This window comes from Promicromonospora alba (assembly GCF_042654905.1).
Classification (GTDB): Bacteria; Actinomycetota; Actinomycetes; order Actinomycetales; family Cellulomonadaceae; genus Promicromonospora; species Promicromonospora alba.
In genome coordinates, this window is sequence record NZ_JBHSFI010000001.1 from 451,238 (window position 1) to 564,796 (window position 113,559).

102 protein-coding genes and 2 pseudogenes (2 of these 104 only partly in view) are annotated in these 113,559 nt (G+C 70.8%); 40 read left to right on the forward strand and 64 right to left on the reverse strand.

Features of this window, described 5'->3' with window-relative positions:
• Positions 1-218, reverse strand: partial view of a sensor histidine kinase gene (locus ACFO6V_RS02090; RefSeq protein ID WP_377131675.1) — the start only. The gene continues 958 nt to the left of window position 1, outside the view; 218 of the gene's 1,176 nt are visible here — the first part of the coding sequence; the start codon lies at positions 216-218; its stop codon lies off the left edge, out of view.
• 55 nt (positions 219-273) lie between these two features.
• Complete coding sequence (locus tag ACFO6V_RS02095) at positions 274-1,044, reverse strand: hypothetical protein (protein ID WP_377131677.1); 771 nt, start codon at positions 1,042-1,044, stop codon at positions 274-276.
• A 183-nt stretch (positions 1,045-1,227) separates the two neighbouring features.
• Here ACFO6V_RS02095 and ACFO6V_RS02100 point away from each other — a divergent pair, with 183 nt between their 5' ends.
• Entirely contained in the window at positions 1,228-1,677 is a 450-nt protein-coding gene (locus ACFO6V_RS02100; protein ID WP_377131679.1) for an NUDIX hydrolase, read from the forward strand.
• A gap of 24 nt (positions 1,678-1,701) precedes the next feature.
• Here the strand turns inward: ACFO6V_RS02100 and ACFO6V_RS02105 are convergent, their stop codons facing one another.
• Both ACFO6V_RS02105 and ACFO6V_RS02110 read right to left on the reverse strand, forming a co-directional pair.
• Positions 1,702-2,295, reverse strand: a complete 594-nt coding sequence (locus ACFO6V_RS02105; RefSeq protein WP_377131681.1) for a histidine phosphatase family protein — start codon at positions 2,293-2,295, stop codon at positions 1,702-1,704.
• A gap of 45 nt (positions 2,296-2,340) precedes the next feature.
• The gene (locus ACFO6V_RS02110; protein ID WP_377131683.1) at positions 2,341-2,988 is read right to left on the reverse strand and encodes a transcriptional regulator; all 648 of its coding nucleotides are present in this window, start codon (positions 2,986-2,988) and stop codon (positions 2,341-2,343) included.
• Between the two features lie 66 nt (positions 2,989-3,054).
• Here ACFO6V_RS02110 and ACFO6V_RS02115 point away from each other — a divergent pair, with 66 nt between their 5' ends.
• Entirely contained in the window at positions 3,055-3,393 is a 339-nt protein-coding gene (locus ACFO6V_RS02115) for a PEP-utilizing enzyme (RefSeq protein WP_377131685.1), read from the forward strand.
• Positions 3,394-3,520: 127 nt separating this feature from the next.
• Positions 3,521-4,456, forward strand: a complete 936-nt coding sequence (locus ACFO6V_RS02120; protein ID WP_377131687.1) for a M23 family metallopeptidase — start codon at positions 3,521-3,523, stop codon at positions 4,454-4,456.
• 42 nt (positions 4,457-4,498) lie between these two features.
• Here ACFO6V_RS02120 and ACFO6V_RS02125 read toward each other — a convergent pair whose 3' ends face one another.
• Positions 4,499-4,891, reverse strand: a complete 393-nt coding sequence (locus ACFO6V_RS02125; RefSeq protein WP_377131689.1) for a VOC family protein — start codon at positions 4,889-4,891, stop codon at positions 4,499-4,501.
• Between the two features lie 107 nt (positions 4,892-4,998).
• Between ACFO6V_RS02125 and ACFO6V_RS02130 the strand changes: the two genes are divergently transcribed.
• The 6 genes from ACFO6V_RS02130 to ACFO6V_RS02155 all read left to right on the forward strand — a co-directional run bounded on the left by ACFO6V_RS02130 (position 4,999) and on the right by ACFO6V_RS02155 (position 10,260).
• Positions 4,999-5,451: a nitroreductase/quinone reductase family protein gene (locus ACFO6V_RS02130; RefSeq protein ID WP_377131691.1), complete on the forward strand. Its 453-nt coding sequence runs from the start codon at positions 4,999-5,001 to the stop codon at positions 5,449-5,451.
• A 96-nt stretch (positions 5,452-5,547) separates the two neighbouring features.
• Entirely contained in the window at positions 5,548-6,429 is an 882-nt protein-coding gene (locus ACFO6V_RS02135) for an intradiol ring-cleavage dioxygenase (protein ID WP_377131693.1), read from the forward strand.
• 55 nt (positions 6,430-6,484) lie between these two features.
• Positions 6,485-7,189: a DUF1684 domain-containing protein gene (locus tag ACFO6V_RS02140; protein WP_377131696.1), complete on the forward strand. Its 705-nt coding sequence runs from the start codon at positions 6,485-6,487 to the stop codon at positions 7,187-7,189.
• A 2-nt stretch (positions 7,190-7,191) separates the two neighbouring features.
• Positions 7,192-7,965 (forward strand): VIT1/CCC1 transporter family protein, encoded by a 774-nt coding sequence (locus ACFO6V_RS02145; protein WP_377131697.1) that lies wholly within the window; start codon positions 7,192-7,194, stop codon positions 7,963-7,965.
• Between the two features lie 16 nt (positions 7,966-7,981).
• Complete coding sequence (locus ACFO6V_RS02150) at positions 7,982-9,259, forward strand: arginine deiminase (RefSeq protein WP_377131699.1); 1,278 nt, start codon at positions 7,982-7,984, stop codon at positions 9,257-9,259.
• Positions 9,260-9,789: 530 nt separating this feature from the next.
• On the forward strand, positions 9,790-10,260 hold the full coding sequence (locus ACFO6V_RS02155) for an HNH endonuclease (protein ID WP_357506283.1): 471 nt from the start codon (positions 9,790-9,792) through the stop codon (positions 10,258-10,260).
• Between the two features lie 79 nt (positions 10,261-10,339).
• Here the strand turns inward: ACFO6V_RS02155 and ACFO6V_RS02160 are convergent, their stop codons facing one another.
• The gene (locus ACFO6V_RS02160; protein ID WP_377131701.1) at positions 10,340-11,401 is read right to left on the reverse strand and encodes an LLM class flavin-dependent oxidoreductase; all 1,062 of its coding nucleotides are present in this window, start codon (positions 11,399-11,401) and stop codon (positions 10,340-10,342) included.
• A 160-nt stretch (positions 11,402-11,561) separates the two neighbouring features.
• On the opposite strand from ACFO6V_RS02160, the gene ACFO6V_RS02165 reads away from it, so the two are divergent.
• Together ACFO6V_RS02165 and ACFO6V_RS02170 are read left to right on the forward strand one after the other, a co-directional pair.
• Positions 11,562-12,047, forward strand: a complete 486-nt coding sequence (locus ACFO6V_RS02165; protein ID WP_377131703.1) for a GNAT family N-acetyltransferase — start codon at positions 11,562-11,564, stop codon at positions 12,045-12,047.
• A 170-nt stretch (positions 12,048-12,217) separates the two neighbouring features.
• Entirely contained in the window at positions 12,218-13,036 is an 819-nt protein-coding gene (locus tag ACFO6V_RS02170) for a metal-dependent hydrolase (protein WP_377131705.1), read from the forward strand.
• Between the two features lie 103 nt (positions 13,037-13,139).
• On the opposite strand, the gene ACFO6V_RS02175 is transcribed toward ACFO6V_RS02170, so the two are convergent.
• Positions 13,140-15,005 (reverse strand): hypothetical protein, encoded by a 1,866-nt coding sequence (locus ACFO6V_RS02175; protein WP_377131707.1) that lies wholly within the window; start codon positions 15,003-15,005, stop codon positions 13,140-13,142.
• A gap of 198 nt (positions 15,006-15,203) precedes the next feature.
• On the opposite strand from ACFO6V_RS02175, the gene ACFO6V_RS02180 reads away from it, so the two are divergent.
• The 3 genes from ACFO6V_RS02180 (at position 15,204) to ACFO6V_RS02190 (ending at position 20,186) form a co-directional block, all read left to right on the forward strand.
• Positions 15,204-16,457 (forward strand): hypothetical protein, encoded by a 1,254-nt coding sequence (locus ACFO6V_RS02180; protein WP_377131709.1) that lies wholly within the window; start codon positions 15,204-15,206, stop codon positions 16,455-16,457.
• A gap of 101 nt (positions 16,458-16,558) precedes the next feature.
• A complete protein-coding gene (locus ACFO6V_RS02185) occupies positions 16,559-18,832 on the forward strand; it encodes a serine/threonine protein kinase (RefSeq protein ID WP_377131711.1) in 2,274 nt (757 codons plus the stop codon).
• Positions 18,833-19,124: 292 nt separating this feature from the next.
• The gene (locus tag ACFO6V_RS02190; protein WP_377131713.1) at positions 19,125-20,186 is read left to right on the forward strand and encodes a serine protein kinase RIO; all 1,062 of its coding nucleotides are present in this window, start codon (positions 19,125-19,127) and stop codon (positions 20,184-20,186) included.
• A 53-nt stretch (positions 20,187-20,239) separates the two neighbouring features.
• Here the strand turns inward: ACFO6V_RS02190 and ACFO6V_RS02195 are convergent, their stop codons facing one another.
• Positions 20,240-20,710 carry an Lrp/AsnC family transcriptional regulator gene (locus tag ACFO6V_RS02195; protein WP_357508201.1) on the reverse strand — a complete coding sequence of 157 codons (471 nt, stop codon included), beginning with the start codon at positions 20,708-20,710 and terminating at the stop codon, positions 20,240-20,242.
• Positions 20,711-20,769: 59 nt separating this feature from the next.
• Between ACFO6V_RS02195 and ACFO6V_RS02200 the strand changes: the two genes are divergently transcribed.
• On the forward strand, positions 20,770-21,927 hold the full coding sequence (locus tag ACFO6V_RS02200; protein ID WP_377131715.1) for a trans-sulfuration enzyme family protein: 1,158 nt from the start codon (positions 20,770-20,772) through the stop codon (positions 21,925-21,927).
• Between the two features lie 80 nt (positions 21,928-22,007).
• On the forward strand, positions 22,008-22,403 hold the full coding sequence (locus tag ACFO6V_RS02205) for a hypothetical protein (protein ID WP_377131718.1): 396 nt from the start codon (positions 22,008-22,010) through the stop codon (positions 22,401-22,403).
• Between the two features lie 42 nt (positions 22,404-22,445).
• Here ACFO6V_RS02205 and ACFO6V_RS02210 read toward each other — a convergent pair whose 3' ends face one another.
• Positions 22,446-23,141: a GNAT family N-acetyltransferase gene (locus tag ACFO6V_RS02210; RefSeq protein ID WP_377131720.1), complete on the reverse strand. Its 696-nt coding sequence runs from the start codon at positions 23,139-23,141 to the stop codon at positions 22,446-22,448.
• Positions 23,142-23,302: 161 nt separating this feature from the next.
• On the opposite strand from ACFO6V_RS02210, the gene ACFO6V_RS02215 reads away from it, so the two are divergent.
• Together ACFO6V_RS02215 and ACFO6V_RS02220 are read left to right on the forward strand one after the other, a co-directional pair.
• Positions 23,303-23,947, forward strand: a complete 645-nt coding sequence (locus ACFO6V_RS02215; protein WP_377131722.1) for an SRPBCC family protein — start codon at positions 23,303-23,305, stop codon at positions 23,945-23,947.
• Entirely contained in the window at positions 23,948-24,409 is a 462-nt protein-coding gene (locus ACFO6V_RS02220) for an ArsR/SmtB family transcription factor (RefSeq protein WP_377131724.1), read from the forward strand.
• 109 nt (positions 24,410-24,518) lie between these two features.
• Here ACFO6V_RS02220 and ACFO6V_RS02225 read toward each other — a convergent pair whose 3' ends face one another.
• Positions 24,519-25,625, reverse strand: coding sequence for a glycerophosphodiester phosphodiesterase family protein (locus ACFO6V_RS02225; RefSeq protein ID WP_377131726.1), 1,107 nt, complete (start codon positions 25,623-25,625; stop codon positions 24,519-24,521).
• Between the two features lie 135 nt (positions 25,626-25,760).
• Here ACFO6V_RS02225 and ACFO6V_RS02230 point away from each other — a divergent pair, with 135 nt between their 5' ends.
• Together ACFO6V_RS02230 and ACFO6V_RS02235 are read left to right on the forward strand one after the other, a co-directional pair.
• Positions 25,761-26,567: an alpha/beta fold hydrolase gene (locus tag ACFO6V_RS02230; RefSeq protein WP_377131728.1), complete on the forward strand. Its 807-nt coding sequence runs from the start codon at positions 25,761-25,763 to the stop codon at positions 26,565-26,567.
• A gap of 9 nt (positions 26,568-26,576) precedes the next feature.
• On the forward strand, positions 26,577-27,047 hold the full coding sequence (locus tag ACFO6V_RS02235) for an HtaA domain-containing protein (protein ID WP_377131730.1): 471 nt from the start codon (positions 26,577-26,579) through the stop codon (positions 27,045-27,047).
• 66 nt (positions 27,048-27,113) lie between these two features.
• Here ACFO6V_RS02235 and ACFO6V_RS02240 read toward each other — a convergent pair whose 3' ends face one another.
• Positions 27,114-28,121: an aldo/keto reductase gene (locus ACFO6V_RS02240; protein ID WP_377131732.1), complete on the reverse strand. Its 1,008-nt coding sequence runs from the start codon at positions 28,119-28,121 to the stop codon at positions 27,114-27,116.
• A 52-nt stretch (positions 28,122-28,173) separates the two neighbouring features.
• On the opposite strand from ACFO6V_RS02240, the gene ACFO6V_RS02245 reads away from it, so the two are divergent.
• Both ACFO6V_RS02245 and ACFO6V_RS02250 read left to right on the forward strand, forming a co-directional pair.
• The gene (locus ACFO6V_RS02245; protein WP_377131734.1) at positions 28,174-28,533 is read left to right on the forward strand and encodes a MerR family transcriptional regulator; all 360 of its coding nucleotides are present in this window, start codon (positions 28,174-28,176) and stop codon (positions 28,531-28,533) included.
• A 177-nt stretch (positions 28,534-28,710) separates the two neighbouring features.
• Positions 28,711-31,122 carry a protein kinase domain-containing protein gene (locus ACFO6V_RS02250; protein ID WP_377131736.1) on the forward strand — a complete coding sequence of 804 codons (2,412 nt, stop codon included), beginning with the start codon at positions 28,711-28,713 and terminating at the stop codon, positions 31,120-31,122.
• A 51-nt stretch (positions 31,123-31,173) separates the two neighbouring features.
• Here ACFO6V_RS02250 and ACFO6V_RS02255 read toward each other — a convergent pair whose 3' ends face one another.
• Both ACFO6V_RS02255 and ACFO6V_RS02260 read right to left on the reverse strand, forming a co-directional pair.
• Positions 31,174-32,580 (reverse strand): threonine/serine exporter family protein, encoded by a 1,407-nt coding sequence (locus ACFO6V_RS02255; protein WP_377131738.1) that lies wholly within the window; start codon positions 32,578-32,580, stop codon positions 31,174-31,176.
• Between the two features lie 83 nt (positions 32,581-32,663).
• A complete protein-coding gene (locus ACFO6V_RS02260; RefSeq protein WP_377131740.1) occupies positions 32,664-33,227 on the reverse strand; it encodes a TetR/AcrR family transcriptional regulator in 564 nt (187 codons plus the stop codon).
• A 175-nt stretch (positions 33,228-33,402) separates the two neighbouring features.
• Here ACFO6V_RS02260 and ACFO6V_RS02265 point away from each other — a divergent pair, with 175 nt between their 5' ends.
• Positions 33,403-33,960, forward strand: coding sequence for a hypothetical protein (locus ACFO6V_RS02265; RefSeq protein WP_377131743.1), 558 nt, complete (start codon positions 33,403-33,405; stop codon positions 33,958-33,960).
• Position 33,961: 1 nt separating this feature from the next.
• A complete protein-coding gene (locus tag ACFO6V_RS02270) occupies positions 33,962-35,407 on the forward strand; it encodes a dihydrolipoyl dehydrogenase family protein (RefSeq protein ID WP_377131745.1) in 1,446 nt (481 codons plus the stop codon).
• 55 nt (positions 35,408-35,462) lie between these two features.
• Here the strand turns inward: ACFO6V_RS02270 and ACFO6V_RS02275 are convergent, their stop codons facing one another.
• From ACFO6V_RS02275 to treY, 4 genes are all read right to left on the reverse strand, one after another.
• Positions 35,463-37,232 carry a thiamine pyrophosphate-requiring protein gene (locus ACFO6V_RS02275; protein ID WP_377131747.1) on the reverse strand — a complete coding sequence of 590 codons (1,770 nt, stop codon included), beginning with the start codon at positions 37,230-37,232 and terminating at the stop codon, positions 35,463-35,465.
• 64 nt (positions 37,233-37,296) lie between these two features.
• Complete coding sequence (locus ACFO6V_RS02280; RefSeq protein WP_377131749.1) at positions 37,297-37,743, reverse strand: hypothetical protein; 447 nt, start codon at positions 37,741-37,743, stop codon at positions 37,297-37,299.
• 35 nt (positions 37,744-37,778) lie between these two features.
• Entirely contained in the window at positions 37,779-39,611 is a 1,833-nt protein-coding gene (gene treZ / locus ACFO6V_RS02285) for a malto-oligosyltrehalose trehalohydrolase (protein WP_377131751.1), read from the reverse strand.
• On the reverse strand, positions 39,608-42,148 hold the full coding sequence (gene treY, locus ACFO6V_RS02290; RefSeq protein ID WP_377131753.1) for a malto-oligosyltrehalose synthase: 2,541 nt from the start codon (positions 42,146-42,148) through the stop codon (positions 39,608-39,610). Before treY ends, treZ begins: the two co-directional genes overlap by 4 nt.
• Positions 42,149-42,231: 83 nt before the next feature.
• Here treY and ACFO6V_RS02295 point away from each other — a divergent pair, with 83 nt between their 5' ends.
• On the forward strand, positions 42,232-42,711 hold the full coding sequence (locus ACFO6V_RS02295) for a GNAT family N-acetyltransferase (protein ID WP_377131755.1): 480 nt from the start codon (positions 42,232-42,234) through the stop codon (positions 42,709-42,711).
• Positions 42,712-42,840: 129 nt separating this feature from the next.
• On the opposite strand, the gene ACFO6V_RS02300 is transcribed toward ACFO6V_RS02295, so the two are convergent.
• The 6 genes from ACFO6V_RS02300 to ACFO6V_RS02325 form a co-directional block, all read right to left on the reverse strand.
• On the reverse strand, positions 42,841-43,278 hold the full coding sequence (locus ACFO6V_RS02300) for a hypothetical protein (RefSeq protein WP_377131757.1): 438 nt from the start codon (positions 43,276-43,278) through the stop codon (positions 42,841-42,843).
• A 240-nt stretch (positions 43,279-43,518) separates the two neighbouring features.
• Positions 43,519-44,088, reverse strand: coding sequence for a hypothetical protein (locus tag ACFO6V_RS02305; protein ID WP_377131759.1), 570 nt, complete (start codon positions 44,086-44,088; stop codon positions 43,519-43,521).
• A gap of 416 nt (positions 44,089-44,504) precedes the next feature.
• Complete coding sequence (locus ACFO6V_RS02310) at positions 44,505-44,798, reverse strand: DUF6881 domain-containing protein (RefSeq protein WP_377132141.1); 294 nt, start codon at positions 44,796-44,798, stop codon at positions 44,505-44,507.
• Positions 44,798-51,361, reverse strand: a complete 6,564-nt coding sequence (locus ACFO6V_RS02315) for an HYD1 signature containing ADP-ribosyltransferase family protein (protein ID WP_377131762.1) — start codon at positions 51,359-51,361, stop codon at positions 44,798-44,800. Before ACFO6V_RS02315 ends, ACFO6V_RS02310 begins: the two co-directional genes overlap by 1 nt.
• An 83-nt stretch (positions 51,362-51,444) precedes the next feature.
• Positions 51,445-54,354 (reverse strand): LamG-like jellyroll fold domain-containing protein, encoded by a 2,910-nt coding sequence (locus tag ACFO6V_RS02320; protein ID WP_377131764.1) that lies wholly within the window; start codon positions 54,352-54,354, stop codon positions 51,445-51,447.
• Between the two features lie 445 nt (positions 54,355-54,799).
• Positions 54,800-55,423: a TetR family transcriptional regulator gene (locus tag ACFO6V_RS02325; RefSeq protein ID WP_377131766.1), complete on the reverse strand. Its 624-nt coding sequence runs from the start codon at positions 55,421-55,423 to the stop codon at positions 54,800-54,802.
• Between the two features lie 141 nt (positions 55,424-55,564).
• On the opposite strand from ACFO6V_RS02325, the gene ACFO6V_RS02330 reads away from it, so the two are divergent.
• Positions 55,565-57,457 (forward strand): RICIN domain-containing protein, encoded by a 1,893-nt coding sequence (locus ACFO6V_RS02330; RefSeq protein WP_377131769.1) that lies wholly within the window; start codon positions 55,565-55,567, stop codon positions 57,455-57,457.
• A 76-nt stretch (positions 57,458-57,533) separates the two neighbouring features.
• On the opposite strand, the gene ACFO6V_RS02335 is transcribed toward ACFO6V_RS02330, so the two are convergent.
• The 8 genes from ACFO6V_RS02335 to ACFO6V_RS02370 form a co-directional block, all read right to left on the reverse strand.
• A complete protein-coding gene (locus ACFO6V_RS02335; protein WP_377131771.1) occupies positions 57,534-61,202 on the reverse strand; it encodes an error-prone DNA polymerase in 3,669 nt (1,222 codons plus the stop codon).
• Positions 61,195-62,847: a DNA polymerase Y family protein gene (locus ACFO6V_RS02340; protein ID WP_377131773.1), complete on the reverse strand. Its 1,653-nt coding sequence runs from the start codon at positions 62,845-62,847 to the stop codon at positions 61,195-61,197. Before ACFO6V_RS02340 ends, ACFO6V_RS02335 begins: the two co-directional genes overlap by 8 nt.
• The gene (locus ACFO6V_RS02345; protein ID WP_377131775.1) at positions 62,844-63,857 is read right to left on the reverse strand and encodes a hypothetical protein; all 1,014 of its coding nucleotides are present in this window, start codon (positions 63,855-63,857) and stop codon (positions 62,844-62,846) included. The genes ACFO6V_RS02340 and ACFO6V_RS02345 overlap by 4 nt, the downstream gene beginning before the upstream one ends.
• A 402-nt stretch (positions 63,858-64,259) precedes the next feature.
• On the reverse strand, positions 64,260-64,736 hold the full coding sequence (locus ACFO6V_RS02350) for a MaoC family dehydratase (protein WP_377131777.1): 477 nt from the start codon (positions 64,734-64,736) through the stop codon (positions 64,260-64,262).
• A complete protein-coding gene (gene fabG / locus ACFO6V_RS02355) occupies positions 64,733-65,482 on the reverse strand; it encodes a 3-oxoacyl-ACP reductase FabG (protein WP_377131779.1) in 750 nt (249 codons plus the stop codon). The genes ACFO6V_RS02350 and fabG overlap by 4 nt, the downstream gene beginning before the upstream one ends.
• A gap of 51 nt (positions 65,483-65,533) precedes the next feature.
• Positions 65,534-66,661, reverse strand: coding sequence for a zinc-binding dehydrogenase (locus ACFO6V_RS02360; RefSeq protein ID WP_377131781.1), 1,128 nt, complete (start codon positions 66,659-66,661; stop codon positions 65,534-65,536).
• On the reverse strand, positions 66,661-67,884 hold the full coding sequence (locus ACFO6V_RS02365; protein WP_377131783.1) for an acetyl-CoA C-acetyltransferase: 1,224 nt from the start codon (positions 67,882-67,884) through the stop codon (positions 66,661-66,663). The genes ACFO6V_RS02360 and ACFO6V_RS02365 overlap by 1 nt, the downstream gene beginning before the upstream one ends.
• Positions 67,885-67,966: 82 nt before the next feature.
• Entirely contained in the window at positions 67,967-69,166 is a 1,200-nt protein-coding gene (locus ACFO6V_RS02370; protein WP_377131785.1) for an acyl-CoA dehydrogenase family protein, read from the reverse strand.
• A 142-nt stretch (positions 69,167-69,308) separates the two neighbouring features.
• Between ACFO6V_RS02370 and ACFO6V_RS02375 the strand changes: the two genes are divergently transcribed.
• Positions 69,309-69,728, forward strand: coding sequence for an acyl-CoA thioesterase (locus tag ACFO6V_RS02375; RefSeq protein WP_377131787.1), 420 nt, complete (start codon positions 69,309-69,311; stop codon positions 69,726-69,728).
• Positions 69,729-69,904: 176 nt separating this feature from the next.
• Here the strand turns inward: ACFO6V_RS02375 and ACFO6V_RS02380 are convergent, their stop codons facing one another.
• The 12 genes and pseudogenes from ACFO6V_RS02380 to ACFO6V_RS02435 form a co-directional block, all read right to left on the reverse strand.
• The gene (locus ACFO6V_RS02380) at positions 69,905-71,560 is read right to left on the reverse strand and encodes an AMP-binding protein (protein ID WP_377131790.1); all 1,656 of its coding nucleotides are present in this window, start codon (positions 71,558-71,560) and stop codon (positions 69,905-69,907) included.
• Complete coding sequence (locus ACFO6V_RS02385; protein ID WP_377131792.1) at positions 71,557-72,831, reverse strand: acyl-CoA dehydrogenase family protein; 1,275 nt, start codon at positions 72,829-72,831, stop codon at positions 71,557-71,559. The genes ACFO6V_RS02380 and ACFO6V_RS02385 overlap by 4 nt, the downstream gene beginning before the upstream one ends.
• On the reverse strand, positions 72,831-73,928 hold the full coding sequence (locus ACFO6V_RS02390; RefSeq protein ID WP_377131794.1) for a phosphotransferase family protein: 1,098 nt from the start codon (positions 73,926-73,928) through the stop codon (positions 72,831-72,833). Before ACFO6V_RS02390 ends, ACFO6V_RS02385 begins: the two co-directional genes overlap by 1 nt.
• A gap of 67 nt (positions 73,929-73,995) precedes the next feature.
• Complete coding sequence (locus ACFO6V_RS02395; protein WP_377131796.1) at positions 73,996-75,270, reverse strand: ABC transporter substrate-binding protein; 1,275 nt, start codon at positions 75,268-75,270, stop codon at positions 73,996-73,998.
• Positions 75,271-75,299: 29 nt separating this feature from the next.
• Positions 75,300-76,391, reverse strand: a complete 1,092-nt coding sequence (locus ACFO6V_RS02400) for a branched-chain amino acid ABC transporter permease (protein WP_377131798.1) — start codon at positions 76,389-76,391, stop codon at positions 75,300-75,302.
• A complete protein-coding gene (locus ACFO6V_RS02405) occupies positions 76,388-77,326 on the reverse strand; it encodes a branched-chain amino acid ABC transporter permease (RefSeq protein WP_377131800.1) in 939 nt (312 codons plus the stop codon). The genes ACFO6V_RS02400 and ACFO6V_RS02405 overlap by 4 nt, the downstream gene beginning before the upstream one ends.
• 235 nt (positions 77,327-77,561) lie before the next feature.
• Positions 77,562-78,068: pseudogene (locus ACFO6V_RS02410) on the reverse strand (ABC transporter ATP-binding protein); the annotation flags it as partial.
• On the reverse strand, positions 78,065-78,886 hold the full coding sequence (locus ACFO6V_RS02415; RefSeq protein ID WP_377131804.1) for an ABC transporter ATP-binding protein: 822 nt from the start codon (positions 78,884-78,886) through the stop codon (positions 78,065-78,067). The pseudogene ACFO6V_RS02410 and the gene ACFO6V_RS02415, both read right to left, overlap by 4 nt.
• A 107-nt stretch (positions 78,887-78,993) precedes the next feature.
• Positions 78,994-79,752, reverse strand: a complete 759-nt coding sequence (locus ACFO6V_RS02420) for an SDR family NAD(P)-dependent oxidoreductase (protein ID WP_377131806.1) — start codon at positions 79,750-79,752, stop codon at positions 78,994-78,996.
• Positions 79,749-80,768, reverse strand: coding sequence for an NADPH:quinone oxidoreductase family protein (locus ACFO6V_RS02425; RefSeq protein WP_377131808.1), 1,020 nt, complete (start codon positions 80,766-80,768; stop codon positions 79,749-79,751). The genes ACFO6V_RS02420 and ACFO6V_RS02425 overlap by 4 nt, the downstream gene beginning before the upstream one ends.
• 3 nt (positions 80,769-80,771) lie before the next feature.
• Positions 80,772-81,386, reverse strand: coding sequence for a TetR/AcrR family transcriptional regulator (locus tag ACFO6V_RS02430; RefSeq protein ID WP_377131810.1), 615 nt, complete (start codon positions 81,384-81,386; stop codon positions 80,772-80,774).
• A 41-nt stretch (positions 81,387-81,427) separates the two neighbouring features.
• Complete coding sequence (locus ACFO6V_RS02435) at positions 81,428-82,258, reverse strand: SDR family oxidoreductase (RefSeq protein WP_377131812.1); 831 nt, start codon at positions 82,256-82,258, stop codon at positions 81,428-81,430.
• 151 nt (positions 82,259-82,409) lie between these two features.
• Between ACFO6V_RS02435 and ACFO6V_RS02440 the strand changes: the two genes are divergently transcribed.
• Positions 82,410-83,033, forward strand: a complete 624-nt coding sequence (locus ACFO6V_RS02440) for a QsdR family transcriptional regulator (protein ID WP_377131815.1) — start codon at positions 82,410-82,412, stop codon at positions 83,031-83,033.
• A gap of 186 nt (positions 83,034-83,219) precedes the next feature.
• Here ACFO6V_RS02440 and ACFO6V_RS02445 read toward each other — a convergent pair whose 3' ends face one another.
• Positions 83,220-83,936: a hypothetical protein gene (locus ACFO6V_RS02445; RefSeq protein ID WP_377131817.1), complete on the reverse strand. Its 717-nt coding sequence runs from the start codon at positions 83,934-83,936 to the stop codon at positions 83,220-83,222.
• Positions 83,936-84,712, reverse strand: coding sequence for a GNAT family N-acetyltransferase (locus ACFO6V_RS02450; RefSeq protein WP_377131819.1), 777 nt, complete (start codon positions 84,710-84,712; stop codon positions 83,936-83,938). Before ACFO6V_RS02450 ends, ACFO6V_RS02445 begins: the two co-directional genes overlap by 1 nt.
• 97 nt (positions 84,713-84,809) lie before the next feature.
• Between ACFO6V_RS02450 and ACFO6V_RS02455 the strand changes: the two genes are divergently transcribed.
• A complete protein-coding gene (locus ACFO6V_RS02455; protein WP_377131821.1) occupies positions 84,810-85,346 on the forward strand; it encodes a YbhB/YbcL family Raf kinase inhibitor-like protein in 537 nt (178 codons plus the stop codon).
• 10 nt (positions 85,347-85,356) lie between these two features.
• Positions 85,357-85,935 (forward strand): YbaK/EbsC family protein, encoded by a 579-nt coding sequence (locus ACFO6V_RS02460; RefSeq protein ID WP_377131824.1) that lies wholly within the window; start codon positions 85,357-85,359, stop codon positions 85,933-85,935.
• 36 nt (positions 85,936-85,971) lie between these two features.
• Here the strand turns inward: ACFO6V_RS02460 and ACFO6V_RS02465 are convergent, their stop codons facing one another.
• From ACFO6V_RS02465 to ACFO6V_RS02485, 5 genes are all read right to left on the reverse strand, one after another.
• Complete coding sequence (locus tag ACFO6V_RS02465; RefSeq protein ID WP_377131826.1) at positions 85,972-86,457, reverse strand: SRPBCC family protein; 486 nt, start codon at positions 86,455-86,457, stop codon at positions 85,972-85,974.
• Positions 86,454-86,798, reverse strand: a complete 345-nt coding sequence (locus tag ACFO6V_RS02470) for an ArsR/SmtB family transcription factor (RefSeq protein WP_377131828.1) — start codon at positions 86,796-86,798, stop codon at positions 86,454-86,456. The genes ACFO6V_RS02465 and ACFO6V_RS02470 overlap by 4 nt, the downstream gene beginning before the upstream one ends.
• Before the next feature lie 100 nt (positions 86,799-86,898).
• On the reverse strand, positions 86,899-88,386 hold the full coding sequence (locus ACFO6V_RS02475) for an extracellular solute-binding protein (RefSeq protein ID WP_377131830.1): 1,488 nt from the start codon (positions 88,384-88,386) through the stop codon (positions 86,899-86,901).
• A 1-nt stretch (position 88,387) separates the two neighbouring features.
• Entirely contained in the window at positions 88,388-90,391 is a 2,004-nt protein-coding gene (locus tag ACFO6V_RS02480) for a VWA domain-containing protein (protein WP_377131832.1), read from the reverse strand.
• An 85-nt stretch (positions 90,392-90,476) separates the two neighbouring features.
• A complete protein-coding gene (locus ACFO6V_RS02485) occupies positions 90,477-91,454 on the reverse strand; it encodes a siderophore-interacting protein (RefSeq protein WP_377131834.1) in 978 nt (325 codons plus the stop codon).
• A 203-nt stretch (positions 91,455-91,657) separates the two neighbouring features.
• Here ACFO6V_RS02485 and ACFO6V_RS02490 point away from each other — a divergent pair, with 203 nt between their 5' ends.
• On the forward strand, positions 91,658-92,578 hold the full coding sequence (locus ACFO6V_RS02490; protein WP_377131836.1) for an MHYT domain-containing protein: 921 nt from the start codon (positions 91,658-91,660) through the stop codon (positions 92,576-92,578).
• A 32-nt stretch (positions 92,579-92,610) separates the two neighbouring features.
• Here ACFO6V_RS02490 and ACFO6V_RS02495 read toward each other — a convergent pair whose 3' ends face one another.
• The 3 genes from ACFO6V_RS02495 to ACFO6V_RS02505 form a co-directional block, all read right to left on the reverse strand.
• Entirely contained in the window at positions 92,611-93,015 is a 405-nt protein-coding gene (locus ACFO6V_RS02495; protein WP_377131838.1) for a DUF1761 domain-containing protein, read from the reverse strand.
• 78 nt (positions 93,016-93,093) lie between these two features.
• Positions 93,094-93,576, reverse strand: coding sequence for a hypothetical protein (locus ACFO6V_RS02500; protein ID WP_377131840.1), 483 nt, complete (start codon positions 93,574-93,576; stop codon positions 93,094-93,096).
• Positions 93,577-93,600: 24 nt separating this feature from the next.
• Positions 93,601-94,128 (reverse strand): AAA family ATPase, encoded by a 528-nt coding sequence (locus ACFO6V_RS02505; protein WP_377131842.1) that lies wholly within the window; start codon positions 94,126-94,128, stop codon positions 93,601-93,603.
• Between the two features lie 131 nt (positions 94,129-94,259).
• On the opposite strand from ACFO6V_RS02505, the gene ACFO6V_RS02510 reads away from it, so the two are divergent.
• The 3 genes from ACFO6V_RS02510 to ACFO6V_RS02520 all read left to right on the forward strand — a co-directional run bounded on the left by ACFO6V_RS02510 (position 94,260) and on the right by ACFO6V_RS02520 (position 96,472).
• Positions 94,260-95,042, forward strand: a complete 783-nt coding sequence (locus ACFO6V_RS02510) for a helix-turn-helix domain-containing protein (RefSeq protein WP_377131844.1) — start codon at positions 94,260-94,262, stop codon at positions 95,040-95,042.
• A complete protein-coding gene (locus ACFO6V_RS02515; RefSeq protein ID WP_377131846.1) occupies positions 95,039-95,761 on the forward strand; it encodes a GOLPH3/VPS74 family protein in 723 nt (240 codons plus the stop codon). Before ACFO6V_RS02510 ends, ACFO6V_RS02515 begins: the two co-directional genes overlap by 4 nt.
• Positions 95,762-95,836: 75 nt before the next feature.
• The gene (locus ACFO6V_RS02520; protein ID WP_377131849.1) at positions 95,837-96,472 is read left to right on the forward strand and encodes a small multidrug efflux protein; all 636 of its coding nucleotides are present in this window, start codon (positions 95,837-95,839) and stop codon (positions 96,470-96,472) included.
• A 35-nt stretch (positions 96,473-96,507) separates the two neighbouring features.
• Here the strand turns inward: ACFO6V_RS02520 and ACFO6V_RS02525 are convergent.
• From ACFO6V_RS02525 to ACFO6V_RS02555, 7 genes and pseudogenes are all read right to left on the reverse strand, one after another.
• Positions 96,508-96,966: pseudogene (locus ACFO6V_RS02525) on the reverse strand (TrmH family RNA methyltransferase); the annotation flags it as partial.
• A 133-nt stretch (positions 96,967-97,099) separates the two neighbouring features.
• Positions 97,100-98,296, reverse strand: coding sequence for an ABC transporter permease (locus ACFO6V_RS02530; RefSeq protein ID WP_377131851.1), 1,197 nt, complete (start codon positions 98,294-98,296; stop codon positions 97,100-97,102).
• Entirely contained in the window at positions 98,293-99,426 is a 1,134-nt protein-coding gene (locus tag ACFO6V_RS02535) for a peptidoglycan-binding protein (RefSeq protein WP_377131853.1), read from the reverse strand. Before ACFO6V_RS02535 ends, ACFO6V_RS02530 begins: the two co-directional genes overlap by 4 nt.
• A 70-nt stretch (positions 99,427-99,496) precedes the next feature.
• Positions 99,497-100,420, reverse strand: coding sequence for a hypothetical protein (locus ACFO6V_RS02540; protein WP_377131855.1), 924 nt, complete (start codon positions 100,418-100,420; stop codon positions 99,497-99,499).
• A gap of 144 nt (positions 100,421-100,564) precedes the next feature.
• Positions 100,565-101,017, reverse strand: a complete 453-nt coding sequence (locus tag ACFO6V_RS02545; protein ID WP_377131857.1) for a hypothetical protein — start codon at positions 101,015-101,017, stop codon at positions 100,565-100,567.
• Positions 101,018-101,150: 133 nt separating this feature from the next.
• On the reverse strand, positions 101,151-101,600 hold the full coding sequence (locus tag ACFO6V_RS02550; RefSeq protein ID WP_377131859.1) for a hypothetical protein: 450 nt from the start codon (positions 101,598-101,600) through the stop codon (positions 101,151-101,153).
• A 110-nt stretch (positions 101,601-101,710) separates the two neighbouring features.
• Positions 101,711-102,127, reverse strand: coding sequence for a DUF6183 family protein (locus ACFO6V_RS02555; protein WP_377131861.1), 417 nt, complete (start codon positions 102,125-102,127; stop codon positions 101,711-101,713).
• A gap of 1 nt (position 102,128) precedes the next feature.
• Between ACFO6V_RS02555 and ACFO6V_RS02560 the strand changes: the two genes are divergently transcribed.
• The 3 genes from ACFO6V_RS02560 to ACFO6V_RS02570 all read left to right on the forward strand — a co-directional run bounded on the left by ACFO6V_RS02560 (position 102,129) and on the right by ACFO6V_RS02570 (position 103,809).
• Positions 102,129-102,467: a hypothetical protein gene (locus ACFO6V_RS02560; RefSeq protein WP_377131863.1), complete on the forward strand. Its 339-nt coding sequence runs from the start codon at positions 102,129-102,131 to the stop codon at positions 102,465-102,467.
• A 357-nt stretch (positions 102,468-102,824) separates the two neighbouring features.
• Positions 102,825-103,085, forward strand: a complete 261-nt coding sequence (locus ACFO6V_RS02565; RefSeq protein ID WP_377131865.1) for a hypothetical protein — start codon at positions 102,825-102,827, stop codon at positions 103,083-103,085.
• A complete protein-coding gene (locus ACFO6V_RS02570; RefSeq protein ID WP_377131867.1) occupies positions 103,066-103,809 on the forward strand; it encodes an ABC transporter ATP-binding protein in 744 nt (247 codons plus the stop codon). Before ACFO6V_RS02565 ends, ACFO6V_RS02570 begins: the two co-directional genes overlap by 20 nt.
• A gap of 182 nt (positions 103,810-103,991) precedes the next feature.
• On the opposite strand, the gene ACFO6V_RS02575 is transcribed toward ACFO6V_RS02570, so the two are convergent.
• Both ACFO6V_RS02575 and ACFO6V_RS02580 read right to left on the reverse strand, forming a co-directional pair.
• On the reverse strand, positions 103,992-104,834 hold the full coding sequence (locus ACFO6V_RS02575; RefSeq protein ID WP_377131869.1) for a TrmH family RNA methyltransferase: 843 nt from the start codon (positions 104,832-104,834) through the stop codon (positions 103,992-103,994).
• A 66-nt stretch (positions 104,835-104,900) separates the two neighbouring features.
• Positions 104,901-105,983 (reverse strand): DNA polymerase IV, encoded by a 1,083-nt coding sequence (locus ACFO6V_RS02580; protein WP_377131871.1) that lies wholly within the window; start codon positions 105,981-105,983, stop codon positions 104,901-104,903.
• A gap of 350 nt (positions 105,984-106,333) precedes the next feature.
• On the opposite strand from ACFO6V_RS02580, the gene ACFO6V_RS02585 reads away from it, so the two are divergent.
• Positions 106,334-106,963: a sigma-70 family RNA polymerase sigma factor gene (locus ACFO6V_RS02585; RefSeq protein WP_377131873.1), complete on the forward strand. Its 630-nt coding sequence runs from the start codon at positions 106,334-106,336 to the stop codon at positions 106,961-106,963.
• Here the strand turns inward: ACFO6V_RS02585 and ACFO6V_RS02590 are convergent.
• Positions 106,938-109,856, reverse strand: a complete 2,919-nt coding sequence (locus tag ACFO6V_RS02590; protein ID WP_377131875.1) for a hypothetical protein — start codon at positions 109,854-109,856, stop codon at positions 106,938-106,940. The genes ACFO6V_RS02585 and ACFO6V_RS02590 overlap by 26 nt on opposite strands.
• Before the next feature lie 117 nt (positions 109,857-109,973).
• Between ACFO6V_RS02590 and ACFO6V_RS02595 the strand changes: the two genes are divergently transcribed.
• Positions 109,974-111,476 (forward strand): RICIN domain-containing protein, encoded by a 1,503-nt coding sequence (locus ACFO6V_RS02595; RefSeq protein ID WP_377131878.1) that lies wholly within the window; start codon positions 109,974-109,976, stop codon positions 111,474-111,476.
• Between the two features lie 117 nt (positions 111,477-111,593).
• On the opposite strand, the gene ACFO6V_RS02600 is transcribed toward ACFO6V_RS02595, so the two are convergent.
• Positions 111,594-112,493 carry a hypothetical protein gene (locus ACFO6V_RS02600; protein ID WP_377131880.1) on the reverse strand — a complete coding sequence of 300 codons (900 nt, stop codon included), beginning with the start codon at positions 112,491-112,493 and terminating at the stop codon, positions 111,594-111,596.
• Positions 112,494-112,680: 187 nt separating this feature from the next.
• Between ACFO6V_RS02600 and ACFO6V_RS02605 the strand changes: the two genes are divergently transcribed.
• A protein-coding gene (locus ACFO6V_RS02605) for a sensor histidine kinase (RefSeq protein ID WP_377131882.1) crosses the window boundary here: on the forward strand, positions 112,681-113,559 show its 5' portion. It continues 348 nt past the right edge of the window; only the first 879 of its 1,227 coding nucleotides appear in the window; its start codon is at positions 112,681-112,683; its stop codon lies off the right edge, out of view.

Genomic DNA, 113,559 nt, shown 5'->3' on the forward strand with positions numbered 1-113,559 from the left:
ACGACGACGGTGCCGAGGACCGTGACCGGCAGCCGCCGGCGCACTGCGACGGGCATCCCGACGCCGGCCGCGACGAGCCAGGCGAACCACGCGGGACCGTCGTAGGTGGGCTGTCCGTCGGCCCCGGGCAGCCCGGCCGTGGTGACATAGGCGGCGGTCAGAGCGAGGGCTGCCAGGAGGTCGGCGGCCCAGAGCGGCCTGCCCGGCGCGTCGTTCATGGCGTGACCGTATCTACTGGTGGCCGCCGATGCCCACGGGATACTCACGGGACGCTCAGCCGGCCTGGCCGAGCGCGAACATCGCCGCGAGCACGAGCACCGCCAGGGCCGTCCAGCGCAGCACGACGGCCGGACGCGGGCGCGGGCGCCGCAGCAGCTCGCGCACGCCCATCGGGACGAGCGCGAAGGCCAGCCCGCCGAGCGCGACGAGGGAGAGCACCGTCGTCCCCTTCAGCAGGCCGAGCGGCAGCGCGGAGGTCAGGGCCAGCGCGACGGCCGCCGCGAGGCCGAGCACCCGGGTGCGCCAGGCACCGATCGCGAGCACGATCCATCCCACCAGGATCGCGACGTTCAGCACCGAGAAGATCTGGAACGAGCCGTACGTCGCGGAGACCGCCGCCTCGGTGGCCCGCGCGCCTAAGGCGTCGGCGAACCGGAAGGCCATGTGGTCCATCCCGGAGTGGAACACGCGGGCGACGGTCCCGGCGAGGACGAGCAGCCCGCCCCACAGGCCCCAGCCGGGGCTGCGGGCGGCTACCCGTCCGGCCAGGAGCAGCACGGCGGGCAGGAGCACCAGGTTTCCCGCCGCGAACAGTGCGTAGGAGGTGGCCACGACACCCGGGTGCTGTTCGAAGGCCGCGAGCTGTGCCGGGAAGAAGAAGTCGAACGGCAGCCGCAGCAGGGCTCCGGCGAGCAGGAGCAGCGGTCCGGCCACCAGGGCCACACCGCCGACCCACCGGCCGGGAAAGACGTCGGGAGCCTCGCTCGCCCGCCCCGCCATGCTGTCGATGTGCGTTCCGGTGCTGATTTCCGCGGAGATTCTCATACCCCTGACCCTCCCGTGCCGACCACGAGGAGTCGTCACCCCACCCTCCGAACCTCCAGCTCATACCTGGGTATGACCCGCCCACCCCTCCCCTTCGTTGAGTGCTGGGTATTTGCCGTGCTGAAACGGTTTCGGAGGACAAATACCCAGCACTCAACGGGCGGCGGGCGGCAGGATGAGCCCATGTTCACCAGCATCGATGCCTCGATCGACCTGCGGGTCGCCGCCTATGCCGTCATCACCGACGACCAGGGACGCATGCTCCTGCCCCACTGGAGCGAGTACGGGCACAGCGGCTGGACCATGCCCGGCGGCGGGCTCGACCCCGGTGAGGACCCCGCCGACGCCGCCGTGCGGGAGGTCCTCGAGGAGACCGGCTACCACGTCGAGCTGGACGGCCTGCTCGGCGTCGACAGCTTCGTGATCCCCGCCGCGGAACGCGGGCGACCCTCGGAACGCCCGGTGCAGGCGCTCCGGATCGTGTACCGCGCACACATTACCGGCGGCGAGCTGCGCGTCGAGGAGGACGGCTCCACCGACGACGTCGCCTGGCACACGCCCGAGGAGATCGACACGCTGAACCGAGTGCCGCTGGTGGACCTGTCCCGCCGCTGGGCGGGCCTCATCGACTGACGGGCCAGCAAGGGCGCCAGGCCTTCAGGGCAGGGCCGACGGCGGGAAGCCCGTCCAGCGCAGGTCCTGCGGCAGGTGCCCCATGTCGTTGAACAGCACGACCGTCGGCGGCAGCCCGTCCCGGTACTCGATGGCCGTCAGCGCGGTGTTGCCGCTGTTCAGTCCGAGCCACCGGGCGGGCGGCGCGTCCAGCGCGTGCCGCAGCAGCCAGGCCACCTGGAACGCGTGGGTCACCAGGACCTCGTGCGTCTCGGTCTCGGCAGGCTTCGCGAACCGGTCGACCAGCGCCGCGGCGAGCCGCTCCCCCGAGGCGCGCTCGGCGTCGTCGAACCCGTCGAAGAAACCGGCCCAGGCGGGCGGCATATCGGTGGCGGCGGGGATGTACGGCACGTGGTCGACAAGCTCCGCGGCCTCCACGACAGGGACGTCCGGCAGGTGCTCGCCGATCACCCGTGCGCTCGCCGCCGCACGCGGCAACGGCGAGTGCCAGACGGCGACCACCGGCAACCGGGCGAGCCGCTCGCCCAGGAGGCCCGTCTGCCGGTGCCCCACGTCGGTGAGCTCTCCGAACGCGTCCGCCTCACCGTGCCTGGCCAGGTAGAGATGTCTGGTCGCCATGGGCACGAACCTACTGCGTGCACCCTGCGATCACGAGCAGTGCCGTCACGCGCCCCGCTGGATCCCGAGGGTCGAGATCAGGTCCTCGTGCAGCTCCATCCACACGACGTGGCACGACTCGACGCCGGTCCCGGCCACCCATTCGCCACGCCCGGACCGCGCGTGCGCGAGCGCCGCGGAGAAGCGCTCGTCGTATCCCTCGAACCGCGCGAGCCGCGAGGTGAGCTCGCCCACCAGCGGGGCCAGCTCGTCGTCCAGCGCCTCGAGCTCGGCGAGCACTGCCGCGTCCCAGTCCGGGTCGGTGTGGGTGTTCACGCTGAGCCGGTCGCCGTCCTCCGGGCGCAGCTGCCAGTCGGTGCACGCCTGCAGCAGACGCGCGTTCAGCGGCCGGAACGCCTCGTGCACCTGCTCGACGACGGGCCGTCCGCCCGTCTCGGACAGCTCCTCGGCCAGCCGGCGGTCGTCCTCGGCCCGGCCGCGGTCGGTCATGGACCAGCCCGCGGTGGCGCCGAACGCCGCCTTCCTGATCCAGCCGTAGGCCTCGTCGTCGAGCAAGGTCTCGCGGGTGTCCGCCTCGTCGAGGCCGAACCGCACGGCGACGGCGTCGTCGTCGGCCATGCCCTGGATCCGGACCGAGTGGAGGACGAGCAGCTCGGGCTGAGAGGATCGGCCGAGCACCGGGTTGTGCGTCATATTTTTCACCGTGCATCCTCCTGGTGGCCGGTGTCAACGCAGGTAGGTACGCCCAGGGAGGAAGACATGTCGGACAGTTCCGCCGCCACGAGCATCACGGGGACGCCGGGTAGTCCGGGACGCGCGTCCGGCCCGGCACGCGTGGTGCACAGCCCTGACGACTTCGGGCGGGTCCTGCCCGGCGACGTCCTCGTGTGCCGGTTCACCGAACCGGCCTGGACCGCTCTGTTCGGCGTCGTCGCCGCCGTCGTCACCGAGACCGGCGGCGTGCTCTCGCACGCGGCGATAGTGGCCCGCGAGTACGGCATCCCCGCGGTGCTCGCGGTCCCCGGTGCCATGACCACGCTGCGCGACGGCGACACCGTCACCGTCGACGGCGGGGCCGGGCGAGTCACCGCCGCCTGATGACCGCCTGCCACAGCAGACCCGGACCAGCGCCGTCCAGGGCAGCCCTACCCATGGGCAGCGCATACGGGACGTGCCAGCCTTCCAGCGTCAGACCAAGAGTCGGACCACCTGGATGGAGAGCACCATGTCAGTCACCTCCCCGTTCCGCAGAACCACCTCCCTCAGACGGACCAGGCGCTGGGCGCTCGCCGCCCTGGCCGCGTTCACGCTCGTCGCCGCACCCACGGCAGCGGCGGCACCGGCGGACACTGCCGCGCCGGACGCCGGCGTCCTGGCGACCTCGCACAAGTCACCGTTCAGCTGCGGCAAGACCTTCTACGCCAACAACTGGAGCGGCGGCCACAACCCCAACGGCTCCATCGACTGGCAGAGCTACGACGGCGACGCCATCAACGGCGAGACCGTCCGTGCGACGGCCGCAGGCACCGCCACCTTCGACGACGAGGGCAGCACCAGCTACGGCAAGTGGGTGCAGATCGTGCACGGCGACGGCACCCGCACCCGTTACGCGCACCTCGCCACCATGGTGCGGGCTCCGGGCCAGACCCTGTCGGTCAGCCAGGGCACGGTCATCGGGACGGTCGGGTCCACCGGCGGCTCGGAGGCGCCGCACCTGCACTACGAACAGCGCGGCTCGACCGGCGTCGTCGACACCTCCCCGACCGTGGAGGGCGTGACCGTCTCCGTCGGCCAGAAGAAGGCGGTCACGAGCACCAACGCGTGCGGTGGCTCGACCAACCCGTACACCCCCACCGAGGTCTGCGGCAGCGGCTTCTCGGTGATCGACCAGGCGGCGCTCGGCACCGTCGGCCGGACCTACCTGCTGTACAACTCCGGCACCGGCGCCAACTGCGTGGTCACCCTGAAGTCGACGAACCTCGGCACGCCGAGCGCGGTATCGGCCTTCCTGGAGCCCCAGGGCTCGTCGCGCACCACCGACTCCGGCAGCTACTCGTACTACGCGGGCCCGGTCAAGCGGTCCGCACCCGGTACCTGCGTCAAGTGGGGCGGCTCGGTAGGTAGCGCGAGCTACACCAGCCCGTTCGAGCACTGCGACTGACTCTTGTCCCTGCACGACCCTTCCGCCTGCGCGGGGAGCTCGTCAGCCCTGCGCAGGCGGCTGGATCAGGTCCCACGGCATGCCGTACAGGTCCTCGAACACCGCCACCGTCCCGTAGACCTCGTGGCGGGGCTCCTCGCGGAACCGCACGCCGGCCGCCGTCATCCGCGCGTGCTGCGCGGCGAAGTCGTCGGTCTCCAGGAAGAACGCGACCTTCCCGCCGGCCTGCCGCCCGACGGCGCCCGCAGCGCCGACGTCGGCGGTCACGGCCAGCACGAACCCGGTTCCCCCGTCCTCCGGGCCGACGACGACGCGGCGTCGGCCGGACTCGTTCGTCTCGTCCTCCCGGACGGCGAACCCGAGGGCGTCGACGAAGAACGTGATCGCCTCGTCGTGGTCGAGGACGAGGTAGGTGACATCGGAGAGTCGCAGCACCCGAAGATCCTAAGCGTCGCCGCCCACCGTGCCTGGTCCACGCCCCTATAGTCGGTGGTGCGAATCATCTGTGGCCACGACAGTCGTCTGCCGGGAAGGCACCCACCATGAGCTTCACGCACCCCACTGGCACCCGCGGCGCCAAGCAGCCCGGCCGCTCGTTCCGCTGGATGAACCGACTGATCATGGGCCGTGCCCGGCGCGCCGAGGGCAAGACCATGGGGATGGACCTCCTGGTCCTGACCACCGTCGGCCGCAAGAGCGGGCAGGAGCGTCAGACGCCGCTCGCGTGGTTCCCGGGCCCCGACGGCAGCTGGCACGTCGTCGCGTCCGCCGGCGGCGCGCCGGCCAACCCCGCCTGGTACCTCAACCTCGCCGCCCACCCCGACCAGGTGACCGTCGAGCAGGCCGGTCGCAAGGTCGCCGTCACCGCCGAGGAGCTGCACGGCGCCGAGCGCGAGCAGGCCTGGGCGCAGATCAAGGCCGCGGCGGACAACTTCCGCAAGTACGAGGAGACCACCGACCGGTTGCTCCCCGTCATCCGGCTCGCGCCGCGCTGACCGGCCCGCGCTGACCGGCCCGGTCGCGTCCAGGCCCCCAGCGCCCTCCCAGGGTTCCCCCGGGCGCACCCCAGCGGCCGGGCCTACGTTCGGCCCATGAGCAACCACAGCACCGCGTCCGGCCGCCCCGGGGAGCACGAGGAGCCCGAACCGCACGACCTCGGGCTCTCCCACGACCTCCCCACCCTCCTGAACCGGCGGCACGCCATCGGCCTGCTGACCGCCGGTGGCCTGGTGGCGGCGCTCGCCGCCTGCTCCCCGACCACCGGCGCGAGCGACAGCTCGTCCACCGGAGCACCGACCGGCGGTCCCGGTGGCGGCGAAGCACCGGACGACACCGCGGAGGCCGGCGCGGGCGAGATCCCCGAGGAGACGAACGGCCCCTACCCCGCCGACGGCACCAACGGCCCCAACATCCTGACGACGACGGGCGTGGTGCGCAGCGACATCACCACCAGCTTCGGCGACTCGTCCGGCACCGCGGACGGCATCCCGCTCACCTTCTCGCTGACCGTCGTGGACGTCTCCGGCGAGGGCGACGCCGGGACTCCCGTCGCGGGCGCCGCCGTCTACGCGTGGCACTGCGACCGCGAGGGCAGGTACTCGATGTACGACATCACGGACCAGAACTACCTGCGCGGGGTCCAGGAGGCCGACGCCGACGGCAAGGTCACCTTCACGTCGATCTTCCCCGCCTGCTACCCGGGCCGCTGGCCGCACATCCACTTCGAGGTCTACCCCTCGCTGGCGGACGCCACCAGCGCCACGAACCGGATGCGCACCTCGCAGCTCGCCCTCCCCCAGGCCGTCAGCGAGGCCGTGTACGCGACGGCGGGCTACGAGCAGAGCGTCGCGAACCTGCAGGGCGTGAGCCTCGACTCCGACATGGTGTTCTCCGACGGGTACGCGCTGCAGATGGCGAAGACGTCGGGCTCGGTGGACCAGGGCTACACGGCCACGCTCCGTGTGCCAGTGTGAGTTGCCGCTGTGAGCGCCCGGGTGAATGTCGGTGGGCGTGGGTAGTGTCGGACGCATGACGCACGCTGCCACCACGTCCCCGGTCACCACAGCCCTCCAGACCGCGGACTGGCGGCGGCGCGTCTTCGCGCTGTATGCGGGTGTCCGGGTCCGCGCCGCCGAGGACCCGGCCGCCGCCCACGCCTACTGGACCGTGACGCGCGACGAGCTCTTCGCGACCCACCCGGCGTCGCCCATCCTGCCCGAGGACAAGCCCGGCTTCACCGGACTGTCCGTCACCCCGTACGACCCGGCCTGGCGCCTGACCGCCCCGGTGGTGCCCGCCGAGCCCGGGCCCGACGGCGCCCCGCGCCGCCTCGACGTCCCCACCGGAACCGACGGCGTCGTACCGTTCGAGCTGCTCGGCAAGGTGGTGCTGCCCGGCCTGGGCTCGCTCGACGTCTGGCGGCTCGCGTCCTACGGCGGCGGCCTGTTCGTGCCGATCAAGGACGCGCTCGCCGGCGCCCCCGGCGGCACGTACGGCGGTGGCCGCTACCTCCTGGACACCATCAAGGGCGCCTGGCTGGGACACGCGGGCGGCACCGACGGACACGCGGACGGTGACACGGCCGGCGTCGGCGAGCTGGTGCTCGACCTCAACTTCGCCTACAACCCGTCCTGCGCCTACGACCCGGCGTGGACCTGCCCGCTCGCACAGCCCGGCAACACGCTCGACGCCAAGGTCCCGGTCGGCGAGCGCACCCCGGACAAGGGCGCATGACCATGGCTGACGAACTTTCCAAGAGGAATCGTCCCGGTGCGGACGGCCCGGATGCCCGGCGTCCGGCTGCCGGACATGCCGACGAGCCGCATACCGAAGGTCTTGCCGGACGACTGAACTGGCTGCGCGCCGGCGTGCTGGGTGCCAACGACGGGATCGTCTCGGTCGCCGCGGTCACCGTCGGCGTCGCCGCGGCAACCGCCCAGATCGGGCCCATCCTCACCGCGGGGCTCGCCGCCCTTGTGGGTGGTGCGATCTCGATGGCGCTGGGCGAGTACGTCTCGGTCTCCAGCCAGTCCGACACGCAGAGGGCCCTGATCGCCAAGGAGAAGCGGGAGCTCTCAGACATGCCCGAGGAGGAGCTTGCCGAGCTGGCCGGGCTCTACGAGGCCAAAGGCCTCTCCCCCGGCACTGCACGCCAGGTCGCCGTCGAGCTCACCGAGCACGACGCCCTCTCCGCGCACCTGGAGGCCGAGCTCAACATCGACGAGGACGAGGTGGTCAGCCCGTGGCACGCCGCGCTCGCCTCGGGGGTCGCCTTCACCCTTGGCGCAGTGCTCCCGTTGGCCGCGGTGCTCCTGATCCCGGAGCCCTGGCGGGTCGGGATCACGTTCGCCGTCGTGCTGATGGCACTCGCCGGCACCGGCTGGCTCGCGGCGTGGATCGGCGACGCGCCACGAGTGCGGGCCACGGCACGCGTGGTCGTCGGCGGGGCGCTCGCCCTGGGCGCGACCTTCGCCGTCGGCTCCCTGCTCGGCACGACGGCGGCGGGGTGAGTACCGTTAGCGCCCGATGAACACCATCGACATCACACCGCCCCCTGCCGGCTCACCCTCGTCGGCGTACGGCGTCCACTCGGAGGTCGGCCGCCTGCGCAAGGTACTGGTCTGCGCGCCGGGCCTGGCACACCAGCGCCTCACCCCGTCCAACTCGGCAGACCTGCTGTTCGACGACGTCCTGTGGGTGGAACGCGCCCAGCAGGACCACGCCGACTTCGTGAGCGAGCTGCGCAGCCGCGACGTCGACGTCGTCGAGCTGCACGCCCTGCTCGCGGAGACGCTGCGCGTCCCTGGCGCACGCGACTGGCTCCTGGACCGCAAGATCGTCCCGGAGATCGTGGGCAACGGCCTGGTCGAGGCGACGCGCGAGTACCTGGAGTCGCTGCCCGAGCACGAGCTGGCCAGGTACCTCATCGGCGGCCTCGCGGTCGCCGACGTGCCCGAGCTGCCGCCGGGCTTCCGCGCCCTCGCGGACATGAGCCCGGACGCCCGCGAGTACCTCATGCCGCCCCTGCCGAACACCCTCTTCACGCGCGACACGACCTGCTGGATCTACGGCGGCCTCACGCTCAACCCGCTGTACTGGCAGGCCCGCCGCGACGAGACCCTGCTCATGAAGGCGGTCTACGCGTTCCACCCCGACTTCGTCGGCAGCCGCGTGTGGTGGGGCGACCCGGAGACCAGCCACGGCGAGGCGACCTTCGAGGGCGGCGACATCATGCCGATCGGCAACGGCACGGTCCTCATGGGCATGAGCGAGCGCACCTCACGCCAGGCGATCACGCAGGTCGCGGCGTCCCTGTTCGAGCAGGGCGCGGCCGAGCAGATAGTGGTGGCCGGCATGCCGCGCCTGCGCGCCGCCATGCACCTGGACACGGTCATGACGTTCGTCGACGTCGACACCGTCACCGTCTACCCGCGGATCGTGGACCGGGTGCACCCGTTCGTGCTGCGCCCGGACTCCGGAGCGCTCGGGGTGTCCGTCACCGACGCCGGCGACTCGTCGTTCCTCGACGTCGTGGGTCAGGTCTCCGGGCTGGGCGAGCTGCGGGTCATCGAGACCGGCGGCGACGTCTACGAGTCGGAGCGCCAGCAGTGGGACAGCGGCAACAACTCGGTCGCCGTCGAGCCGGGCGTGGTGTTCACCTACGACCGCAACACCACCACCAACGACCTCCTGCGCAAGGCGGGCGTCGAGGTCATCGAGATCGCCGGCGGCGAGCTGGGCCGCGGCCGCGGCGGCGGCCACTGCATGACGTGCCCGATCATCCGCGAGCCCGTGAGCTGGTAGGCGCGACACGCCGTGATGCGGCGCCACGCCGAAGACTTGATGCATCCTTGGGTTGCAGTTCCGGAAAAGCCATAGACGCTACCAAGTCCTCGTTGTACCTTTCTTCACACACGGACTCGCGCCGTGGCGGCAGGTCGTGTGCCTTTGCTACCTGTCAGACATCAGGACAAGCATCAACACGAGCCATATTCATACGGTCAGATCAGAACGAGACGGAAGGACGAAACCCACGATGGTCCGCATCAGCGTCGCGCTCCAGGCCTCAAGCCTGTGCAAGGTCAGTGCGACCACCGCTTCGTCCTACCCGACCACTGCTACGCACCTGCGAGACGGCCGTGAGGCCATACGAGGCGCCATACGCCGCTGATCCGGTTCTGCCGGACCAGCGAACGTGAGCCGCCTCGGGATGCCTTTTCCCGGGCGGCTCTTGTCGTCCCGGGGGTAGTTGTACCGGACGGCGCGAGACAACAGAACGACCCGACGATCACGAGAAGAACGAGAACGACAAGCTCACCGGAAGGAGCAGGCCCGTGGCCGACGTCCTAGTCCTCAATGCCGGCTACGAGCCGCTGCACCGGGTATCGGTCCGGCACGCCATCCACATGCTCGTGCGCGAGGTCGCGGTAGTGGAGGAGGCGGTCGACGGCCGCTCCTTCGGGCCGTTCCCCTTACCGCGCGTGCTGCGGCTGGTCCGGTACGTCACGATGCGGTGGCTCTACAAGTCGGACGGGGCGCCCGCGTGCACCAAGCTGGGTGTCAAGCGGCGCGACGGTATCTGCGCCTACTGCGGCGGTCCCGCCGAGACGGTGGACCACATCCTGCCGCGGTCGCGCGGAGGCCCCTCGACGTGGATGAACCTCGTCGCGGCCTGCTACGAGTGCAACTCGCTCAAGGCCGACCGCACGCCGGCCGAGGCCGGGATGGTCCTCTACGTGACGCCACACGTCCCGCGGGCGGAGTACGCGCGCGCCATCCGGCACCGGGCAGCCCGAGCGGCATAGCCCGGGCACGGTGAGGTAGGCAAAGGGTCAGGTGATCGGCAACTGCGAAGTGCCGATCACCTGGCCCTCTTCTCGCGCCTCAGGAGGCCAGCGCGGCGGCCAGGAGCTCGAGGGTCTGCGCGCGGCCGGGCGTCGCGTCCAGGGGCTCGTCGGCCCGCGAGCCGGCGACCGGGACGAGCATGACCTCCTCGACGCCGTGCCGCTCGGCCAGGCCACGCACCTCGGCGGCCACGTGCTCGGCGTCGCCGATCAGCCAGCGCTCCCGCATCGCCTCGATGGACTGGGCGAGCAGACCGCCCGCCGGTTCGTCGGCCATGGCGCGCACCGCGTCCTCGACGGTCTCGAGCGGGCCGAGCTTCTGGCCGGACCGCAGCTTGGCCATCTGCCGCAGCTGCGGCAGTGCGCGGTCGTGCGCCTCGTCGGACGTCGGTGCGACCACCGCGTTGGACGTGATGAACGTGCGCGGCTCCGGATGCTCCTCGGACGGCCGGTAGCCGTCCCGGTACAGGGCCAGGATCTGGTCCATGCCCTGGCCGGAGAAGTGGTTGGCGAACACGTAGGGCAGGCCGAGCTCGGCCGCCAGCCGCGCGGAGTAGTCGCTGGAGCCCAGCAGCCACACGGTCGGGACGCTCCCGGCGGCGGGCGTGGCCCGCACGTCGTAGATGTCGCCGGAGACCAGGCGCAGGCGGGCGCCGTCGGGCCCCATGAGGCTCAGGATGTCGGTGACGTGCTGCGGGAACCGGTCCACGTCCGCCGTCGGACCGGTGGCACGCAGCAGGGACGTGACCACGGGGTCGCTGCCGGGGGCGCGGCCGATGCCGAGGTCGATCCGCCCGGGCGCGATGGCCTCCAGTGCCGCGAACTGCTCGGCGACCACGAGCGGGGCGTGGTTCGGCAGCATCACGCCGCCCGACCCGACCCTGATGCGGGAGGTGCGCGCGGCAGCGGCGGCGATCATGACCGGAGGCGACGACGCCGCGACGGCGGCCATGTTGTGGTGCTCCGCGAACCAGTAGCGCTCGAAGCCGAGGCGGTCGGCGAGCGCCACCAGCTCGAGCGAGGCCGACAGGGCCTGGGCGCTGGTCTGGCCCGAACGGACGGGCACGAGGTCAAGGACGGACAAGCGTGGCTGGGTATTCATCGCCTCTGTCAACCGTCAGGGGGTCCGGCGTGTTCCGGAGCCGGGGCACCCTGTTCGCCCGTGCGGGCTCGCGCGCCGCGCGTATCTATCACCCGCGCGATAGTCGCGGTATCGCCGAAGGTCATGGCGCCCACCCCCTTGGGCCTGACATGATCGCGAGGTGTCTGTTGATGTGCGCCCCGCGACCGACGACGACGTCGATGCCGTGGTCGACCTATTCCGTCAGTACCTCAGGTTCTACGACCAGGAGGTGCCCGACGCCGAAGCGCGCGCCTATCTGACCGCCCGCCGCGACGCGGGCGACTGCGTGCTCCTGATCGCCGTGCTGAGGCCGGAGGGCACGGAGCCCGACGGCTCGGCCGCCGAGGAGGTGGTCGGCTTCACCCAGAGCTATCCCACCTGGTCGTCCGTGAGCCTGAGCCGTTCCTGGGTCCTCAACGACCTGTTCGTCGCTCCGGAGGCCCGCGGGACGGGCGCGGCGCGGGCTCTGGTGCGGGAGACGTGCCGCCGCGCCAAGGAGGCCGGCGCTATCCGGGTCTCCCTGGCCACCGCGTGGGACAACGTCGCGGCACAGGGCCTGTACGAGTCCGAGGGCTTCGTCCGCGACCAGCACTTCCACCACTACGCGTACGTGACGGGCGCCTGACCGCCGGATCGGCGCGCCCTCCCCCGCTCCACCGCTCTCACCTGCTTCAATGCCCTGGCTCGGCCCTGCCACCGGGGACTTCGGCCTGCCCGGCCGGGTGCCGGCGGGCCGTCTGCCAACATCATCTGTCGATCCGGGGAGACCCGGGAACTGGAGCGCACACCACCATGATGGGAGGCCACCACGCCGCGTCGGGAGCCGCGGCCTGGATCGCTGTCACCGCCTCGACGCCGATCGCCTTCGGCTGGTACCCCGTGTCGGACGCGAGCGTGTTCACCGGAGCCCTCGTCTGCGCGGGCGCGGCGCTGCTGCCCGACGCCGACCATCACTCCGGCACCATCGCGAACTCGCTGAAGCCCGTGTCGAACGTGGTGGTCAAGGGCATCGAGGCGGTGTCGGGCGGGCACCGCAAGGGCACGCACTCGATCCTCGGCGTCGCCGTGTTCACGGCGATCGCCTGGGCGCTGAGCTTCCTGAGCATCGACACGGGCACCGCGGAGTTCGGGGCGATCCTGATCGGCCCGGGCATCATGTGCGTGCTGCTCGTCGCGTTCGCCCTGAAGGCGCTGAAGATCACGCGCGACACGAAGATCTTCCCGTGGACGATGTCCGTGACGCTGGCGGTCCTCATCGCGATCTTCGCGCCCGAGGAGTGGTACTGGATGCCGTTCAGCGTGGCGCTCGGGTGCATCGTGCACATCCTCGGCGACCTGATCACGACCGCCGGGGTGCCGCTGCTGTGGCCGCTGAAGTTCCGGTCCCCGTACTGGATGCGCAACAAGCGCGGCATCGAGCTCGACTGGATGTGGCGGACCGGCGGCAACCTCTCGATCCCGATCCTCGGCAGCGCCGGGTCGGTGCGGGAGTGGATCCTGCTCATCCCGATGTCGCTGTACGCGATCGTCGGCATCGTCTGGGCGCTGCTGGACCAGATGGGCTTCAACACCATGGCGGTCTGGTACGACCTCGTGGCCCTCTTCCCGGCCTGACCGCGAACCAGGACCGCGAAGTAGAGCGCCTGTCCGAGTCTCCCGTGGTGTCTTCGGGGAGACTCGGACAGGCGCTCTACTTCGCGGTCCTGGTTCAGGTGGGTCAGAGACCGCCCGCTACCGCCGCGGCGGCCGCCAGCCAGGCCCGCCGGGTCTCCGGGCGCAGCGCGCCGTAGCGCAGGTGGCCGTCGACCATCGCCGGGTCGAACGGGATGGTGACCACCGCACGGGCCAGCGACCGGTACCCGTCGGCGACCTTCTCCAGCTCGCTCGCGGGCTCCTTCTGGTCGGCCTGGCTCACGACGACGACCGCCTGCTGCGCCAGGTACGCCGACCGGCCGTCGCGCATCGACAGCGCCTCCAGCAGCAGCGCCCCGGCCTCCGCGTGGTCGTCACGCGTGGTCGTGGCGACCACCAGCTGGTCGGTCAGGTCGATCATCCGCTGCCACATGGGGTCGGACTCGTCGTTGCCGGAGTCGATGAGGATCATCCGGTAGTACTTGGAGAGCACGGAGTGGATGGCGTCCACGTCCTGCGGCTCGATGCGCTGCTCGTTGGCCATCGCTATCGGCTTGGACCGCAGCACGTCGAACCGGTCGCGCGTCTGGTGGTGCACGTACCGCGCGAGGTCCGCGGCCTGCGCCGACGGGCCGAGCAGGCGGTCCGTCTGCGGCAGCAGGTCCAGCAGCGTGGACTCGTGCGGGCCCTGCTCCGTGCGCCAGCCGAGCGTCCCGCGCGTCTGGTTGTTGTCCCACGTGACGACGCCCGCGCCGCCGAACTGCGCGAAGACCGCGGCGAGCAGCACGGTCGACGGCGTCTTGCCCGCCCCGCCCTTGCCGTTCACCATCGAGATCGTGCGCGGCCCCGGCCAGTGCTGGCTGACGGCGCGCTCGTCGGCCCGCTCCGCCCGCTCGGCCTCGCTCGGCCCGACCCGGATCCCGATCCGGGTCAGCATCCCGCGGAACCCGCGCGTCGCGGGCTCCTCGTCCTGCTGGTGGGTGAGGAACGACTCGCGGGCCTCACGCCGCGAACGCGGTGTGTCCCCGTCGGTCACCGGCATGGGGTCCGACGGCGGCGCGGACAGCCCACCGCCGCTGCTCCTCGCGCCCGGCACCGCGTGGACCGGCCCGGACGGGGGGCTCGCCGGCCGGCCCGGCAGGCTGCCCGGCGCGGTGTTCGGCACGCTGCCCGGCATCGCGCTAGGCACGCTGCCCGGCAAGGTGTTCGGCATGCTGCCCTGAACGGTGCTCGGCGGGCTGGCGACCGCGCCGCGGGTGTCGTCCGTCGTGTTCTCCCGCGCCCAGTCCTCGACCGGGAGCTCGCTGCCCGCCTCAAGGTTCGCCCCGCTCGGCGCGTAGGCCGACGTGGAGCCGGGCGCTGCGGGCCCAGGTTCCGCGGGGCCGAGCCCCCCGGCGTCTGAGGCCTCGGGGGTCCGCGGGAGACGGCGCACCGTGTCCTCCGGGTCGGCCTCGACCGTTGTGCCGAACGAGTCCTGGTCCGCGCCACCGGTCGCGTCAGCCGGCTCGCCTCGCGGCGGCAGATCCACTGTCTGCGCGTCCTCGAACACCGGTGCGTCCTCGAACACCGGCCCGGGCTCCGTCGTCGGGCCGGGCATCGCCCCGGGCGCCGTAGCCGGCATCCCGCCGGGTGCCTCACCGGCCGGGGCGGTGGCCGGTGGCGCCTGCGGCGTCGGAGCCGACGGCGTGGGTTCGTCCTCCTCCGGCACCACGGTCCCGTCCGGGTGCACGATCAGGTTCCACAGCCCCTCGGGCCCCGTCGCCGACGCCCGCACGGGCCGACCGACCTTCGCGGCGTTCTCCGTCACCTTGCGGAGCACCTCCACGCGTGCCTCTTCCAGACTGCCCGTGGTGATGGGGTGGAAGGTCCCGTCGATCGTCACCTCACCGGAACCGTCTTCCCGGACTATCGCGTCGATCCGGGGCCAGCGGGGCACGGTGTCAGAGCTCATACGTTTCCTCCGAAGTTCCTGGGCAGGCGGCAGTGCGTGGATCGCCCCCGAAGCAAGGGTCGGACATGTTTGTCCGCATGGCCACCCCAACGGGGCAATCACCCCACCTGGTAAGTTCTCGCGCAATCAGGTGCCACTGTGCAATCGGGTGCCGCAGTGCAGGTGTCGAAACCGGGACCACAACCGAGGAGCCTTCGCGTGTCCGACGAGCCCACCCGCCGTATTCCTCCGGCGGACGACCCCACGCAGATCCAGCGGCCGCCCGCTCGCCCGGTGACGCAGCCTGGTGCTCCGTCATCGTATGCCGCCACGCAGTGGGTGGACGCGGTCCAGGACGGGCAGGCGGGGCGCGGCGGACAGACCGGGCCGGTGGGACACGCGGGGCAGTCAGGACAGGCGGCCTGGCCGGGCCAGGGTGGAGCGGGCTACGGCGACCGGACCCAGATGATGCCCCCGGCCGGAGCGCCGCAGGGCAACGCCGGGTACGACGACCGGACCCAGGTCATCCCGCCGTCGGGCCCTCCGCAGGCCGGTTCTGGGTACGGCAACCAGTACGGCGACCGGACCCAGGTGATACCGCCGTCCGGCATGCCGCAACAGGGCGCCGACCAGGGCCGGGACTACCGGGCCGCTACCCCGCCGCCCGCGCGGCCGTACCGCCCGTACGAGACCGTGCAGCCCACGCCGCCGCAGGCAGCCACCTTCCCGGGCGAGCCGGGCTACGGACAGGGCCAGGCGGGCTACGGCCAGCAGCCGGTCCAGCCGACGCAGGCGTACGGCCAGCAGCCGGGCTACGGCCAGGCGGGCCAGCAGCCGGGCTATGGCCAGCCGCAGTCCTTCGACCAGGCCTTCAGCCCGCAGGCACCACAGCAGACGCCCCCGGCGCCGCCGGTCCCGCGCCGCGAGCGGGACCGGGGCGACGACTCCCCCGGTGGTTCCGCGGCAGGCGCCGCCCTGGCCTGGATCCCGCGGATCCTGCTCGCGCTGAGCGTCTACCAGCTCGTCCGGCTGATCCCCGGGTTCGACGTCATGCCGGACGTCTCGCAGTTCCCGCTGTTCCGCGGCATCGGCGACGGCGTGCTCGGCCTGCTCAACCTCAACCCGGAGTGGTCCGACCAGGCCGCCAACATGACGATCCCGGCGCTCGCCATCGCGCTCGCCGGGCTGCTCAACACGATCCGCTCGCTGGGCACGTCGATCGCGATCTGGCCCTACGGGCTCGCGGTCGTCGCCTGGATAGTGGTCTTCGCCGTCGGCGGCATCGTCGGCTACGCGCAGGAGGCCACCGAGAACATCCAGCAGGACGTCCAGAACTCCGTCGACGAGACGGTGGAGAAAGCCAAGGAGGACGCCCAGAACTCCGTCGAGGAGCAGATCCAGCAGGGCGTCGACGACGCCAAGCAGAACGCGACCGACCAGCTCGAGAACGCAGTGCCCGGCGGGAACGGCTGAGAGGTCACGGCTCGGGCTCTTTACTGAGCGGTGTGGCGGGACGCTGATAGATTTTCTCTGGTCCAGCCGGTTGTGCCGGTGCGCTGCTGAGGAGTCCTTGCTTGTCCGACGAGACCACCCGCACGACGGCCGCACGCCCCGCCGGCCAGCCGGCCCGGGGTGGCGACCAGACCGCTGCCGTCCCTCCGCCGCCGGCACCGACCCGGGTACTGACGTCGCCCGCCGCACCGCCGGTGACCGCACCGCCGCTGACGACGCCACCGCCGACCGCCGCGACGCGGGTCGTGCAGCCCTCGGGCGCCGGTCCGGCGAACGGGTCCGCGGGGTACCCGGGCGCCGCGCCCGCCCCCGGTCAGCGGATCCCGGCCACCGGTGAGGTCCTCGGCCCGTTCCAGCTGGTCGGCTCGCTCGGCCACGGCGGGTTCGCGCACGTCTACCGCGCCGTCGGGCAGGGCGGCGAGGTTGCCCTCAAGGTGCTCACCAACTCCGAGTTCGGCGCGCTGGACCGGTTCGTCGGCGAGGCCGCGCTGCTGGAGCGGCTGGCCGGGCGCGGTTTCCCGCGGCTCGTCACCGCCGACCTGCAGTCGCCCACGCCGTGGTTCGCCATGGAGCTCGTGCCAGGCCCCACCCTGTCCCAGCGGGTGTCCGCCGAGGGGCCGATGCCGACACGGGACGTGCTGCGCGTCGCCGCCGACGTCCTCGACGCGCTCGCGGTGCTCCAGGAGGAGCACTTCCTGCACCGGGACGTGAAGCCGGCCAACATCATCGCCGCGCCCGACCGGTACGTGCTCATCGACCTCGGCATCGCCAAGGGTCACGGCACCAGCACGTCGACGCACGCTGCCGGCACCATCTCGTACATGGCGCCCGAGCTGTTCGTGCGCAAGCCGCACGCCCGCTCCGACGTGTACAGCCTGGGCCTGCTGCTGATCTTCCTCGCCACGGGCCAGCTGCCCAACGACCTCAACTTCGTGGGCCGCGACCTGACGGCGGCCGACGTCGGACCGGTGGACCGGCGTCTGCTGCCGCTCGTCCTGGCCATGACGCGGCACCAGCCGGAGGACCGCCCGCCGCTGCACAACCTCATCGGTACCGTGGCCCAGCTCGCCAACGACAGCGCGGCGCTCGACCCCGCGCTGCTCGCCGCAGCGGGCGCCACCACCATCGAGCGGGGCCTCGTCACCGAGGTGCTCACGGGGAGCGGGGCCCCCTCGGCCGCCGTCCCGCCGACGAGCGTGCTCGCGAGCAACCCGGTGCAGCAGGGCGAGCCCATTACCAATCTGGTCTACGACCAGCAGCTCATGGGCCGCCTGCACCAGGTGCACGGAGACGGGTTCGACGGCGCGGCGGAGGAGGTCATCTCGACCTACCTGTCCGCCGTCGGGCCGCAGCGGGCCGGCGGGCGCGCACCCGCCGAGATCAAGGACTACCTGTGGGCCGCCATGCGCTGGGCCCCGGCCTTCACGCCCGAGGGTTACCCGGACACGTTCGACGGCTGGATCGCCTACCGGCAGCGTCACGGCCTGCCGCTCCCCGGCAGCCCGACGGCGGCTCCCCCGCTCCGGCGGCAGTCCACCCGGCCTGTCCAGCGGACGGCGCCGGTACCGGTGCCGGTGCCGGTGCCGAACCAGCAGGCCACGCAGGTGGCGCCCGCGTTCCGCCCGGTTCCGGCGTCCGACACCCGCCTGGCGCCCGCGCCGGCACAGGCGCCCGCCCAGCGGCCCGCCGCCCCGGCCCGCACCCAGCCGAACCTCCCGCCGCAGTCGCCCGCCCAGCCCCCGGCCCAGCCGGCCGGGCCTCCGCCGCGGCGCGACGACCGGGGCGCTCAGGATGCCCGGGACCGCGGGGACCGCGATGCGAAGCGCGACTCCAGCGGTGGCCTGGGCGTCGTGGCGGCGCTGCTCGGCTGGATCCCGCGCGTGCTGCTCGCCCTCGCGCTCTACCAGCTGGTGCGACTCGTCCCCGGCTTCGACGTGATGCCCAGTGCGGCCGGTCTGCCGCTGTTCACGGCTCTCGGCGCCATCACGGTGTCGGCGCTGAACCTGGACCCCGTGTGGCTCCCGCGCATGGCGGAGTTGTCGATCCCGCTGCTCGGCATCGTGACGTCCGCCGTCGTGAACCTCTTCCGGGCGGTCCGGACGCGCCGCGGCGGTCGTACGTGGCCGTTCTGGCTCGTCGTCGTGGTGTGGGTGATCGTGATCGCCGTGCAGGGCGTCGTCGGCTACGCCCAGCAGGTCACGCAGAACGCGCGCGACTCGTTCGAGCAGCAGCGGGAGCAGATCCAGGACGACCTCGAGCAGGGGGTCCAGGACACGACCGAGGACGTGCGCGACTCGGTGTGGCAGTCGATAGAGGACGCCCTGCCGTGGAGCTGAGCAGCTCCCGAAAAGCTGCGGCATAAATAAGGTGCGGTCCGCCGCCGGGTAGTGACATGCTCGGCGCACGGTCACCGAGCCTGCACTTCGAGGCGGCTTGATGACCGGCCAACACAGGTAACAGGACCCCCGTTCGATGCGTTCGGGAGCAGGCACTCGGGGAGTGCGGACAGTAAAGGAGGCAGTCATGGACGACGTCGTTCGCGCGGCTGCCTTCGCGGCAGCAGACGCCACTGTCACCAGGAGCACCCGGGACTGATCCGGTAGTGCTCCAGCATCAAGGAGCACCCACTTGTCCCGTTTTCCCGAAGCACCGAAGTCCCTCCTGGTCCACGCCGCGAACAGGAGCAACAACCAGCCCAGCACCCGCCCGACCGCTGACGAGCTGCGCGCCGCCCGGCGCGCTCAGGTCGGTCGCGAGGAGCTGGAGGGCCCGCACCCGAGCACGCTCGGGGCGGACCTGTCCGATGCCGGACTTGCGCACGCAGATCCCACCCAGCCCGGGCCCGGGCAGCGCTGGTCCACCTGGCGATCCGTCGCCAAGGGACAGCGCGGACCCGAGCCCCTGCCCGACTGGCTGGTCACCCGGGACGCCGCGTTCGACACCGAGCTCGGCATCCTCAAGACCGGCAAGGAGGCGGACGCCTTCCTGATCGAACGTGCCGTCCCGCCCGGGGCGGTCACGCCGTCGGACGGCGGATCCTCCGACGGCGGATCGTCCACGAGCGCCGAACGGTGCCTCCTGGTGGCCAAGCGGTACCGCAGCCTGGAGCACGGGCAGTTCCATCGCGGCACGGAGTACACCGAGGGGCGCCGGACGCGCCGTACCCGCGACCAGCGCGCCATGGAGGACCGGAAGTCCGCGTGGGGCCGCGCGGTCTCGGCCACCCAGTGGGCCGACGCCGAGTTCGTCGCCCTGCGCAGCCTCTGGTCGGCTGGGGCGCCGGTGCCCTATCCGGTGCAGATCGACGGTACCGAGGTGCTCATGGAGTTCGTGGGCACCGAGGTGACCGACGACGCCGGCGGCGTCCAGGCGGTCGCCGCACCACGGCTGACCAGGGAACGCCCGTCGGACGACCTGCTCGAGTCCTACTGGGAGCAGCTGACGCACGGCATGTCCGTGCTGGCCAGGCTCGGTTTCGCGCACGGCGACCTGTCGCCGTACAACATCCTGGCCGACGGCGAGCGGCTGGTCATCATCGACCTGCCGCAGGTCGTGGACCTGGTGGCGAACCCGTTCGCGAGCGACGTGCTGCTGCGGGACTGCCGCACGGTGTGCGCCTGGTTCACGGCCCGGGGCCTGGACGTCGACCCTGACGTCCTCTTCGCGGACCTGCTCGCCCAGGCCCTCTGACCCCGCACGTGTCAGACGTACAGGTCACTCCGGTGACCTGTACGTCTGACACGTCAGCCCGCCGGGGTGACCGGGCCGCAGGTCCAGGAGGAGAAGACCAGGTCGGTCTGGACGCGGCCCACCTCGCCGCGCGCCGTGAGGTCGAGGACCAGGCGTTGCAGCTCGTCGGTGTCGGCGCAGGCGACGTGGATCAGGAAGTCGTCGGGCCCGGAGACGTGATGCACGGCCCGGGTCTGCGGGAGCCGCCGGATCCACTCGACGAACGGCCCCAGCAGGGGCCGGGAATGGGTCGTGAGCCGCACCATCAGCATGGCCTGCAGCCCGCGCCCGACGGCGGCCGGGTCGATCTCGGCGCGGTAGCCGCGGATCACCCCGGCGTTCTGCAGCCGCTGCGTGCGGGCCAGGCACGTCGACGGCGCGACGCCCACCCGCTGTGCGAGCGTCTTGTTCGAGAGTCGACCGTCCTTCTGCAGCTCGTCCAGCAGCGCACGATCTACCGAATCCAGGATCACGTTCTGGCCCATAGGCCGAATTTCTAGCATGCCTGACCGGTGTGCGAGGTCCCGAGTGCCGATAGTCCTCCATGACCACGCACGCGGAGACCCCGCTCGCAGGGAGCGCCCACTCCTGGAACACGCGCGCCGTCCACGCCGGCAAGGACGACCTGGCCGCGCTGGGCCTGCACGCCCCGCCGATCGACCTGTCCACCACCTACCCGTCGTACGACGTCGTCGGCGAGGCCGAGCGCCTGGACGAGTTCGCCGCAGGACACGACGACGGCGGCCCGCCCGTGTACGGCCGCGTCGCCAACCCGACGGTGCGCCGCTTCGAGAACGCGCTCGCCGAGCTCGAGGGTGCGGAGGCCGCCGTCGCGTTCGCGAGCGGTATGGCGGCACTGTCGGCCTGTCTGCTGGCACAGGTCGCCGCGGGCAAGCCCGAGGTGGTCGGCATCCGGCCTATGTACGGCACCACCGATCACCTGCTCGAGTCCGGCCTGCTCGGCAACACTGTGCGGTGGGTGACGCCGGACGAGGCGGCGTCGGCCATCACCGACAGGACGGGGCTGGTGGTCGTCGAGAGCCCGGCCAACCCCACCCTCACCGAGGTGGACCTGCGCGCGCTGGCCGACGCCTGCGGCACCGCGCCGCTCCTGGTGGACAACACGTTCGCCACGCCGGTGCTGCAGCGACCGCTGACGCTCGGCGCGAGCCTCGTGCTGCACAGCGCCACCAAGTACCTGGGCGGGCACGGCGACGTGATGGGCGGCGTCATCGCCTGCTCCGAGGAGTTCGCCCGGTCGCTGCGGCAGGTCCGGTTCATGACCGGCGCCATGTTGCACCCGATGGCGGGCTACGAGCTCCTGCGCGGGCTGGCGACCCTCCCGGTGCGGGTGCGCGCGGCGTCGGCCACCGCGGCGGAGCTCGCGCGCCGGCTGGCGCAGCACCCCCGGGTGACGCGGGTGCACTACCCGAGCGTGGGCGGGGCGATGGTCTCGTTCGAGACGTCCGCGGACCCGGTGGCGCTGGTCTCCGCCGTCCGGCTGATCACGCCGGCCGTGAGCCTCGGCAGCGTCGACAGCCTGATCCAGCACCCCGCCTCCCTGACCCACCGGATCATGGACGAGGTGGCCCGCAAGGACGCGGGCATCTCCCCCGACCTGGTCCGCCTGTCGGTAGGCCTGGAGGACGCAGAAGACCTCTGGCAAGACCTGACAACGGCCCTCACCCACGCGGCACGTTGAGTGCTGGGTATTTGCCCTCTTGGCGGCGCTGAGAGGGCAAATACCCAGCACTCAACGGGGAGTCGGCCTAACGTGAGGGGATGAGCAGCACTCCCTATGACCAGGACGACCTGGTCAAGTTCTTCGTCGACTACGGTGTGGCGCTCGGCTCGGGCGACCTGGAGACCGTGACCGAGAGCCTCGCCTACCCGTCGGTGGTGGTGGAGGCCGGACGCTCCCTCGTCGTGCCCGATGCCGAGGCGGCGCGGGACGCCCTCGGCGGCATGCTCGCCGCCTACCGGGAGCAGGGGCTCGTCGCCGCCGTCCCGGAGGTGCGCGCGGTGGAGCAGGTCGGCGACGCCCTGCTCTGGGTCGACGTGCGCTGGAGCTACAAGGACGAGAACGCGTCCGAGGAGACGGCGGAGCGCGTGCGGTACCTCCTTCGCCGCGGCCGCGAGACGTTCGAGCTGTGCGTGGTCGTGCCGGTCGAGGAGTAGCGCCCGCCGGGTGCGCGGCAGTCAGCTGAGGCGTGCGGTACGTCAGCCCGGCGGGAGCTCCCGCCCCCGCGTGAGCTCGCGCCGCATGTGCCACCGGGTCAGCCGGCCGCTCGTGGCACCGGTGGGGGCCAGCCGGTCGAACCCGGCACGCTCGAACATGCCGACGGTACCGACGAAGGCGGCGCTCACCGACACCCGGCGGCCGGGTTCGGGTTCGACCGGGAACGCTTCGAGCGCCGTCGCCCCGTGACGGACGGCGTAGTCGGCCCCGGCTTCGAGCAACGCCTGGGCGACTCCTTGCCGGCGGAAGCCGGCGCGCACCGTCACACACATGAAGACCCAGGTGGTGGCCCAGGTCTCCGGCTCGCCCGCCGGCAGCACCCGGGACCGTTGCAGCGATCTGGCGTCCGAGCGGCGCGAGAAGCCGAGCCAGCCCGCCACCTCCGTCCCGGACCGCGGCGCGACGTCGTCTCCCCCGCCTCCGCGCGTCTCCCCCGTGCCAGGCTGCCCCGTGCCGACATCCGCCGCACCGGAGCTCCCGAGGTACGCGAGCATGCCCGGCGCAGGCTCCCGTTCGGTCAGCTCACGCAGCCGGGCGCCGCGCGTCGTGACGTCCTCCTTGGCCGGCACCCGCCAGTGCATGCACCAGCACGCCTGCTCGCGACCGGTGGGATTGATGACGCGAGCGATGTCGTCGAACCGGTCGGCAGTCGCGGGAACCACGGCGATCTGGGCCATGTTCGGAACCTACTCCGCCTCACCGACACTCGTGGACCGCTGCGCTTGGCACACTTTTTATCCGCAACACGCACCGGCCCGGGATCACGCCGAGACGGGCCCCTTGCCCCCAGCGCAGGCTCGTGAGATAACATAAGTAGCCACTTATAGAAGGAGAGACCATGCCCACCGTGATCGACCCCGCCACCACAGCCGGCCTCGTGACCCGCGAGGTCCGCGACAGCAGCCGGGACGGCGTCCCGACGAAGGTCGCCGTCGCCCGCCGCACCTACGCCGCCGAGCGCGACGACCTCTGGGACGCCCTCACGTCCGCCGACCGCCTTCCCCGCTGGTTCCTCCCGGTCAGCGGCGACCTCACCGTCGGCGGCCGCTACCAGCTCGAGGGGAACGCCGGCGGAACCGTCGAGCGTTGCGCAGCACCCGAGAACTTCGCGGTCACCTGGGAGTTCGGCGACACCGTCTCCTGGCTCACCGTCCACCTCACCCCGGCCGACGGCGGCACCACCCTCGAGCTCGTGCACGAGGCCGCGGTCGACCCCGACCTCTGGAAGCAGTACGGCCCGGGCGCGACCGGCGTCGGCTGGGACCTCAGCCTCATGGGGCTCGGCCTGCACCTCGCCAGCGGGGCGAGCCTGGACCCCGCCGAGGTCCAGGAGTGGTCGCTCTCGCCCGAGGGCATCGAGTTCGCCCGGCTCGCCAACACGGGCTGGGTCGACGCCGCCATCGCCGCCGGAGACGACGCCGACCAGGCCCGCGCCGCCGGGGAGCGCACGCTGGCGTTCTACACGACGCCGCCGGAGTCCTGAGTGCCGTCGGCGCGTCGCGCGCCGGCCCCGGACGGGAACGCGGCCGCCGCCGACGACGCACCGGGTGGCGACGCCCTCGACTCCGCACGCGCGGGTGTGTTCGAGGCGCTCGGCGACCCGGTGCGGCGTCGGCTGCTGGAGCTCCTGATCCTCGGTGAGCAGCCGGCCGGAGCCCTGGTCACCGCTCTGCAGGCCCGCGTGCGCATCACGCAGCCGGCCGTCTCGCAGCACCTGCGGGTGCTGCGCGAGGCGGGCCTGGTCCAGGTGCGCGCCGAGGGCACGCGCCGCCTCTACGCCGTGGACGACGCCGGGACCGCCGCGGCCCGCGCCTGGCTCGCCCGGTTCGAGGACACGTTCGCCCAGCCGCTCGACGCCCTGGCGACGGAGCTGGTCCGCGGACGCCGGGAACGCCGTCGGGCAGCACCCGAGGACCGGACCGCTCGGGGCGAGGCGGCGGGCTGACGCCCGAGCCCGCGTGTTCGGCAAAAGGTCAGGAGATCGGCAATCCGAGTTGCCGATCTCCTGACGTACTACCGATCGTCCGGCGTGGCGCTCCGCGCCCCGCCGCGGGTCAGTAGCGCTTGGGGAGCTTCAGGTGACGCTCCGCCATGATCGTGCGCAGCAGGTCGGGGCGGTCGGTGATGATGCCGTCGACGCCGATGTCCATCAGGGACTCGATGGTGGCGCGGTCGTCGATGGTCCACGGGATGACGTCCATACCGGCGTCGTGGGCGGCGTCGACGAGCTCGGGCGTGGTGAAGGGGACGTAGCCAGGGTCGGTCACGGTGCCGCCCTGGGGGTCGCCGTGCACCGGCGAGACGGCGTCGGCCCCGAACGAGGCGGCGGCCGCGACGAACTTCTCCTGGATCGAACCCTGGAAGTCGTCGATGTCGATGCCGCCGAGCCACGGCGACGCGCCCGGCGCGCCGACCTGGAGGAACTGCTGGCCGTTGGTCAGCGCGACCAGCGGGAACCGGGGCTCGACCTCGCTCATCCGCATCAGCGAGCCCCAGTCGAAGCTCTGGATCGTGACCTGGTCCACGAGGTGCGCCTTGCGGACGTCGCGCGCGACGACCTGGATGAACTGCTCGCGCGGCGCCGTCTGCTCGGGAGCGCCGGCCTCGACCTTGGTCTCGATGTTGAGCGTGACCTGGTGGGCGCGGTGGCGGTTGACCAGCCGGAGCACCTCGGACAGCAGCGGCATGCGTTCGCCCGGGTGCAGCTCCTGCCCGGGGAACTGGGGTTGTCGCAGCGAACCGCAGTCCAGGGTCCGGACCTGCGCGAGCGTGAGGTCCTTGATGTACGTCTTGTTGGGCACGTAGGGGAACTCGGGGTCGCCCGGGAAGGCGGGCTGCGTGTCGACGCACTTGGCCGGGCTCGGGTCGCGGTCGTGCGTGACGACGGCGTACCCGTCCTGCGTGATCTGCACGTCGAGCTCGAGCGTGCTCACGCCGAGCGCGAGCGCGTTGTCGAAGGCCGGGAGCGTGTTCTCGACGGTGAGCGCGATGCCGCCGCGGTGGGCCTGGAGGTCGAAGGCACGGGGATGACGGTCGGTGGTGGCCTGCTCGGCGCTCGGCTCGGGCGACAGCGCCGACGCCGGGGCTGCGCCCAGAGCCACCGCGCCCGCGAGGGTCACGGCGAGGGCAGTGGTGAAACGACGTTGCTGGGTGGTCCTCATGGGTCCGAGCCTGGACAGGCCTGGTGGCCGGGGCATAGCGCCACGCCGTCCCCCGGGCGACACCCCCGTGAACGCGCGGCGACGCACGTCCGGGCATCCTCTGCGCGTGGGCCCGGACGAACGTACCGTCCAAGGGTGGAGTTCATCGAGGCAGGCGAGCTCAGGATCGCCTACGAGCGATCCGGTCAGGGTCCGCCCCTGGTCCTCGTGCACGGCGCCGCCGACGACGGTCGCGTCTGGGAGCCGCAGCGTGCCGGCCTGGCCGAGGAGTTCACGGTCGTCGCGTGGGACGAGCCGGGAGCCGGCCGATCCTCCGACCTGCCGAAGGGGTTCGGCCTGGCCGGCTACGCGGACGCGCTCGCGACGCTGCTCGAGGCGCTCGGCCTCGGACCCGCACACGTCGCCGGTGTGTCGTGGGGCGGCACCGTGGCGCTGGAGCTCTACCGCCGCCGTCCTGAGCTCGTCGCGACCCTGATCATGATCGACGCCTATGCCGGGTGGAAGGGGTCGCTGCCCGCCGACGAGGTACGCGCGCGGGTCGCCGGCGCGCGCACGATGCTCGCCGCGCCTCGCGCGGAGTTCGACCCGACGTTTCCCGGGCTCTTCGCCGGCGATCCGCCGGCGGAGCTCGTGCCTCTGCTCGCCGACATCGCCGCCGACGTCCGCCCGGCCACCCTTGCCCAGCAGCTGAGCATCATGGCCGAGGCCGACCTGACCGACCTGCTCCCCCACATCGCCGTCCCCACCCTGCTGATCTGGGGACGACTCGACGCGCGCTCCCCGCTCGCCGTCGCGAGGCAGTTCGAGGAGGCGATCCCTGACGCCACCCTCGTCGTGATCGAGGACGCGGGCCACCTGAGCAATCTCGAGCGCCCCGACCAGGTGAACGCCGCCGTGCGCGAGTTCTGTCGCGCACACCCTCCGTCCTCTCCGGAGGGGTAACGTTCTCGGGTGGCTCATCTGGACTGGGAGATCAAGGCAAGCCTGCTGATGTACGTGATGGGGGCGCCCGGCGGCCGCATCGTGCAGGACGACGCCGTCGGCGGCAGCGGCGCCTCGTTCCACTTCCCGCTCGACCCGGAACGCAGCCCGGACCCGACCGTCGACGCCGGCCTGTTCGCGTTCACGGGGTCCGTGGTCTTCATCGGGCACTTCGGCTCGTTCGTCGGCGAGGTCGCCGACATCGAGGTCACCGCCCCCGCCGACGGCGGCCCCGACTGGACCATGTCCATCCGGGACCGCGACGCGGACGTGCGCACGGACGCGTTCCGGCTCGCGGGAGCGCCCGAGCGGTCCGACGACGGCACGCGGCTCACGTGGCAGCAGGTAGAGCTGACCGACGAGGGCGCCAAGCTCTGGGGCGGCAGCTACCCGGCCGCCACCCCCTTCGAGCCCCTGACGATCGACCTCACCCCCGCCTGACCGTTGAGTGCTGGGTATTTGCCCTGTCGGAACGTTCCGACAGGGCAAATACCCAGCACTCAACGGTCAGGCGGAGGGTGGGGTGACGTCCACACCGTTCAGACGCTCCAGCAGCTGTGGCGGGAGCTCGAGCGCCACGCCGTCTACCGCCCCGTCCAGCTGGTGCACCTTGCTGCCGCCCAGCATCGGCCGGATGCCGCGCGCCACGAGCCAGGCGAGGACCACCTGACCGCGTGACGCCCCGACCTCGGCCGCTACCTCGTCGAGCACCGCGAGGCGCTGCGTGCTGCCCGGGTGGTCGAAGATCTCGGGGATCGGCTTCGCCGGGTTGTCGTACGCCCCGGACAGCAGCGGCGTGTAGGCCCACACGTCCAGGCCTTCGACGGCGGCCAGGTCGGCCAGCTCGTCGCTCAGCCAGCCGAACCGGTGGTTCCCGGTGAGCGTCCCTGGGCGGGGCTGGAGGTAGCTGTAGGCGTGCTGGAGCACGCTGAACGGCTCGACCCCCTGCGCGACGGCGTGCTGCCGGGCCCGCTCGACCCGCCACGCCGGGTGGTTGGAGAGGCCGATGCGGGACGCTACGCCGTCGGACACGAGGGCCGCACAGGCGTCGGCGGTCTCCTCGATGGGGACCGAGCGGTCCTCCATGTGCCCCCAGGCGAGGTCGACGTGGTCGGTGCCGAGGCGGCGCAGGCTGCCGGTGATCTGCTCACGGATCGCCGCCGGCGAGAGGCCGGTACGGGAGGCGGGCCAGTTCGCCGCGTCGCGCGGCTCGGCCCCGAACTTCGTGGCGAGCAGGATGCGGTCGCGGACGCCGGGACGCGCCGCGAACCAGCGGCCGAGCAGCTCCTCGCTCTGCCCGCCGTAGCCGGACTCGCTCGCCCAGAAGGCGTAGCAGTCGGCGGTGTCGATCCACCGGCCGCCGGCATCGACGAACCGGTCCAGGACGGCGAACGACGTCGCCTCGTCGACCGCGGTGCCGAACATCATGGCACCGAGCACGAGGCGTTCGGCGGGCGGGGCGCCCTGGGCGGTGGTGGCCTGTGACGTGCTGGTGGTGGTCTGCGAGGTGGTCATGGGACGAGCCAAAACCCTGGAGCGCACTCCAGGTCAAGGGCAAGATCGGAACATGACCACTTATTCGCCCGCGCAGGCCGCCGAGGTCTCCGGCTTCAGCATCGACACGCTGCGGTACTACGAGCGGGAGGGCATCCTGCGGCCCATCGCGCGCACGTCGAGCGGGCACCGCACCTACACCGACGACGACCTGGGCTGGCTCGACCTCGTCCACTGCCTGCGCGACACCGGTATGCCGATCGCGGACCTCAAGCAGTACGCCGAGCTGTCGCTCGACGAGGCCACGCTGGCCGCGCGGGTAGCGCTGCTCGACGAGCACGACCGGCGCGTGCAGGAGTCGATAGACACGCTCCGCCGCCAGCAGGAGCGGCTGCGGGAGAAGATCGCGTGGTACCGGCAGCAGGGTGTGTGAGGCACCGAGGACGACGCCGGACGAGCGGCTCAAGGTTCAACCTCAGGTTGAGGTTGAGGTTCAACTGGTAGTTGAAGGTTGGCCGAACGCGCCCGAGCCACCGCCGACAGGAATATCCGTCGGCGACAGGCTGGGACTTTTCTGGGACCGACGCGAAGGCGCTGGTAGGTTGCCCGCATGACGTCACCAGCGCCAGGCGTCGGCGAGGTCGCGCCAGCGGCCGTCGGCCCCGGTCCGGTCCCGTTGCCTGATCCTGAGCTCCCAGCCGCAGCCGCACCAACTACCGTCCTGGACCCCGAGCCGGCTCCGGCCCCAGCGACCGATCAGGCCGCGGCAGCGGAGCCTTCGCCGGCCCCGCCGTCCGACCCGGTCCCGGTCCTCGACGAAGCACTGGCACCCGACCCGGCGTCGGCCCTTGCAGCCGACCCGGTCCCGGAGCCCGACCCGGTCCCGGCACCCGACCCGGCTCCGGCTCCGGCTCCGGACGACGCTCAGGTGCCCGCCCCGCCGTCCGACTTCGCCCCTGTCCTCGCACCCGAGCCCGCACCACTCGCGCCCGCCCGGCGTACCCCGCTCGCCGGAGCGCTCCCCGTGCGCCCGGTCCGACGCATCCCCGCGAGCGGCGAGCGCATGGGCCGGTTCACGCTCGCCGAGGCCCTGGGCCACGGCGGTTTCGCGCACGTGTACCGCGCGGTGGCCGACGACGACTCCGAGGTGGCCCTCAAGGTCCTCACCGGCCTGCACGACGACGCCAGGGATCGCTTCGCACAAGAAGCCCACCTCCTGGAACGCCTGGACGGCAGGGGTTTCCCGCACTTCGTGGAGTCCGGCCTGGACGCGGAGCAGCCCTGGTTCGCGATGGAGCTCGTACCCGGCACCACGCTGCGGGACCGGGTGCGCGAGGAAGGCCCGCTGTCCGGACGCGAGGCGCTGGGCCTGGCCATGCAGCTGGTCGACGCGCTGCTCGTGCTCCAGGAGCAGCGCGCCCTGCACCGCGACCTCAAGCCCGCGAACATCATGGTCGACGGCGACCGCGCGGTGCTCATCGATCTGGGCATCGCCAAGGTGTTCGACGCCGCGACGTCGACCCAGCCGGCCGGAACCGTCTCCTACATGGCGCCGGAGCTGTTCGGGCGCCGGGTGCACCCGCGGTCGGACGTGTACAGCCTCGGCCTGCTGCTCCTGTACGCGAGCACGGGCACGCTGCCGCTGGACCTGAACTTCCTGGGCCGCGACCTGGTGGCCACCGACCTCGTCGACGAGGAGCCTGCCGGCGTCGTCCCAGACACGGACCCCCTGCCCACACCCCCCGTCATCGACCGGCACGTGCGGTCGCTGGTGCTCGCCATGACCCGGTACCAGCCGGACCACCGGCCGCCGCTGGAGAACATCGCGGGGGTCGTGCGCGCCCGTCTCGCGAGCGCCACACCCGATCCGACGCTGATGCTCACCTCGCAGGTCCTCAGCGCCGGCGTGACGGCGGCCGAGGCAGCCGCCCTCCCGGCGACCGACGTGCTCACCGGGCGCGGCCACACCAAGCTGTTCCAGCCGGGTCGCCCCCTGTCCGACGCCGCCACGCCCTCCTCACGCGTCACGGAGCCCTGGCACGCTCTCGTGTACGACCGCGCACTGATGAGCGTCCTGACCGAGGTGCACGCGGACGGTTTCGACGGCGCCGCGGAGCAGGTCGTCGCCGACCACGTCGCGGAGATCGGCGCGCACGTCGCCGAAGGCCGCACCCCCGCCGAGATCAAGGACTGGATCTGGGAGGCGATGCGCTGGCGGAGCGCGTCTCCGCCCGAGGGCCACGCGGACACGCTCCGCGGCTGGCGCGCGTTCCGCAGCCCCGAACCCGTCCGGGAGGCCGAGCAGGCCCCCGCCGGCGGCAGGCGGGGGTCCGCTCCCCCGGTCGTCCTGCCCGGGTCGGCCGCGCCGTCGCCGGCCGCGGCGACCCAGGTCGTGCGCAAGCTGACCGCGCCGCCGCAGTCGTTCGAGCCGCGCAAGAGTCCCGTCAAGCATCTCGGCCCGGCCCCGAAGCAACCGCCGGTGAAGCAGGTCGCGCACGCCACGCGCCCGATGCCCGTCACGCAGCCGCCCGCCCGGCAGCAGCCCGCGACGCGTCCGCCGAGCATGCAGCCGGGTGCCCGGCCGGGTATCCAGCAGGTCCGGCCGGCTGTTCAGCAGGGCGTCCGGCCCGGTGCGCAGCAGGCCGTCCGGCCCGGTGCGCAGCAGAGGGTGCAGCCGGCCGGCAAGCAAGCCGCGAAGCAGAGGCCTCCCGCTCAGGTCGCCGCTCCGCCGCGCAAGAAGAGGCCGTGGCCGCTGCGCCTGCTCGGCGCCCTCGTGCGCTGGGTCCCGCGCCTGCTGCTCCTGGGAGCCGTGTACCTGCTGGTCACCCAGGACCCGCAGGCGGGCGACCCGTTCCTGGCCGCGCCGGCGTTCGCGATCGCCGCCCTCGGCCTGGCCGCTCTGCTGCGCATCCTCGGGCAGAAGATGCGGATCTGGTTCTACGTGGTCTCCGTGCTGCTCGTGGGAGTGGGTTCGGCGTTGTTGTGGGCGACCAGCTCCAACCTGCTGTACCTGGGGGTCTGACGAAGGACCGCCGCTGACGGCGACACGCCGTCAGCGGCGGACGCGTGCCCGTCAGCGGCGGACGCGCGCCCGCGAGCGTGCGACGCCGGCGAGCGTGGCCCGTACCGGCGTCCCGAGATAGATCCCGAGCGACGCGCCCGCCGCCAGCCCGATCCCTACCGATGCCGCGAGCACCAGGGAGCCGGCCCCGCTCCCGGCGGCCAGTGTCGACGTCGGATCGGCGTGAACCATGCCGAGGAGCCCGTAGAACACCGCGCCGCCGGGCACGAGCGGCACGATGGCCGCCGTCGTCACCGCGACGGACGGGACATGCAGGTTGTGGGCGATCAGGACGCCCACGAAGCTGGCCAGCAGCGCCGCGATGCCGCTGGCGGCCGCCGGGTGCAGGCCCGCCGCCGTCTGCGCGACGGCGTAACCGAGCGCCGCGACCGCGCCCAGCACCCCGCTGACGGCGATGATCCGCATGCCCGCGCCGTTGAACAGCGCCACGGCCACCGCGATGATCACCGCTCCGCAGACCTGGTCGGGCAGCGGACCCAGCGGTGGCGGGCCGTCCGGCAGGGCCATCCGGAACCCGAGCATGCTGCCGAGCTCCAGCCCGGCCAGGATCCCCACGACCAGCCCGAGCGTCTGGAGCGTGAGGTCGAGGATGCGTCCGGCAGCCGTCAGCGCGAAGCCGTCGATGGCGTCCTGCGCCGCGCCCACCACGGTGAGGCCCGAGAGCATGAGGACGATCCCGGACGCCACGATGATGGAGGGCTGCACCCCGGCGAACGGACCGACGTCCGCGGCGGCGAGGGCGGACACGACCACCGCGACCGCTGTGGTGACGAAGGCGCCCGCGATCTGGCTGAAGAACGACGGCACGCGGAGCCTGGCGAGCCCGGACTGCGTCGCGGCGGCCCCCAGCGCCGCGACGAAGGTGAGCGCCACGACCACCGGTGATCCACCGGACAGGATGCTCGCGCCGACCGCGAGCAGCGCCCGCGCCGTCACGACGACGGGCTGCCGGTACCGGAACGGCACCCGGCGGATCGCCCGGAACCTTGTCCGCGCCTCGTCGAGGTCCAGGCCCTCGTCGATGTCGACCAGCAGGGCCTGGAGCCGCTGCAGCTTCATGTGGTCGGGCGCCGCGACGCGCACCACCCTGAGCAGCGTGTGCGGCCAGCCCTCGCCGCCGGCCTGGTAGGACAGGGCGATCGACGTGTACGTGACGTCCGCGTGCACGCCCCGGAGCCCGTACGCGTCGGCCACGCGGGTGATCGCCAAGGTCACCTCGTGGGCGGACGCCCCGACGGCGAACATCGACTCGCCGATGCGCATCGCCAGGTCCAGCGACCGGATGACCATCGTGTCGTCGACGGCGGGATGCACCTCGGTGGCCGGAGCGTCCGAAGGGTCGGTGCGCAGGGCTCTGCGCACCGACGAGTACAGGCTTCGACGAGCTGGCTGGGGCATGCACCCCATTGTGCGGAAGGACGCCGCCACCGGCACGCGGCCACCGGGACACACCGGCACCCGCCAGGAAGTTGTGCGCGCCCCTACCCGGCCGACGCGCGGGGCGCGCACCGGATGACGGCCTGGCAGCTGCGCAGGAACGAGGCGGCGACCTTGGTGGGTTCCCCGAGATAGCCGGCGACCATGATGCCGTCGCGCAGCAGCATCAGGTCGTCGGCGATGGCGGCGGGGTCGGCCAGCTCGAGCGGGGCCACGAGCCGGATGAACGCGCCCGTCCACCAGTCGCGGTGCGCGTCGACCAGCTTGCGGACGGCGCTGTCCGGGTCGGGGTACTCGGCGGCCGCGTTGATGAACGGGCACCCGCGGAACCCGGGGCTGCACGCCGCCGCCCCGGTGTGGTCGGCCATCAGACCCAGCGACACGTCCACGTCGCCGGCACCGTGCGCGATCGCCGCATCGACGCCGTTGCGCTCGAGCTCCGCGCGGGACTCCAGGTAGGCGACGATCAGGTCCTCCTTGCTCTGGAAGTGCCGGTAGAACGTCACCTTCGTGGTGCCCGCGCGCTCGATGACCTTGTCGACGCTCACGGCGCGCAGACCCTGCGCGTAGAACAGCTCGTTGGCCGCCTCGATCAGGCGTTCTCGCATGGACCCTTGCACGGTCGCGATCATACGTGGCCTCTCTCCTCGCTCCCCTTGCGTCCGGCGCTCGTGGATGTGTACTGTCCAGACAGGTGGAGTTACTAGTCATTCTACCTAGACATATCGTCGCTGGAAAGGGCGCACCCGCTCCCGGACCGCGGCCTCGATCACAAGGAACCTCATGACAACCGCTACGGATTCGCCCACCGCCACCGCCGTCTCGCTGCGGAACCTGTACTTCGTACGGTTCGGCTTCGCCATCGTCTGGGCAGTGCTGCTGGTCGTCGTCGGCAAGAGCCTGGGCCCGGTCACGATCGGCCTGCTGGTGCTCTACCCGCTGTTCGACGTCGCTGCCGCCGTCGTCGACTTCCGGTCCTCGAAGACCGCACGGCCGACCGTCGGCCTGTACCTCAACATGGCTCTGAGCCTGCTCACCGCCATCGGCCTGGCCGTCGCCGTGACCTCGGGCATCCCCGCCGTCCTGCGCGTCTGGGGCGTCTGGGCCATCACCGCGGGCATCGTGCAGCTCGTCGTCGCCGTGCGCCGCTACCGGCTCGGCGGGCAGTGGGCCATGATCCTCAGCGGCGGCATCTCCGTGTTCGCCGGCACGGGCTTCTTCCTGATGGCCGGCGGGCCGAACGCCATGCTGACGTCGCTGGCCGGGTACGCCACGCTCGGCGGCATCTTCTTCCTCGCCTCCGCGCTGCGCCTGCACCGCGTCGCCACGAAGGAGAGCTGACATGACCGAGAACACCTTCGACGTCGTCGTCATCGGCGCGGGCCCCGTGGGCGAGAACGTCGCCGACGGCGCCGTCAAGGGCGGCCTCAGTGTCGCCGTCGTGGAGAGCGAGCTGGTCGGCGGGGAGTGCTCCTACTGGGCCTGCATGCCCACCAAGGCCCTGCTGCGCGACGCCGCCGCGCTGCGCGCGGTCCGTCACCTCCCCGGCGCGAACGCGGCAGTGACCGGCGAGCTCGACCCCGCCGCGGTGCTCGCCCGCCGGGACGCGTTCGCCGCCCACTGGCACGACGACGGCCAGGTCGCCTGGCTGGACAGCGCCGGCATCGAGCTCGTGCGCGGCGTCGGCCGGATCAGCGCGCCCCGCACCGTCGAGGTCACGGGCGCCGACAGGAGCACCACGGTCCTGACCGCCCGGCACGCCGTGGTCGTCGCCACCGGCAGCAGCGCGCGGATCCCGCGCGTCCCCGGTCTGGCCGACGCCGCGCCGTGGACCAGCCGAGAGGCCGCGTCCGCCCAGGCGGTCCCGGGTCGGCTGGCGGTCATCGGCGGCGGCGTGGTGGGCGCCGAGATGGCCACCGCCTACGCAGCCCTCGGGTCGCAGGTCACGATGATCGCCCGCGACGGGCTGCTGCCCACCGTGGAGTCGTTCGCGAGCGACCTGGTGGCCGAGACGCTCAAGGCACACGGCGTGACCCTGCACCTGCGCACCGAACCCGAGAGCGTCCGCCGCGACGAGGCCGGGACGGTGCACGTCCGCCTGGTCGACGGCACGACGTTCGACGCCGACGAGGTGCTGGTCGCCACGGGCCGCACCCCGAACACGGCCGCCGTCGGCCTGGAGCACGTGGGGCTGACCCCGGACGACTGGCTGCGCGTGGACGAGTCCTTGCGGGTGCTCGGCAGCGACGGCACGCCGATCGGCGACGGCTGGCTGTACGCCGCGGGCGACGTCAACCATCGCGTGCTGCTCACCCACCAGGGCAAGTACCAGGCCAGGGCGCTGGGCGAGACCCTCGTCGCCCGCTCGGGCGGCGAGCCCGTGGACCTCGAGCCCTGGGGCCGGCACGCGGCGACGGCCGACGACCGCGCCGTCCCCCAGGTGATCTTCACCGACCCGGAGATCGCGTCCGTCGGCCACACCGCCGCCTCCGCCGCGGCGGCCGGGCTGCGCGTCCGTGCCGTCGAGTACGACCTCGGGGCCGTGGCCGGCGCCTCCCTCCACGCCGACGGGTACACCGGCCGCGCGGGCATGGTCGTGGACGAGGACCGCAAGGTGCTGGTCGGCTTCACCGTCGTCGGCCCCGACGTCGCCGAGCTGCTCCACGCCGCGACGATCGCCATCGCCGCGGAGGTGCCGATCGACCGGCTGTGGCACGCCGTCCCGGCCTACCCCACGATCAGCGAGATCTGGCTCCGGCTGCTGGAGACCTACGGCCGGGCCGCATAGAGCGCATGGGCGGCCCCCACCGCCGCCGGCCGCACCGAGCGGCCGGCGGCCGGTCTCACCGCTCGTCGTCGTGCTGCTCGCGCAGCAGGTCGCCCGCCTGGTCGCCGTTCCGCTCGTGCCCGATGGCCTCAAGCGTCTGCTCGACCTTCTCCTCCGGCTGACGCGGCGGGAGGAGCGGGGTGTCGCGGTCGACGACTGCCTCGACGACCACCGGCCGGTCGGCCAGGAGCGCCGTCGTCCATGCCTCGCGGACCTGCCCGGGATCCTCGACGCGTATGCCCTCCAGCCCGAGCAGCTTCGCGTAGTCGGCGTACGGGAACGCGGGCACCGTCTGCGACGTCGGGAACCGGGGATCGCCCTCCATCTCGCGCTGCTCCCAGCTGACCTCCGCGAGGTCACCGTTGTTCAGCACGAGGACGACGAAGCGCGGGTCGGCCCACTCGTGCCAACGGTGGGCGACCGTGATGAGCTCGGACAGGCCGTTCATCTGCATCGCGCCGTCGCCCGCGAGCGCCAGCACCGGGCGGTCGGGGTGGAGCAGCTTCGCCGCGATCCCGTACGGCAGGGCGGAGCCCATGGAGGCGAGCGTGCTCGACAGGTGGGCCGGGACGCCGGACGGCAGCCGGAGGAACCGCGCGTACCAGTAGGTCACGGAACCGACGTCGACGGCTACCTGGGCGTCGGCCGGGAGCTGTGCGGACAGCTCGCTCAGGACGAGCTGCGGGTTGAGCCGACCGGTCCGCTGGGCGACGCGCCGCTCGGCGACGTCGTGCCAGGTGGCGACGAAGCCCTCGACGTCCTTCCGCCAGCCGTCGCGCTCGGGGAGCAGGGGCAGGAGTGCGTCGAGGGTGGAGGCGGCGTCGCCGGGCAGGGCCGCCTCGACGGGGAACTTGGTGCCGATGTTGCGGGCCGTCACGTCGATCTGCACGGCGCGGGCCTGGCCGGGCGCCGGGTAGTACTCGGTCCAGGGGTCGTTGCTGCCGACGATCAGGAGGGTGTCGCACCCGGACATGAGGTCGGCCGAGGCCGTGGTGCCGAGGTGGCCCATGACGCCGCAGTGGTAGGGCAGCGACTCGTCGAGGAGCGGCTTGCCGAGCAGCGAGGTGGTCAGGCCGGCACCGAGGCGTTCGACGACGTCGCGCACCTGCCGCTCGGCGCCCGCCCCACCCTGTCCGACGAGCACGGCGACGCGCTCGCCGGCACCGAGCAGGTCGGCGGCGGCGCGGAGCTGGGCGTCGTCGGGCACCGTTCTGGGGTGGGCGTAGGCAGTCGAGGACCGCACGATGCCGTGTCCCTGCTCGTCCTCGTCGGGGGCCTCGGCCTGCTGGACGTCGTGCGGCACGATGACGCACACCGGGCTGGACGTGGCCAGGGCGGTGCGGAACGCGTCGTCCAGGACGTGCGGCAGCGCCTGCGGCGACGACACTACCTGGAGGTACTGCGCGCACACGTCCTTGAAGAGGGTGTGCAGGTCGACCTCCTGCTGGTAGCCGGAGCCGAGCGCGCTCGTGACCACCTGCCCCACGATGGCCACCACGGGCCTGCGGTCCAGCTTGGCGTCGTACAGCCCGTTGAGCAGGTGGACCGCGCCCGGCCCCTGCGTGGCGAGGCAGACGCCGACCCCGCCCCCGTACTTCGCGTGGCCGGTCGCCATGAAGGCTGCCATCTCCTCGTGGCGCGCCGTGACCAGCTCGATCCGGACCTCCTGCCGGCGCAGGGCCGCGAGGATCGGGTCGACCCCGTCGCCCGCGTACCCGAAGACTCGCTCGACGCCCCAGTCGACCAGCCGGTCGACGACGCCGTCTGCCACGGTGGTGGAGCTCATTCGTTCTCCCCCGTACTCGGCGGGCACCGGCGCCGGCGTCGGCTCCACCGGGGGCGCCCTCGTCTCAGTCTGGACGGGTGGGGCTGTGCTCGCAGGGGCGGGGGTGAGCGCTCTGTACGGCCAAGTCGCGCAGCCGGTCGGCGACGACCGCCCTGTCCTGTTTGGGGTTCCGGATGATCTTGCCTCGCCTGTTGCTGAACTCGTCGGCGGTGATCACGACCAGGGCCAGACCGTGCTGTGGGACGAGATCACGCCGACGCTCGTCGTAGAGCGCACGTTGCCGACCGCGATGAACCCCGGAAACCGTCAGGACATCAGGTTTGTCGAAGAACGCGACCTGCTCGCTGTGCTGCCGCTCATAGAACTCCACGACCAGCATGGCCTCGGCCCAGTACCCGTCTACCGGCAGCGTGGCTGACCTACCTGTCTTCGGTGAGACGTCGCCGCGCAGCCAGTCGAAACGATGCTGCCTCGAGCCGGCCACGCCGAGCACCTCGTCGCACAGGTCCATGACGTAGTGCTCGTCGCTCGCCGACCTACCCGATGTCATGGCGCCGAGCGTACGTTCTGCCGCAGTACGACGACGCCCGGTCCTCGCGCCGTCACGGTCGTCGCGCCGGGGCGGCTCTCCACCGTCGCCGGGTCGGTCCCGAGCACCACCGCGGAGTCCAGCGCAACCGACGGCGGCTCGCCGTCGTGCTCGACCACCACCGACACCGGCCGCTCCTCCAGCGCGAGCACCACGTCGACGCGGCCGCCGTCGTCGACCGCGTCACGCGTCAGCACGATCGCGCCCTCCTCGACCCGGACCGTCGTGGCCCGCCGATCTCCCGACGCGATCGCCGGCTCGCTGTGCCGGAGCCGGACCAGCGCCCGGTACAGGTCCAGCATCCGGCGTCCGCCGTCGGCGCGGGGCTCCGTCCAGTCGAGCCGGGACGCCTCGAACGTCTCGCGCGCCTGCGGGTCAGGCACCGCGACGTCGGCCCCGTACAGCTCGGCCCAGCCGTGCCCGCCGAACTCCCGGGCACGGCCGCGTGAGATCGCCTCCGCGAGCTCCGGCTCCTCGTGGTCCGAGAAGTACTGGAACGGCGTGGTCGCACCCCACTCCTCCCCCATGAACAGCATCGGCGTGAAGGGCCCCAGCAGCACGACGGCCGCGCTCACCGCGAGCGCCCCGGGTGCCAGCACCCGGGAAGGCCGGTCGCCGAGCGCCCGGTTGCCTACCTGGTCGTGGTTCTGGGAGCAGACGACGAAGCGGCGCCCGTCCGTCTCGGGCGGCACCGGCGCGCCCCAGGGCTTGCCGCGGAAGGTGGACCAGCCGCCGTCGTGCACGAAGGCGCCGGTGAGCGCCTTGGCGAGCGTCTCGGGCGCGCCGAAGTCGTCGTAGTAGCCCTGCCGTTCGCCGGTGATGAGGGCGTGCAGGGCATGGTGGACGTCGTCGGCCCACTGGGCGGTCATGCCGTACCCGGGGCGGCCCTCGAACGCCTCGCCGGTGGGCGTGACGGTGCGGGGGTCGTTGGCGTCGGACTCGGCCACCAGCGAGAGCGGCCGCCCGATCTCCTTGGCCAGCGTCGCGACGGCGTCGGACAGCTCGGCCAGCAGGTGCCGGGGCGAGTCGTCGACCAGGGCGTGGACGGCGTCGAGGCGCAGCGCGTCGACGTGGAAGTCGCGGAACCAGCGCAGTGCCTTCTCGACGACGAAGGCGCGCACCTCGGCGGCGCCTTCGCCGTCGAGGTTCACGGCCGCGCCCCAGGGCGTCTGGTGCCGGTCGGTGAAGTAGGGGCCGAACTCGGCGAGGTAGTTGCCGGACGGGCCCAGGTGGTTGTCGACGACGTCGAGGCAGACGGCGAGGTCACGCGCGTGTGCGGCGTCCACGAAGCGCTGCAGCGCGGCCGGGCCGCCGTACGGTTCGTGCACCGCCCACAGGGCGACGCCGTCGTACCCCCAGCCGTGGTGTCCGCCGAACGCGGCCACCGGCATGAGCTCGACGACGTCGACGCCCAGGTCGACCAGGTGGTCCAGGCACCCGACGGCGGCGTCGAGCGTGCCCTCTTGCGTGAAGGTGCCGACGTGCAGCTCGTAGGTGACGGTGCCGAGCACGTCGCGGCCGGGCCAATCTCCGTCGGCCCAGGCGTGTGCCGCGACGTCGAACGTGCGTGACGGGCCGTGCACGCCCGCGGGCTGCCAGGGGCTGCGCGGGTCGGGGCGCGGCGGGCCGCCGTCGAGGGAGAACGCGTAGTCGGTGCCGGGTGGCAGGGGGTGCGGGGCCCGCCACCAGCCGCCTGCTTCGGCGGACATGGGTTCGGTGGTGCCAGCCGCAGGGAGGACGAGGTCGACCCGGGACGCGCGCGGCGCCCAGACGCGCAGGGGCGCGGTCATGCGGTTGCTCCGTCCGCCGTCACGTCGGCAGACCCGGCGCTGTCCACGGGCTCCGCCACGAGCAGGTCCACCGGCCAGGCGCCGAGGAGGTCGCCGAGGTGCACGGCGCCGGCGTCGGCAGTCGAGTCCGTGAGCAGCGACCGCCACGCCTCGCCCGGGTTCGGTTCGGGCAGCACGACCGTCGCCTCCACCTGACCGGGCGCGTCGCCGAGGCGTGTCGCGACCACGACCACCCGGGGCCCGGAAGCGTCCCGCCGGGCGAACGCCACGGCGCGGCCAGTGGTCACGGGCAGCGGCTCGTAGCCGGCGTCCTCCCCGACGAACGCGTCGGGGTGCGCCCTCCGCACGCGCAGCGCGGCGGCCGTCACCGCGAGCTTCTCCTCCGCGAGGTCCGACGGAGTCCGGCCCGTGTCGAGCGCGGCGAGCGTGCTCGCGAGCGCCTCCAGGTCGACGGGCCGCCGGTTGTCGGGGTCGACGAGCGAGGTCCCCGTGACCTCGGTGCCCTGGTAGACGTCGGCGACGCCAGGCACGGTGAGCTGGAGCAGCTTGGTCGCGAGCACCGAGCGCCGGACGGTCGGCGTCACCCGCTCGACCCAGCCGGTGAAGCCGTCAACGACGTCGGGGTGGGTGAGCAGGTCCGTCGCGTACCGCACCAGACCCTCCTCGCGGGCCTCGTCGGGCGCGGTCCAGGTGGTCCACGCCTTCTGTTCGCGCGATGCCTTGACCAGGTACGCGGTGAGGCGGTCGGCCTCGATCGGCCCCGCCGGGGTCCAGGTGCCCGCGAGCGTCTGCCACAACAGGTTCTCGGTGCGACCGTCGAGGTCGGCGGGACGCAGGTCCGCCGTCGCCTCGCGCAGACGTCGCACGAGCGCGGTCCAGGCATTTGCGTGGGCAGCGATCGCCCCGATGCGCGAGCGCACGTCCTCACCGCGCTTGGTGTCGTGCGTCGAGCCCGCGGTCATCGTCGCGGGCCACGACTCGGACGTGCGCCGCGCGAGTGCGTGGAGCTCGTCCGGCCCGACGCCGAAGCGGTCCGGTGCGCCGCCCACCTCACACAGGCTCACCAGGTGCGTCCAGCGGTAGTACGCGGTGTCCTCCACGCCCTTGGCCATGACGGCGCCGCACACCTGGGGGAACCGGACGACGAGCTCGGCCCGCCGCTCCTCGTTCTGACGGCCGGCTGAGCCGACCTCCCGCCCGAGCACCAGGTCGACGACGACGTCCAGCGTGTCGTGCCGGTCCGGGTCGAGCCGCGACCGGGCGATGTCGGCCGCCTCGCGCACCACGCGCCCGGCCATGGGCGGTGCAGCCTCCCCCGGCACGACGTAGGCGCGGTACCGGCCGAACGCGACGATGAGCTCGGTGACACAGTCCTGGAGGGACCGGAAGGTGTGGTCGCGCAGCCGCACGTCCTCGCGGCAGATGTCGGCCAGCATGGTGGTCAGGAGGTGGGTCTCCGCGTACAGCGAGGTCTCGACGATCTGCCGTTTGGCCTCCTCGATGAGGTCGTCGAGGGTGGTGTGCTCGCCTGTCACCTCGTGCAAGAGGCCGGCGAGCGGGGCGGCGCCGTCGGGGTCGACCTGCAGCGCGTGCAGCCGCCAGGCCGTGTCGTAGCCGGTGGTGCCGGCGACGGGCCAGTCGTCGGGCAGCTCCTCGTCCTCCTCGAGGATCTTCTCCGCCGCTATCCACGCGCCTCCGGTCGCCTCGCTCAGCCTGCGCAGGTACCCGCGGGGATCGGCCAGGCCGTCGGGATGGTCGATCCGGAAGCCGTCGATGACGCCCGCCTCGAAGAGTTCGAGCAGCAGCGCGTGCGTGGCGTCGAAGACCCCTGGGTCCTCCACGCGGATGCCCGCGAGGGTGCCGACGTCGAAGAAGCGGCGGTAGTTGAGCTCCTCGTCGGCCACGCGCCAGTACGCGAGCCGGTAGTGCTGGCGGCCCACCAGTTCCGCGAGCGGCAGGTGCTCCGTCTCCGGCCGGACGGGGAACAGGTGATCGAAGTAGCGCAGGACCGGCTGCTCCTCGTCGACGCCGCCGTCCCCCGGTACGACGGTGTGATCGAGCACGAGTTCGTCAGCGGCGAGTACCGTCCCGATCCGCGCACCCAGCACGGGCATGAGCAGCCCTTCGCCCTCGGCGAGGTCGACGTCGAACCACTTCGCGTACGGGGACTCGGGGCCGTACTTCAGCACGGACCACAGGGCGCGGTTGTGCCAGGCGGGGGTGGGCACCGCCATGTGGTTCGGCACGACGTCGACGACGACGCCCATCCCGCGCGCGTGCGCCGCGGCGGCGAGCCGTTCGAGCCCTTCCCGGCCACCGATCGTGTCGCTGATCCGGGTGTGGTCGACGACGTCGTACCCGTGCGTGGAACCCGGCGCGGCCTGCAGGACGGGCGAGAGGTAGAGGTCGGTGATCCCCAGGGTGTCGAGGTAGGGCAGTGCTTTCTCAGCCTCGGCGAACGTCAGGTCGGGGCCGAGCTGCAGTCGGTAGGTGCTGACCGGGGTGCGGCGGCCTGGTCCGGGGAGATGGGAATGCACTGTGCCTCCGTCGCTCGTGGTCTCTCGGGCATCACCGTAGGCGGGGAGACTGACACTCGCCTCGCACGGAGCACGAAGACTCCGTGTCGGGCTGGTGGACTGAGCGGCTACCTGGCTGGAAGGTACTCGGCCCGAGCGTCCACTCATTTGCCAGCTCGCACGAGCAGCTACAGACCGCTGGATCGGCCTACCCGGCGGCGCCGGCCGAGGCGCGAGCTGCGCTCGCCTCTCGGGTATCGGCCGACGAGTGGGCAGAGAGCGGGTTCGCAGGTGACGACGTCGAACACGCCTGGCTGCTGGACGACGCCCAGAACCGACCCGTTGCGGCGGCAAACCTGACGCCCTTCGACGGCGTCGCAGCAGACGTGGGCGTCCTGGTAGCCCGGGAGGCCCGCGGACACGGTCACGCCGTAACAGCCGCCTCGGCCGCAGTCCGGTACGCCGTCGGACACCATGGGATCGCACGCTGGCGAGCGCTGGAGACCCACTCCGCGTCGCTTGCCGTCGCGGCCAGACTCGGCTTCGACGAGGATTGTCGGCAACTTGCTGCGCGCCCGGTCTGACGGCGACCTGTCCAGGCGAGCGACAACGCCCGATTCAGTCCGACCAGCAGACCCGACGGCCTCGAAGTATCGATCCGGCGGACCCTAGCGCCCGCCACGACGGGCCAAGGATGTAAGGAGCACTCGGCGTCACTCCCGCGGCTCGCGGAGCACCCGACGGGCCCTGATTGCGACCGCCAAGGCAAACTCGGCGCCGTACACGGGGAGGTGAGCCGCCAGCCCTGCCCCGGCCCCGAACTTGAGAGATAGTGCGATCGCTGCCAAGACCGCGACGACGACTGCGGCCACCATCAACGGCACGCTGCGTAACGCTCTGGGGATTCGCGCAAGCGAAACGGCTGTTGGCTTCACTCGGTCAACGATCCACAGGAACCCGAGCGTGGCAGGGAGAGTCGATACTGTTACCAGTAGTGCCACAAGATTGGGCAGATCCATCACTGCAGCCACAAATGTCATTACGACACATGATGCGAACATGCCGACCGTCTGAATAAAGTGCTTTGCAGCGTTGGCTCGACTGATGAACAAAGCCTCACGCTCAGCGCCCTTGCGGCGTTCCTTCGTCATCAGTCAGCACCATCCGAGTTCATCGCAGAACCTCCGACCCACTCACTATCCTCCCGATTGCGTTCGAGCATTTCTCGCCCCAGTGCGGGGGGCGTGGTCCTTCCAGGCGAAGACGGTTGACTCGACATCTCCCACCTTGCCAGGTCAGGGCCACGCCCGACCCATTACCCGGATCCCAACAGCCCCGGTCAACCCCGTATCTCACTCTCCAAGAACCGACCGGCCCTGCAGTCTGGGCTGTCACGAGCTGGGCTCGGGCGAAGTGTCAGGGAAAGAGAAATAGCGCAGAACACGCTGTTCGTCTTTCTCAGGGTCACAGATCGCGACGCTAATCTGCGACCATGTCAGGTCGCCGCCAAAGCCGGAGGCATCCGACCAGATCGTCGCCTGCCCGAGCTCAGACTCGACCACTGCCTGCCCTTCACCACTGTTACGCCACTCAACTTCGCCAGACCACAGTGGGTCAAATGAGCCACTAGGACCGTGCTCATCCGGATTTCCCACACAATCAGCGAACAGCCCTTCAGGCACATTGATAAGGCGTCCAGACCCGTCGTCAGAGAGCTCGATCCTCGAGCCTATCCCGTCCTCATATTCCATCTCCCAAAACTCAGGAGCAGGGACATCCTCGACGGTTCGAAACGCGCAACCCCCAAGCAATGTAGCGACGAGCATGTACGGCAAGAATCTCGACAGGAGGTTGAAACTCATCCCATCCTCCTCTGCATGGCGAAGAATTCTACGGTTGATGACCTGACGGCGATATAGTCCGGCATCTTCCAACGTCGATACGACATGCTCGCTTCCCATCCAATATCCAAATTCTGACCCCGTCAGCCCGTTCGGGTATGCTTTTCGCAGGTCATATCCGAGTCGTATACCGGCATCGTCAGTTGAGTCAGGATTTCCCGCGTTTGGTCCGCGAGACGCTAGGATCGCGTTCTCCTCCGTTATGCTGAACTGGCTCGCGAGCGCAAACGCTGGCTCCGCTTCGATTAGGAGCATCCGCACACCCAGGTCGTCGCATTCAGCTGGCAGCACCTGCCGCACTGACAATATGACCCGGACGAGACGTCCACGCGAGCCCGTCAAAGGAGCGGCAGCACCACCCCGGCCGGAACTGGCGCCACACAGCGACACACGCCCACGAAACACACCCAAACGTGGTCAAAACCAAATTGACCGAGACACTCAGGCCGGGCTAACCACCATGCGACGGATCGAGGCTAACCTTCCGCTCGGTGCCAGGCAATCGCGTTCCGCCAGGCTACCTCGAATGCATCCCTATCGATTTCCTCTGGCGTGAACTCTTCCTGTTCAGCGATCTCAGCGATTGACGGCATTGGAGTTACGGATAAACTAGTCGTTCCAGTCGATTGATAGACATCCGCATAATCGTGGCGTCCGTCAGCGTAGATCTCTACCTTACGCACCTCTGCATTGTCGACGATCTCGCTAATTAGCCAGACAGGCTCGTCCCTCAACGTATGGTGCCACGCAACGCGTAGATATGACATCATCAATTCTGTCCCCAACCTAGAATTCTGCCAGCAATGTCGAGTGCTTGATCGCCCGGGACTACGAACACGTTGTCGCGACCCTTCGTCACTTCAAGGCCCGTCGTGTCGATCTCAACATAGTTCTTGAACCGCTGGCCTTGGAACGGCTGGCCTATAAAGCATCGCGAGAGTTGGGCACAAGTTTTAGATCCGGGAGCAATGTCTGACAAGTACTGCCCGTCACCGTAGCGCGCATCGCTGGGGTTTCTAGCCTTCAATGAAGGCATCAACTCTTTGCTCTTCAAAATACCTTCTAGCCCGGCATCGTCAGTGTAGTGATACAACTTCTTACCGGCACCAACGGCAGCACCGACCGCCTCGTCGCCGAATTTGCCAGCCTTCCCAAGCCCTCCGCCCACCACTCCGACACCGAGTTCGACGGCGAGCATACCGCAGGATCCACCTCGCTTGCCGGTAGCCCATCGTTCTGCATTGCAGGCGGTCGCAGAATCCGCACTCGTAATCTGGGCCCAAATTGGACGGTCACGGGCCTCTTTACAAGCGAGGTCCATGTTGCAGTAGGAACTGCGCATATACGCCATAACTTCGGGGCTGTGGGGAAGTTCGTCCACATTCGGCAAGTTGGCGATCTGTTCCACCTGCTCTTTCGGAGCAAGTGGCTTCTTAGCGGGCGGATCGGGTACGCCACCCGGGGGCAACAACGGATCGCGCAGTGTGAGCTTTCCGGTTGGGTCGCTCCAAGTTGTGGGGTTGTTGTTCGAGTAGCTGTAGGCGTTCCACTGCTGCGGGTCGGCGAGGTCCATGACGGGGTCCACGGAGGTGAACGCCCCCAGGACGGGGTCATACATCCGAGCGCCGATAGCGGTGAGGCCGGTCGAGTCGACGGGCTTGTCGAGATATCCGTGCTCACCGGTCCAATTCCCGTCGGCGCCGCCGTCCGCGCCCTGACCGGTGTGAGGACCGCGAGGCTTGCCGTAAGGGTCGGTGTACCGGTGGACCCGGCTGCTGGGGCCGGCGACGTTCGGGATCTGGACGCTACCGGTGTTGTGGTGGTCACCGATGATGGTGGTGACGTCAGCAAAGAAGTAGCCGGTGCGGGTCGCGATGGTCTGCCCAGCGAAGGAGTAGTACCGCTCCCCGGTGATCGCCCCACTGGCGTGGTTCAGAGTCAGTTCCTGATACCCGAGATACAGGGTGGTCGTCCCGTCCTGGGTGCGCAGGACCCGCTCGCCGTCCGCGGTGTTGATGTACGAGTCCCGTTCGTTCGCGTCGGTCGTGTCGCCGTCAGCGTTGCCGTCCTGGCGAAGCTCAGTGAGTTCGCCCTCGACATCCCATGCCAGCTGCTGGGTCGCCTGCCCGGCGACGTTCCGGCCGGTCATGTTCCCCGCCGCATCCCAGGTGTATGACGACGTGCCCGCACCGCGCCCGGTCGCGGTAACGGATGTAACCGCATGCGGCCGTACCGAGTTCGGCCCAGAAGCGGGCCGAGTATAGGTCTGGGTCTGCGCGGCGGTCCCGTTGGGTAGCGAGTGCTCGACGACCTGGGTGCGGTTTCCAACAGTGTCGTGGCTGTAGCTGTGCCAGTACGGTGCCGCCCCACCGAGGTTGGCCGTAGCCGGGTCCGTCGCGCACTGGACGCTGGCCGGGGTCCACGCCTCAGTCAGTCGGCGCAGTCCGTCATATCGGTAGCACTGCCGGTCGTGGGCCCGTCCCCCGAGGTTCGCCGCCGGGGTGTCCAAGACCGACTTGAGGTTCCCGGCGTTGTCCCAGCTGTACGCGGCACGCTGCACGTCCACGGCTGTGCCGTCGGGAGCCTCGGCCACGACCGTGGACTTAATCAGCCGGTTGGTGCCGAACTCGTAGTCCCGGTCCTGCACATACGCGTACGTGTTGCCGAGCGATAGACGCGCGACTTCGCCGGTGGGCTTATAGTCCGCTGCGGCGACATAGAGGCCGTGACCAGGGGAGCCGCCGAGACCTCTGACCTGGTCCGCGGCGTCATAGGCCAGGTCGAGCGTCTCGGACGGGAGGCCTCCCCCGGAGGGGTACTTCGTCGTGTCAGGCTTGCCAGACGCGGTGTACGTGTACTCGGTGGTCCATGCCTTGGCCAGGGCGCCAAGACTGACACCGCCGACCGTCGCCGGAATGGTCATCGTCGTGGCGGTCGGCTGCCCGTGAGCTTCGTACCCGTCGACCGTGGTCGTGATCTCCGTCGCAGCAGATCCGGTGCCCACCACCCTGGTCGACGACGCGGGCTGACCCGAAACCACTGTGCCATCGGCGAGGCGGTCGTACGTCCACCGTGCACGGACCGTTCCGCCCGTGCCGTCTTCACGCATCGTGGTCTTCCGGTTCAGAGCATCGTAGGTGTAGCCGATGACACTCCCCCGCGCGTCAGTGGTGGTCAGGACGTTCCCTACCGCGTCATACGTCGTGTCGGTCCGGCCCTTGTCCGGGTCCGTTGCTCGGGCCTGACGCCCACGAAGGTCGTACGTGTACGTCCAGGCATTGTTCGCGTCGTCCACAGCCCGGGTGAGCCGGTCCGCGTCGTCGTAGGCGTAGGTCGTCTCGACAAAAGCCGTGGCCGGGCTGGTACCCGTGTGCTGCCGCAGCGCGATTGTGCGGCCCCTGCCATCCATGATCGTGGTGGTCGGTGTTCCGCCCACAGGTGGGTCGACCAGAGTCCGGTCTCCGCGGTGCTGAGTGGTGGTGGACCACTTCAGGACGTAGTCGCCGTTGTCGTAGTTCTCGGCGTCTTCGTCGACCTGGAACCGCTCTTCGGTGACCCGCCCGGCGCCGTCGTACTCCGTGAGGGTTCGACCAGGCACCGCCGCGGACGTGGTGACGACCGTCGTGCCCGGGGCGGCGGTGTTGTGCCAGGCATGATTCTTCAGGACGGCCAGTCCGCGGGTGTCATAGGTGGTGTCTGTGATGACTCGCCCGGTGGCCAGGTCCGACGCCGAGGTGGCCTGCGTCTGACGTTCGCGCAGCAGCCCGTCATACAGCGCCACACTCGTGAGATACCCGGACGCGTCGAACTTCAGGGTGCTCGTGGTCACCGCGTTCACACCGGTCGAACGCACCGTGTACGCATACGTGCGACTCGCTGTGTGGGTGCCCTGCACTCGGCCGGGCTCCCACACCGAGGTCAACCGACCCAGCGCGTCGTACGTTCCGGACGTGACCCGACCGTCCGGTGCGGTGACCTTCGTCGGCACTCCCCAGGCAGGGTCCAGCACGGTTGTGGTCTTATGAGCAACCAGAGCACCACTACCGTCCGGATCAGGGCTGGTAACGGTGGTCCCCGTCGTCAGGTTCTGCACGGTGCTGTAGGTGGTCGTAGTGACGCGATCCTTGGCATCCGTTGTGGTATCTGGTCGGCCGAAACTGTCGTAGGTGGTGCGCTCAACGTCCACGTACACGGCTGTCGTACCGCTGTAGGAAGCAGCTTCCTGCGTCTTGGTCACGAGGCCCTTGGTGGGGGCGTCATCGCCCTCCACGCTACCGTCGTACGCGTATCGCTGGTCGGAGACCACGTCTCCTGGGCGCTCCGGGGACGTCGAGCACGCCACTCCTACGGTCTCAACCCGGCGCACGGCGTTGAGGATGTTCTCGCTCGTGTTCTCGATGTAGGTCGTGCGTGTGCAGGTGTCGTCTGACGCAGTGCCCATGTCTGCCAGATCGTTGACGGTTTCGACGCGGCCTTTGTCATCGAACGTCGTGTTGGTGCGGGTCACCAGGTTCCCGCCGGCACGGTCGGGCGTCGTCGTGGTGGTCTGGGTTAGCTCGGTGCCGGTGTAGAACGCCATATCACCGTCCGAGTCGGTGGCGGTCGCCTGCGACCGCCATGGCCTGTTCAACGTCGTGGACACGACCGCACTCCCGTTGAAGACGGTCTCCTTACGTACCATCCCGGCCCACTGGTCCAGGTCGTTGAGGCCGTCGGCCACCGGCACGTCCTTTGTGCCGCCGGCAGGACTCTCACGATCCCCGTGCATGCCTTGGAAGTACTCGTACTGCGTGCGTGTTCGCGTGATGTCTGGGTTCCGCGCTAGGTCACCGGTGTAGACATTCACGGTGGCAAAGCCACGCCAGTCTGACCATGTGCGGTGCTTCTTCAGCGTGAGCTCGTCGTCGGTGTACCGCCAGGCCGTCCCGCCCGAGTAGTTGTAGCTGGTCACCGTGGAATCGGATCCGCCATCACGCGGGTCATCGATCACCTTGGTCACGACGTACTTGTGGAACCACTCCATCACCGGGTCCTCGTTGCCGGCTGGGGTCCACCACACCGGCATGCAGCGGCGGGTGTTCGACTCCGGTGCTGTTGGTATCGACGTCGGGGTGCAGTCCGCGCCCGCGTACGTCACCGTCACCATGGCACCCGATTCAGTACGGATCTCCCCGATGCGCATCCGGTTCATCGCCGAACGGTCGGCACCCGCGGCTACCCGGTTCGCAAGCGGCGCAGTCCCGAACTGCGTGGCCGGCAGCGCGATGTTTGATCCGCCGCCCTTGCCGGTGTGTGTGACCTGGTTAAGCCACAGTGCGTCGAGCCCGTCGCCTGCGTCAGGGAACGAGTGCGTCAGCGCCCAGGAGTCGACCGAGCGGTAGGTGTCGTCTGCCTTGAGGATCTTCGTTTCCACCCCGGTCAACCGCTTGCGGGTGAAGAAGGTCGGCGCAGTACGGCTCGCGCAAGTATCGGCGTCGATCGAGCACACCTGGTCCTGCGGCACGTCCGGCCAATGATCCCGCGTGTCCGCGTCCAATGTCCCACAGTCGAAGGAGCTGGTGGAGATGCATCGCTCGGAGTAGCTGAAGTCCATCACCGCTGACGGTGTCCCGGTCAGGGTGCCTGAGCGCGTGCCGTAGTCGATCTGGTTCAGGAATCCGCCGCGCACGTAGTCGGCGTTCGCGACGTCGGTCTTGTTGTTGTTCCGCCCGTAGTTGTTCCACTCGCGTGTGTACCGGTAGGTCATGGTGTTGCCGGAGGTGTCGACGACGTAGTCCAGGTTCCACCGCCACGCCTGCCGGCACGACGAGGCCGCAAATCCGCCATCGGCCGCGTTCTTGTAGCACGGCTCACCGGGGTGGTTGCCGAACACTGGCACCGTCCATGCCGAGTACAGGTTGCTCACCGGGTCGTCCGCGGCGCGCTTGTCCCGCCCGAACCAGTATTCCGTGCCGTCGGCGGTGGTTACCTTCCAGTATTCCTTGTTGTTGTCCGCGTTCCAGCCCCCGGTAAGGGACTCCACTTTCGTGTTGTCGTCCGCCTCGAGGCGCCACTTTCCGGAGGCCTCGTCCTTGATCAGGTCGGTTGCCTTGCCGCCCAGCACGAGTGTCGCGTTGTCGTTCTTCCAGCACAGGTCACCCGTGTCGTAGTCGGCATTGTTCGGTGCCTCGTTGCTGGAGGTCGCCTGATCGTCGACACAGGGCACGAACTTGCGCTCGACATAGCCTCCGGTGGCCAGGTCCCAGCCCTCTCCGATCTCCGAGGTCTGGGTGTTGGCCGAGGCCACCCGCCCGTCCACACTGCCCGAGTCGTAGGACAAGGACACCTCAGGTGCGAGTCCGCCTGCGGTCCCAGGAGCCCGGAAAGGATAGGACCACGTGAACGACCCCGTCCCGCCCGTGGCCTCCCAGGCTGCGGCGCCCGACAACGGCGTCGCCTTCCAGTCGCCCTCGGAACCGGCCGCGTCTGCGGCCACAGCAAGGACCGTCGCCTCGCTGGTGGTCGCAGGTTCGAGCGTCGAAGCCGACGTGCGGCCCGTCGTGGCCGGCTCCGGGGCGGTCGCAGGAACTTCGACGACAGCGGTTACGGTTCCGTCCTCAACCTGGTTCTCCTGACCCGGTAGCGGGGTCTGGACCTGGCAGGCGGGCACATCCGGTGTGCTCAGAGCACAGGCAGGCAGGGCAACCAGTCCCAGCCGTGAGGCGATCTCCGGATTCCCGCCGATCAATCCCCTGTAGTCCACGCTCACACCCAGACCCACACCACCCATCGGGCCGGCCTGCGGCGTGTGAGCGACGGTGAGCAGCGCTTCCACGCCCAGGGCACGTGCCGAGGCCTCGTCGTGGGTTGCGACCCGCACGCTCTCCGGCACGTCCGGCGAGGACACCCCAGCAGCGCGGCGAGCGCTTCTCCCCGGGCTCTCAAGCTGGACGGGTAGACCGCCAACGGTCGCGCGGACGTCGTCTGGAGTGCTGGCACCTACCTTCGTCGCCGGGAGAATGAAGTTCCTGGCAGCGGCTGTCACCGAGATCGGCTCTGCGTGGGTACGCGGGTGGGGAATCGAGACCGCCGCCTCGTCCGGTTCCACCTCTGTGGCAGGCAGTCCCTCGGGCAGTCGGACGTCGCCGGCGAACTCCCGGTCGTGTTCAGCACGCTCGGCAAGGCTCCATGACTGCCGCTCGGCCACGTCCGGGCTCTCCGCGGCTGACGCAGGAACAGCAACCGGCATCACCAGCGCCAGCGCGAGACCAGCTCCCAGCAACGCCGGCCCCCATGCCCGTCGAAGCCTTCTGCCGCGATCCGCTGCCATCTGGTCTCGCCCGTTGCCGGTCATTGCATCTCCCCTGATGTTCCCGCGCTCTGCACCTGCCGAGTAACGCTTGCTTTCAGGCCCGTTGTTGCCCTGATGGCGCATTGTCATGACGCGTCTACCCCCCAGCAGATGCGGTCAAGCCGTTCGGTCTCGACCAGCTCGCGGTAGACCCTCACGTCGTCAATTGCGCCGCGGAACGGCCACTCCGGGACGCCCGCGCGCATACCGGAGCCGAGACGCATCGGACCGGGTGCGGTCCATGCCACGGGATCGATCTCAACCGTGACCGGATCTGGCGTCTCCAACTGCGCGGACGGGTCGCACACCCGCACGCTCAGCGTCGGATTCGCGGGATCCGAAGCGTCATAGATCCCCACGACGTGCACCCACTGCCCGGCTATAGCCGGCACATCGGACCGCACAGCCGTATGGCCCGCGTCCGTGGTGTCAGCGTCCTTGACCCACAGTCCCCAGCACGGCAACTGACGGTCCGTCTCATCGGTCTCCGTACCGCAGTCCGCGCTGTCGGTGTACCCCAGGTGGAAGGCGCCTCGCTTGGCGCCTTCCTGCGAGATCGCCGCGCCAACACCGGAGAAGTTGGCTGCCGGTTTGATGAAGGCCATCATCGTGTAGGACTTGTCGATAGCCACGGCCGGCCCACTCGTCCGCGCCACGCCCGTCCCGTCGAACACCAGAGCCTTGTCACCGACGAACCGCGGGTCGTCCGGATCATTGGGGTCGACGAAGGTCTCCCTGAGCGCACCCGTACCCCACGACACGCCGGATGACCAGGTCAGGTTGCCTGCTGTGGGGGCGCTGGTCACCTCGTTGAGCGACGTCGTACCCGTGCCCTCGTCCAGGTGCCACAGGCCGTCCCGAGCGGGGTACCCCACCCAGAACTCATACTTCTCGACCGGCGACCAGTTCCCAGCCACATCCTGGGACTGGACCTCCACCTCGTTGTAGCCCGACTCGCTCGGCGCGAACGACACGGACCTTGAGCTGCTGCCTGACGTCGTGATGGTGTCGGCCTTCTCCCCATTGTTGAAGGAGTACTTGTACAGCTTCAGGTCGGTGGAACCGTTCGCCGACAACGTGAAGGTCCCGGCTTGCCCGACACCACCCGCGACGCCCGCAGGCCACGACGGGTACTTCGACGAGTTCACCTCAGGCGCGTTCGGCCCCGTCACGTCGGGACGGATATAGCAGTTCGTCTCCGACCAGCCGGTCGACTTGCCCGAGGAGTCCCTCGCGGCAGCCTGCCACCGGTACGTGCGCTGGCTGGTCAGCTGCCTGTCCTCGGGCACACGCACCCGGTGCTCAGACGGACTGGCTTGAAGACCCGTCCAACCCGACTCCCACCGAACAGTGCCGGCGATGTGATCGACCACCCGGAACTTCAGCTCAACCGACTGGTTCCACGGCGCTTCACCTTCCGGATCTACGCCCGCCGCCCGAAACAACGGCACCCTGGTGCGAACAACGGTCGGAGAGCTCGAGAACCCCGCGCACTCCAACTCGTCGCCCGTCATCTGAGCCTGCGTCCGCATCGACGCCGCCGAGGGCATGTAGGGCGGCCGGTTGAACGTCACCGTGAACTGGGCCTTGTGCGACGAGCCGTTCAAGGTGTTCGCGACATACCGCTGCCACTTATCTTGATTGCCCTCGTCAACGGCCCGCAGACCGAGCGTGACATAGTCCCAGTCGCCGTTCGCGACCGACACTGCGGCGGCTTTTGCGCCCCACGACACGCGGCTCGACCGCCCGGTGCACCCATCCCGGTGCGTCACCGACTTCTGTGATTGGAACCGGTAGTCCTGCCAGTTGCCTCGCGAGTCCCAGTCCGTCGCGGACGACACCCCGTTCTCCGCTGTCTGGTAAAGGTCTACGCCGTACTTGTTGCAGGTGTAGGAGTGACTCCCGAGCGCCGAGAACGTGGCACCCGACACGTGACTACCCGACACACCCGCTGGCAGGCCCGACATCGAGAACTCGAACAACAGCCGCGAGACACTCGTCCGGTCGCATATCGGATAACCCCATGTCGGGCACAATCCAACGCCCTCGGAGTCCGAGAACTTGTAGGACGCCGAGCTTGTCGGCCACCCGGAACGGACAGCAGTCCACTCGTGCAGTCCGCCCTTGATCTGCGGGTCGATGTAGAACGGGCCGACCGCATCCGGGTCCGCGAACATCGCGTCGTCCGCGGTCGCGACCACGGAACGCCCATCCGCAGCAATCTCCATGTCCATGGCAACCACCTGATCGCCATCGACCGGGGCGATCAGACGATCGACGCTGCCCGCGTCGCCCTCGTCCACGACGTCCGCCGACAAGCGTGCGAGCGACCCATCAGGGGCAGCTCCAGGACTACCTGCCGAGGAGTCCCACTGCTGGGGACGTCCACCGGAGAACACCGTCACGTCGGAGTCGCCGTCGTCCTGCGAAGCAGTCGTCACGTCGACCACCTGGAACTCGCCCGATTCGAGCTCGGTGCCGTCGCCACCATCGACCGGCTCCGCGACCTCGACCCGCAAGTCGTCCGACACCTCGTAAGCGAACGACAACCCGGCGCCACCGGATGCCTGCTCCAGCAACTCGTAGGTGTCGACGTCGTCGATCCGCAGCACGGGGATCAGCCCCGTGCCGTCATCTTCGACGGTCACCACCACCGCGGCGCCGGGAATCGTGGACTCATCGGGCCGCACCAGGGGAAACTCTGCACGCAGCGGGTTGTTCAGATCGAGAACCGGCTCGCCGACCTCGAACGGAAGCGTCGGCAGGCTGATGGAGACCTTGCGGTCGCCCGCAGGCGGCGTGGGCACCTGACCAGGTTCGTTGTCCCAGCCCACGTCGCCCGCCGTACCCGACGGGTCCGACAGCTCAGCGAACGGTTCGCCAGGCCCAGCCGCCCGCAAATCGATATCAAATACGCCAGCAGCCACGGTCAGACCACCAGGCTCCCCCGGATCAGTCACGATCTCACCGGACGCCGGCACCCAGGTCTCGTTCACACGCGTCCTGGAAGCAGTCGCGGTCGAGACCCAGCGGATTTGTCCATTCGGCTGAACAAAGTAGGTGTCCCACGGGGTACGAGCCGCGGCGATCTCTACGTCGTGACCGCAAGCTGACGCGACCTGAACCGGATCCACGCCTGGATCAGTCAGTACATCAACGCACTCGACCGGGCCGTCCACCGGGAGTACGTCGTCCGCTTGCGCCACGCCACCCGCCGCGCTGAGGCTGACCCCTACGAGACTGAGCGATAGAACCGACGCCCAGATCCGGCGCGCCCTGCCAGCGGTTGGTACCCGCATGTTGACTCCCGATCGCCCACACCACACCATGTCGACCAAGACCCAACCATTGGCACGCAAAGCACGTCAATGAAACAATCCGGACTTCACCCGCTGACAACCGGCTTCGGGATCTGGCCGCCTCAGGCGGCGCGGGCCCAGGTCAGTGCTGCTCAGCCGGCGGCAGATCCCTGCCGATGAGCCTGGTGATCGCCACCTCGGTCGCCTCGGCCATGTCGACCGATCCAGGTTCAAGGAGCCACTGCAGCTGCAGCCCGTCCATCGTCGCGACGATCACCCGGGCCGTCGTCCCGGTGTCGACGTCGGCTCCCACCTCGCCCAGCTTCTGCGCTTCGTCGAGCGCCTCGACCACCAGGGCGTGCAACCCCTGGTACCGGTCCCGGAACCAGCCCTGCGCGGGATGCCGAGCGGTCACGCTCTCCGCAGCCAGCACGGTGTAGAGCCGCACGATCCCCTCGCGCTCGGCGTTACGCCGCGTGGTCTCGACCAGGTGGCGCAGGAACCCCAGGCCACGGGGGCGTTCGTCGCCGAGCTCCTCGATGTCGGTCGAGTCGCGCAGGTCGAGTACCCCGGTGAGCAGGCCTGCTTTCGACGAGAAGTAGTGCAGCACGCCGGCCTGGGTCAGACCCACCCGGTCGGCGATCTCCGCCAGCGAGGCGCTCTGGTAACCGCGTTCCGCGAACGTCTCCATGGCGATGCGCAGGATCTCCGCCCGGCGCTCCACGGGAGGACGCCGCACCCTGGTTCGCCCGCCTTCTCGTGTCATCCGAGCGAGTCTACGGACCAGCCAGGACCGGCGGGCACGACCCTCCGAGCCGGCGATCAGCACTGCGGAAGTCCCTACCTACCGAACACTCGGTAGGTAGGAGTAGGCTCACCGCAAAATCCACCCATCGAGGGAGTCGCAATGACGCGCACCACCCGCACCGGGTCCGTCCGGACAGCGCTCGCCACGCTCAGCCTGCTGGCCGTCGGCGCCGCCGGCATCGGCCCTGCGGCGGCCCCGGCGGCCGCCGCACCGACCACCGCACACGTCTGGGTCACGACCGCCGACGGCAGCCGCAAGCTCGCCGACGGCGGCACGCTCAACTTCGACACCGGCCCACAGGCGCTCGACATCCGCGTGAACCCTGGCCAGGTCGCCCAGCGTTTCACCGGCGCCGGCGCCTCGGTCACCGAGGCGTCCGCCTCGCTGATCAGCAGCCTGCCCTCTGGCACCCGCGACAGCCTGATGCGGTCGCTGTTCTCCCGCACGGGCGACGGCATCGGCCTGAACTACCTGCGCCAGCCGCTCGGCAGCACGGACTTCAACTCGGGCGGCTTCTACACCTACGAGGACACGCCCGGGCAGTTCAGCATCGCCCGCGACCAGCAGCAGATCCTGCCTCTGCTGCGCCAGGCGCTGTCGATCAACCCCGGCATCCGGTTCATGGGCAGCCCGTGGTCGCCGCCCGCCTGGATGAAGACGGGCGGCTCGCTGAACGGCGGCAGCCTGCGCGCCGAGAACTACGACGAGTACGCCGACTACCTGGTCCGGACGATCCAGGCGTACGCGCAGCAGGGCGTGACGCTCAGCGACCTCACGGTGGCGAACGAACCGCTCTTCGCCACGAGCTACCCCTCGATGAGCATGTCCGCGGCCGAGCAGGCCCAGTTCTTCCGGGTGCTCGACGCCCGGCTGACCAGCGCCGGCCTGAGCACGCAGCTCTTCGCCTACGACCACAACTGGGACCGGCCGGACTACCCGCTGGAAGTCTTCTCGGGCACACAGGGGATCTCCCGCGTCGTCGGCGCCGCCTTCCACTGCTACGGCGGCTCCCCCGAGGCCCAGGCCCAGATCGTGGCGGCCGGCAAGCGCGTCTACTTCACCGAGTGCTCGGGCACCGACAGCGACAACGCGGCGACCACCTTCGGGGACACGCTCATCTGGCACGCGGAGAACCTCGTGGTGCGCAACATGCGCAACGGCGGCGAGACGACCATCAGCTGGAACCTCGCACTTAACCAGAGCGGCGGCCCGCACCAGGGCCACTGCGGCACCCGCTGCAACGGCGTCGTCGAGATCGCCGGAGGCACGGTCACCCGCAACGCCGAGTTCTACGTGCTGGGTCACCTGAGCAAGTTCATCGACGCCGGCGCCCGGCGCATCGGCTCGACCAGCGAGCAGTCGGGCGGCCTGCAGAACGTCGTCTACCAGAACCCGGACGGCACCCGCGTCGCCTACGTCGTGAACGCGTCGTCCGGGAGCCGTACCTTCTCGATCACCGACGAGGGCCGCTCGCTGACCCACACCCTGCCCGGCCGGGCGGTCGCCACGTACACGTGGGACCCGCGGTCGACCACCACCCCGACCGACCCGGACCCGGCGTCCTGGTACCAGGTCGCATCGTCCGCGAGCGGCAAGTGCCTCGACGCCGCCGGCTGGGGCACCACCGACGGCACCGCGCTGCAGCAGTGGTCCTGCGGCGACACCGCACAGGCGAACCAGCGCTGGCGCTTCACGCCCACCACGAGCGGCTACTACCAGGTGACCAACCAGCACGCCGGCAAGGTCTGGGACGTCGACGGCGGCCCGGGCGCCGTCGCCAACGGGGCGGCGGTGCACCTGTGGTCCTACGTGGGCGGCACCAACCAGCAGTGGCGGCCGACGGCGACCGGTGGCGGCCTCACGTTCACCGCCCGCCACAGCGGCTCGTGCCTGACACTCGGCGCCGCGACCGGGACCGACGGCACGCGGCTGACCCAGCAGCCGTGCACGGGTGCGGCCACGCAGGTCTTCCGGCTCAACAAGGTCGGCTGAGCCCGTACCGTCCCACGATCCGTGCGGGAGCCCGGCCTGGCTCCCGCACGGTTCGCGCCGCCCGCGTCGTCGTCGGCTACTGGAAGTCCCGCGACCGCGCCGGAACGGTCAGCGTCAGCGTCGCCAGATGCTCCGCCACCAGGTTCACCGCACCGTCGGCCGCCTCGATCCGGCCGCGCACCACCATGGCCTGCGCCGACCGCGCGACCTTCCGGAACCGCTGCCACAGCCCGACGCTGCAGATCACGTTGAGCAGCCCGGTCTCGTCCTCCAGGGACAGGAAGGTCACTCCCCCGGCCGTGCCCGGCCGCTGCCTGTGCGTCACCACCCCGCCGACGGCGATCCGGCGCCCCTGCTCAGTGGCTATCGCCTGCGCCACGGTGAGCACCCCCGCCGCCTCCAGCCCGGGGCGCACGTGCTGCGTCGGGTAGGAGTCGGGTGTGACGCCGGTGGCCCACGCGTCGGCCTGGGACAGCTCGATCTCGCTCATCCCGGGCAGCATCGGGGCGTCGACGCCGACGCTGACGCCGGGCAGCGTCGTCGGCCCTTCCTGGCCGAGCGCGCCCGCCGCCCACAGACCTTCCCGCCGGTCGATGCCGAGCGGCTCCAGCGCGCCGGCCGTCGCGAGCGCCTCGAGCTGCGGTGTCGACAGCTCGACCCGCCGGACGAGGTCCCGCAGGTCCCGGAAACCGGTGGTCGGGTCGTCACCGCTGGTCGAGCCTGTCGAGACCCGAGCCGCCACGATCTCCTCCGCCTTGTCCTTGCCGATGCCGCGTACGGACTCCAGGCCCATGCGGACCGCGAGCGCCGGATCGGCCCGGACGAGGTGGGCGACGGCGGTCTCGACAGGCTCGACCAGCGAAGAGGGATCCACCCGCTCCACGCTGGCCAGCACCCGCGACTGCGTCACCGACGGCCGCAGCACGCGCACCCCGTGCCGACGGGCGTCGGCGGCCAGGGACTGCGGTGAGTAGAACCCCATGGGCTGGGCGGCCAGCAGCCCCGCGTAGAACGCGGCCGGATGGTGCACCTTGAGCCACGAGCTCACGTACACGAGGTGCGCGAAGGAGTAGGCGTGCGACTCGGGGAAGCCGAAGTCGGCGAAGGCCTTGAGCTTCTCGAAGATCTCGTCCTGCTTGTCGGGCTCGACCTCGTTGGCCGCCATCCCGGCGTAGAACCGGTCGCGCAGCTCCTCCATGCGTTCCTGCGACCGCTTGGATCCCATCGCGCGGCGGAGCTGGTCGGACTCCTTGGGTGAGAACCCGGCGACTGCGATCGCCATCTGCATGAGCTGTTCCTGGAACAGCGGCACCCCTAGGGTCCGCTTCAGCACTGGCTCCAGCAGGTCGTGGGGATAGGTCACGTCCTGACGTCCGCGCGCCCGCTCGATGTACGGATGCACCGACCCGCCCTGGATGGGGCCAGGGCGGATGAGCGCCACCTCCACGACGATGTCGTAGAACTCGCGCGGCTGCAGGCGCGGCAGCGTCGCCATCTGGGCGCGCGACTCCACCTGGAAGACGCCCACGGTGTCGGCAGCACACAGCAGGTCGTACACGAGCGGGTCGGAGTCGTCGGACAGGTCGTGCATCTCGTAACGCTTCCCGGTGTGCTCCTCGATGGACTCGAACGCGTACCGGATGGCGGTCAGCATGCCCAGGCCCAGCAGGTCGAACTTCACCAGCCCTGCGTCCGCGCAGTCCTCCTTGTCCCACTGCAGCACCGTGCGACCCTCCATGCGGGCCCACTCCACGGGAACCACCTCGATCACCGGCCGGTCGCACATGACCATGCCGCCCGAGTGGATCCCCAGGTGCCGGGGCAGTCGGAGCATCCGGTCGGCGAGGTCGAGCACGTCGTCGGGGATCTCCCCCTCCTCCGCGGCAGACGGCGGCGTGCGGAACGGCACGACGTCGTGGGAGTCGTCGGCGCGGGCCGGCCGGGGCTCGCCCGGGGCGCGCGATTCCTCGGCGAGCACGTCGACGAAGACCCCGGGGCCGCTCGCGTTCGTGCGCCCGGGACCGGGCCGTCCGGCGTCCAGGTGCCCGACGTGCGGGCGTGGTTCCCGCGGACCCCACAGCGCGGTCATCCGGGCGTCCTTGGCTGCGGTCTTGTTCTGCGGTCCGGCCGACGGCGGTTCTGCTGGCGGAGCCGATGACCCGGCCGCCGCACCGCCGTCGGACACCGTGCCGCCCGACGGCACCAAGGGCTTGAGCGACCCCCAGCGCTCGATGGACTTGGACCACGCGTCCTGCTGCCCGATGTCGTAGCCGAGCGCGCGGGCGGCGTCGCGCACCGCGGAGCGCGGACGGTAGGAGATGACGTTCGCGACCTGTGCCGCGTGCCTGCGCCCGAACTTCTCGTAGACGTACTGGATCACCTCCTCGCGCCGTACGGACTCGATGTCGATGTCGATGTCCGGCGGGCCGTCCCGCTCCGGCGCGAGGAACCGCTCGAACAGCAGCCCGTGCTTCACCGCGTCCACGGCCGTGATCCCCAGGGCGTAGCAGACCGCCGAGTTCGCGGCGCTGCCCCGTCCCTGCGCGAGGATCCCCTGCTCCCGGCAGAACCTCACCAGGTCGTAGACCACGAGGAAGTACCCGGGGAAGTGCAGATCGGTGATGACCTTCAGCTCGTGGTCGATCTGTTGCCACGCCTTCTCGTTGCTCCCGCGCGGGCCGTAGTACTTCGTCGCGCCCTGGTAGGTGAGCTCCCGCAGCCAGGACGCCTCGGTGTACCCGGGCTCCACCGGGTACGGCGGCAGGTCGGGGGCGATGAGCTTGAGGTCGAACGCGCACTCCTCGCCCAGCGCCGCCGCCGTCGGCACGGCCTGCGGGTGCCTGTGGTGCAGGCGCGCCATCTCCGCACCGCTGCGCAGGTGGGCGGTGGGCGCGCCGGGCAGCCAGCCGTCCAGGTCGTCCAGGGAGGAGCGGGCCCGGACGGCGGCGAGCGCCCCGGCGAGGTCGGCGTCCCGGGGGCGCGCGTAGTGCGCGGCGGTGGTGGCGACCAGCGGCAGGCGCGCCTCTTCGGCCAGCAGGGCGAGCGCGTCGTGCAGGTCGGCGTCGCGCGGGTCGCCGGTAGCGGTGATCTCGACGGCGACATTCTCCCGCCCAAAAACCCCAACCAGCCGCCCAAGCTCGTACCGCGCACGATCCAGCCGATCCCCCCGACTCTCCCCAAACCGTTGAGTGCTGGGTATTTGTCCTGTCGGAACGTTTCGAGAGGACAAATAGCCAGCACTCAGCGGGGCCGTCAAGGCTTGGTGGACGGCGCCCTTGCGGCAGCCCGTGAGGACCAGCCACTCGCCCTTTGATGCCTCGCCCAAGGCCTCCAGGGTGTAGTTGGCCGCGCCCTTGACGCCCGCGTCCAGGTGCGCGGTACCGATCGCGCTCGACAGGTTGCGGTAGCCGTGCTCGCCGCGCGCGAGCACGAGCAGGTGCGTGGCGCGCGGGTCCGGGGTGCCGGTGGGCGGGTCGAGCACCGGCGCGCCGTTCGTGCCCGCGGGGGCCGGGAGGTGCAGCTCCGCCCCGAACGAGGTCTTCAGCCCGACCTTCTTCGCCGCCTCGGAGAACCGCACCACCCCGTACAGCCCGTCGTGGTCGGTGATCGCGAGCGACGTCAGCCCGAGCCGCGCGCCCTCGGCCGCGAGCTCCTCGGGGTGGGAGGCGCCGTCCAGGAAGCTGAACGCGGAGTGCGCGTGCAGCTCGGCGTACGGCACTCCGCCGGTCAGCACGCCGTCAGTCATAGAGCGCCTCCAGGGACCATTCCCCCGCCGACGACGACAGCAGCAGGCCCAGCGTCGGGGCCTGACCGCCGTCCGCCACCACCTGGAGGAACACGCGGCGCCTGCCCTGCGGCGTCCACCATCGCTCGGCGACCGGCCACGGCCCCGCCCAGTCGACGACGACGGCGTCGAGCCCGCCCCACGCCCCCTCACCGGGCACGACGACGCGCGCCGGGTCCCCGCTGACCGCGAGCCGCACGTCGACGACGACGGGGCGCCCGGCGTCGTCGAGCACGTGCGCGGGGACCGGCTCCGGCAGCACGACGGACGGCGCGGGCGGCGGCAGGGCGCCGGGCCAGGGCCGGTCGGGGTCACGCTCCGGCGGGACCTGCTCGCCGAACGGGACGAGCTGGACGCGGTCGCGGGGATCGCGCCCGCCCTGGAGCCGGACGGTGAGCACGGCGTCGCCGCCGAGCAGCGCCTGCACCCGCTCGACGGCCCGTCGGGCGCGCAGGTCCTCGCCCGCGCCGGGCCCCCACAGGCGCGGCTGCAGCGCCCCGGCGGGCGCGACCTCCTCGGCGGCCAGGGTCAGGCCCGCGATCGGCGCGGGCGCGACCCCCTGCCCCAGGGACGACGCCGTGAGCCAGCCCTCGAGCTGCCAGCGCACCCGGTCCGTGATCCGGGCCGCCGACAGCCCGCCGAGCGTGTCGTCGGTACGCCACAGCCGTTCCAGGGTGCGGGCCTCGCCCGTGACCGGGTCGACGGCGCGCGCCGTGATCCGCAGCCGCCCGCAGGCGAGGCCGCTCCGGCTCAGGTCGTCGTGCAGGTGTTCGGCCAGGCGGCGGGCCGCGAACGTGGCGACGTCGACCCGGTGCGCCGGCGGGTCCAGCTCCTCGGTGACGGTCAGGTCCTCCTCGAGCCGACGCCGGGCCGGCGGCCGCACGTCCTGCCCCCTGGCGAGACGCTGCGCCCAGACGCCGAGGTCGCCGAAGCGGGCGGCGACGGCGGCGTCGGGCAGCGCGGACAGCTCAGCCAGGGTGCGGATGCCGAGGCGACGCCACAGGTCGACGAGCTCGGTCAGCGTGCGGTCCCCGGGCCGGGCGTGCACGAGCACGGCCGCCGGCCGTGGCGCGAGGTAGTCCCGCGAGGCACCAGGCGGCACGACGGCGTCCTCGCGGGCCGCGAGCACCGCGGCGAGGAACCCGTCGGCGACCCCCACCTGACACTCGTGACCGGTGCGGACGGCGACCTGCTCGGTCAGCTCCCGAGCCAGGTCGCGCTCGGAGCCGTGATACCGCGCCGCGCCGCCCGACGGCAGCAGGAGCAGGCCGGGGCGAGCGATCTCCAGCCCGGAGACCACCGTCTCGGCGGCGACGGCGACCGGCTCGAACTCGCGGGCGTCGCGGGCGTCGTCGGCGGTCCAGAGCTGCAGGTCCGGACAGCGGCCCTGGGCCTCACGACGGCGCATGCCGCGGCGCACCCCGGCGCTGCGGGCAGGTGCGGACACCGCGACGATCCGCCCGCCGGGGCCGCCCGTCACCGCCGCGGGCGTCTCGGGGCCCAGGCCGGCGACGACCAGGGCCGCGACGACCGGCCAGTCGGGCACCCAGAGGCAGGCGGTGCGGGTAGCCGCTCCCGCCGTCGTGGGGCCGGAGCGGTCGGTCATCCGACGAGCTCCAGCCGCGGACGACGCTCGGAGCCCTCGACCGGCGACCCCGCCACGGAGCCCTGGTCACCGGAAGGCTCGACGACGCCGAGCGCTCCTCCGCCGATCGCTCCCCCGCCCGCCGTTCCTCCGGCGACCGCCCGCCATACCGGCACCTCGACGTCCAGGTGCAGGGGCCGCGACGCGTTCCCCCGCCCGGTGCGCCGCACCCGCAAGGTCCGACGCCGCAGCCAGCCAGCCCCGTGATCGACCCCCGCCCAGTCCCCCTCGGTCGCCTCGAGCACCACGTGCGCCCCGGCCCAGCCGACACCCCCCGCCCCTCGTTGAGTGCTGGATTTTCGCCCTGTTTGAGGCCGTTGGAGGGGCGAAAATCCAGCACTCAACGGACCCGGTGCGGGGGCGGGGAGGGCAGCTACCAGTACCGTTCCTCGGTCGCGGGCCCGGGTGGTCAGCCGACGGCGGTCCTGCTCCAGCAGCGCGACCTCCGGCCCGATCACCACGATGTCCATGCCGTCGATCAGCGCGGCGAGCACCGCGGGCGCGTCGACACCCGACCCGGCCGGCAGCGGCACGACGAGGGTGCGCGCCAGGTCGCACCCGGCGTCGGCCGCGGCGGCCATGCCGGCGGCCGGGTAGCCGACCAGCACCGTCCAGGCACCGTCGCGGGACGCCTCGGCGAGCAGCGTGAGCAGGAGCGACGTCGAGCCCTGGACCACGACCGTGGTGCCGGTGCGCAGGCCGCCGTCGGGCAGGAGGGACGCGAGGCGCGGGTCTACCGGCAGGACGCGGGTGTCCCCTTCGGCGGGCCCGGCAGCGAGGGGCTCGGGGCGGACCGCCTGGATGGTCCGTGCGGCCGTGGCCTGCTTCCGTACGCCGGTGCGTACCTCGGCGGACCGCAGGGCTGCGAGCGCCCGGGCGTGCCGGGTAGCGGCGGTGTCGTCAGCGTCGTCGGTGTCGTCGGCATCGACGTCGAGGGCGATCGCCTCCGAGGACGCAGTTACAACGGTCATGACCCTCCAGCGATGGTGTCTGCCGGTGGTGACCGGATCGGTCGAGCACCTCATCGAACGCCTGTTCGATAGAACACCAGTACACCTCTCGCGGGGTGCGCCTGTCAAACCATCGACCTCGCAACACTGCGGCGTCCGGCGCGCTCCGCTGCCGCAGGCCGCCGACCTGCGAGGGCACCATCAGGGTGCCGAGATCGACCTGCACCGGACCGGCGCATCGGGCCCGGCGCCGGTCCCTGACATCGGCCCCTTGCACCAGCGCATCACTGACTTCGGTCCCTTGCCTTGAGATCGGTCAATCGAACGACCGATCTCAAGGCAAGGGACCGAAGTCAGAGGTCTGGCACAGCAAGGGACCGAAATCGCAGGCCGCCCTGGCACACCAGTACCGCCCCAGCGAACTCAGGCCTCCGGCACGTAGAGCGACAGCGTGTGCGCGACCAAAGCCGGCTTCTCGGAGCCCTCGATCTCCACGGTGACCTTGGCCGCCAGCCGTACGCCGGTGGGGCCCGGGTCGGCGGAGAGGATCTCGGTGTGGGCCCGCACGCGCGAGCCGGCCGGCACCGGGGCGAGGAACCGCAGCCGGTCCAGGCCGTAGTTCATCACCATCGCGGCGCCGGCGACCGAGATGAGCGGCGCCGCCAGGTGCGACAGCAGCGACAGCGTGAGGTACCCGTGCGCGACGGTGGAGCCGAACGGCCCGGCGGCCGCCCGCTCGGCGTCGAGGTGGATCCACTGGTGGTCCTCGGTGGCGTCGGCGAACGCCGCGATCCGCTCCTGCGTGATCTCGAACCACTCGCCGGTCGCCGTCCGCCCCACGGCGTCCGCGAGGGCCGCCGGCGACTCGACGGTGATGACGTCGCCCCCTTCGATGCTCATGCCTTCGGCCCGCCCGCCACGTACAGCACCTGGCCCGAGACGAACCCGGACTGCTCCGCGCAGAAGAACGACACGGCGTTGGCGATGTCCTCGGGCTGGCCCACGCGACCGACGGGCACGTCCTTGGCCGCCACGCCCAGGTAGTCGGCCAGCGGCATGCCGATGCGCTCGGCGGTCTCGCGGATCATGTCGGTCTCGATCACCCCGGGGGCGACGGCGTTCGCGGTGACGCCGAACTTGCCGAGCTCGATCGCCAGGGTCTTGGTGAAGCCCTGCATGCCCGCCTTGGCGGCGGAGTAGTTGGCCTGGCCGCGGTTGCCGAGCGCCGAGGTCGAGGAGAGGTTCACGATGCGGCCGAACTTGGCCTCCACCATGTGCGCCTGCACGGCCCGGGTCATGAGGAACGCGCCCCGCAGGTGCACCCCGAGCACGGAGTCCCAGTCACTCACGGACATCTTGAACAGCAGGTTGTCGCGCAGGATGCCGGCGTTGTTCACCAGCACGGTGGGCGCGCCCAGCTCGGCGACCACCCTTTCGACGGCAGCGGCGACCGATTCATCGGAGGCGACGTCGACGCCCACGGCGAGCGCGCGGCCGCCGTCGGCCACTATGGCCTCCGCCGTGGCCTTGGCCTGCTCCTCCAGCAGGTCCAGGACGGCGACGGCGTAGCCGTCCTTCGCGAGCCGGCGGGCAGTGGCGGCGCCGATGCCGCGGGCCGCTCCGGTGACGATGGCAGTGCGGGTCATGAGGTGTTTCCTCTCGTTGCGAACGATGGCAGGTGAGCCAGGAATGACAGGTCAGAAGGTCACGAGCTGCCGCAGCGCCGCACCGGACGCGAGGCGATCGAGTGCGGCGGGCAGGTCGTCCAGAGTGATGCGGTCGGAGACGAGCCGGTCCAGGGGCAGCCGTCCGGCCCGCCACAGCTCGACGTAGCGCGGGATGTCGCGGCTGGGTACGGCCGACCCGAGGTAGGAGCCCACCACGGTGCGGGCTTCCGCGGTGAGGCTGAGCGGCGAGATGCTCGCCCGGGCGTCGGGGTGCGGCAGCCCCACCGTGACGGTGGTCCCGCCGGGTGCGGTGAGCGCGTACGCGGTCTCGAACGCGCGGGCCGAGCCCGCTGCCTCCACCACGACGGGGGCACGCACCCCCTGCTCAAGCGCCTCCTGCGGCCCGGCGGCGGTCGCCGCGCCCAGCTCGCGCGCCAGGTCCAGCTTGGCGGGCACGGCGTCGACGCCGATCACCTCGTGCCCGAGCGCGACGGCCACCAGGAGCGCCGCCATGCCGACGCCGCCCAGGCCCACGACGGCCACGCGGTCGCCCGGCGCGGGCCGCCCGGCGTTCACGACGGCGCCGCCGCCGGTCAGGACCGCGCAGCCGAGCAGGGCGGCGACGTCGGGCGGGACGTCGTCGTCCACGGGGACCACCGAGGTCTCGGACACCACGGCGTGGCTCGCGAACGCGCTCACCCCGAGATGGTGGTGCACCTCCTGGACCCCGCCGGCCTGGACCCCGCCGGCCGGAACGGGACGGCTCAGCCGCCGTCCGCCACCCACGAGCGTGCCGGCCCCGTTGGCCGCCGACCCCACGGAGCAGGGCAGGCGACCGTCGGTCGCGCACTCGGCGCACTGTCCGCAGCGCGGCAGGAACGTCATCACCACCCGCTGCCCGATCGCGAGCCGCGCACCCGGGCCGACACCCTCCACGATGCCCGCCGCCTCGTGCCCGAGCAGCATCGGCACCGGCCGCACACGGTTGCCGTCCACCACCGACAGGTCGGAGTGGCACAGCCCGGCCACCTCGATCCGCACCAGGACCTCGCCGTCCTGCGGCGGGTCGAGCTCCAGCGGCCCGACCGTCACCGGCCGGGACTCCGCATAGGGCGCGGGCGCGCCGCAGCGCTCCAGCACCGCACCGGTGATCCGCATCAAAGCTTCTCCAGCACCATCGCCATGCCCTGGCCGCCGCCCACGCACATCGTCTCCAGACCGTACTGGCCTCCGGCGTCCGTGAGCGCGTTGATCAGGGTGGACGTGATGCGCGCCCCGGTCATCCCGAACGGGTGCCCGACGGCGATCGCGCCGCCGTTGACGTTCAGCCTCTCCTCGTCGATACCGAGCTCGCGCGCCGAGGGGATCACCTGGGCGGCGAACGCCTCGTTGAACTCGACGCGGTCCATGTCGTCGACGGTGAGCCCCGCGCGGGCCAGCGCCTGCCGGCTGGCGTCGACGGGGCCGAGGCCCATGATCTCGGGCGACAGCCCGCTGACCCCCGTGGACACGATGCGGGCCAGCGGCTGCAGGCCCAGCTCGTCCACTACCCGGTCCGAGACGATCACGAGCGCCGCGGCGCCGTCGTTCAGGGGGCACGCGTTGCCAGCGGTGACCGTGCCGTCGGGGCGGAACACCGGGTCCAGCGTCGCGAGCGTCTCGACGGTGGTGCCGGCGCGCGGGCCGTCGTCGGCGGAGACCACCGTACCGTCGGCGAGGGTGACCGGCGTGATGTCCCGGGCCCAGAAGCCTGCCGCGATCGCTGCCTGCGCGCGCTGCTGGCTGCGGGCGGCGAACTCGTCCTGGTCCGCACGCGTGACGTTCCGCAGGGCGGCGACGTTCTCCGCCGTCTGGCCCATGCTGATGTACGCGTCGGGCAGCACGCCCTCCAGGCGCGGGTCGGTCCACAGCCCGGTCCCGGCGCCGGCGCGCTTCTCGGTACGGGCCAGCGCGTCGGCGAACACGGGGTTGTGCAGGTCCACGCCCGGGATGTAGTCGCTCGACCCGGTGGCGAACGAGCTCACGGACTCGACGCCCGCGGACACGAAGACGTCGCCCTCGCCCGCCTTGATGGCGTGGAACGCCATGCGCGTGGTCTGCAGGCTGGAGCTGCAGTAGCGCGTGACGGTCGCGCCCGGCACGGTGTCCCAGCCGCACAGCACCGCGACGATCCGGGCCATGTTCATGCCCTGCTTGCCGCCGGGCAGGCCGCAGCCGAGCAGCAGGTCGTCGATCCGGGCCGGGTCCAGCCCCGGCACCTGTTCGACGGCGGCGGCGACCATCATGGCGGCGAGGTCGTCGGGGCGGACGTCCTTGAGCGACCCCTTGTGCGCCCGCCCGATGGGCGAGCGGGCGGTCGCGACGATGTAGGCCTCGGTCATAACTCCTCCTTGAGCTGTGCTGCGACGATACTGCGACGGCGCCGTGCTGTGACGACGTGCCGCGACGAGAGAACAGCCCGGATCAGACGAACGCCGCGTGGCCGGTGATCGCCCGGCCCACGATGAGCTGGTTCATGTCCTTGGTGCCCTCGAACGTGTACACGGCCTCGGCGTCGGCGAAGAACCGGGCCACGCCGTGGTCGAGCGTGATCCCGTTGCCGCCGCACGCCTCGCGGCACAGCGCGACGGTCTCCCGCATGCGGGTCGTGACGAACGCCTTGGCCATCGCGGCGTGGGCGTCGGTCTGGGTACCGTTGTCCTGGAGCTGGGCCACGCGCACGCACATGGCGAAGCCCGCGGTCACGTTCGCGTACGCGGTGGCGAGCTTGTCCTGGATCAGCTGGTAGCTCGCGATCGGGTTGCCGAACTGCTCGCGCTGCTTGGTGTACGCCACGGCGGCCTCGTAGGCGCCGATCATGGTGCCGAGTGCCTGCCAGGAGACGCCGTCGCGGGTGATCCGCAGCACCTTGGCCAGGTCACGGAAGCTGTTGATGTCCGCCAGGCGGTCGGCCTCGTGCACCTCAACGCCGTCGAGCACGATGTCCGCGTTCTGCACGATGCGCAGGGACTGCTTGCGCTCGATCTTGGTGGCCGTGAAGCCTGGCGTGCCCTTGCGCACCAGGAAGCCCTTGACCTGGTCGTCGGCGGTGTCCTTGGCCCAGACCACCACGACGTCGGCGAACGTGGCGTTGCCGATCCAGCGCTTGGCGCCGTTCAGCACCCAGGTGTCGCCCGTGCGGGTGGCGGTGGTGCGCAGGCCCTTGGCGGTGTCGGAGCCGGCCAGCGGCTCGGTGAGCCCGAACGCGCCGATGAGGTCGCCGCTCGCCATGGGCGGGAGCCACTTCGCGCGCTGCTCCGCGGAGCCGCCGACGCCGATCGACGTCATCGCCAGGCCGCCGGACACCCCGATGAACGTGCAGAAGGACGAGTCGACGCGCGCCGTCTCCATGCCGACCCAGCCGCGGAACACCGCGGAGGTCTCCTCGCCCTGCGTCTCGGCCCAGCCCGACCCGATGGTGCCGAGCTGGGCGTAGGGCTTGAACAGGTGGACGGGGCACTCGGCGCGCTCCCAGTAGTCGTCGGCGATGGGGCGCACCTCGCGCTCCATGAACTCGCGGACGGCCAGCGCCTTCTTCTGCTCGGCCGGGGTGAGCAGGTCCTGGAACGAGTAGAAGTCGGCCTCCAGGGTGTCCGTGCGGGGCGACTCGGGTACGAGCGTCATCGGTCCTCCGATCGTCGTCGATCTGGCTGGTCGGTGCTGGTCACGGCGCTGGCGGTCAGCACAGACCGACCAGTCGGTGTCCAGTATGCATCAATCGCGAATATGTTGCACCCCTCCCCCTGAGCCGCGCTACGCTGCCGATATGGGCTATCGGCACCCGTTCCCGCTGCGCTGGAACGACAACGACCAGTACGGGCACATGAACAACGCGGTCTACTACGTGGCCATGGACACGGCGGTGAACACGTGGCTCATCCGGCACGCCGGCATGGACCCCGCGGGCGACGTGATCGGGCTTGCCCGGGCCTCCTCGTGCGAGTTCCTGGCGCCGGTCTCGTTCCCGGACGAGATCGAGGTCGACGTCGCCGTCGGGCGCCTCGGGCGGACGTCGCTCACGTGGGACCTGGCGATCCTCCCCGCGGGCGCGCCCGACCGCGGCGAGCCGTACGCGACGGGCAGCTTCACGCACGTGTTCGTCGACCAGACGGCCCGGCGCCCGGTCCCGGTCCCAGACCGGGTGCGTGCGGCGGTCGAGCAGCACCTGGGGCCGCCTGAGGGGTGACCGGGTCTCGACAGGCTCGACCAGCGGAGGCGGGGGCGAGGCGCAGGGAAAGTGTTGTGCCCCGGAGTGTGTTGCTGTGCGTAGACATTGTCTACGCACAGCAACACACCTCCAGTACGTAGGTTCTCCCCCGGGCTCGACTCCGGCCCCGGCAGCACCACCGCACGGCCGCACCATCACACCGCGGGGGCCGAGTGCCGGGCCGTCAGCTCGCGCTTGAGGACCTTGCCGCTCGGGCCCAGCGGCAGATCGGCGGACACGTGCACCACCCGCGGGTACTTGTACGCCGCCACGTGCTCCTTCATGTACGCGACCACGGCGTCCGGGTCGACGTCGGCCCCGTAGGACGGCACGACGGCGGCGTGCACCTCCTGCCCGCGCACCTCGTCGGGCACGCCGAACACCGCGGCCATGGCGACGCCCGGGTAGCGGGCCAGCACCGCCTCGACCTCCGTCGGATACACGTTGTAGCCGTTGCGGATGATCATGTCCTTCTTGCGGTCCACGATCGTGACGATGCCGTCGGCGTCCACGGTCCCGAGGTCGCCCGTGCGGAACCAGCCGTCCACGACGGCCGCCGCCGAGGCGTCCGGCCGGCCCAGGTACCCCTTCATCAGGTTGTGCCCGCGCACCACTATCTCGCCCAGCTCACTGGTCCCGCCCGGGGCCGGGGCGGGCAGCAGCTCGACCCGGTCCTCCACCTCGGCGACCGCCACCGCGACGTCGACGCCCCACATCGAGCGGCCGACGGTCCCGGGCCGGATCGGCTCGGACGTCACGTTGAAGGTGCACGACGGCGACGTCTCCGTCAGCCCGTAACCCTCGTGCACCTGCGCGCCGTACGCCTCCTCGAACGCCTCCAGCAGCGCCACCGGCAGGGCCGCGCCGCCGGACACGGCGTACCGCAGCGGGGGCCGCGCCGCCGAGCGCCGGGCCGCCTCGACCATGCCGGCGAAGTTGGTCGGCACCGCCGTGAACACCGTGGCGTCGTGGGCCACGAGCAGCTCCAGGGCCTCGTCGGGGTCGAACTTCGGCAGCAGGATGATGGACGCCGCCCGCCGGAAGGCCATGTTCAGCACCGCCATCTGGCCGAACGAGTGGAAGAACGGCAGGCCGCCGTAGACGACGTCGTCGGGCCGCAGGTCGAACGAGTCGATCAGCGAGCAGTGCACCTGCTCGACCATCGCCAGGTGCGACCCCACCGCGCCCTTCGGGGTGCCCGTGGTGCCGCTCGTGTACAGGATCGTGGCGGCGGCCAGCGGGTTCGTCCCCACGTGCCGCTCGATCGGGGTCGCGGCGGCCGCCTCGTCCTCGAGGCGCGCCACGTCCAGCTGCCGGGCGGCGGCCTCGGGCATCAGGACGGTCACCAGCGGCACGCCGGCCCGCGCGGCGGCGGGCGCGGCCTCCGCCAGCATCGGGGCGGCGACCACGACGACGTCGGCCCCCGCGTCCTTCAGGACGAACTCGATCTCGTCGCTGCGGAACAGCAGGTGCACGGGGATCACGACGGCGCCGAGCGCGAGCGTCGCGTAGTAGACGCGCGCGAAGTCGGGGACGTTCGGCACGATCATCGCCACGCGCGAGCCCGGCCCGATCCCGCGGGCCGCGAGCGCCCCCGCGTACGCGCGGGTCTGGTCCCAGAGGTCGCCGTAGGTGGTCGGCTGACCCATGAAGTACAGCGCGGTGCGTTCGGGGAACCGGCCGGCGGTCTCGGCGAGGATGCTCGCTATCGAGAGGGTTCCGTAACCGGGGCCGTCGACCGCGCGGTCGACGGCTCTGTCGACGGCGCGGCTCGCGACGGGTTCGGGCAGGACGCCTGGGGTGTGCGTCATGTCGGGTCTCCTTCCGGGGAGGGGTGGGGTGCGGGCTGGGTCAGGAACGGTGCGCGACGGCGGAGCTCGGCCCGGCCGAGGGACGCGAGGTGCACCTCGTCGGGGCCGTCGGCCAGGCGCAGGGTGCGGACGCCCGCGAACAGCTCGGCCAGGGGGTGGTCGCCGGAGACCCCCGCGGCGCCGAAGACCTGGACGGCGCGGTCCAGGATCTGCCCGACGGCGCGGGGTACCGCGATCTTGATGGCCTGGATCTCGGTCATGGCGGCCTTGTTGCCCACGGTGTCCATGAGCCAGGCGGTCTTGAGCACGAGCAGGCGCAGGGACTCGATCTCGATGCGCGAGAGGGCGAGCCATTCGCGCACGACGCCCTGGTCGGCGAGCGGCGCGCCGAAGGCGACCCGCCCGGTGGCCCGCTCGCGCACGAGGTCCAGCGCGCGTTCGGCGATGCCGAGCGCGCGCATGCAGTGGTGGATGCGGCCCGGGCCGAGGCGGGCCTGCGCCATCGCGAACCCCTCGCCCTCGCCGCCGAGCAGGTTGGTGGCGGGCACGCGGACCTCGTCGAAGACGATCTCGGCGTGGCCGCCGTGGTCGCGGTCGTCGTAGCCCAGCACGGTCAGGCCGCGCACGACGGTGACGCCGGGGGTGTCGCGGGGCACGAGCACCATGGACTGCTGCCGGTGCCGAGGTGCGTCGAGGTCCGTCTTGCCCATCACGATCAGCAGCCCGCAGTCGGGGTTCATGGCGCCGGTGGCGAACCACTTGCGGCCGGTGATCACGTACTCGTCGCCGTCACGCACGATGCTCGTCGCGATGTTGGTCGCGTCCGACGACGCGACGGCGGGCTCGGTCATGCAGAACGCGGACCGCTGCGTGCCGTCCAGCAGCGGGTCAAGCCACCGTTCGCGCTGCTCGGGCGTGGCGAAGTGCGCGAGCAGCTCCATGTTGCCGGTGTCGGGGGCCGCGCAGTTCAGGGCGACGGGCGCGAGCTTGGGGCTGTACCCGGTGAGCTCGGCCACGGGCGCGTACTGCAGGTTCGTCAGGCCGCCGCCGCGTGCGCCGACCGGCCCGCCCGGAGGCAGGAACAGGTTCCACAGCCCACGCTCGCGCGCGGTGGCCTGCAGGTGGCGCACGACCGGCCGGAAGGACCAGTCGCCGGGTGTGGCGGCGAGCTGGCCGGCGAGCACGGGCTCGGCGGGCAGCACCTCGTCCGCGACGAAGTCCCGGACCCGCCGGGTGATCTCGCGCGTGGTGGCGTCGGGGGCGAAGTCCATCAGGCTCCTCCTGCTGTCGTGGTGGCGGTCGTGGGCGGGGTGTCGGCGAGCCGGTCCAGCCCCTCGGCGGCCAGCGGTTCCACCAGCTCCCCGATCCGGTCGAACCCGTCGCCGACGGTCTGTCCGCCGGTGAACCGGTAGTGGATGCCCTCGAGGATGACCGCGAGCTTGTAGCAGGCGAACGCGCGGTACCAGGAGAGGTCGGGCACGGCGATCCCGGCGCGGGCGGCGTAGGCGTCGATGACCTCGCCGAAGTCCGGGTAGCCGGCGCCCGGCACGATCGCCCCCGGCACGACGTCGATCCCGGCGGAGGTGGTCAGCTCCCGGATGCGCCAGTACATGCCGAGCATGCCGAGGTCCACGAGCGGGTCGCCGAGGGTCGCCATCTCCCAGTCCAGCACTGCCGCGATCCGCGGAGCCTCGGGCGGGCCGGCCACCAGCGCGTTGTCGAGCCGGTAGTCGCCGTGCACGATGGCGGTGCGTCCGACGTCGTCGGGCACCGCCGCCTCCAGCCGCTCCTGGAGCGTGTCCAGGAGCGGCTGGGGCCGCGACCGCGAGGCGTCGTACTGGCGCCGCCAGGTCTTCATCTGGCGCCCCAGGTACCCGGCGGGCCGGCCGAAGTCGGCGAGCCCCACGGCCGCCGGATCGGTGGCATGGAGGTCCGCGAGGACCTCGGCCAGCTCGACGCCGAGCCGGCCGAGCCCCTCGCGGGTCCAGGCCGCGTTGTGCTCCGGGCGGGCCAGCACCCTGCCCGCCACGTGCTCCATGACGAAGAACACCGTGCCCGTGACCTCGGCCCGCTCCGTGTCGTCCACCACCGCGACGGTGCGCGGCACCGGGATCGTTCCCGCCAGGGCGGTGATGACCCGGTGCTCACGCCGCATGTCGTGCGCGCTGGACAGCACGTGCCCCAGCGGCGGGCGCCGCACCACGAGCGGCAGCGCGGCGCCGTCCACCCGGTAGGTGAGGTTGCTGCGCCCGCCGGTGATGAGGCTCGCGGTCAGGCCGGGGCCCGCTGGGTCCGCCAGCTCCGGGTGCTCCCGGGCCAGCCAGGCGGCCAGGCCCGCGACGTCCAGGCCGGGTAGTTCGTGCGTCATGGTTCCCCTCTCGTGCGCCCGAGGTCGTCGCGCGCGATGTCTCCGGTGCCCCCTGCCCGAGGCGGGGTCATTCGGTGGCCGGGATGCCCTCGTTCTCGAGCGGCGCCTGCTCCGGTTCGACGGCGGTGGCGCCCGCCTCGGACACCTCGTAGGCGCTGTCTGTGAAGTCCTGCGCGCCGCCGGCCACGACGGCGATCCGGACGGTGCGGTGCCCGAAGTGGTCGTCCGCGGAGTAGGTCAGCGGCGCGATGCCGTTGCCGCCCAAGTCACCGGTCTCCACCGCCGCCACTATCGACTCCCTCGTCGGGTCCGCGCCCGCCGCGGCGAGCGCCTCGGCGAACTGGTAACCCACACTCATGCCGTAGGTGGTGTTGCCCGTGTAGGGCGCGCCGTCGTTGTACTCCTCGTTGATCTGCGAGAAGAGCTCGTACCACTCGGACGACGGGCTGTTGGGCAGGTAGTTCACCGACACCAGACCCTCCAGCGCGGGCGTGCCCTCCTCGCCCAGGTACTCCGCGAGCGTCGGGTAGTCGGCGCCCGAGGAGGACACGTGCCACTTCGGGAACCACTCCATCTGCGCGGCAGTGCCGACGGCGAGCGCCGTGAAGCCGTTGATGGTGCCGAGCACGTTGTGCGTGCAGCCGGCCTCCTTCATGGCGCCGAGCTGCGCCGTGACGTCCTGATCGGCGGTGGAGTAGGTCTGGTTGGCCGCGACCTCGCCGTCGCCCAGCGCCAGCTCGACGCCCTGGAGGATGCCCGCACCGAAGTCGTCGTCCTGCCCCAGCACGCAGACGACGGCGTCCGGGTCGGTGTCCAGCGCATGTTGCGCGAGCGCCGCGCCCTCGGTCACGTAGTCGGCGTTGAAGCCGAACGTGTTGGGGTACTCGTCCGGCTGGTTCCAGGTCAGGGAGCCCGAGGCGACGAACAGGTCGGGCACGCCGTTCTGGTCCAGGTAGTCGAGCACGCTGGAGTGCGTGGGCGTGCCCAGGCCGTTGACGATCGCGAAGACCTCGTCCTCCTGGACCAGCTCGCGCACGACGGTCTGGGTGTTGGCCGGGTTGTAGCCGTCGTCCTTGACGATGTACTCGATCTCGCGGCCGTGGATGCCGCCGTTCGCGTTGAGGTACTCGAAGTACGCGGCGGTGGCCGCCGAGATGGACGCGAAGCCTGCCGCGGCCGGTCCCGTGAGCGGCTGGTGGGTGCCGATGACCACCTTGTCGTCGGTGACGCCGGGGACCTCGGCGGCCGCGGGGGTGGAGCAGGCCGACAGTGCCGTGGCGGCGGCCAGTCCCATGGTGGCTGCGATGGCGGTGGAGCGTGCAGTGGATCGTGTGGTGCGCATTCCGATCACCTCTCTGTGTTCTGGAAGAGCTACGTGTTCTGGGAAAGCTGGGCGTTCTGAGAAAGCTGCGTGTTCTGGGAAGGCCTCTTGGTCCGGAGCAGTCGCGAGAGCCCACCCGGCCAGAGCACGGTGACGACGATGACCACCACGCCGAACAGGACGATCTCGAGGTTTCCCTGCAGGCGGTGCCCGAGGTCGGCGGGCAGCGGTGCGGTGGCCTGGTCGACCACCCACGGCAGCAGCGTCACGAGCACCGCCCCGATGGCGGCCCCACCGAGCGAGCCGAGCCCGCCGACCACGGCGGCGACCACGAGCAGCAGCGAGAACCCGAGGCCGTACGCCCCCGGGCTCACCTGCTGCGTGACGATCGCGAGCACCACGCCGCCCAGGCCCGCGGCGAGCGAGCTGAGCACGAACGCCCCGGCCTTGACCCGCCCGGGGTCGACGCCGGCGAGCCGGGCCGCCGTCTCGTCGTCGTGCACCGCGCGCATGCGCAGGCCGACGCGCCCCGCGCGCAGGGCGACCAGGGGCGTGACGACGCAGGCGGTCACCACGATCGCGAGCCAGGCATGCCACTGCTCCACCGCGATGAGGGCGGCCAGCGCGTCAGGCACGGGGACGAACGGGGCGCTGATCCCTTGTGCCCCCGCCAGCCCGGGGATCGTGCTCGCCGCCGACGGCAGCGCGATCACCAGGGCGAGCGTCAGGCCCGCGAGATACGGGCCGCGCAGCCGGGCCGCCGCGAGCCCGAGCAGCAGGCCGAGCGCACCCGAGACGACGAGCGCCCCGGCCACTCCGGCGAGCAGGGGCAGCAGCCAGCCGACGACGCCGTCGGCCGCCTCTCCCCCGGCCCCGGCCAGCGCGCCCGCCACCCAGGTCGCGGTCAGGGCGTACCCGTACCCGCCGGCGGCCATCAGCACCGCGTGCCCGAGGGAGAGCTGTCCGGTGAGGCCGACCAGCAGCGTGAGGCCGGCGACGGCGGCGAACACCCCGGCGGAGGTCGCGAGCTGGTAGTTGCGGTAGGGGTCGAGCAGGAAGGTGGCGCCCAGGGCCAGCAGGGTGAGCAGGCCGGCGCGCAGCAGGAGCTTCATGCCGCCGGTCTTCAGGTAGTGGGTCCTCATGCCGTTCGCGCCTCCCTCGCGGCGAAGAGTCCGTGCGGCCGCACGAGCAGCACGACCGTGAGCAGGGCGAGCACCGCGAGCGGCGCCGTCGCGGCCGACGCGTACCCGGTCACGAGGCTCGCGAGCACGCCCACCACCAGCCCCGCGACCAGTGCCCCGACCGGCGAGTCCAGCCCGCCGATGACGGCGGCGGCGAACGCGTTGACGAACAGCACGTCGGCGGCGTGCGGGTCCAGGCCGAGCCCGGTGGGCACCAGCAGGAGGGCCGCGAGCGCCGCGGTGGCGATGGAGAGCATCCAGCCGAGGGTCACCATGCGGGGCACGCGGACGCCGAGCAGCCGGGACGTCTCGGGGGCGAAGGCCGCGGCTCGCAGCTGGAGGCCGATGGAGGTGCGGTTGAACAGGATCGCGAACCCGCCCATGACGGCGGCGGCCACGATCAGCACGAACAGGTCGTAGGGGCTCAGTACGCTGACCCCGCCGACGTCGAAGGGCCGCTGCGAGAAGGGTGCGTGCACGGGCCGGTGGTCGGGCCCGAAGGCGATGGCGAGCCCGGCCTGGAGCACCATGACCAGGCCGATGGCCACGATGATGCCGGGCAGCGGGTTGTCCTGGGGCACCAGGCGCAGGAGCCGTCGTTCGACGACGGCGCCGAGCAGCGCGCCGGTCACGAGGGCGCAGACGAGCCCGAGCCAGTAGGACCCGCTCGCCGACGTCACGGCGAACGCGACGTACACGGGCACGATCGCCATCGCGGCCTGGGCGAAGTTCACCGCCCGCGCGGCCCGGTAGACGATCACGAGGGACAGCGCGAAGAGCGCGAGGACGGCGCCGCGCGCCAGCCCGGTCGACAGGAGGAACACGAGTCTTTCCACGGCGGGACCCATCTCGGGAGTCATGTCGGAAGCCATCTGGAGGGCCGTCTCAGGAGCCATGTCAGAAGCCATGTCAGAAGCCCAGGTAGGCGTGGCGGAGGGCGGGGTCGGCGGCCAGCTCTGCGGCCGGGCGGTCGGCGACGACCTCCCCGAGGGACAGCACGACGCCGCGGTCGGCGACCGAGAGCGCACCCGTGACGTTCTGCTCGGCCAGGAGCACGGTGAGGCCGGTGGCCTCCGCCTGGTCACGGAGCACGCCGAGGAGCTGGGCGACCACGAGCGGAGCCAGCCCGAGGGACGGCTCGTCGAGCAGGAGCACGTCCGGCTCGCCGACCAGGGCCCGCGCGAGCGCGAGCATCTGCCGCTCGCCGCCGGACAGGGTGTGGCCGGCCGCGTCGCGGCGTCGGGCCAGCGGCTCGAACAGCTCGTACATCTGCCCGACGGCGGCATCGCGCGCCGGGCCGCGGTGCTTCCGCCCCGTCTTCCACAGCGCGCCGAGCCGCAGGTTCTCCGCGACGGTCAGCTCGACCACCACGCTGCGCCCCTCGGGGACCAGTGCCAGGCCGCGCCGCACCCGGTCCTCGGTGCTCAGGCGCGTCAGGTCGGCGCAGTCGAGCAGCACCCGCCCGCTGCGCACGGGCACCAGTCCCATCAGGGCGCGCAGCAGCGTCGTCTTGCCGGCGCCGTTCGCCCCGAGCAGCGCGACGACGCCGCCGTCGGGCACCTCCAGCTCCAGGCCGTCCAGGACGGGGGCGCCGTCGCCGTAGGCGACGGTGAGCTTCTCGATCGTCAGGATGCTCACGCTCTCTGCTCCCTGGTCTCGGCAGGCTCAACCCGCGCGCCGTCCACCGGCACCCCGAGATACGCCTCCTCGACCGCCGGGTCCCGCCGCACCTCGTCCGGCGTCCCGCACGCGATGACGTGCCCGAAGTCGAGCACCACCACGCGGTCGGCCACGTCCATCACGAAGTCGACGTGGTGCTCCACGAGCAGCACGGCGCACCCGCCGTCCGACACGGTGCGCACCGTCTGCGCGAGCTGGTCGATGTCGGCGGCCCCGAGCCCGCCCGCTGGCTCGTCCAGCAGCAGGAGCCGCGGCCGGGTGACCAGGGCGCGGGCCAGGGCCACGCGCTTGCGTTCGGGATAGGGCAGCGTCCCAGCAGGGGCGCCGGCCAGACCGCCCAGGCCGAGGGTGCCGAGCACCTCCTGGACGACGTCCGCGCTCGTGCCGCTGCCCGGCCGGACGCTCGTGAGCGGCACGAGCACGTTCTCCAGCACGGTGAGGTGGTCGAACAGCCCCAGGCCCTGCAGGGTCCGGGAGACCCCGGCCCCGAGCAGCCCGGTCGCCGACGACGGCGCGGGAGCGCCCCCCACACGGATCCTGCCCCGCCGCGTGCGCACCAGGCCGCACACCGCGTTGAACACGGTGGTCTTCCCGGCGCCGTTGGGGCCGATCAGGGCGACGGTCTCGCCGTCGGCCACGGTGAAGGACACGTCGTCCAGCGCGGTGAGGCCGCCGAACGTCACGGTGAGCCCCGAGACCTCCAGCCGGGGCGGGCTGTCTGCTGCGTTGTCGGGCGCTGCGTTGTCGGGCGCCGTGCTGCTCGACGTCGTTGTCATCGGCACTTCCTCGTCTCGTCATGCGGATAAACCGACCGGCCGGTATGCCACCGGCGCGGATCACCCGGGCCCACCGGCCCCACACCTACCCGGCGCTCATCCGCCCGTCATCGGTGCGGGATCCCGCTCGTCATACCGCCGTCCACCACGATCTCCTGGCCGGTTATCCACGCCGACGCCTCGCTCGCGAGGAACAGGATCGTCCCGGCGAGGTCGTCGGGCACGCCCGGCCGGCCGAGCGGGATCACCAGGGCGTCAGGGTCGATCTTCACGCTCATCTCCGTGAGGATCAGGCCGGGATGCACCGAGTTCACGCGGATGCCGTCCTTGCCGAGCTCGACGGCGAGCGACTTGGTCAGCCCGCGCACCGCGAACTTGGAGGCGGTGTACCCGTGCAGGCTCCAGCTCCCGCGCAGCCCCTCGACCGAGGAGATGTTGATGATCGAGCCGCGTCCGGCCGCCTTCATGGTGGGCACCACCGCCCGGCAGCCCAGGAACACGCCGGTCGCGTTGACCGCCATCACGGCGTTCCACTTGGCGAGCGTGAAGTGCTCGATCGGCGCGGCGTTCGCGATGCCCGCGTTGTTGACCAGCACGTCCACGCCGCCGAGGTCGTCGATCACCTGGCCGACCACCCGGTCCCACGCCTCCTCGTCGGTCACGTCGAGGTGCACGAACCGCACCCGCTCCCCCAGCGCGTCGGCCAGCGCCTGACCCTCGGCGTCCAGGACGTCGGTGATCACGACGCGCGCCCCGGCGTCGTGCAGGATGCGCACGTAAGCCTCGCCGATTCCGCGAGCGCCGCCCGTCACGAGCGCCACCCGCCCGGTCAGGTCGTGCATCGCGGCGACGCTCGGCCCCGTCATGCGGCCACCTCCCCGATCACCGCGTCGTCCGCCACGCGGACCACGAGCCGGCCCGTCGTCGCGCCGCCGGCCAGCCGCGCCACGGCGGCGGGCGCCTCGTCGAACCCGACGACGTCGCTCAGCACCGGGCGCACCGTGCCGGAGGCGGCGAGCTTGTCCAGATCGGCGTGGGCGGTGTCCACGAGGTCGGGGCGGCGCTGCTGGTACAGCGCCCAGTGCAGGCCGAGCACGCCGTAGTTCTTCACGAGCGCGAGGTCGGCCCGGACCTTCGGCGTCTGCCCGCTCGCGAACCCGACCACGACGATCCGGCCCTCGAACGCGATGCAGCGGGTCGAGCGCTCGAACGAGTCGCCGCCGACCGGGTCGAACACCACGTCGACGCCGGGCTTGCGCAGCTCGGCGACCCAGTCGTCGTCGCGCAGGAACACCTGGTCGGCGCCCGCGGCGCGGGCAGCCGCGACCTTCGCCTCGCTGCCCACGACGCCGACCACGCGCGCCCCGGCCGCCCTGCCGAGCTGGCACGCGGCGGTGCCGACGCCGCCCGCGGCGGCATGCACGAGCAGCGTCTGGCCGGCCTGCAGCCCGCCGCGCTGGTGCAGCCCGAACCACGCGGTCTGGTACGCGATCGTCAGTGCGGCGGCCTGCGCGTCGTCCAGGGCCGACGGCGCCGGGTGCACCGCCTGGACCGGCACCGTCGCGTACTGCGCGAGCACCCCGATCTTCGAGCCGACGACGCGGTCGCCGACCCGCACCCGCTCGCCCTCGGTGACGCCGTCGCCGAGCGCCACGACGTCGCCGCACAGCTCGATCCCCGGCACGAACGGCAGCTCGGGCCGCTCCTGGTACTCGCCGCGCGCCAGCAGGACGTCGGGGAAGTTCACCGCGACGGCCCGCACGCGCACCAGCACCTCGCCCGGCCCGGGTTCGGGCACCGGTACGTCGTGCAGCTCCATGACCTGCTCGGGCTCCCCGTGGGAGACCACCCGCCACGCCTTCATCGCCGTGGGTACGTTCACGTGTCAGCCCTTTCCTAGGTCTTGTGCCGTCGCTGCTCTGATGCCGCGCAGGAACAGCTCGGTGAGCTGCTCCGCCACCTGGCCCGCCGTCAGCGGCCCCGCGGGCGAGTACCACTGCGAGAGGTAGTGCACGTCGGAGAAGAAGTGCGCGATGAGCATGGCCGTGGGCACGTCGTCGCGGAACACCCCCTCCTGGATGCCGCGCAGGAGCAGCGCCTCGAACTCCTCGTGGTACTCGCGACGGCGCCGCTTGACCTCCGCCTGGCGGTCCGGCATGAGCATGTGCTGGCTGCGCGTGAAGACGGTGCCCTCGGGCAGGAACTCGATGGACGTCGAGATCACGTCCACGCAGACGGCCCGCAGCACGTCCTCGACACTGTCGCCCCGCTCGGCGCCCGCCGCGACGATCTCGTCGAGGTGCGCCTTCTGCAGCGACAGCAGCCGGTCGTAGATCGCGAACAGCAGGTCGTCCTTGGAGGCGAAGTAGTGGTACATCGCCCCCTTGGTGACGCCGGCCGCCGCGACGATCTCCTGGACGCTCGTGGTCGCGTAGCCCCGCGTGGAGAAGAGGTCGAGAGCCGCTCGCAGGACCTGGTCCTGGACGTTCATGGTGCGCATGGGCTCATCCTTCACCGTCGCCACCACATTCACCGGCCGGCTCACAGGGCGGTCCGCACGCTCGCGCCGCCGTCGACCAGGAGCGTCTGGCCGGTGACCCATGCGGCGTCGTCGGACAGGAGGAAGGCGGCCGGGCCGGCGACGTCGTCCGGGACGCCGAGCCGGCGCAGCGGGTAGGCGGCTGCCGCCTCCTCCTCGCGGCCCTCGTACAGGGCGCGGGCGAGCCGCGTCTTGACGACGGCGGGCGCGAGGGCGTTGACGCGCGTGGTCGGGGCGAGCTCGTCGGCGAGCTGGATCGTGAGGTTGATGAGGGCCGCCTTGGAGACGCCGTAGAACGCGATGTTCGGGCCCGACGCCGTCCCGGCCACGGACGCCATGTTGACTATCGAGCGGAGCGAGCCGCCGGCGGCCGCAGCCGCTGAGTCGTCTGCGGCCTCCGCCCCTGCGGCCGCGGCGACCGCCTCCCGGGTCCACTCCAGGGCCGCGATCACGTTCACCTCGAGAATCTTGCGAGCCACGGTCGTGTCGAGCTCCGCGAGCGGCCCGTAGGCGGGGTTGATCCCGGCGTTGTTCACGAGATGGTCCAGACGCCCGAAGCGCTCGATCGCCTGGCCGATGGCGTCCGCGCGGTGCTCGGCGTCGTCCGCCTTGCCCGCGATGCCCAGGGCGCGGTCCGGGCCGAGCTCGGCAACCGCCTCCTGGAGGGTCTCGGCGCGGCGTCCGGTGATCACCACCCGGCCGCCCTCGGCCACGATGCGGTGGGCGATCGCGAGGCCTATCCCCCGGCTCGCACCCGTGACCAGGGCAACCCTGCCCTCGAACCTTTGCCCTGGGCCGTTCCCGGCCCCACCGGCGACGACGTTGTCAGCCACACATTCCTCCGTACCGTCTGGTCGGTTTGCGGACTGCACCGTAGCACGCCCCAGCTCCAGCGGGATAGAGTGCGTGTTTTCCACGGATGTCCCGTATGCATCGTTCTGCATATTGTTGCACCGGGCCTCCGGTAGCGGTTGGATAGCCGCCATGACAACGACGTCGATCGCGACCGTCGGACTGGAAGCCGCGCCGAGCCCCCTCTCCGCTCGGCTGGCCACGCGCCCCGAGGCGCAGCGGGTGCTCGACCTCGCGCGCGACACCTTCATCGAGGGCTACCGCATCGACATGGGTCCGCTGGCCGCGCAGCTCGGCGTCGACCGCACGTCGGTGTTCCGCTGGGTAGGCAACCGGGACGCGCTGCTCAGCGAGGTGCTGTGGTCGCTCGCCGTGCCGACGCTCGTGCAGGCCGAGCGCGCGAACGAGCACCTGACGGGCGCCGAACGCCTCGCGGGGATGCTGACCACCTTCGCGCACGACCTCATCGTCGCCGACTACTTCCGCGCTTTCCTGCGCAGGGAGCCTGCCCGCTCGCTGCGGCTGCTCACCACCGCCGACAGCCCCATCCAGCAGCGGTTCGTCGCGACCGTCGAGTGGCTGGTGGTGCGCGACCTCGGTGAGAAGCCGTTCGACGGCACCATCACTCCTGAGGAGCTCGCCTACCTGCTGGTGCGGGTCTCGGAGTCGCTCACGTACGCGGACCTCATCACGGGCGACGACCCGAGCCCGGAGCGCGCGCGGACGGCGTTCCGCCACCTGCTCCGGGTGAACTGACCGGCCCGGACGGCTGGTGGGCTGGTGAGATCGGTCCATTGCACGGGCTGCTCGCCGAGATCGGTCGGTTGCTCTGAGATCGGTCGGTTGATTGACCGATCTCAGAGCAACGGACCGAAGTCAGTGAGTTCGGTCAGTTGCGCGGCCTGACCTACCCGCCGACGCCGCGGGCCTGTTGAACGCAGGTCAGCGGCGGACAGCTCCCGCCGTCGGCCGTATCACGATGTGCTCGGCCGGGTCCTCGCCGAGGGCGCGGAGGGTCTGGGCGAAGGCCTCGACCGTGGCTCGGCCGGGATTCTTCCGGTCTGTCTTCTCGGGCCGGACGACGACGGACGCCGACCGCTCGCCGTCCGAGACCTCGATCGCGTGCACCACCGTGTCGGGACTCTGCGCCGGCCACTTCTGCTTCGGCAGGTCGCTGGGCGCCACGCGGACCCAGTCCGGGACACGCCGCACCTGCCACCGCGGATCCAGGTCGCCAGGAATCCAGACCTCGACGCCTTCCTGCCGCACGACGAGGCCGACCAAGCCGCCGTGGCCGATGCGCTCCGTCGACACGCCGGCGGCTGTCGCCCGAGCGAGCAGGTCGCTCGGCTGGAGGCCCACGACGATCGGAGCATCTGGGTGCTCCCGTGCGAGGAACCGCTGGAACTCCTGGTGGAACTCGCGGTTCGCCCGGCTCTTCGACCTTGTGATGGCGACTGCGCCACCGATCATCACCACCAGCAGCACCAGGACGCCCCAGAGCATCGTGAGGTCGCCGGACTCGAGGATGCCCTCGGAGCCTCGAGACCCGAAGAGAAGCCGCAGGGCCAGCACCATCAGGCCGCCGGCGGCCAGCACGACCACACCGATCCGGACGCGGTTCACGGCGTGCTCGACGTCGACCAGCTGACGGTTCATCACTCGCCCGCCAGCCGCTTGACGTAGCGGCGCACCGGAACCGGCACGGTGCCCGCTGCTGTCTCCGCCTGGTAGTCGAGCGGTCCGGCGTCGGACCAGCCCTGGCGTTCGTAGAACCGTCGCGCCCGCCCGTTGCCCGCCACGACGGCGAGCCAGGCCTCTGCGTGCCCCGCTGCGGCGACCCGGTCCTCGCCGTCGGACAGGAGGTGCGTGGCGAGGCCGGAGCCGCGGTGCGTCGCCGAGACGAACACCTGCTCGACCTCGTCGTCGTGGACGGTGACGAAGCCGACGACGCCGCCGTGGGCCGGCTCTCCGTCCGCCGGCTGCCCGTCGGCCACGGCCACCGTCGTGCGCGGCACCCGGCTCTCCGCCCGGGGACCGAACGACTCGCGCGTGCGGACCGCCTCGAGCTCCGGCGGCACGAGGCCGTGGTGCCCGTCGCCCCAGGCGGCGTGCCAGACGTCGGCGATGCCGGGAGCGTCGTCCGGCACCGCCTGCCGGAGCTCGACGTGCCGCACGCGCAGCGGCGCCACCAGAAAACGGTCCTCGTCCTCAAACACCACAGGCTCGGTACGCCAGCCCAGTCCGGCGAACCCGACGAGCGCCGCGACGTCCCGCCACCGGCTCACGTAGGTCAGGGTGTCCGGTCCGACGACGATCTCGTCGCCGAGGAAACCGTCGAGCGTCGCGAACTCCGTGACGCCGGCCTCGATGAACGCGCGGAACTCGTCGAGCATGCCCGGCCGGACCAGCGCGGTGGAAGATCTGAGGATCATGCGCCCGATCATGCTGTACCGGTCCAGGTCCGCACCAGCATGACCGGCTCGGCCGCAGTCGCTGGCAACCGGCTCGGCGATTCGGCAGAGTGGGGGCATGGACTTCACTCGCCCCTACCCGCCGGACCCCTACACGCTGCTGCCCGCTCCCGCGACCTTCTCGCTGACGAGCAGCAACCTGACCGACGGCGAGCGCATGCCGGACGCGCACGCCGCGCACGACCAGAACATCTCCCCCGCGCTCGAGTGGAGCGGCTTTCCCGAGGGCACCAAGTCGTTCGTGGTGACCTGCTACGACCCAGACGCGCCGACGCCGATGGGCTACCACCACTGGACCGTCGTGGACCTCCCGGCCTCCGTGACGTCCCTGGACACGGGAGCCGGCACTCCTGACGGCTCCGGCCTGCCCGCCGGGGCGTTCCACACGTACAGCGACGGGCACACCCCGGGCTTCGAGGGCGCCGGCCCGCCGCCCGGCGACCACCCGCACCGGTACATCTTCGCCGTGCACGCGCTCTCCGTTGAGCCGGGCGAGCTGGGGCTGGGCCCGGACAGCACCAACGCGCAGGTGGCGTTCAACGTGTACTTCCACCTGCTGGGGCGCGCCACGCTCACGGCGACGTACAGCCGGTGAGGGACGACCGATGAGCGAGAACGCCACCCTGCCCACGCTCGGCGACCTCGTCTGGGCGCCCGCGCTGGAGCACCCCGAGCTGCTCGCCGAGCCGGTGCTCGCCGCCCTGACCGCCTGGGCCGACGCCGACCCCCGGGTCGCGAGCCTGGTCGCCGTCACCGAGATCGATCCCGAGCATGCCGAGACGGCCACGCTCAACGAGCTGCACGGTCTGCCGCCCGAGGCGTCGGCCAACTGCGTGCTGGTGGCCGGCAAGCGGGGCGAGGACGAGCGCGTCGCGGCGTGCGTCGTCCCCGCCAGCACGTTCGCCGACGTCAACAAGCGGGTACGCAAGCTGCTCGACGTGCGTAAGGCGTCCTTCCTGCCGATGGACCGCGCGGTGGCCGACTCCGGCATGGAGTACGGCGGCATCACGCCCGTCGGGCTGCCCGCGGGCTACCGCGTGCTGGTCGACTCCCGGTTCACCGAGGAGGACACGATGGCGCTCATGGGCTCCGGCGTCCGCCGGTCCAAGCTCCTGATGCCGGGGCCGCTGCTGTGCGCGATGCCGGGCGTCGAGGTGATCGAGGACCTCGGCATCACCCGCTGAGGAACCGCCCGGCCGCCGGCACCACGCGTCCCAGGACTACCCGAGTGCCGGCGCCAGGCGATCGATCGTGTCGCTCCAGCCCGCGCGGATCCCGAGGTCGAACCATTTGGCGACGTCGGCGTCCGGCATGGTGTCGGCGAAGCCGAAGCTCGTGGTCATGACCGTGCCGTCGGCGCCGTCGGCCAGCTCGATCGTGACCACGGGCACCTCGTCGACCCGGGACGGGTCGAGCTCGGGCCAGCCCCCGACGGCGCCCCACGCGAACACGAGGCGCTCGCCCGGCACGATCTCCTGGTAGATGCCGCCCGTGAAGTAGTCGACGCCGTCGGGCTGGTACAGGTGCACGCGCCAGGCACCGCCGACCCGCAGGTCGACGCTCGGCTCGAAGTCGACACCCGGCTCGACTCCGGCGAACCAGCGCAGCCTCTCAGGTTCGGTCCAGGCCGCCCAGACGGCGTCGCGCGGCGCGGGCAGGACGCGGGTCATGGTGAACCCGCGGTCGGTGGTCGTCTCTGTCGTCATGGTTCCTCCGTGTGCTCCGTGGCGTCCTCGGCGAGCTGCGCCGCCAGCCGGTCGTACCGCTCCTCGAAGAAGGCCCGGTATCCCTTCACCCACTCGTCGACCTCGCGCAGGGGTGCCGCGTCGAGCCGGCACGGGCGCCACTGCGCGTCCCGCCCCTTGCTCACGAGCCCCGCCCGTTCCAGCACCTTCAGGTGCCGGGACACGGCGGGCAGGCTCATCGCGAACGGCTCGGCGAGCTGCGTCACCGTCGCCTCCCCCTGGCGCAGCCGCGCCAGCACGGCACGCCGTGTCGGGTCGGCGAGTGCCGCGAAGGTGGCGCTGAGCGTGTCGGCGTCGGGCAAGGTATTTGGCCTTCCGGTTAATTGTCGATCTTGTTAATTGTGCGATCGGTTAAGTACAACCTCTTGAGGGACTCTCGTCAACCCCTCAAGCCGTCGAGCCTCAGCCCGGCGTGATCTTGCCGTCCATCGCGGCTTCCATGCGTTCGGCGAACTCGGCGCCGTTGAACGGCGCGGCGCCGCCCGGTGCCAAGGCCGCCCGGACGTAGCGCCGGAACTCCTCGCTGAACTCCACGTAGTGCTGCAGACGCGGGCGCGGCGAAGCCCCGACCATGGCCAGGCGCAACGCGTCGTTCGCCTTGCGCTCGGGGTCGTTCGTGCCCTCGACGCCCTTCCCGGTCGCGTAGTCCACGAGGGAGGCGGCGAGCCCGTCCGTCTCCGGCTCCCGCGCCCAGGGCGCCTCGGGGTCCCGGTACGGCGCCTCCCGGCTCGCGGCGAAACCGCCGCGCTCGAAGATGAGCTGGTGGCTGCGTTCGTTCGTGAGGAACTCGACCAGGCGCCGGGCCGCCACCGGGTACCGGGAGGCTGCCGCGACGGCGAGGCTCTGCCCGCCGAGCACACCGCCGCCCGGCACGGGCATGAACCCGACCCGGAAGGGCGCCGCGTCCCCGCCCCGCAGCAGGCGCAGCGCCCGGGGCCAGTGCCGCAGGAACACCGCGCGGCCCGCGGCGAAGGCCGCCAGCGAACCCTGTTCGTCGAACGCGAGCGACGCCGCCGTGCCGCTCGGGCCGTCGGTCGACACGCTCAGCCGCCGCGTCAGGTTCTCTATCGTGTCGCCGATCCTGTCGACGTCCTTGAAGACCGGGCGGCCCGTGCCGTCCACCGAGACGGCGCCCGTCCCCAGCAGGATCTCCCACAGGTTGACCGTGAACCCCTCGTAGTCGGCGAGCTGCAGGGCGATCGCGGTGTCGACGGGTGGCCGGCTCAGCCCGTCACCGCCACTCACCCTGGCGAACACCTCGTGCGCGAACGTGTCCAGGCCCGCCCAGCCCTTGTTCAGGGGGATCGGGTCGGTCGCGGGCACCTCCTGCTCGTAGTACTCGGCGATCAGGTCGAGGTTGCAGTACAGCAGGCCGACGTCGGAGTTGAACGGCAGCGCGTACGCCGCGCCGTCCCAGGTGCCGGCCGCCCACGGCTCGCCGAGGAACCCGTCGGCCGTCGCGTCGTCGAGCACCCGGAGGTAGCCGCTCTGCGCGAACTGCGGCACCCACGGGATGTCGAGGTTGTAGACGTCGTAGCCGGGCTCGCGCGCCTGCGCCGCCGACAGCATGGTGCTGTAGGCGCGGTCGGCGTTGCTGGACACCTCGACGATCTGTGCCGGGTGCTCCTTGTGCACGCGGTTCCAGAGCTCCACGAGCAGACGGCGCTGCCCGCCGTCCGTCTCGTCGCGGCCGCTGAGGATCGTGAGCTGGTCGTCCGGGGAGAACGTCTCCATGTCGGCAGCGCCACCGAACAGCTGCTCCAGGCCGAGCGGGAGCCCCGCCCCGGCCAGGAGTCCCGCAGCGCCACCCACGATGAAGCCCCTGCGCGTGATCCCGCCGTGCGTCCCGTGACCGTTGCCAGACCCGTTGCCCGCCGCGCCACCCGTCACGTCACCGACCTCCCAGCTGACCGAACAGGCCCGCCAGCGTGCCCTCCAGCTCGCCGAACGAGCTGTCCCAGCACTCGCCGTCCCACTCCGCAGCGATCCGCCGCAGGTCGCTCACCTGGCACGACGCCTCCCCCACTGCCACGACGTAGACGCGCACGCCTGCGGCGTCCTCCGCGCGGGCGGAACGTATCAGGTCCGACGCCGTCAGCTCCGCACCGGGTCCGGCACCCGGGTGGTTCTCCCCGTCGGTCAGGACGATCAGCGCGGTGAGGTGCCTGCGGGAGGCGCCGTCCGGGTCCAGCCGGACCAGCTCCGACGTCGTGGCGGCTATCGCGTCGTAGAGGGGGGTGGCGCCCTCGGGCCGCAGCTCGTCGCGCAGCAGGTCCGGCGCCTCGCGCGCGGCCTCCTCGCTGCCGGTCACGTCCAGGACCGCCCGCGGGCTCGACCCGGCATTCCCGGAGAACGACCAGATACCCACCTCGTCGGAGCCGCCGAGATGGCTGAGCGCACCCAGCACACCGCGTTCGGCGACGTCGATACGCAGCCGGTCGCCGTCCGCCGGCCTGCCCATGGAGCCCGACGAGTCCACCAGCACCAGGACCCGCGCCGGACGACGAGCCGCACGGTACTGCTCCTCCATCGACTTCACGCGGGTGTCCGCGACGATCCCGGCACCAGGCTTGACCACCGCGTCCGGCAGCCCGGGCAACGGCCCGTCGTCGCCCGACGGCGGACGGCCGTGCACGCCGCGCACGCCCGCCCGCCGGTCGAGCGCCTCCTGCCCGTCGCTCGCCCCGAGCCACTCGACGAAGGCCGCCGCCGCATCGGCCCTGCGCCCGGACGGCTCGGCGTCGGCCCAGGTCAGCTCCACGGCCCGGTAGTCGAGGCCGACGGCGGACTCCGGGTAGAACGGGACCAGGGCGGCGTCCCCACCGGCAGCCGAGGCCGGGCACGCGGTGCCGCGGTGCACCATCGCGCGCTCGCTGGTCAGCACCGCCACCCGGGGCGGCTCGGCCGCGGACAGCTCGTCGAGCCGGCACAGCAGCGCGGCGTCGGTCCCGAGCGGCAGCCCCGCCCGCTCGAGAGCGTGCCCCAGGTCGAGCTCCAGTGCCTGCTGCGCCTCGGCCTCGGCCCCGCCGCTCCCGAACGCGGCGTAGAGCCGCTCGGTGTGCAGCGCGGCGGCGAAGGACGCGTCCGGGTTGGCCCGGACGACGTCGAGCCCCGCCGCCCCGGCCGCCGCCATCAGCTCCTGGGTGGAGTCGCCAGGTTTTGTCGTCGCGCTCAGGGCCTGCGCGTGCGGCTCCGGCACCGCGAGAACCAGCGGCGAGCCCGCCACGAGCGTCCGGTCGGTGACCGTGAAGCCGTTGCCCGTGCGGCCAGGAGCCACGATGTCCGCCTGTGCCATCGACTCCGCCAGCCATACGTCCGGCCGGGGCCCGAGGTCCAGCGAGGCCGCGCCGTCCTGGCCTGCCGCAGCACCCCAGCCCGACTCGAAGGCGGCGCGGAGCGCGGGCCACCCCATGCCGAACGTGGTCACGTGGTACCGGGGACAGGAGAACGGCGTGACCGAGTCCCGCTCGAAGGCGTCCGCCACCGCCGCGAAGCCGGCGGCGCCCTCCTCCGGGACCATCACCGCCACCTCGGTCGGGTCCTCGCAGGACCGGGCCGACTGCAGCGCCACCGCCGCGCCCGTCGAGCCGGCCAGCACCGCCACCGTCACCACGGCGACGAGGATCCGGTGACCCTTCGCCCACGCCCATGCCGCCGCGAACCAGCGCGCGTACGTCCGCACCCGGACGAGCCCGGCCAGTCCGGCCAGGAAGAGCCCGACGGACACGACCAGCAGGACGATCTGCGTGCCCCGGTCAACGACGCCCATCGCGGCGGTGCAGATGCCGGCGACCGTCCCGAACACGGCGAACACCGTCGTCCGGTGGTCCCCCCACCACGGCCGGGAACCCTCCCGGCGTTCGGTCTTCTTTGCAGGCTGCCCCGTCGCACCCATACGTCCTCCCGAACGTCAGGGTCCGATATTTACCACACTGACCTCGCCTTTTGCGGGGTCGGCGCGATATCGAGGGCTACCGCGGTCAGTTCTCCGCGCGGCCCTTGCGCCAGTAACCCATGAAGGCCACGGACTTGCGGTCCACCTGGCACTCGCTCACCAGGTAGCGGCGCAGCGTCTTGATGACGCCGGCCTCACCCGCGAGCCACGCGTACAGCACGGTGTCCTGCGCCAGGGGGCGGCCCGCCTCGTCGACCGGCACCTCCCAGAGGATCCCGGTGTCGATGTCGACGTCGTCCATCTCGGCGGACAGGTCCACCCCGGCGGCGGTCAGCGCGGGCGTGGTATCCGACGACGGGCGGACACCCATCGCGAGCAGCCGGTCGGCGGCGTCCTGCACCGCGGGGATCAGCACCTCACCGTGCTCACGCCCGTCGCGCGCCAGCCAGTGCACGCGCACGCCCTCGGGGGCGCCGAGCGTCCAGCCGTCCTCGGGGTGCGGCACCTCGAGGAAGACCTCGCCGACGGCGTCGGCGGGCAGCGACTCGCAGATCGCGGCGATGGCGGGCACAGCGGTCTCGTCACCGGCCAGCAGCAGCGCGTGGCTCGACGACGGCGGGGCGAACTCGACGCCACCGTGGATGCCGTCGTACTCGGCGTTGGGGCCCATGATGACGAGCGGGTCGCCCGCGGCCGCGTTGAGCGCCCAGCGCGACGCCGGCCCGGTGTCACCGTGCATCACGACGTCGACGTCGACCTCGCGCAGGTCCTGGCGGACCGTGCGGACCGTGTAGGTGCGCATCGGGTTGCGGTGCTCGTCCGGGAGCGAGCGCCAGGCGGCGTACCAGTCGGGGTCGTCGCGGCGCAGGGCGTCCCAGCCGCCACGGGCGGACGGGAGGAGGAGCTTGATGCGCTGGTCGCGGCCGTTGTCGGCGAACTTGTCCAGGTCCGGCCCGCGGAACGTGAAGCGGACGAAGGACGGGCACAGGCGCGTCACGCGCGCTACCTCGACGTCGAACATTCGCGAGGGCTTGGCTTCGAGCCCCTCGGTCTGGGTGGTCACGACGGTGAGCCTAACCTAACTTTGCCTGCCCTGTGCCACCCCTTCCGGGCACCGGACAGCACCGTGACCAGGCATCTCGCCGTGGTTTACCACGAATGGTTCATGAGTGTGAAACAGGATGACCAGGTTCCAGGAAGATCACCCCTGTCAGTAGGAAATTAACCCTGTACAAAGGGTGCATCTTGCCCCTCTGACCTCTTTACTTGGTACCGATCGGCCTGGACGACGATCTGGCGCGCCGTCGGCCGCCCATCGTCTCGGCAGGCCACACGCTTCCCTCGTACTCGCTGGAGAGCCTCACCATGATCGACCACTTCGCGCTGGGCTGGGTCACGCCCATCCTCTCGTTCCTGCTCTCGTGCGCCGGGTGCGCAGTCGGCCTGACCTGCACGGCGCGAGCGCGGGTCTCGCACGGCATCGCGAGCATCGGCTGGCTCGCCCTCGGCGCCGTCTCCATCGGGGGCACCGGCATCTGGGTGATGCACTTCGTCGCGATGCTCGGTTTCCACATCCGGGGCACCGAGACCCGCTTCGACGTCCCCCTGACGATCGCGAGCGGCCTGCTCGCCATCGCGGTGGTGGGGCTCGGCCTCTTCATCATCCGGACGGCGGGCGTCGGGCCGTTCACGCTCGTCGCCGGCGGCACCGTCACCGGGCTGGGTATCTCGGCGATGCACTACCTCGGCATGCGTGCCCTGCACGTGGGCGTCGAGGTCACCTACGACATCCCCACCGTCTTCATGTCGGTGCTCGTCGGCATCGTCGCCGCCACCGCGGGCCTCTGGCTCTCGGCGAAGGTGCACAACTTCGCCGCGGGCGTCGGCGCCACGATCATCATGGGTGTCGCCGTCTCCGGCATGCACTACACGGGTATGGCCGCCATGCGGGCGGAGGTGGTCACCGGCACCGTCATCGTGCCCGACGGCGGTGTCTCCGTCGCCGCGCTGCTCGGTCCCCTGATCATCGGGGTCACGATCAGCACGATTCTGCTGCTCCTGGTGGTCGGCCTGGCGCCGAGCGCCGCCGAGCTCGAGGCGCAGGAGAAGTTCAAGGGCTGGCAGGGGCGGCAGGAGGAGATCCAGCGCGAGGCGGCGGAGCCGCGGCGCAGGTCCCAGCTGCTCTGAGGGCCGGTGTGGCGCTGGTGCGGGCTGTCTGGCTACAGCAGCCCGATCACCAGCGCCATGGCAAGGAACAGCACCAGCTGGTAGCTGCAGTTGACGAGCGTCAGCTTCGGCGGCTTCAGCTCGAAGGCGTTGTGCTGGAGGAGCGTGCTTGCCGAGAACGTCAGCCACGCCACGAAACCGACGAGCAACGCCAGCCAGACCGAGTCGTCGTCGAACGCCGCCGACGCGACCGCGACGCCGGCCGACAGCCCCACCGCCGTCACGCCGTTCGCGACGAGGAGCTGGAGCGTGTTCTTTCTGCTGGCCTTCTTGGAGTCCTCCGGCGGGATGCCCGTCAGCTTCTGCCAGACGGCCAAGAAGACATTGCCGTACCAGACTCCCGCCACCACCATGCCGACCACGAGGGCGAGCGCGGTGGCCAGCCAGTTGATCTCCATGACGCGGTTCCTTGCCTGTCGGAGCGCACTCACGGCTGATCACTCACGACTGACCGGATGCCCTCTGCGAGACGCAGCCTAGGTGGCTCCCATTCCTTCCGCAGCCGCAGACTCCTCCGATACTGGACCGGATGCCGGGCGAACTGCCGGGCGGGCTGCTAACTGTGCCCGGAGCCCGGTCCGGAAACGTCGGGAGCCGCCGGGCGCGTCCAACAGACGGGCCGCCTCATCGCGGGTCAGTTCGACACGAGCCGCCAATGCCAGGCCCGCGGCGAACGGCCGCTCGCCGCTGCCAAGGAGATCCATGACGCGCTGCAGCACGGCGAGCAGTACCGCGCGGTTCGCCTGCGGTGTGACTGCGATGGCGACGAGCAGGGCGTTGTCGTTCCAGGCGGAGTCACTCCGGTGCACCATCAGAGCAAGCACGTCCGGCATCACGTCAGTTCGCTCGGCAAGGGCCTGCCAGACGAATGGGTACGGGCACTGGGCCAGCTCGCGCAGTTCGTCCGGCGACGCGTCCGACGCCAGCGCCCGATCGAGATAGGTCGCCGGGCTACGCATCCGGCTGGAGTCCTTCGGATCTGGTCACAAAGCACCGAGGAGACGGTCGATCGCTTCCTCAGCGGTGGTGTCCGCTCCGAGGACGATCTCGTGGTCGAGCCCGAGCCGGTCGTCCGGTGCCCACCACCTGGCCATCTCCTCAGGCGTGAAGTGCGTGGCCTGGGGCCGTCCGGCGTGCCGGCGCACGGTCTCCTCGAACGGCACGTCGAGGTAGACGACCGCGCTCTCTCCTGCGTGGTCGGCGACGAGACCACGGAGCATGTCGCCGTACCGGGCCTCGTGCATGATCCCTTCGACGACGACGCTGTATCCCGCGTCAATGGCATGGCGGGCCGCGGCGTCGATGAGCGAGATGTTGAGGGCTCCTGGGGTGTCTTTCTCCCAGAGCAGCGTGCGGCGGACGTAGTCCTGCTCGATGAGGGCGGTGCCGCGCCCCATCTGCTCGCGCAGCTTCCGGGCGATGGTGCTCTTGCCGGAACCGGAGGGGCCGCGCACGATCACCAGGCGGGTCCTGGGAGTGCCTGTCAGGGCTCGCGAGGTCGTCGTGGGCACACGGTCAGCGTAGTTGGACGACCTGTGCCCAGCGCGCCGTGGGCGTCTCGCGCTCGCCTTTCAGTCGCTGACTTGACTGTGCCCCGAGGACATAGTTTCCACTGGTTCTCAACGCAAGGACGGTGAGGACAATGGCCTGGAGCACACGTGAGCTCGCGGACCTCGCAGGTACGACGATCAAGGCTGTACGGCACTACCACGCGCTGGGGTTGCTCGATGAACCGCACCGCGCAGGGAACGGGTACAAGCAGTACGAGACGGCCCACCTCGTCCGGCTGCTGCAGATCAAGAGGCTCAGCGACCTAGGGCTTCCGCTCGCACAGATCGCCACCATGGATCGCACCGACCAGGTCCCGGACGAAGCTATTCGGCTGATCGATGCGGAGCTCGCAGCGACGATCGAACGGCTCCAGCGAGTTCGGTCCGAGCTCGCAGTCATTCTGCGTCACCGCGCCCCGATAGATGCTCCCCGTGGATTCGAGTCGGTCACGCAGAGCCTCTCGGACAGCGACCGCGCAATGCTCCTCATCTATGGGCAGGTCCTCGACGAGAGCGCCATGGGCGAGATCCGTGAACTGGTGAGCCACAGAGATCCCGTTGACGACGAGTTCGACGCACTCCCGGTGGACGCAGACGAAGCGGTGATACAAGACCTCGCCGAACGAATGGCAGGTCCGCTCGCCGCGGCACAGGCCACCTTTCCGGTGGTAGGTGACGCCGCTCAGTTCTCGACACACAGCGCCGAGCGCACGGCCAGCACGGTCTCGCAGGCGATCGGCGACCTCTACCACCCTGCCCAGCTCGAAGTGCTGCGCCGAGCACACACGATTGCTACGGCCGGCTCGGCATCGGGCTCGGACCCAGACCATGGCGACGCACACTCTCGTGGCACGACCGACGGAGGATCAAAGTGACGAGCGCAGCCGAAGGCCCTCTACCGAGAGACACGGCCGATGCCCGGGGCGCGGACCTGACGCTGCCGGAGGCCGTCATGCTCCTCCTGTTCGATCCCCGCAGCGGCACCATCGCAGGTGAGGGGTTGTCCTTGATGTACACGCTCGGCGGCGCGATCCTCATCGAGCTCGCCGCGCGAGGACATATCGAGCTCGACGACGAACAACGCCGTGTTCGCGCCGTCGGCCACGGTCCCGAAGACACGCTTCTACGCGGAGCATGGGAAAGAGTCCCGAAGTCCACGACAGGGATCAGAGGGCTCGTGGTCGACATCGGCACCCGGTCCAGAGAGAGCACGTTGAACCGGCTCGTTGCTCGAGGCGATATCCGCCACGAGCCACACCGCCTCCTCGGCATATTTCCCACTCACGTGCTCAGAGGCGGAGACACCGGCACGCGCGACCGGCTGCTTGGGCCGGTTCGTTCGACATTGGTGGACGGCACCGATCCTGACACCCGGACGGCCACGCTTGGTGCGCTCCTCTCGGCGAGCAAGAATCTGGCCGCGATGCACGCCGACATCCCCTGGTCCGGTGACGTCTACACGAGCGGCAAGAACCTCGAGCGCGGTGACTGGGGCGCGAAGGCCACCTCCGACATCATCCTGAGCTCCCTGGTCGCGCAGATCGTAGGAACCGCGTTCGCGACGACTCTCGCGACGCTCACGCAGCCCGACTGATCACCAACCACTGAAAGACGCAGCGTCGACAAACGACTCTGCACAACCGCCCACCGGGAACCACCCGCATGTGGCATGCCCTCACGCGCCGATGACGAGTGCGCGCAGATCATCGCTGAAAGAGAGAGCACCATGAATCCGGTCGAACCACTGGTCCAGGGATTCCGGGATCTCGTCGCAGCCGTTCCAGACGTGATCCAGCCACTGATCATTGCACTGGCCGGCGCCGTGCCCTTCGTCGAGGGCGAGCTCGCAACGACGGTCGGTGTGCTCGGTGGCCTCAATCCCATCGTTGCCGGGATCGCCGCAGCGGGCGGCAACTTCCTCTGCGTCTTCCTGATCGTCACCCTCAGCAGCCGCGTACGTACGGCGACCCTCGCGCGGCGTGCGCGGCGCGAAGCGGTGCGTGTATCGGCCAGCTCGACGGAGCCAGACGGCGACGTGGTGGTTGAGGAGGCGCCGACGAAGGAGAAGCCAGAATCGAAGGGCAAGGAACGTTTCCGGCGTTACCTCACTCGGTTCGGAGTACCCGGGGCGAGCCTTCTCGGTCCCCTCGCGATGCCGACCCAGTTCACCGCCGCGCTGCTGGTCGCCGGTGGCGTGCCCAAGCCGTGGGTCCTGCTGTGGCAGGGCATCGCGATCATCCTCTGGACTGCGGCCTCGACCGTCAGCGCATGGCTCGCTCTGCTCGTGATCTACAACGTCGGCTGAAGAGGCTTGCGGCGCGCTGACGCCCTCTCGGCGGTTCAGCTATCAGCGTGCGGCACGCGCGTGGCCTTCGCAGCGACCGCCACCGCCGACGCCACGTTCAGCGAGTCCACTCCCCCGGACATCGGGATCCGGACCGTCATGTCGCACTCCGCGATCGTCCGCGCCTTGAGCCCGTCGCCCTCCGTGCCAAGGACCAGCGCGAGCTTCTCGGGCGGATCGGCCACGAGGTCGTCCAACGAGACCGAGTCATCCTCCAGCGCGAGCGCCGCCACCTCGAAGCCGTGCTCGTGCAACGTCTGGATACCGCTGGGCCAGGGATCGATCCGCGTCCACGGGATCTGGAAGACCGTCCCCATCGAGACCCGGACGGCCCGCCGGTACAGCGGGTCCGCGCAGCTCGGCGTGAACAGGACGACGTCGACCCCGAGGGCCGCGCACGCGCGCATGCCGGCACCGACGTTGAGAAGGGTCGCAATTCGCTCCAAGCGCGCGAGGGGCGATAGATGCTGTCGATGCACGTCGGCTGGTCTTGGCCAGGCTCACTCTTGACCCCTTGTGCAGCCGAATATCCGAGGCCGACAACACGCAGACGGTAGGCGCTGGGCACTCGAAGAGAGCAGGGGAATCTCAGCGTCGCAGCGCATCCGCCGGTTGGATTCGCGAGGCTCGCCAGGCCGGCCACAAGCCGGCCAGGATCCCCACGGCGAGGCCGACGCCTGGGGCCGCGAATACCAGCCACGGATCCATGACCGCGGTCCACTGCTTGTAGACGGCCACCCCGACCACCGAGAACACCCCGATGGACACGCCCGCGATGCCGCCCATACCGCCGAGCATCCCCGATTCAGCGAGGACCTGAGCAAAGATATGCCGGCTCTTGGCCCCCAGTGCTCTCCGGAGGCCGTACTCCCCGATCCGTTCGGTCACCGCCACCAACGTCGTGTTGGCGATCCCCACTAGACCAATCAGCAGGCAAATGCCCGCCAGCGCGAGAAACAACACGCCGAGATCGGTACTCACCTCATCAGATAGTCGGGTGGGGTCGTATACGGCGGGGACTTCGTAGCGGTCCGGCCGTGCAGGGTCGAGCGCGACCGCCAACTGCTCGGCGACCCTGGGGGCGGCACCGTTGCGGGTCTCGACCAGAAGTGATCGGGCGATCGTGTGTTCTCCGCGTAGATCTTCGTCAGCGGCGAGCGGGACGACCGCGGACAGCAGCATCTCGTCGACTCGACGCTCGACGTCGTCATAGATCCCGATGACGGTGAAGGCCGTGCCGTCGATGAACACGGCCGGTTGGGCGGAGAGGTCGTTGACACCCAGCTGGTTCGCGACCGAGCTGGACAACAGCGTGGTCTTCTCCCGCCGCGACTCGTGGCCCTGGTCGAACAGGCGCCCGGCGACGAGGTGCGGGTTCACGATCCGCAATGCCTCCGGGCTGGCGGCGACCAGCCCCACCACTCCTCCGGTGTGCGCCGACACATTGCCGGAGACTGTCGCATCACCGCCCGGGGCGTACACACCCGCCGCCAAGGCCCCATCGATCTCCAGCGCCCGGTCGACGGCCTCCGGCCCGAACGGTACATCGTCCGCCCCGATACTCGAAGACTTGTCGGATACGACAACTTCGGTCGCTTTCATCGCGTCGAATCGTTCGGAGATCTGCCCGGTGGCGGTGGAGGTGAGGCCCAGGACGGCCACGAAGGTGCCGACCCCCAGCACGGTCCCGAGTGCCGTCAAGGCGGCCCGCATCGGCTTCCCCAGCATCGCCGCGACCGCCTCACCCAGGAGGTCGACGACTTTGACTCTGCCGACAGCCTTCACCGCTGCCCCACCACTACCGTGTCGCCGACCGCCAGGTCGGGGGCGATCACCTGTATATAGCCATCACCGGTGGAGCCGAGTTCGACGGGGACCTTTTCGGACCCGTCGGAGGCCTTTCGCAGTACTGAGGTCGCGCCGTCCGCTGAGGTGTACACGGCCGTCTGCGGTACCGCCATGACGTCCCCATCGGTTTCGGAGAGCACGACTGTCAGCCAGACTTCTGCCTCTTGCCACTCCGGCGGGACTTCCGCCCGCACGTGCAGAACCGGCACCTCACCGCCTTCTCCTCCGTCGGCGAGTTCCTCTGGTTCGGTCTCGGGCATTTCGATCGCGGCCACCGCGCCTTCGAGTTCTTCGCCATCCGCCGACAGCAGAACCTTCATGCCCGGCTCGATTTCCTCGGCGTCCAGCAGGCTCACCTCCCCGCCCACCCCGAGATTGCCCTGAGCCAGCGACAGGAGCGGTTCCCCCGGTGCGACCACGTCGTTCACCGTGACCGACACCGCGTCGACTGTGACTGGGAGATCGACGGCGAAGACGATCTCGGACAGCGGCACCATCGGCCCGGACACGGCACCGTCCCCTGCTTCAATGGCGTCGTACCCGAGCTCGGCGTAGAGCGAACGTACTGCCGACGCGGTGGAGGCGCCGTAGTGCCCCTCTTGATCCCCTATCGAGTGCCCGAGCTCTGTCAGCGCGGCTTGCAGTTGGGCTACGTCGTCACCCTCCAGGCCGGGCGCCAAGTCGCGGAAGGCACTGATCTCACCCTCCAACACCAATATTGGACGCTCCGCTACCTCGACGAGCACCTGCCCGCTTTTCACCTCGTCGCCGGCGCCGACCCCTATGTCGGTGACTACCAGACGGCCGGCACCTGCGACCTCTCCCGCGTCGACTCTCGCCCCTGATTCATAGGCGACACTGCCACGGATCTGCACCGAATCCATCAGCGTCCTGGACTCCACGACCGCTGTCACCTCGGTGTATTCCGGGGGATCCGCTTCTGCCGCCCGCTGCTCGGGGGACTTGATCTGCTGCCCCAACCAAAATGCGGAGGACGTGAGCGACACACAGACCACAAGCGCAACGAGAAGGATCTTTCCTCGACGTCCAGATTCACGGGCTTTCATGTCCGATAGTCCATTTCCAAGTGCGAGTAGTAGCCACGGCGCCTCAGCCCAGCAATCTCAGATTCACCGTTCACTCAAGTGGCGAGCTTCCATTCCCGCCAGTCGAGATTATCTGCTCATACCGCCGGATGGCATCTGACATCCAGGTTCTGTACTCATCAAGCTCAGCCGCGTTCTCATCGAGGAGGTACTGCTGGTATCCCGCTTCGATCGCGAACAGCCTGCCGACCATATTGATATCCTGCTTACAATTCACATCGGCGATGGCGGTGTTCACCTCAAGCTCCGACGGGCTGGAATTGATATCTCTCTCAAAACCCTCCCTCGGCTCCTCCCAGGAATTGTAGTCATACCCACTCTCCCCCATACACACGGACCACTCCTCATTGATATCATCAACCCGCTCATCGGCCTTGAACATGTCGTCGGCCTCCCAAATCAATCTGTTGGGCAGATCAACTTCACCTGTGCGGGCACCGATCCCCGGCGGCGTATTCTCGTCTTCCAACTGAAGTGATGCCCATGTTATGCATCCGCCTGCTGGGATCTTCATTCCACCCAGGGTTACCGGGTCGAATTGACCGCCGCCCAGTTCTAGATCATCCATGCTTGGCGTCTCGCTTCCATACAGAAGAAGCTCCTCGTCCTCGGTCAGATTCGTGCCATCTGTGACTTTTGCATCTTCGATCAACGACGGACTTACGTACCCGAACTCACTGACGACATCAACAGACTCAACTCCGTATTTCAATCCATGGAGCGGAGCAGGATCAGTGGACTCCTGACCAGTTTCGTAGTCGAATCCGTACTCTGCCATACAAGCAGAAATCATCATCGTCTGCGCACGAGCCATCATCGATTGGAAAATATCAAGCTGAACATGCTCGACGAGCGGCCAGTTGCCATCGTAGACACTCGCGAGCTCCGTCTCCTCGATGTTAATTTCAGGCTGCTCCGCACCAGTGGCACACGACGTCAGCAATGTAGCACTCACGGTCAACATCGAAATGGCCCTGAAACATTTGTTCTTCATTCACCCTCTAAAACCGCGTGAGTGGATAGGAGACAGACTCCCCTATCCACTCACGCACGTAATGTTGACTCCTACAGTTACAGTCGCCGAGAGATCAGGGACCGATCACGTAGAATACCAACCTAGCGACGATATCTTGTTGTCGAAGGACGTCCCTTCAATGTCTCGGGACTGCCCTTTGAGAAGATTTACACTCCAGCCACCATAGTAGCTATCTTCCGAGAACTTGCAGTTGTAGGAATTTCCACGGCACCACAGTTTAGAAGCCTTGTCATTCGAGTTGATCCCGTTCGAACTACCGTCTTCCTTGTAGTTGAGCCGGGAATAATCCGCGACTACATCGACAGAATCCACTTGCCCACCAGTGCCCCAGTGTTCTCCGTCGGCACCGGCGATTCGGTACTGGCACCCCTCACCGCGATCGCAGTGGCTGTCATAGTCAACGGCCGACGCTGCCTGCGCGCCGCCGAGCGTCAGCACGAAGCCCACGATCAGGGTGAACATCACTTGAGATCCCCGGCGCATGATGGCACCGATACCGCTTGAGGTCATGGACATGACCGTCCTTTCGAGATTCGGCCTTCCCGGCCGACCGGAACAGGGCTCCGGTCGGCCGGGCTTTCACTTTTGCTCTTGCTCCTCCACGGTCTCAGCAGGCAACCGCAGCGAGACGCCACCGACCAGAGTCCTACTACTGGTACCAGCCGAGCGACGATATTCTATTGTCTTGGGACGTCCCTTCGATGTCCTTGGAATTGCCCTTGAGGACCTTTACGCTCCATCCCTCATGAGACTTGTCCTCAAACCACCTGCAGTTGTGGGTCCGTCCACGGCACCAGAGCTTTGATGCCTTGTCGTTCGCGATGATTCCGTTCGACGAGCCGTTTTCCTTGTAGTTGTAGGTGTAGTAGTCGTACACGTCGGCGACAGTGTCTACTTGCCCACCAGTGCCCCAGTGTTCTCCGTCGGCTCCGGCGATTCGGTACTGGCACCCCTCACCGAGATCGCAGTGGCTGTCATAGTCAGCGGCCGACGCTACCTGCGCGCCGCCGAGCGTCAGCACGAAGCCCACGATCAGGGTGAACATCACTTGAGATCCCCGGCGCATGATGGCGCCGATACCACTTGAGGTCATGGACATGACCGTCCTTTCGAGATTCGGTCTCCCGGCCGACCGGAATAGGACTCCGGTCGGCCGGCCTTTCTCTTCTGCTCTCGCGTCCCCATTGTTTGCAAGTCCGCTCGAGAACATCAAGGAAATGTCACCGTTCGGACGTGCACGCGTTCCGGTTCGGGGCCGACGCAAGCCAGCGTGACGTCGGAGAGCCACCACACGCCCCAGAACCAGGCGCTGGTGATGTCCAGGGCGAACCATCGGCAGGCGCGGGCCAGGGTCGCGACGTCGTCGGGGGTTGCCGCGGTAGGCGCTGCGGCGAGCGCGGCGATCGCCTGCCAGGCGTGCAGCCTCCCGTGGGCGCCGCCTTGACGGGGCCCGTAGAAGCTGGAACCGCTGCCGGCTTGGTAGAGCCTGGTCCAGATCTGCCGGCGAGTGACCGGGATCGCCTGGAGTGTGCGGGCGTCTCCGTCGGCGAGGAACGCGGGTGCGGCGCGGGCGAGCAGGTCGCGGCCCGGGAACTCGGGCAGCAACACGGCCGCCGACCACGTCACGGTGACCGACCAGGTTCTGGTCCAGGTCCCCGACGAGAACAAGCACACCAAGATCCTGGTGCGGATCGACGGCGCCGGCGCGTCCCACGACGCGATCGCCCACCTCGAAGCGCTGAACCACTTCCGCCGCCGGGTCGCGTGGACCATCGGCTGGACCATCACCGAGGTCCTGACCAGGACGACGACGTCCCCACGAACCCGCCGAGAGGAACGGCGGCGCACTACACCGACCGGGACCGGCGCGCGCAGCGACACTCGCACGCGAAGCACGCCCAACCAGCACCAAACAACAAATCGGACGAACCGGTCAGGCCGGGCTGCTCGCCACCCGAAGAACTGAGGCTGAGGCCGGTGTTCAAGAATTCTGCAAGGTTCTTGCAAGGCGAGCCCGGGAGGGTGGTGCCTGTCCTGCTGAGATCTGCGACCCGTTGCACAGTCGCTCACCACGATCCTGATCGCCGTCGCGCACACCCTGGACTCCACCGATCACACGGACCGGGCATATCGAAGAGGAGAGCCGATGCGACACCGATGTCTTTGCAGGGCTTTACTGCCGTAGGTGACGTCAGTTCGACCAGTGCCACCGTGACGTGGGACGCCGCTTCTGACAATTACGGGAACAAGATCTGGAGGAGTCGTGAATCCCGGTAATCACCCTGAGCCTCTCCTGGGGCCAGAGGATACTCTGATCGTTCTCATGATCATCGAAAACAAGCCTCGCAGTGCGATCGCGCGGAAGGTCGGTGTCTGCGAGCGGCAGTTGCATCGACGTACATCTGATATACGCAAAAAGCTCGGTGCCAAGAACGACTGCCAGCTTGCCATCAGCGCCCTCAGCCAGGGAGTGATCAAGGCATCCGAACTCACTTTCCTGACCACGCTCCGAGGACAGAAAACATCGCTCGACCAGACTCCTCCTCGACAGGACCCCCAGCGGAATGACTATTATGGTCAATAGTGACGCCACATTGCTGCTGCGGACGGTCGAGCCGAAGCAGACTGACACCACGCCGCTCATCGAGTTGGACCGAGCGGGGATGACCTATCCTGGCCCACCGCCAGTGGAGGCTTTGAAGCCGGTGCAATTGCAGGTTTACGGCGGTGAGCATGTCGCGATCGTCGGTCCTTCGGGATCTGGAAAGTCCACGCTGTTGAACCTGTTGGGACTGTTGGACGAGCCGACCACGGGAACCTATCTGCTAGACGGGCAAGATACGTCGACCATGAAGGAGGCCAAGCGGACCCGGCTGCGAGCTGACAAGATCGGGTTCGTGTTCCAGTCGTTCCATCTCATTCAGCATCGGACCGCAACAGAGAATGTTGCGATTCCCCTGGTCTATCAAGGAATACCAGGGCGCAGACGGCGAGCGGTCGCTCAGCAGAAACTGAAGGCGGTCGGACTAGGGCACCGCCTGGATGCCTTTCCGACCACCTTGTCCGGAGGAGAGCGCCAGCGCGTCGCGATCGCTCGGGCGCTGGCGACCGAACCTAGTCTGCTGCTGTGCGACGAGCCGACCGGAAATCTCGACACGGACACGACCTATGCAATCCTGGCGACGCTCGATGAGCTCCGCTCCCAGGGCCTGACGCTCCTGGTCATCACACATGACATGGAAGTCGCCGCGCGAGCTGAACGCATCGTGACTATTCGAGATGGTCAATTGCATGAAGGCGCCGGCTGACCTCGACCCTGGTTCGAGTTGGATCGGTAGTTCTCACACTGCCCGGTCCGTCTCGAAGGAACACGCCCCCGCGATGCCATCGTCGCTCGTCTCACGTGAGGCTCACCTGCTGGACCTGCTGGCGGGCCTGCCGGACCTCAGGACGCGGCGCGGTCGGCGGCGCTCGGTGGCTGGCCTAGCCGTCACTGATTGCCGGCAGGCACCCGCGTGGCCCACGCAGCGACCGCCACCGCCGACGCCACGTTCAGCGAGTCCACTCCCCCGGACATCGGGATCCGGACCGTCATGTCGCACTCCGCGATCGTCCGCGCCTTGAGCCCGTCACCCTCCGTGCCAAGCACCAGCGCGAGCTTCTCGGGCGGATCGGCCACGAGGTCGTCCAACGAGATCGAGTCATCCTCCAGCGCGAGCGCCGCCACCTCGAAGCCGTGCTCGTGCAACGTCTGGATACCGCTGGGCCAGGGATCGATCCGCGTCCACGGAATCTGGAAGACCGTCCCCATCGAGACCCGGACGGCCCGCCGGTACAGCGGGTCCGCACAGCTCGGCGTGAACAGCACGACGTCGACCCCGAGCGCCGCGCACGCGCGCATGCCGGCACCCACGTTCGTGTGGTCGACGATGTCCTCGAAGATCACCACGCGCCGCGCCCCCGCACCCCCGCGCGCACCGGCGAGCACCTCGTGCACCCCGGGCAGCGGCGGCCGGTGCATGGCCGCCATCGCGCCGCGGTGCAGGTTGAAGCCTGTGATCTCCTTGAGCAGCGGCTCCTCGGCGACGAAGACGGGTGCGCCGGTCTCGGCGATCAGGTCGCTCATCGAGTCCAGCCACTTCGGCGCCATGAGGAACGACCGTGGGCGGTGCCCGGCGGCGAGCGCCCGCCGGATCACCGTCGAGCTCTCGGCGATGTACAGCCCCTTGGCCGGCTCGTGCTTGGAGCGCAGGACGACGTCCGTGAGGCTGTTGTAGTCGGCGAGGCGCTCGTCGGCGGGGTCGTCGATGCGGACGACGTCGAGGGTGGTCACCCGTGCATTCTCCCTGACCGGTGAGCCCTTGTCGGGCCGGGGCGGATCCGCCGGTCGGATCCCTCGTCAGATCCGTCCGCGGACGGGCGTGCGCTCGACCGGGTCACCGCCGTCGGGCATCACCATCTCGGCGCGCACGCCGAGCAGGCGCACCTCGCGCCCCGGCTCCATGCCGCCTGCGAGGGAGAGGACTGCGCTGGTCATCTCGTCGAGCGACCGCGTCGGCGCCGGAAGCTTCTTCGAGTAGCTCTGCGTGAAGAAGGGCGCGTAGCGCACCTTGAGGCCCATCCGGAAGACGGGCCGATCCTCGGCCTCGGTGTCGGCGTGCACCTGCGTGACGAGGTCCCGCAGGGCCGCCTCCACCTGCTCGGGCGTGGTGAGGTTGCGCTGATAGGTGGTCTCGCGGCTGTGCCCGCGCGCGACCCATGGCGCGTCGTCGACGACGGCGGATCCGTGCCCGCGACCGAGGTCGCCGTACCAGGCGCCCATGCGAGGCCCGAACTCGCCGACCAGCACGTCGCCGTCGGCCGCGGCCAGCTCCGCCACGGTCGTGACGCCGTGTGCGGCGAGGCGCTTGGACACCTTGGAGCCGACGCCCCACAGGTCGATGGTGGGCCGCTCCCCCATCACCTCGAACCAGCTCTGCTCGGTAAGGCGGAAGATGCCCGCGGGCTTGCCGAACCCGGTGGCGATCTTCGCGCGGATCTTGTTGTCGCCGACGCCTACCGAGCAGTGCAGGTCGGTGGCGGCCAGGACGGCCTCCTGTACCCGGTGGGCGACCGCCTCCGGGTCGTCGGCGTCGCAGCCCAGGAACGCCTCGTCCCAGCCGAGCACCTCCACCACCAGACCGAGCCCGCGCAGCGTGTCCATCACGTGCCCGGACGCCTCGAGGTAGACCTCGTGGTCGACGGGCAGGATGATCGCGTCCGGGACCTTGCGGGCAGCGATACGCAGCGGCATGCCCGAGCCGACGCCGAACTTCCGCGCCTCGTACGACGCGGTGGAGACCACTGCCCGCTCGGTCGGGTCGCCGCGCCCGCCCACGATCACCGGCTTTCCGGCGAGCTCCGGGCGGCGCAGCACCTCGACCGCGACCAGGAACTGGTCGAGGTCGACGTGCAGGACCCAGCGGAAGGCGTGCGCTCCCATGGCACGAGTCTCCCGGGACGCCACCGAGCTGTCACCCGGTTCAGTCCCACGGTTGTCACACCCGGTTCCGACACCCGGCCGGAATGCGGTGGGAACGCGCCCGAAACATGGCTGGAACGAGGGTTGCGCGCGGGACGACCGTGGCATGCCGTTATCGTCCCGTTATCTCTGAGAGCGAAATCCTCTCCGCTTCCCCCGAGCCCCAAGACTCCATATGCTCCGGGCAAGGAAAGTTCGTCCCGCTCGTGAGGAGAGTTGCGATGAGAACTACCCGAACTGCCCGGTCATCCCGTGCACGCCGCAGCAAGGAACACAGTCCGCACCCCGCGTTGCCCCAGTCCTACGCTGCGATGATCGAGCGGACGCCGTCGCTGGACGACGCGCAGCTCGAGTCTCTCCTCGAGCGAGCAGTCGCCGGAGCAGACGCCGCACGCACCCTCCACTCCACAGCGGTCTCCCCCAGCTTCCGCGTACAGCTCGAAGCGCGGGTCAAGGACGGGCAATACGCGAAGGAGCGTCTCGTCCTCGCCCACCTCCGGCTCGTGCCGGCCGTCGCGGGCACCTATTCGGGCCGCCTGCCGTTCATGGACCTCGTGCAGGAGGGCAACGTCGGCCTGGTTCGCGCCGCCGACTCGTACGACCCCGCGCACGGCACGTTCGCCGCCTACGCGACCCGCTGGGTGCGCCGCTCGATCGTGCGCGCCGTCGCCGCCGCCGAGCACGCCGAGTCGCCGAGCGAGAACGGCCCGACCCCCGAGCAGACGATGCTGCGCCGCCGTGTCCGGCAGGCCCTGCGGCACCTCGACGCCGTGGAGGCCCGGGTACTGGAGATGCGGTTCGGCCTCCTGGACGGCACCACACGGACCCTCGACGAGATCGGCCGCCGCCTCGGTGTCACCAAGGAGCGCGTGGCTCAGATCCTCGAGAGCGCACTGGCCAGGCTGCGCGACGTCGTCAGCCCGGCTCCCCTCGCCGCGTGACCGCCGGCTGGGCACCTGAGGGCCCAGCCGGCGTCAGCCGAGAGACGACTTCGTCCAGCGCCACGTGGTACGCCCACGACGACTGGTAGCCCGAGTGGGCAGCTACGGCGAAGAGATAGGCCGACCGGTCCATCTCCTCCGCCCCGCGATCCACCTCGTTCGACCCGTAACCCACCACGGGGAAGCCCATGAAGTCGGTGCGCCGCCACAGGTTCACCCACGCAGGCTTCGCACCGCAGGTCAGCAGTGACATCAGCGTGACCTGTTCCCCCGAGCCGGGCTCGGGGCGCTCCGGCGTCAACGGCGCCGCCGGAACCGCCCCGGGTCCGGAACCCACCGCTGCCCGCGCGGCGCGTACCTGCCCGCCCCACGGGTCCGCCGACCAGGCCGGCCCGGTGCACGGCGGCGTGCCGGTCGTCGTCGGGCCCAGGAGGTCCGGGAAGAACCGGCCCAGGAACGGGCGCAGCTGCGTGCCGTACGACAGGAGGCCAAGCCGGCCGTCGACGGTGTCGGGTACCGGGTTGCCCGCACGGATCAGGATCACTGCCGCGGCCAGCACGGCACCGATCGAGTGCGCGGACAGCACCACGCGCCGGGCCGGGGCCACCCGCTCGCGCTCGGCGTCGTCGGCGATGTCGGCGCCCGTGAGCCAGGCATCCACCCGCGAGCGCACCTCGGGCACCGCGCGCTCGGCGTAGCTCGGCGGACCGAACGGGTGGGCACTGCGCGGCAGGAAGCACAGCAGGTCCCACACCAGGCCCCACGGACGTGACGGTCCGCCGCCCGTCGTGCCCGCCAGTGCGCTGGCCACCAGGGTCGCCGCGAGCACGCCCAGGGCCGGCACCGCCAGCCCGGACAGCCACAGCGGTGTCTGGTAGGTGCCGGTGTCGCTGTGCTGGGTGATCAGCGGGACGTGCGCCAGCAGGGCCGCGACGTAGGACGCCGCGGCGAGCGCACCCCCGGCGAGCTCCGCCCGGTGCGACATCGCTGCGACCTTCCGGCCGCGCAGCACGCGCTCCAGTACGGGGTTCGGGCCGCCGTCGGAGTCCGGGGCGTCGGCGACCGCACGCCAGGCCGGCACCGCGGGGCCGTAGGGCAGGCCCGCGGTGCGGGGTGCCCTCGGGATCCACAGGTCCCTGGAGCGGACGGCGTCCATCACGTACGGGCCGGCCAGCGCCACACCCACCAGCACCACGAACACCAGCGCGATCACCACCGACGCCGTGCCGAACTCGGTGTAGACCGGCGGGACCCGGACGAGGTCGATCTCAGGCACGTCGCGGGGCAGACCGACCAGGCCGTTGCCGAGCGGCTTCGGCGGCGCAGTCTCGCCGCTGCGCAGGAACCACTGCACGCCGAGCACCAGCAGGCTCGAGTACACGGCCGCGGCCGCGGCGGAGACCAGCAGGAACACGCCAGGTCCCGCGCCGTTCCAGCCCTCGTACCGACGGCGCCGCAGCAGGACCGCCGCCAGCACCACCGCGACCGGGCTCAGGATCGCGAGCACGGCCACCGCGACGAGCAGGTGGCGCAGCGGGCCGTCGGGCTCAGTCACCAGCACATACGCGACGCATGCGGTGGCGACCACCGGCACGATGCTCCACGCGGCGACGCCCCGGACGCTGCGCGTGGTGCGCCAGGCCAGGCCGGTCGCGGCGATACCGCACAGCCCGACGCTGAGCAGGGCAGGCACCAGGTCCAGGCCGATGAGGGCGGGCATCTTCGCGGGCTGCGGGCCGGAGAAGCACGCCCAGCAGGCCAGCAGCCAGACGAGCAGCCCGGCCGCGAACACCACGATCCCGGCCCGGCCCTTCGCGCGCGGCGCCACTGCCTGGACGCCGTCGTCGTCCGTGCGCAGCGCGACGAACACGCATGCGCCAAGGATCACCACCAGGCCGGCCACGGGCAGGCCGGGCATCGGGAGCCCGGCGTCGGCGTACCGCGTCCAGGTGAGGTACTGCCCGGTCAGGGCGAGCCCCGCCCCGAGGTGCGCCCACAGCAGACCCGAGCCGGTGCGCTGGGACCAGAAGCCCGCGCGGTGCAGCGGCGGGCCCGACGGCGGCACCGTGCGCCCGGCGCGCACAGACGAGAACTTCGACTCGAACCGGACCTGGCCGCTGTGCGCCACGAGGACCAGCACCGTGACCAGCAGCACCGGCACGAGCGACAGGAGGGCCAGCCGGTCGCCGACGTCCATCCGCGCCAGGCCGTACAGCACGCTCGGGATACGCGCGCAGACGGGGACCACGGAGTCGGGCGCCGCCGTCGCCAGGCCGATGCACCGCGTGCCGATCACGGACAGCGCGACCGTCGCCACCGCGGACACGAACAGGAGCGTCAGTCCGAGCGCGAACACCCGGGTCAGCGCGGCGGTCGCCTCGGGACGCAGGGTGCCGGACGCCGGACGGCGCGTGCCGGGCTCGCGCCCGCCGCTCCCGATTGCGCCGGGCTCCGTTGCGCCGGGCTCCGTTGCGCCGGCCTCGTGCGCACCAGCCTCCGGGGCCGGAATGCGGCGCGCCCAGTACGCCGCGTTCGCCAGGCCGAACGGGATCATCGCCGCCCACAGCAGCCGCACCGCCACGGTGCCGAGGACGCCGAGCACGCCGCCGAACGGGAGGCCGCCGAGGCGCGCCATCGCGCTCCAGGAGTAGGCCTCGCGGCGCACGTCGGGCCGGATGGCGCGGACGTGACCCGGCGGGAGCGCCTTGTCCCGCGCCTCGGCGTCCGGCCTCGGGGTCCAGAAGCTGCCCAGGGCGTCGCCGTCGGACTGGACCACCTCGCTCTGCGGCAGGTCGAGCGATCCGTACGGCAGTGCGTTCGCGATGCCGTGGATCCGTAGCTCGAGGATGTGGGGTTGCGGGCTGCTGGGGGTGCCGGACGGCGCGCTCTCCATAGGGCCCCAAAATAGCGCCCAAGGTAGCAATTCTCCCGATGTTAACGTTAATATTTCCCTGCGGATTTCATCCGCAGCCCCTGCTACGTGCAACGAAGCACGAGATAGGTCACCACCATGAGCGCACGTCATCGTCATGGCACCACTCCGCCCGCTCGACAGCCCTTCCGGATACTGGTGAGCCTGCTGGCCGCCCTCGTCCTGCTGCCGGTCACCGCGCTGTCCACCGCCGCACCCGCCACCGCCGCGACCAGCCAGTTCCGCGGCATGAACTGGGCGGTGCTGGGCGACAACTTCAGCACCGGACCGCTCGTCCTCGACGGCCTCAGCAGCTCCGACAGCTACGCCACGGTGCAGGCCAAGGCCAACGCCGTGTACGACGACATGGAGTCGACCCTCGGCATCAACACCGTGCGGCTGCCGATCAACACGCACACGGTGGGCACCACCTGGTGGAACAACTACCGGGGCGCGATCGACGCCGCGACCGCCCGGGGGTTCAAGGTCATCCTGGCCTACTGGGAGGACGGCGCCGCCTCCGGCGGGCGGATCACCAACATGGCCGCCTTCAACACCATGTGGTCCACCGTGACCAGCCAGTACGGCTCCAACACGCGGGTGTACTTCGAGCCCATGAACGAGCCGCACGGCTACAGCTCGGCCGAGTGGCGCGACGTCGCCGCGAACTGGCTCAGCTACCACTACTCGGCGGTGCCGGCCCGCGTCCTGATCGGCGGCACCGGCTACAGCCAGGACCTGCGGGACATCTGCAACGACAGCCGCTTCAACGCGACGCTCCTGTCCTTCCACCACTACGCGTTCTTCTACGGCGACAACACCTACGACGGCTGGCGCAGCCACGTCACCACCCGGCTCGGCAACTGTGCCTCCCGGACCGTCGTCACGGAGTTCGGCGGAGCGATGAACGAGGGCCTGAACTACGGCGACGCCAACAGCACCAACAACTTCGTGCGCCACATCCGCGCCGTCACGCAGGTCATGCGCGACACCGGGATGGGCGGCACCTACTGGCCGGGGATCGGCGGCAAGACCGGCAACATCGGGTACGACGGGTACTCGATGTACATCAAGAGCGGCAGCGGCACCAACCTCTCGCTCGCGATCCGCAGCGTCTCCGGCGCGAACCGGCTGCGCTGGGCGTGGGGCGACAACGTCGACCCGAACGCGGGCAACGGCGGCGCCACGGCGACGGTCACCGACATCGTCAACCAGTCCTCGGGCAAGTGCGTGGACGTGGTGAGCGCGTCGACCGCCGACGCCGCGGAGATCGCCCAGTACACGTGCGGAGGGGCGTCGAACCAGCAGTGGGCCCTGCGCGACCTCGGCAACGGGTACCACAACGTCGTAGCGCAGCACTCGGGCAAGTGCCTGGACGTGAACAACGCCGCGACGACCGACGGCGCCGCGATCATCCAGTACGCCTGCGGCAGCGCCACCAACCAGCAGTGGCAGCTGCGCAGCGTGAGCGGCGGCTACACCGAGCTCGTGGCGCGGCACTCGGGCAAGTGCCTCGACGTGCCCGCCTCGTCGACGGCGAACAGCACCCGGCTGAAGCAGTACGCCTGCAACGGCGGCGCGAACCAGCGCTGGACCCTGTAGTCGGTGAAGTAGAGATTCGCGAAGTAGAGCGCCTGTCCGAAATCCTGGTGTCGCCAGGGAGACCCGGACAGGCGCTCTACTTCGCGAATCTCTACTTCGCGGACCTACAGGCGCGGGTCAGGAGCCCAGCGTCGACGCGAGCACCGCCGCCGCCAGCAGCACGTCGTAGACGATGCACGTCTCGGCGTACCACCGCCACACCACGGCATTCGCCCGGTGGTGGAACGCGTCCCAGACGCCGTGCCCCACGAGGCCGGCCGCGAGCACGTACGCCCCGGTGTCCTGCCCCACGAGGACGCCGGCCAGCAGGCTGATGCCCCCGAACACCGCCAGCCCGGCGGCCTGCAGCAGCACCATCGACCGCCCCCGGATGCTGTTCCGGAGCAGTCCCACGACCGGGTACACCAGGGCCATCGCGAAGACGAGCCACGTCGGCACGCCGGAGCCCGCGCCGGCTCCCGCGAGCGTGCCGACGAGCAGCAGCAGCCCGACCAGCACCGGCCACCGCTCCCGCAGCCAGACCAGGTCGAACCCGTGGACGTGCTCCGTGTACTCGGCCGGCCGCAGCAGCATCGCGCCCGCCATCGCCGGAACCATCAGCACGTGGCCCCAGAGCATCATGTCGCCGGCACCGACGGCGCCCACCCAGAACAGCACCAGCAGCACCGCGAACGGCGCCGCCATCGCCGCGTTCATCTCCCAGATGGCGGGCCAGCCGTGCCGCCGCACCCGCATCCACACGGTCATCGCGGCCACCATGTCCAGGACCATCACCACCGCGCCGACGTCCGGCCGGGCCAGCAGCGCCTCGATCCCCACGGCCGCGCCGAACCAGTCCCACGCCGGCGCCAGCAGCATCATCCCGAGCACCATCACGACGACCATCTCGACCAGGTGCGCGTGGAACCGCAGCACCTTCCGCCACCGTGTCGTGGGCGCGATGTGGTGGGTTGCCGCGTGGGTTCCTCCGTGGATCGTCGGGTGGGCCGTCGTCGTCTCTGCCGTCGTCTCCGCCATGTCTCCGTCTCCTTGGCTCCGGGCGGCGTTCCTCGCCGCGCTGGTATCCACGCTGTCCGACGGCGACCGCGGCCAGTAGTGCCGGACCGCACCCGGGCACGAGCACATGTCACAACCTCGTATGACAGATGTCATCAGGGCCCGGCCGCCCGCCCCGCCGCGGCGTCGGCGCTGGCAGGATGGCGCCATGAGCAGCCCCCCGACCGTCGTGGACGACGACGGCAGCGGCCTCGCGAGCTTCCGCCGCAACATCTGGTGGGGCCTCGCGGGGACGGTGGCCTGCGTGCTGGGCTTCGCCGTCGGCGACTGGTTGCTGGACCCGGACGTCCCGGCCGGGCTGCGCGCCCTCACGGGCCTGTCGACGGCGGCGACCATCGTGGCGTGCGGCGTCCTGCTGGCGCGGCGGATCCGGGACGAGGCGCCGTCGACCGGCTGGCTCGTGACCGCGGGGGGTGCCGCGACAGTCGCCGCCGCGGTGCCGCTCGCGCTCGGCGAGTTCGGGATCTGGTCGATCGCGCCCGCTGCCACGATCTCGGTGCTCGTCATGTTCCTGCCCTCCCGCCGGGCCTGGCTGGTGCTCGGCGTCACGCTCGTCCTGCTGCCGGCGGTGGGTCTGCTCACGGCCCTCGGCATGGACGAACCACACCTGGGCCACGCCGCGTGGATGCCCGCCCTGATGGTCGTGGCGTTCGGCCCGGCGATGCTGGGCATGTTGCGCGGCTGGCAGGTCGCTGCCCGCCTCGACGACGCCCGGCGGCTCGCCGGACAGCTCGCCGTGGCCGACGAGCGCCTCCGGTTCGCCGCCGACCTGCACGACATCCAGGGGCACCATCTCCAGGTGATCGCCCTGAAGAGCGAGCTCGCGGCGCGGCTCGCGGAGGCGGACCCCGCGCGGGCCGCCGCTACGATGCGCGAGGTGCAGCAGCTCGCCGGCGACGCCCTGCGCGAGACCCGCTCCCTGGTCCAGGGCTACCGGCGCACCACCCTCGACGCCGAGATCGCCAACGCGTCGAAGGTCCTCACTGCGGCGGGCGTGGAGGTCCTGGCCGACGTCGACGCCGACCTC

Bases quoted from the DNA above. Each gene is read 5' to 3' on its own strand.
- ACFO6V_RS02095 (WP_377131677.1), bottom strand. From the start codon at position 1,044: ATGAGAATCTCCGCGGAAATCAGCACCGGAACGCACATCGACAGCATG.
- ACFO6V_RS02100 (WP_377131679.1), top strand. From the start codon at position 1,228: ATGTTCACCAGCATCGATGCCTCGATCGACCTGCGGGTCGCCGCCTAT.
- ACFO6V_RS02105 (WP_377131681.1), bottom strand. From the start codon at position 2,295: ATGGCGACCAGACATCTCTACCTGGCCAGGCACGGTGAGGCGGACGCG.
- ACFO6V_RS02110 (WP_377131683.1), bottom strand. From the start codon at position 2,988: ATGACGCACAACCCGGTGCTCGGCCGATCCTCTCAGCCCGAGCTGCTC.
- ACFO6V_RS02115 (WP_377131685.1), top strand. From the start codon at position 3,055: ATGTCGGACAGTTCCGCCGCCACGAGCATCACGGGGACGCCGGGTAGT.
- ACFO6V_RS02120 (WP_377131687.1), top strand. From the start codon at position 3,521: ATGTCAGTCACCTCCCCGTTCCGCAGAACCACCTCCCTCAGACGGACC.
- ACFO6V_RS02130 (WP_377131691.1), top strand. From the start codon at position 4,999: ATGAGCTTCACGCACCCCACTGGCACCCGCGGCGCCAAGCAGCCCGGC.
- ACFO6V_RS02135 (WP_377131693.1), top strand. From the start codon at position 5,548: ATGAGCAACCACAGCACCGCGTCCGGCCGCCCCGGGGAGCACGAGGAG.
- ACFO6V_RS02140 (WP_377131696.1), top strand. From the start codon at position 6,485: ATGACGCACGCTGCCACCACGTCCCCGGTCACCACAGCCCTCCAGACC.
- ACFO6V_RS02145 (WP_377131697.1), top strand. From the start codon at position 7,192: ATGGCTGACGAACTTTCCAAGAGGAATCGTCCCGGTGCGGACGGCCCG.
- ACFO6V_RS02150 (WP_377131699.1), top strand. From the start codon at position 7,982: ATGAACACCATCGACATCACACCGCCCCCTGCCGGCTCACCCTCGTCG.
- ACFO6V_RS02160 (WP_377131701.1), bottom strand. From the start codon at position 11,401: ATGAATACCCAGCCACGCTTGTCCGTCCTTGACCTCGTGCCCGTCCGT.
- ACFO6V_RS02170 (WP_377131705.1), top strand. From the start codon at position 12,218: ATGGGAGGCCACCACGCCGCGTCGGGAGCCGCGGCCTGGATCGCTGTC.
- ACFO6V_RS02175 (WP_377131707.1), bottom strand. From the start codon at position 15,005: ATGAGCTCTGACACCGTGCCCCGCTGGCCCCGGATCGACGCGATAGTC.
- ACFO6V_RS02195 (WP_357508201.1), bottom strand. From the start codon at position 20,710: ATGGGCCAGAACGTGATCCTGGATTCGGTAGATCGTGCGCTGCTGGAC.
- ACFO6V_RS02200 (WP_377131715.1), top strand. From the start codon at position 20,770: ATGACCACGCACGCGGAGACCCCGCTCGCAGGGAGCGCCCACTCCTGG.
- ACFO6V_RS02205 (WP_377131718.1), top strand. From the start codon at position 22,008: ATGAGCAGCACTCCCTATGACCAGGACGACCTGGTCAAGTTCTTCGTC.
- ACFO6V_RS02210 (WP_377131720.1), bottom strand. From the start codon at position 23,141: ATGGCCCAGATCGCCGTGGTTCCCGCGACTGCCGACCGGTTCGACGAC.
- ACFO6V_RS02215 (WP_377131722.1), top strand. From the start codon at position 23,303: ATGCCCACCGTGATCGACCCCGCCACCACAGCCGGCCTCGTGACCCGC.
- ACFO6V_RS02225 (WP_377131726.1), bottom strand. From the start codon at position 25,625: ATGAGGACCACCCAGCAACGTCGTTTCACCACTGCCCTCGCCGTGACC.
- ACFO6V_RS02240 (WP_377131732.1), bottom strand. From the start codon at position 28,121: ATGACCACCTCGCAGACCACCACCAGCACGTCACAGGCCACCACCGCC.
- ACFO6V_RS02245 (WP_377131734.1), top strand. From the start codon at position 28,174: ATGACCACTTATTCGCCCGCGCAGGCCGCCGAGGTCTCCGGCTTCAGC.
- ACFO6V_RS02250 (WP_377131736.1), top strand. From the start codon at position 28,711: ATGACGTCACCAGCGCCAGGCGTCGGCGAGGTCGCGCCAGCGGCCGTC.
- ACFO6V_RS02255 (WP_377131738.1), bottom strand. From the start codon at position 32,580: ATGCCCCAGCCAGCTCGTCGAAGCCTGTACTCGTCGGTGCGCAGAGCC.
- ACFO6V_RS02260 (WP_377131740.1), bottom strand. From the start codon at position 33,227: ATGCGAGAACGCCTGATCGAGGCGGCCAACGAGCTGTTCTACGCGCAG.
- ACFO6V_RS02265 (WP_377131743.1), top strand. From the start codon at position 33,403: ATGACAACCGCTACGGATTCGCCCACCGCCACCGCCGTCTCGCTGCGG.
- ACFO6V_RS02270 (WP_377131745.1), top strand. From the start codon at position 33,962: ATGACCGAGAACACCTTCGACGTCGTCGTCATCGGCGCGGGCCCCGTG.
- ACFO6V_RS02275 (WP_377131747.1), bottom strand. From the start codon at position 37,232: ATGAGCTCCACCACCGTGGCAGACGGCGTCGTCGACCGGCTGGTCGAC.
- ACFO6V_RS02280 (WP_377131749.1), bottom strand. From the start codon at position 37,743: ATGGACCTGTGCGACGAGGTGCTCGGCGTGGCCGGCTCGAGGCAGCAT.
- treZ (WP_377131751.1), bottom strand. From the start codon at position 39,611: ATGACCGCGCCCCTGCGCGTCTGGGCGCCGCGCGCGTCCCGGGTCGAC.
- ACFO6V_RS02300 (WP_377131757.1), bottom strand. From the start codon at position 43,278: ATGACGAAGGAACGCCGCAAGGGCGCTGAGCGTGAGGCTTTGTTCATC.
- ACFO6V_RS02305 (WP_377131759.1), bottom strand. From the start codon at position 44,088: ATGGGAAGCGAGCATGTCGTATCGACGTTGGAAGATGCCGGACTATAT.
- ACFO6V_RS02310 (WP_377132141.1), bottom strand. From the start codon at position 44,798: ATGATGTCATATCTACGCGTTGCGTGGCACCATACGTTGAGGGACGAG.
- ACFO6V_RS02315 (WP_377131762.1), bottom strand. From the start codon at position 51,361: ATGACCGGCAACGGGCGAGACCAGATGGCAGCGGATCGCGGCAGAAGG.
- ACFO6V_RS02325 (WP_377131766.1), bottom strand. From the start codon at position 55,423: ATGACACGAGAAGGCGGGCGAACCAGGGTGCGGCGTCCTCCCGTGGAG.
- ACFO6V_RS02330 (WP_377131769.1), top strand. From the start codon at position 55,565: ATGACGCGCACCACCCGCACCGGGTCCGTCCGGACAGCGCTCGCCACG.
- ACFO6V_RS02335 (WP_377131771.1), bottom strand. From the start codon at position 61,202: ATGACTGACGGCGTGCTGACCGGCGGAGTGCCGTACGCCGAGCTGCAC.
- ACFO6V_RS02340 (WP_377131773.1), bottom strand. From the start codon at position 62,847: ATGACCGACCGCTCCGGCCCCACGACGGCGGGAGCGGCTACCCGCACC.
- ACFO6V_RS02345 (WP_377131775.1), bottom strand. From the start codon at position 63,857: ATGACCGTTGTAACTGCGTCCTCGGAGGCGATCGCCCTCGACGTCGAT.
- ACFO6V_RS02350 (WP_377131777.1), bottom strand. From the start codon at position 64,736: ATGAGCATCGAAGGGGGCGACGTCATCACCGTCGAGTCGCCGGCGGCC.
- fabG (WP_377131779.1), bottom strand. From the start codon at position 65,482: ATGACCCGCACTGCCATCGTCACCGGAGCGGCCCGCGGCATCGGCGCC.
- ACFO6V_RS02360 (WP_377131781.1), bottom strand. From the start codon at position 66,661: ATGCGGATCACCGGTGCGGTGCTGGAGCGCTGCGGCGCGCCCGCGCCC.
- ACFO6V_RS02365 (WP_377131783.1), bottom strand. From the start codon at position 67,884: ATGACCGAGGCCTACATCGTCGCGACCGCCCGCTCGCCCATCGGGCGG.
- ACFO6V_RS02370 (WP_377131785.1), bottom strand. From the start codon at position 69,166: ATGACGCTCGTACCCGAGTCGCCCCGCACGGACACCCTGGAGGCCGAC.
- ACFO6V_RS02375 (WP_377131787.1), top strand. From the start codon at position 69,309: ATGGGCTATCGGCACCCGTTCCCGCTGCGCTGGAACGACAACGACCAG.
- ACFO6V_RS02380 (WP_377131790.1), bottom strand. From the start codon at position 71,560: ATGACGCACACCCCAGGCGTCCTGCCCGAACCCGTCGCGAGCCGCGCC.
- ACFO6V_RS02385 (WP_377131792.1), bottom strand. From the start codon at position 72,831: ATGGACTTCGCCCCCGACGCCACCACGCGCGAGATCACCCGGCGGGTC.
- ACFO6V_RS02390 (WP_377131794.1), bottom strand. From the start codon at position 73,928: ATGACGCACGAACTACCCGGCCTGGACGTCGCGGGCCTGGCCGCCTGG.
- ACFO6V_RS02395 (WP_377131796.1), bottom strand. From the start codon at position 75,270: ATGCGCACCACACGATCCACTGCACGCTCCACCGCCATCGCAGCCACC.
- ACFO6V_RS02400 (WP_377131798.1), bottom strand. From the start codon at position 76,391: ATGAGGACCCACTACCTGAAGACCGGCGGCATGAAGCTCCTGCTGCGC.
- ACFO6V_RS02405 (WP_377131800.1), bottom strand. From the start codon at position 77,326: ATGGCTCCTGAGACGGCCCTCCAGATGGCTTCCGACATGACTCCCGAG.
- ACFO6V_RS02415 (WP_377131804.1), bottom strand. From the start codon at position 78,886: ATGACAACGACGTCGAGCAGCACGGCGCCCGACAACGCAGCGCCCGAC.
- ACFO6V_RS02420 (WP_377131806.1), bottom strand. From the start codon at position 79,752: ATGACGGGGCCGAGCGTCGCCGCGATGCACGACCTGACCGGGCGGGTG.
- ACFO6V_RS02430 (WP_377131810.1), bottom strand. From the start codon at position 81,386: ATGCGCACCATGAACGTCCAGGACCAGGTCCTGCGAGCGGCTCTCGAC.
- ACFO6V_RS02440 (WP_377131815.1), top strand. From the start codon at position 82,410: ATGACAACGACGTCGATCGCGACCGTCGGACTGGAAGCCGCGCCGAGC.
- ACFO6V_RS02445 (WP_377131817.1), bottom strand. From the start codon at position 83,936: ATGAACCGTCAGCTGGTCGACGTCGAGCACGCCGTGAACCGCGTCCGG.
- ACFO6V_RS02450 (WP_377131819.1), bottom strand. From the start codon at position 84,712: ATGATCCTCAGATCTTCCACCGCGCTGGTCCGGCCGGGCATGCTCGAC.
- ACFO6V_RS02455 (WP_377131821.1), top strand. From the start codon at position 84,810: ATGGACTTCACTCGCCCCTACCCGCCGGACCCCTACACGCTGCTGCCC.
- ACFO6V_RS02460 (WP_377131824.1), top strand. From the start codon at position 85,357: ATGAGCGAGAACGCCACCCTGCCCACGCTCGGCGACCTCGTCTGGGCG.
- ACFO6V_RS02465 (WP_377131826.1), bottom strand. From the start codon at position 86,457: ATGACGACAGAGACGACCACCGACCGCGGGTTCACCATGACCCGCGTC.
- ACFO6V_RS02480 (WP_377131832.1), bottom strand. From the start codon at position 90,391: ATGGGTGCGACGGGGCAGCCTGCAAAGAAGACCGAACGCCGGGAGGGT.
- ACFO6V_RS02495 (WP_377131838.1), bottom strand. From the start codon at position 93,015: ATGGAGATCAACTGGCTGGCCACCGCGCTCGCCCTCGTGGTCGGCATG.
- ACFO6V_RS02500 (WP_377131840.1), bottom strand. From the start codon at position 93,576: ATGCGTAGCCCGGCGACCTATCTCGATCGGGCGCTGGCGTCGGACGCG.
- ACFO6V_RS02510 (WP_377131844.1), top strand. From the start codon at position 94,260: ATGGCCTGGAGCACACGTGAGCTCGCGGACCTCGCAGGTACGACGATC.
- ACFO6V_RS02520 (WP_377131849.1), top strand. From the start codon at position 95,837: ATGCCCTCACGCGCCGATGACGAGTGCGCGCAGATCATCGCTGAAAGA.
- ACFO6V_RS02535 (WP_377131853.1), bottom strand. From the start codon at position 99,426: ATGAAAGCCCGTGAATCTGGACGTCGAGGAAAGATCCTTCTCGTTGCG.
- ACFO6V_RS02545 (WP_377131857.1), bottom strand. From the start codon at position 101,017: ATGTCCATGACCTCAAGCGGTATCGGTGCCATCATGCGCCGGGGATCT.
- ACFO6V_RS02550 (WP_377131859.1), bottom strand. From the start codon at position 101,600: ATGTCCATGACCTCAAGTGGTATCGGCGCCATCATGCGCCGGGGATCT.
- ACFO6V_RS02565 (WP_377131865.1), top strand. From the start codon at position 102,825: ATGATCATCGAAAACAAGCCTCGCAGTGCGATCGCGCGGAAGGTCGGT.
- ACFO6V_RS02570 (WP_377131867.1), top strand. From the start codon at position 103,066: ATGACTATTATGGTCAATAGTGACGCCACATTGCTGCTGCGGACGGTC.
- ACFO6V_RS02580 (WP_377131871.1), bottom strand. From the start codon at position 105,983: ATGGGAGCGCACGCCTTCCGCTGGGTCCTGCACGTCGACCTCGACCAG.
- ACFO6V_RS02585 (WP_377131873.1), top strand. From the start codon at position 106,334: ATGATCGAGCGGACGCCGTCGCTGGACGACGCGCAGCTCGAGTCTCTC.
- ACFO6V_RS02590 (WP_377131875.1), bottom strand. From the start codon at position 109,856: ATGGAGAGCGCGCCGTCCGGCACCCCCAGCAGCCCGCAACCCCACATC.
- ACFO6V_RS02595 (WP_377131878.1), top strand. From the start codon at position 109,974: ATGAGCGCACGTCATCGTCATGGCACCACTCCGCCCGCTCGACAGCCC.
- ACFO6V_RS02600 (WP_377131880.1), bottom strand. From the start codon at position 112,493: ATGGCGGAGACGACGGCAGAGACGACGACGGCCCACCCGACGATCCAC.